General features: G+C 65.8%; 102 protein-coding genes and 2 tRNA genes (2 of these 104 only partly in view). 53 read left to right on the top strand and 51 right to left on the bottom strand.

The window, feature by feature from the left end:
* On the bottom strand, nt 1–214 hold the 5' portion of the coding sequence (locus EYF70_RS09890) for a GntR family transcriptional regulator (RefSeq protein WP_131145240.1). The gene continues 179 nt to the left of window position 1, outside the view; only the first 214 of its 393 coding nucleotides appear in the window; its start codon is at nt 212–214; its stop codon lies beyond the left edge, outside the window.
* 138 nt (nt 215–352) lie between these two features.
* Between EYF70_RS09890 and EYF70_RS09885 the strand changes: the two genes are divergently transcribed.
* Complete coding sequence (locus tag EYF70_RS09885) at nt 353–1651, top strand: glycosyltransferase (protein WP_131145239.1); 1299 nt, start codon at nt 353–355, stop codon at nt 1649–1651.
* A 154-nt stretch (nt 1652–1805) separates the two neighbouring features.
* Here EYF70_RS09885 and EYF70_RS09880 read toward each other — a convergent pair whose 3' ends face one another.
* Nucleotides 1806–3476 carry a peptide chain release factor 3 gene (locus tag EYF70_RS09880; RefSeq protein ID WP_174800396.1) on the bottom strand — a complete coding sequence of 557 codons (1671 nt, stop codon included), beginning with the start codon at nt 3474–3476 and terminating at the stop codon, nt 1806–1808.
* 443 nt (nt 3477–3919) lie between these two features.
* Between EYF70_RS09880 and EYF70_RS09875 the strand changes: the two genes are divergently transcribed.
* Nucleotides 3920–4723, top strand: a complete 804-nt coding sequence (locus tag EYF70_RS09875; protein WP_131145238.1) for a class I SAM-dependent methyltransferase — start codon at nt 3920–3922, stop codon at nt 4721–4723.
* A gap of 29 nt (nt 4724–4752) precedes the next feature.
* Here the strand turns inward: EYF70_RS09875 and EYF70_RS09870 are convergent, their stop codons facing one another.
* The 6 genes from EYF70_RS09870 to EYF70_RS09845 are packed head-to-tail and all read right to left on the bottom strand — an operon-like array spanning nt 4753 to nt 12839.
* On the bottom strand, nt 4753–9435 hold the full coding sequence (locus EYF70_RS09870) for a pilus assembly protein (protein ID WP_229420791.1): 4683 nt from the start codon (nt 9433–9435) through the stop codon (nt 4753–4755).
* Between the two features lie 3 nt (nt 9436–9438).
* Nucleotides 9439–10035 carry a pilus assembly PilX family protein gene (locus EYF70_RS09865; protein ID WP_229420790.1) on the bottom strand — a complete coding sequence of 199 codons (597 nt, stop codon included), beginning with the start codon at nt 10033–10035 and terminating at the stop codon, nt 9439–9441.
* 5 nt (nt 10036–10040) lie between these two features.
* The gene (locus EYF70_RS09860; protein ID WP_229420789.1) at nt 10041–11318 is read right to left on the bottom strand and encodes a PilW family protein; all 1278 of its coding nucleotides are present in this window, start codon (nt 11316–11318) and stop codon (nt 10041–10043) included.
* 11 nt (nt 11319–11329) lie between these two features.
* Nucleotides 11330–11764 carry a type IV pilus modification PilV family protein gene (locus tag EYF70_RS09855; protein WP_131145237.1) on the bottom strand — a complete coding sequence of 145 codons (435 nt, stop codon included), beginning with the start codon at nt 11762–11764 and terminating at the stop codon, nt 11330–11332.
* Complete coding sequence (locus EYF70_RS09850) at nt 11761–12429, bottom strand: pilus assembly FimT family protein (protein WP_229420788.1); 669 nt, start codon at nt 12427–12429, stop codon at nt 11761–11763. Before EYF70_RS09850 ends, EYF70_RS09855 begins: the two co-directional genes overlap by 4 nt.
* On the bottom strand, nt 12417–12839 hold the full coding sequence (locus EYF70_RS09845; protein ID WP_131145235.1) for a type IV pilin protein: 423 nt from the start codon (nt 12837–12839) through the stop codon (nt 12417–12419). Before EYF70_RS09845 ends, EYF70_RS09850 begins: the two co-directional genes overlap by 13 nt.
* 607 nt (nt 12840–13446) lie before the next feature.
* Between EYF70_RS09845 and EYF70_RS09840 the strand changes: the two genes are divergently transcribed.
* A complete protein-coding gene (locus tag EYF70_RS09840; RefSeq protein WP_131145234.1) occupies nt 13447–14238 on the top strand; it encodes a Crp/Fnr family transcriptional regulator in 792 nt (263 codons plus the stop codon).
* Here EYF70_RS09840 and EYF70_RS09835 read toward each other — a convergent pair.
* From EYF70_RS09835 to EYF70_RS09780, 12 genes are all read right to left on the bottom strand, one after another.
* Nucleotides 14135–15673, bottom strand: a complete 1539-nt coding sequence (locus tag EYF70_RS09835; RefSeq protein WP_131145233.1) for a CHASE3 domain-containing protein — start codon at nt 15671–15673, stop codon at nt 14135–14137. The genes EYF70_RS09840 and EYF70_RS09835 overlap by 104 nt on opposite strands.
* 221 nt (nt 15674–15894) lie before the next feature.
* Entirely contained in the window at nt 15895–16527 is a 633-nt protein-coding gene (locus EYF70_RS09830; protein ID WP_131145232.1) for a response regulator, read from the bottom strand.
* Nucleotides 16528–16721: 194 nt separating this feature from the next.
* Nucleotides 16722–17108 (bottom strand): MerR family transcriptional regulator, encoded by a 387-nt coding sequence (locus tag EYF70_RS09825; protein ID WP_131145231.1) that lies wholly within the window; start codon nt 17106–17108, stop codon nt 16722–16724.
* A gap of 12 nt (nt 17109–17120) precedes the next feature.
* Nucleotides 17121–17468, bottom strand: coding sequence for an integration host factor subunit alpha (locus tag EYF70_RS09820; RefSeq protein WP_131149008.1), 348 nt, complete (start codon nt 17466–17468; stop codon nt 17121–17123).
* A gap of 542 nt (nt 17469–18010) precedes the next feature.
* The gene (pheT, locus tag EYF70_RS09815; protein ID WP_131145230.1) at nt 18011–20452 is read right to left on the bottom strand and encodes a phenylalanine--tRNA ligase subunit beta; all 2442 of its coding nucleotides are present in this window, start codon (nt 20450–20452) and stop codon (nt 18011–18013) included.
* Between the two features lie 58 nt (nt 20453–20510).
* Nucleotides 20511–21527 carry a phenylalanine--tRNA ligase subunit alpha gene (gene pheS / locus EYF70_RS09810; protein ID WP_131145229.1) on the bottom strand — a complete coding sequence of 339 codons (1017 nt, stop codon included), beginning with the start codon at nt 21525–21527 and terminating at the stop codon, nt 20511–20513.
* Between the two features lie 112 nt (nt 21528–21639).
* Nucleotides 21640–22002, bottom strand: coding sequence for a 50S ribosomal protein L20 (gene rplT, locus EYF70_RS09805; RefSeq protein ID WP_130188793.1), 363 nt, complete (start codon nt 22000–22002; stop codon nt 21640–21642).
* A 24-nt stretch (nt 22003–22026) separates the two neighbouring features.
* The gene (gene rpmI / locus EYF70_RS09800) at nt 22027–22224 is read right to left on the bottom strand and encodes a 50S ribosomal protein L35 (protein ID WP_057262756.1); all 198 of its coding nucleotides are present in this window, start codon (nt 22222–22224) and stop codon (nt 22027–22029) included.
* Nucleotides 22225–22595: 371 nt separating this feature from the next.
* Nucleotides 22596–23075, bottom strand: coding sequence for a translation initiation factor IF-3 (gene infC / locus EYF70_RS09795; RefSeq protein ID WP_229420896.1), 480 nt, complete (start codon nt 23073–23075; stop codon nt 22596–22598).
* A 158-nt stretch (nt 23076–23233) separates the two neighbouring features.
* The gene (gene thrS / locus EYF70_RS09790; RefSeq protein WP_131149006.1) at nt 23234–25141 is read right to left on the bottom strand and encodes a threonine--tRNA ligase; all 1908 of its coding nucleotides are present in this window, start codon (nt 25139–25141) and stop codon (nt 23234–23236) included.
* Between the two features lie 233 nt (nt 25142–25374).
* Nucleotides 25375–25451: transfer RNA gene (locus tag EYF70_RS09785), tRNA-Val, on the bottom strand.
* Nucleotides 25452–25561: 110 nt separating this feature from the next.
* Nucleotides 25562–25638: transfer RNA gene (locus EYF70_RS09780), tRNA-Val, on the bottom strand.
* 260 nt (nt 25639–25898) lie between these two features.
* On the opposite strand from EYF70_RS09780, the gene EYF70_RS09775 reads away from it, so the two are divergent.
* The gene (locus EYF70_RS09775; protein WP_131145228.1) at nt 25899–26816 is read left to right on the top strand and encodes a cation diffusion facilitator family transporter; all 918 of its coding nucleotides are present in this window, start codon (nt 25899–25901) and stop codon (nt 26814–26816) included.
* A gap of 22 nt (nt 26817–26838) precedes the next feature.
* On the opposite strand, the gene EYF70_RS09770 is transcribed toward EYF70_RS09775, so the two are convergent.
* From EYF70_RS09770 to EYF70_RS09760, 3 genes are all read right to left on the bottom strand, one after another.
* Nucleotides 26839–29082, bottom strand: coding sequence for a RelA/SpoT family protein (locus tag EYF70_RS09770; protein WP_131145227.1), 2244 nt, complete (start codon nt 29080–29082; stop codon nt 26839–26841).
* 94 nt (nt 29083–29176) lie between these two features.
* A complete protein-coding gene (locus EYF70_RS09765; RefSeq protein WP_131145226.1) occupies nt 29177–29530 on the bottom strand; it encodes a RidA family protein in 354 nt (117 codons plus the stop codon).
* 96 nt (nt 29531–29626) lie between these two features.
* Nucleotides 29627–30520 (bottom strand): alpha/beta fold hydrolase, encoded by an 894-nt coding sequence (locus tag EYF70_RS09760; RefSeq protein ID WP_131145225.1) that lies wholly within the window; start codon nt 30518–30520, stop codon nt 29627–29629.
* Nucleotides 30521–30696: 176 nt separating this feature from the next.
* Here EYF70_RS09760 and EYF70_RS09755 point away from each other — a divergent pair, with 176 nt between their 5' ends.
* The 4 genes from EYF70_RS09755 (at nt 30697) to EYF70_RS09740 (ending at nt 37521) form a co-directional block, all read left to right on the top strand.
* A complete protein-coding gene (locus tag EYF70_RS09755; protein ID WP_131149005.1) occupies nt 30697–31479 on the top strand; it encodes a 3-hydroxybutyrate dehydrogenase in 783 nt (260 codons plus the stop codon).
* A 470-nt stretch (nt 31480–31949) separates the two neighbouring features.
* A complete protein-coding gene (locus EYF70_RS31280) occupies nt 31950–32762 on the top strand; it encodes an NF038120 family PEP-CTERM protein (protein ID WP_179966305.1) in 813 nt (270 codons plus the stop codon).
* On the top strand, nt 32759–35995 hold the full coding sequence (locus EYF70_RS31925; RefSeq protein WP_131145224.1) for a S8 family serine peptidase: 3237 nt from the start codon (nt 32759–32761) through the stop codon (nt 35993–35995). The genes EYF70_RS31280 and EYF70_RS31925 overlap by 4 nt, the downstream gene beginning before the upstream one ends.
* A gap of 206 nt (nt 35996–36201) precedes the next feature.
* Nucleotides 36202–37521, top strand: coding sequence for a dicarboxylate/amino acid:cation symporter (locus EYF70_RS09740; protein ID WP_131145223.1), 1320 nt, complete (start codon nt 36202–36204; stop codon nt 37519–37521).
* An 84-nt stretch (nt 37522–37605) separates the two neighbouring features.
* Here the strand turns inward: EYF70_RS09740 and EYF70_RS09735 are convergent, their stop codons facing one another.
* Both EYF70_RS09735 and EYF70_RS09730 read right to left on the bottom strand, forming a co-directional pair.
* Entirely contained in the window at nt 37606–38256 is a 651-nt protein-coding gene (locus EYF70_RS09735; protein WP_131145222.1) for a 3-oxoacid CoA-transferase subunit B, read from the bottom strand.
* Between the two features lie 10 nt (nt 38257–38266).
* Nucleotides 38267–38965 (bottom strand): CoA transferase subunit A, encoded by a 699-nt coding sequence (locus EYF70_RS09730; protein ID WP_131145221.1) that lies wholly within the window; start codon nt 38963–38965, stop codon nt 38267–38269.
* 175 nt (nt 38966–39140) lie between these two features.
* On the opposite strand from EYF70_RS09730, the gene EYF70_RS09725 reads away from it, so the two are divergent.
* Nucleotides 39141–39701 carry a PAS and helix-turn-helix domain-containing protein gene (locus EYF70_RS09725; RefSeq protein ID WP_131145220.1) on the top strand — a complete coding sequence of 187 codons (561 nt, stop codon included), beginning with the start codon at nt 39141–39143 and terminating at the stop codon, nt 39699–39701.
* 117 nt (nt 39702–39818) lie between these two features.
* On the opposite strand, the gene EYF70_RS09720 is transcribed toward EYF70_RS09725, so the two are convergent.
* On the bottom strand, nt 39819–40211 hold the full coding sequence (locus EYF70_RS09720) for a RidA family protein (RefSeq protein WP_131149003.1): 393 nt from the start codon (nt 40209–40211) through the stop codon (nt 39819–39821).
* Between the two features lie 134 nt (nt 40212–40345).
* Here EYF70_RS09720 and EYF70_RS09715 point away from each other — a divergent pair, with 134 nt between their 5' ends.
* The gene (locus tag EYF70_RS09715) at nt 40346–41239 is read left to right on the top strand and encodes a LysR family transcriptional regulator (RefSeq protein WP_131145219.1); all 894 of its coding nucleotides are present in this window, start codon (nt 40346–40348) and stop codon (nt 41237–41239) included.
* Between the two features lie 223 nt (nt 41240–41462).
* On the opposite strand, the gene EYF70_RS09710 is transcribed toward EYF70_RS09715, so the two are convergent.
* On the bottom strand, nt 41463–42239 hold the full coding sequence (locus EYF70_RS09710; protein WP_131145218.1) for an SDR family oxidoreductase: 777 nt from the start codon (nt 42237–42239) through the stop codon (nt 41463–41465).
* Between the two features lie 346 nt (nt 42240–42585).
* Here EYF70_RS09710 and EYF70_RS09705 point away from each other — a divergent pair, with 346 nt between their 5' ends.
* From EYF70_RS09705 to EYF70_RS09685, 5 genes are all read left to right on the top strand, one after another.
* A complete protein-coding gene (locus tag EYF70_RS09705; RefSeq protein ID WP_131149002.1) occupies nt 42586–44214 on the top strand; it encodes an electron transfer flavoprotein-ubiquinone oxidoreductase in 1629 nt (542 codons plus the stop codon).
* 255 nt (nt 44215–44469) lie between these two features.
* A complete protein-coding gene (locus EYF70_RS09700) occupies nt 44470–45351 on the top strand; it encodes a flagellin N-terminal helical domain-containing protein (protein ID WP_131145217.1) in 882 nt (293 codons plus the stop codon).
* Between the two features lie 265 nt (nt 45352–45616).
* On the top strand, nt 45617–46498 hold the full coding sequence (locus EYF70_RS09695; RefSeq protein ID WP_131145216.1) for a flagellin N-terminal helical domain-containing protein: 882 nt from the start codon (nt 45617–45619) through the stop codon (nt 46496–46498).
* A 253-nt stretch (nt 46499–46751) separates the two neighbouring features.
* Nucleotides 46752–47633, top strand: a complete 882-nt coding sequence (locus EYF70_RS09690) for a flagellin N-terminal helical domain-containing protein (protein ID WP_131145215.1) — start codon at nt 46752–46754, stop codon at nt 47631–47633.
* Between the two features lie 100 nt (nt 47634–47733).
* Nucleotides 47734–48774 carry a hypothetical protein gene (locus EYF70_RS09685; protein ID WP_131145214.1) on the top strand — a complete coding sequence of 347 codons (1041 nt, stop codon included), beginning with the start codon at nt 47734–47736 and terminating at the stop codon, nt 48772–48774.
* A 263-nt stretch (nt 48775–49037) separates the two neighbouring features.
* Here EYF70_RS09685 and EYF70_RS09680 read toward each other — a convergent pair whose 3' ends face one another.
* The 7 genes from EYF70_RS09680 to EYF70_RS09650 are packed head-to-tail and all read right to left on the bottom strand — an operon-like array spanning nt 49038 to nt 55447.
* Nucleotides 49038–51128 (bottom strand): flagellar biosynthesis protein FlhA, encoded by a 2091-nt coding sequence (locus EYF70_RS09680; RefSeq protein ID WP_131145213.1) that lies wholly within the window; start codon nt 51126–51128, stop codon nt 49038–49040.
* Nucleotides 51125–52261 carry an EscU/YscU/HrcU family type III secretion system export apparatus switch protein gene (locus EYF70_RS09675; protein ID WP_131145212.1) on the bottom strand — a complete coding sequence of 379 codons (1137 nt, stop codon included), beginning with the start codon at nt 52259–52261 and terminating at the stop codon, nt 51125–51127. Before EYF70_RS09675 ends, EYF70_RS09680 begins: the two co-directional genes overlap by 4 nt.
* Nucleotides 52251–53060 (bottom strand): flagellar biosynthetic protein FliR, encoded by an 810-nt coding sequence (locus EYF70_RS09670; RefSeq protein ID WP_131145211.1) that lies wholly within the window; start codon nt 53058–53060, stop codon nt 52251–52253. Before EYF70_RS09670 ends, EYF70_RS09675 begins: the two co-directional genes overlap by 11 nt.
* A gap of 9 nt (nt 53061–53069) precedes the next feature.
* On the bottom strand, nt 53070–53342 hold the full coding sequence (fliQ, locus tag EYF70_RS09665) for a flagellar biosynthesis protein FliQ (protein ID WP_131145210.1): 273 nt from the start codon (nt 53340–53342) through the stop codon (nt 53070–53072).
* A gap of 19 nt (nt 53343–53361) precedes the next feature.
* Entirely contained in the window at nt 53362–54201 is an 840-nt protein-coding gene (fliP, locus tag EYF70_RS09660) for a flagellar type III secretion system pore protein FliP (protein ID WP_229420787.1), read from the bottom strand.
* The gene (locus tag EYF70_RS09655; protein ID WP_131149000.1) at nt 54198–54572 is read right to left on the bottom strand and encodes a FliM/FliN family flagellar motor switch protein; all 375 of its coding nucleotides are present in this window, start codon (nt 54570–54572) and stop codon (nt 54198–54200) included. Before EYF70_RS09655 ends, fliP begins: the two co-directional genes overlap by 4 nt.
* Before the next feature lie 2 nt (nt 54573–54574).
* Nucleotides 54575–55447, bottom strand: coding sequence for a FliM/FliN family flagellar motor switch protein (locus EYF70_RS09650; protein ID WP_131145209.1), 873 nt, complete (start codon nt 55445–55447; stop codon nt 54575–54577).
* A gap of 547 nt (nt 55448–55994) precedes the next feature.
* On the opposite strand from EYF70_RS09650, the gene fliE reads away from it, so the two are divergent.
* From fliE to EYF70_RS09565, 17 genes are all read left to right on the top strand, one after another.
* On the top strand, nt 55995–56354 hold the full coding sequence (fliE, locus tag EYF70_RS09645; protein ID WP_131145208.1) for a flagellar hook-basal body complex protein FliE: 360 nt from the start codon (nt 55995–55997) through the stop codon (nt 56352–56354).
* Nucleotides 56355–56408: 54 nt separating this feature from the next.
* Nucleotides 56409–58169 carry a flagellar basal-body MS-ring/collar protein FliF gene (gene fliF, locus EYF70_RS09640; RefSeq protein WP_131145207.1) on the top strand — a complete coding sequence of 587 codons (1761 nt, stop codon included), beginning with the start codon at nt 56409–56411 and terminating at the stop codon, nt 58167–58169.
* On the top strand, nt 58153–59199 hold the full coding sequence (locus EYF70_RS09635) for a flagellar motor switch protein FliG (protein WP_131145206.1): 1047 nt from the start codon (nt 58153–58155) through the stop codon (nt 59197–59199). Before fliF ends, EYF70_RS09635 begins: the two co-directional genes overlap by 17 nt.
* A complete protein-coding gene (fliH, locus tag EYF70_RS09630) occupies nt 59196–59891 on the top strand; it encodes a flagellar assembly protein FliH (RefSeq protein WP_131145205.1) in 696 nt (231 codons plus the stop codon). The genes EYF70_RS09635 and fliH overlap by 4 nt, the downstream gene beginning before the upstream one ends.
* A complete protein-coding gene (gene fliI, locus EYF70_RS09625) occupies nt 59888–61198 on the top strand; it encodes a flagellar protein export ATPase FliI (RefSeq protein WP_131145204.1) in 1311 nt (436 codons plus the stop codon). The genes fliH and fliI overlap by 4 nt, the downstream gene beginning before the upstream one ends.
* Nucleotides 61195–61629 carry a flagellar FliJ family protein gene (locus EYF70_RS09620; RefSeq protein ID WP_131145203.1) on the top strand — a complete coding sequence of 145 codons (435 nt, stop codon included), beginning with the start codon at nt 61195–61197 and terminating at the stop codon, nt 61627–61629. Before fliI ends, EYF70_RS09620 begins: the two co-directional genes overlap by 4 nt.
* A gap of 96 nt (nt 61630–61725) precedes the next feature.
* Complete coding sequence (fliD, locus tag EYF70_RS09615; protein WP_131145202.1) at nt 61726–63111, top strand: flagellar filament capping protein FliD; 1386 nt, start codon at nt 61726–61728, stop codon at nt 63109–63111.
* Between the two features lie 28 nt (nt 63112–63139).
* Nucleotides 63140–63529, top strand: a complete 390-nt coding sequence (gene fliS, locus EYF70_RS09610; RefSeq protein ID WP_131145201.1) for a flagellar export chaperone FliS — start codon at nt 63140–63142, stop codon at nt 63527–63529.
* Nucleotides 63522–63833, top strand: a complete 312-nt coding sequence (locus tag EYF70_RS09605; RefSeq protein ID WP_131145200.1) for a hypothetical protein — start codon at nt 63522–63524, stop codon at nt 63831–63833. Before fliS ends, EYF70_RS09605 begins: the two co-directional genes overlap by 8 nt.
* Nucleotides 63830–65200 carry a flagellar hook-length control protein FliK gene (locus EYF70_RS09600; RefSeq protein WP_131145199.1) on the top strand — a complete coding sequence of 457 codons (1371 nt, stop codon included), beginning with the start codon at nt 63830–63832 and terminating at the stop codon, nt 65198–65200. The genes EYF70_RS09605 and EYF70_RS09600 overlap by 4 nt, the downstream gene beginning before the upstream one ends.
* Before the next feature lie 7 nt (nt 65201–65207).
* Nucleotides 65208–65696, top strand: coding sequence for a flagellar basal body-associated FliL family protein (locus EYF70_RS09595; RefSeq protein ID WP_131145198.1), 489 nt, complete (start codon nt 65208–65210; stop codon nt 65694–65696).
* Nucleotides 65697–65705: 9 nt separating this feature from the next.
* Nucleotides 65706–66488 (top strand): FliA/WhiG family RNA polymerase sigma factor, encoded by a 783-nt coding sequence (locus EYF70_RS09590; protein WP_131145197.1) that lies wholly within the window; start codon nt 65706–65708, stop codon nt 66486–66488.
* A 28-nt stretch (nt 66489–66516) separates the two neighbouring features.
* Complete coding sequence (motA, locus tag EYF70_RS09585; protein WP_131145196.1) at nt 66517–67410, top strand: flagellar motor stator protein MotA; 894 nt, start codon at nt 66517–66519, stop codon at nt 67408–67410.
* Nucleotides 67394–68368, top strand: coding sequence for a flagellar motor protein MotB (locus EYF70_RS09580; RefSeq protein ID WP_131145195.1), 975 nt, complete (start codon nt 67394–67396; stop codon nt 68366–68368). Before motA ends, EYF70_RS09580 begins: the two co-directional genes overlap by 17 nt.
* A gap of 38 nt (nt 68369–68406) precedes the next feature.
* Nucleotides 68407–68676 carry a flagellar biosynthesis anti-sigma factor FlgM gene (flgM, locus tag EYF70_RS09575; protein WP_229420785.1) on the top strand — a complete coding sequence of 90 codons (270 nt, stop codon included), beginning with the start codon at nt 68407–68409 and terminating at the stop codon, nt 68674–68676.
* A 1-nt stretch (nt 68677) separates the two neighbouring features.
* A complete protein-coding gene (gene flgN / locus EYF70_RS09570) occupies nt 68678–69136 on the top strand; it encodes a flagellar export chaperone FlgN (RefSeq protein WP_229420784.1) in 459 nt (152 codons plus the stop codon).
* Entirely contained in the window at nt 69136–69912 is a 777-nt protein-coding gene (locus EYF70_RS09565; RefSeq protein WP_229420783.1) for a glycoside hydrolase family 73 protein, read from the top strand. The genes flgN and EYF70_RS09565 overlap by 1 nt, the downstream gene beginning before the upstream one ends.
* Before the next feature lie 125 nt (nt 69913–70037).
* Here the strand turns inward: EYF70_RS09565 and EYF70_RS09560 are convergent, their stop codons facing one another.
* The 3 genes from EYF70_RS09560 to flgA all read right to left on the bottom strand — a co-directional run bounded on the left by EYF70_RS09560 (nt 70038) and on the right by flgA (nt 72484).
* A complete protein-coding gene (locus tag EYF70_RS09560; RefSeq protein ID WP_131145193.1) occupies nt 70038–70661 on the bottom strand; it encodes a PEP-CTERM sorting domain-containing protein in 624 nt (207 codons plus the stop codon).
* A gap of 306 nt (nt 70662–70967) precedes the next feature.
* On the bottom strand, nt 70968–71609 hold the full coding sequence (locus tag EYF70_RS09555; RefSeq protein ID WP_165497605.1) for a PEP-CTERM sorting domain-containing protein: 642 nt from the start codon (nt 71607–71609) through the stop codon (nt 70968–70970).
* Between the two features lie 164 nt (nt 71610–71773).
* Nucleotides 71774–72484 carry a flagellar basal body P-ring formation chaperone FlgA gene (gene flgA, locus EYF70_RS09550; protein ID WP_131145191.1) on the bottom strand — a complete coding sequence of 237 codons (711 nt, stop codon included), beginning with the start codon at nt 72482–72484 and terminating at the stop codon, nt 71774–71776.
* A 123-nt stretch (nt 72485–72607) separates the two neighbouring features.
* On the opposite strand from flgA, the gene flgB reads away from it, so the two are divergent.
* The 12 genes from flgB to EYF70_RS09490 all read left to right on the top strand — a co-directional run bounded on the left by flgB (nt 72608) and on the right by EYF70_RS09490 (nt 83300).
* The gene (flgB, locus tag EYF70_RS09545) at nt 72608–72970 is read left to right on the top strand and encodes a flagellar basal body rod protein FlgB (protein ID WP_131145190.1); all 363 of its coding nucleotides are present in this window, start codon (nt 72608–72610) and stop codon (nt 72968–72970) included.
* A gap of 98 nt (nt 72971–73068) precedes the next feature.
* Nucleotides 73069–73485 (top strand): flagellar basal body rod protein FlgC, encoded by a 417-nt coding sequence (gene flgC / locus EYF70_RS09540; protein ID WP_131145189.1) that lies wholly within the window; start codon nt 73069–73071, stop codon nt 73483–73485.
* 2 nt (nt 73486–73487) lie between these two features.
* On the top strand, nt 73488–74207 hold the full coding sequence (locus EYF70_RS09535; protein ID WP_131145188.1) for a flagellar hook capping FlgD N-terminal domain-containing protein: 720 nt from the start codon (nt 73488–73490) through the stop codon (nt 74205–74207).
* Between the two features lie 12 nt (nt 74208–74219).
* Entirely contained in the window at nt 74220–75422 is a 1203-nt protein-coding gene (locus EYF70_RS09530; RefSeq protein WP_131145187.1) for a flagellar hook protein FlgE, read from the top strand.
* 12 nt (nt 75423–75434) lie between these two features.
* A complete protein-coding gene (locus EYF70_RS09525; protein WP_131145186.1) occupies nt 75435–76166 on the top strand; it encodes a flagellar basal body rod protein FlgF in 732 nt (243 codons plus the stop codon).
* A 472-nt stretch (nt 76167–76638) separates the two neighbouring features.
* Nucleotides 76639–77430 (top strand): flagellar basal-body rod protein FlgG, encoded by a 792-nt coding sequence (gene flgG, locus EYF70_RS09520; protein WP_174800394.1) that lies wholly within the window; start codon nt 76639–76641, stop codon nt 77428–77430.
* A 30-nt stretch (nt 77431–77460) separates the two neighbouring features.
* Nucleotides 77461–78129 (top strand): flagellar basal body L-ring protein FlgH, encoded by a 669-nt coding sequence (gene flgH / locus EYF70_RS09515; protein ID WP_131145185.1) that lies wholly within the window; start codon nt 77461–77463, stop codon nt 78127–78129.
* Between the two features lie 8 nt (nt 78130–78137).
* On the top strand, nt 78138–79244 hold the full coding sequence (locus EYF70_RS09510) for a flagellar basal body P-ring protein FlgI (protein ID WP_131145184.1): 1107 nt from the start codon (nt 78138–78140) through the stop codon (nt 79242–79244).
* A complete protein-coding gene (locus tag EYF70_RS09505; RefSeq protein ID WP_131145183.1) occupies nt 79244–79693 on the top strand; it encodes a rod-binding protein in 450 nt (149 codons plus the stop codon). The genes EYF70_RS09510 and EYF70_RS09505 overlap by 1 nt, the downstream gene beginning before the upstream one ends.
* Nucleotides 79694–79784: 91 nt before the next feature.
* Nucleotides 79785–81155 (top strand): flagellar hook-associated protein FlgK, encoded by a 1371-nt coding sequence (flgK, locus tag EYF70_RS09500; protein ID WP_131145182.1) that lies wholly within the window; start codon nt 79785–79787, stop codon nt 81153–81155.
* 11 nt (nt 81156–81166) lie between these two features.
* The gene (gene flgL / locus EYF70_RS09495) at nt 81167–82063 is read left to right on the top strand and encodes a flagellar hook-associated protein FlgL (protein WP_131145181.1); all 897 of its coding nucleotides are present in this window, start codon (nt 81167–81169) and stop codon (nt 82061–82063) included.
* Between the two features lie 172 nt (nt 82064–82235).
* Entirely contained in the window at nt 82236–83300 is a 1065-nt protein-coding gene (locus EYF70_RS09490) for a hypothetical protein (RefSeq protein ID WP_131145180.1), read from the top strand.
* Here EYF70_RS09490 and EYF70_RS09485 read toward each other — a convergent pair.
* A complete protein-coding gene (locus EYF70_RS09485) occupies nt 83260–85554 on the bottom strand; it encodes a putative bifunctional diguanylate cyclase/phosphodiesterase (protein WP_131145179.1) in 2295 nt (764 codons plus the stop codon). The two genes, EYF70_RS09490 and EYF70_RS09485, sit on opposite strands and share 41 nt — an antisense overlap.
* A gap of 72 nt (nt 85555–85626) precedes the next feature.
* Between EYF70_RS09485 and EYF70_RS31830 the strand changes: the two genes are divergently transcribed.
* On the top strand, nt 85627–85758 hold the full coding sequence (locus EYF70_RS31830) for a hypothetical protein (RefSeq protein ID WP_259772420.1): 132 nt from the start codon (nt 85627–85629) through the stop codon (nt 85756–85758).
* Between the two features lie 112 nt (nt 85759–85870).
* Here EYF70_RS31830 and EYF70_RS09480 read toward each other — a convergent pair whose 3' ends face one another.
* Nucleotides 85871–86275, bottom strand: a complete 405-nt coding sequence (locus EYF70_RS09480) for a hypothetical protein (RefSeq protein ID WP_131145178.1) — start codon at nt 86273–86275, stop codon at nt 85871–85873.
* A gap of 93 nt (nt 86276–86368) precedes the next feature.
* Here EYF70_RS09480 and EYF70_RS09475 point away from each other — a divergent pair, with 93 nt between their 5' ends.
* Nucleotides 86369–86554 carry a DUF3460 family protein gene (locus EYF70_RS09475; protein ID WP_131145177.1) on the top strand — a complete coding sequence of 62 codons (186 nt, stop codon included), beginning with the start codon at nt 86369–86371 and terminating at the stop codon, nt 86552–86554.
* Between the two features lie 357 nt (nt 86555–86911).
* On the opposite strand, the gene EYF70_RS09470 is transcribed toward EYF70_RS09475, so the two are convergent.
* Both EYF70_RS09470 and EYF70_RS09465 read right to left on the bottom strand, forming a co-directional pair.
* Nucleotides 86912–87541, bottom strand: coding sequence for a YcbK family protein (locus tag EYF70_RS09470; RefSeq protein WP_131145176.1), 630 nt, complete (start codon nt 87539–87541; stop codon nt 86912–86914).
* A gap of 171 nt (nt 87542–87712) precedes the next feature.
* The gene (locus EYF70_RS09465; RefSeq protein WP_131145175.1) at nt 87713–88540 is read right to left on the bottom strand and encodes an EAL domain-containing protein; all 828 of its coding nucleotides are present in this window, start codon (nt 88538–88540) and stop codon (nt 87713–87715) included.
* A 330-nt stretch (nt 88541–88870) separates the two neighbouring features.
* Between EYF70_RS09465 and EYF70_RS09460 the strand changes: the two genes are divergently transcribed.
* Both EYF70_RS09460 and EYF70_RS09455 read left to right on the top strand, forming a co-directional pair.
* Nucleotides 88871–89560: a class II glutamine amidotransferase gene (locus tag EYF70_RS09460; RefSeq protein WP_131145174.1), complete on the top strand. Its 690-nt coding sequence runs from the start codon at nt 88871–88873 to the stop codon at nt 89558–89560.
* 53 nt (nt 89561–89613) lie between these two features.
* Nucleotides 89614–90489 carry a protein phosphatase 2C domain-containing protein gene (locus EYF70_RS09455; RefSeq protein ID WP_131145173.1) on the top strand — a complete coding sequence of 292 codons (876 nt, stop codon included), beginning with the start codon at nt 89614–89616 and terminating at the stop codon, nt 90487–90489.
* Between the two features lie 6 nt (nt 90490–90495).
* Here EYF70_RS09455 and EYF70_RS09450 read toward each other — a convergent pair whose 3' ends face one another.
* Nucleotides 90496–91017, bottom strand: coding sequence for a GNAT family N-acetyltransferase (locus tag EYF70_RS09450; protein WP_131145172.1), 522 nt, complete (start codon nt 91015–91017; stop codon nt 90496–90498).
* Between the two features lie 201 nt (nt 91018–91218).
* Here EYF70_RS09450 and EYF70_RS09445 point away from each other — a divergent pair, with 201 nt between their 5' ends.
* The 4 genes from EYF70_RS09445 to EYF70_RS09430 all read left to right on the top strand — a co-directional run bounded on the left by EYF70_RS09445 (nt 91219) and on the right by EYF70_RS09430 (nt 96918).
* The gene (locus EYF70_RS09445) at nt 91219–92253 is read left to right on the top strand and encodes a sulfate ABC transporter substrate-binding protein (protein WP_131145171.1); all 1035 of its coding nucleotides are present in this window, start codon (nt 91219–91221) and stop codon (nt 92251–92253) included.
* A 271-nt stretch (nt 92254–92524) separates the two neighbouring features.
* Nucleotides 92525–93511 (top strand): serine hydrolase, encoded by a 987-nt coding sequence (locus EYF70_RS09440; RefSeq protein WP_131145170.1) that lies wholly within the window; start codon nt 92525–92527, stop codon nt 93509–93511.
* Nucleotides 93512–93651: 140 nt separating this feature from the next.
* The gene (locus EYF70_RS09435; RefSeq protein ID WP_229420782.1) at nt 93652–94605 is read left to right on the top strand and encodes an IS1595 family transposase; all 954 of its coding nucleotides are present in this window, start codon (nt 93652–93654) and stop codon (nt 94603–94605) included.
* Between the two features lie 180 nt (nt 94606–94785).
* Nucleotides 94786–96918, top strand: a complete 2133-nt coding sequence (locus tag EYF70_RS09430; RefSeq protein ID WP_131145169.1) for a PhoX family protein — start codon at nt 94786–94788, stop codon at nt 96916–96918.
* Nucleotides 96919–97280: 362 nt separating this feature from the next.
* On the opposite strand, the gene EYF70_RS09425 is transcribed toward EYF70_RS09430, so the two are convergent.
* Both EYF70_RS09425 and EYF70_RS09420 read right to left on the bottom strand, forming a co-directional pair.
* A complete protein-coding gene (locus EYF70_RS09425) occupies nt 97281–100184 on the bottom strand; it encodes a glycosyl hydrolase (protein ID WP_131145168.1) in 2904 nt (967 codons plus the stop codon).
* A gap of 139 nt (nt 100185–100323) precedes the next feature.
* Nucleotides 100324–100881 carry a GNAT family N-acetyltransferase gene (locus EYF70_RS09420; RefSeq protein WP_131145167.1) on the bottom strand — a complete coding sequence of 186 codons (558 nt, stop codon included), beginning with the start codon at nt 100879–100881 and terminating at the stop codon, nt 100324–100326.
* Between the two features lie 206 nt (nt 100882–101087).
* Here EYF70_RS09420 and EYF70_RS09415 point away from each other — a divergent pair, with 206 nt between their 5' ends.
* Nucleotides 101088–101516, top strand: coding sequence for a VOC family protein (locus EYF70_RS09415; protein ID WP_131145166.1), 429 nt, complete (start codon nt 101088–101090; stop codon nt 101514–101516).
* Between the two features lie 41 nt (nt 101517–101557).
* On the opposite strand, the gene EYF70_RS09410 is transcribed toward EYF70_RS09415, so the two are convergent.
* The 7 genes from EYF70_RS09410 to recC all read right to left on the bottom strand — a co-directional run.
* Nucleotides 101558–103084 (bottom strand): hypothetical protein, encoded by a 1527-nt coding sequence (locus EYF70_RS09410; protein WP_131145165.1) that lies wholly within the window; start codon nt 103082–103084, stop codon nt 101558–101560.
* Nucleotides 103081–103506, bottom strand: a complete 426-nt coding sequence (locus EYF70_RS09405) for an ExbD/TolR family protein (protein ID WP_165497603.1) — start codon at nt 103504–103506, stop codon at nt 103081–103083. The genes EYF70_RS09410 and EYF70_RS09405 overlap by 4 nt, the downstream gene beginning before the upstream one ends.
* A complete protein-coding gene (locus EYF70_RS09400) occupies nt 103496–104272 on the bottom strand; it encodes a MotA/TolQ/ExbB proton channel family protein (RefSeq protein ID WP_165497602.1) in 777 nt (258 codons plus the stop codon). The genes EYF70_RS09405 and EYF70_RS09400 overlap by 11 nt, the downstream gene beginning before the upstream one ends.
* Nucleotides 104273–104390: 118 nt before the next feature.
* Entirely contained in the window at nt 104391–105854 is a 1464-nt protein-coding gene (gene zwf / locus EYF70_RS09395; RefSeq protein WP_131145162.1) for a glucose-6-phosphate dehydrogenase, read from the bottom strand.
* Between the two features lie 184 nt (nt 105855–106038).
* Nucleotides 106039–108033 (bottom strand): exodeoxyribonuclease V subunit alpha, encoded by a 1995-nt coding sequence (gene recD / locus EYF70_RS09390; RefSeq protein WP_131145161.1) that lies wholly within the window; start codon nt 108031–108033, stop codon nt 106039–106041.
* Nucleotides 108026–111655, bottom strand: coding sequence for an exodeoxyribonuclease V subunit beta (gene recB, locus EYF70_RS09385; protein ID WP_131145160.1), 3630 nt, complete (start codon nt 111653–111655; stop codon nt 108026–108028). The genes recD and recB overlap by 8 nt, the downstream gene beginning before the upstream one ends.
* A protein-coding gene (recC, locus tag EYF70_RS09380) for an exodeoxyribonuclease V subunit gamma (RefSeq protein ID WP_131145159.1) crosses the window boundary here: on the bottom strand, nt 111652–112012 show its final stretch. The gene runs 3083 nt beyond the window's last position; the window shows 361 of its 3444 coding nt (coding positions 3084–3444); the start codon falls outside the window, past its right edge — the gene reads right to left on this strand; the stop codon is at nt 111652–111654. The genes recB and recC overlap by 4 nt, the downstream gene beginning before the upstream one ends.

The raw sequence follows: 112012 nt of genomic DNA, 5'->3' as shown, positions 1-112012 counted from the left end.
GCGCGCCTTCCATCTCGAGCAGGTTGTAGGCCTTCGAGACCGTCATCGGATTGACGGCCAGGGTACCGGCCACCTCGCGCACGGAGGGCAGCGTGTCGCCCGGCGCCAGCACGCCGGCGGCGGCGAGCCGCCTGACCTGCTCGATCAACTGGCGATAGATGGGCTCGGCCGAGCCGGTGGTGATGGCAAACAGCTGGGCGGTATGTTCGGTCATGGATGGTTCGCTACCATTGTATTGGTGTATTAAGTGATTAATACAGTATACGTGGGATCGGGCCATGTCAAGCCCGGACTGCACACGCGTGTGAACTCGGCCATAATCCGTTTCAGTGCTTTTTCAACAAGGAAAAACATGAAGATCGGCTTGCAAACCTGGGGCAGCCACGGCGACGTGCGCCCATTCCTGGCATTGGCGGAGGGCCTGCAGCGTAGCGGGCATGAGGTCATCCTCGTCATCACCTGCGTGGACAGCGATGCCTATGCGCGCCATGTCTCGCCCTCGGGCGTGGATATCCGCATGGTGGCGTCGCCGGTGCTGGGGCCCGAAGATGCGGGAAAGATCGGCGCCACCGTGTTCAACACGCGCGACCCGATGCGGCAGATGGCCAAGATCCTGCGCCTGGCCTTCGCGCCCGTCGAGGACCGCATGTTCGCGGCGGCGGAGCGGCTGTGCGAGGAGTGCGACGTGGTGATCGGCCATTTCTTCATGCATCCGCTGCGGGCCGCGGCACAGCGTGCCGGGCGCCCTTATGCCAGCGTGATGCTGTCGCACGGCGGCATCCCCAGCGCCTGCGACCATCCGATGCGTTCGCGCGGCGGCGCGCAGTGGGCCAACCGGCTGCTCTGGTGGATCACGCGGCTGGCGGTCAACCGCGCGCTGCTGGCCGATACCAACCGCCTGCGCGCCCGGGCGGGCGTGCCGCCGGTGCGCGACATGATCGACGAGGTGTGGCTGTCGCCGCAGTTGACGCTGGTCGCGGTGAGCCCGGTCATCGCCGTCCAGCAGCCCGACTGGCCGCCCGGCGTGCAACTGAGCGGGTTCCTCGACATGCCCAATATCGCTGTCGAAGGCAGCGTGGCGCCGGAACTGGCCGGCTTCCTCGCCGCGGGCGAGCCGCCGGTCTACATGACGCTGGGCAGCTGGATGCCGGCCGATACCGGCTGGCAGCGCGAGACGCTGGAGCTGCTCGGCGAAGCGGCGCGGCTGGCCGGCTGCCGGGCGATCATCCAGAGCGCCGACGCGGCGGCCTGCGGCTTCACGTCGTCGGATCGCTTGCTCTACGTTCGCGCAGCACCGCACCACGCCGTCTTCCCGCGCTGCAGCGCCGTGCTGCACCATGGCGGCGCCGGCACCACGCAATCGGCCATCCTCGCCGGCAAGCCATCGGTGGTGGTGCCGCACATCAGCGAACAGGAACACTGGGGCCGCGAGCTGCGGCGGCTGGGCATCGCCGGCACGCCCGTGCACCGGCGCAAGGCCACCGCGGCCGGGCTGGCGAAGCTGATCCGCCAGGCGCTCGACACGCCGGCCATGACGCAGGCTGCCATCGAAGCCGGAAACGCCATGCGGCGGGAGGATGGCGTGGCCGCCGCGGTCGAGCTGGTCGACCGCGTGTTCGGCCACGCGGAAGCGCGCGCCGCGGCGCGCTAGAACAAGCCGTCTGAGCCTGATGCCGCTTGGATAAACCCACCCCAAGTGCAGATTCGGGGGTCAGACCCGGCGGGTCTGACCCCAGACGTTCGCCGTTGGGGTAGATGCAGGCGCTCGTGGCATGCCAGGATGCCTAAAGTGAGCGGCATTGCCGTCAGAGCTTCGTGGCGTGCTCGCGGGTGGCGTGGAACGTCAGCTTCGGCCAGCGTTCCTGCGTGAGGCGCAGGTTGACGCCCGACGTGGCGAGGTAGGCCAGGTTGCCGGCGGCGTCGTACGCCACGTTGTGGCCGAGGGCCGCCTCGAAGTCGGCCAGCGCCTTCTTGTCGTCCGACGAGACCCAGCGCGCGCTGCTGATGCTGGTGCCTTCGAACACGGCGTCGACGCCGTACTCGTTCATCAGCCGGCTGGCGACCACTTCGAACTGCAGCACGCCGACGGCGCCCAGCACCAGCTCACCGCCCTGCACCGGCTTGAAGACCTGCACCGCGCCCTCTTCGCCCAGCTGCTGCAGGCCCTTGTGCAGCTGCTTGATCTTCAGCGGGTTGCGGATGCGCACCTGGCGGAAGAAGTCCGGCGCAAAGTATGGAATACCGGTGAACTGCAGCATCTCGCCTTCCGAGAAACTGTCGCCGATCTGCATGTTGCCGTGGTTCGGCAAGCCGATGATGTCGCCGGCGTAGGCCTCTTCCACCTGTTCGCGCGACGATGCCATGAACGTCACCACCGACGACACCTTCACTTCGCGCCCCAGGCGCAGGTGCTTGACCTTCATGCCCCGCTCGAAGCGGCCGGAGCACACGCGCAGGAAGGCGATACGGTCGCGGTGCGCCGGGTCCATATTGGCCTGGATCTTGAACACGAAGCCGGAGAACGGCTGCTCGGTGGGCTCGACGGAACGCACGGTGGCGTCGCGCTCGCGCGGCGGCGGCGCCCAGTCGACCAGCGCCGACAGGATCTCGCGCACGCCGAAGTTGTTGATCGCCGAACCGAAGAACACGGGAGTCTGGATACCGGCCAGGAACTGCTCCAGGTCGAACGGGTGCGAGGCGCCGTGCACCAGCTCCACTTCCATGCGCAACTGGTCCATCTCCAGCGGGAACATCTCCTGCAGCTTCGGATTGTCGATGCCCTTGATGACTTCCACGGTCTGGTTGGCGCTTTCCGAACCGGCGCGGAACAGCAGCACTTCGTCGCGCAGCAGGTGGTACACGCCGCGGAAGTTCTTGCCCATGCCGATCGGCCACGTCACCGGCGCGCACTGGATCTTCAGCACCGACTCCAGTTCATCCAGGAGTTCGAGCGGGTCGCGCGTTTCACGGTCCATCTTGTTCATGAACGTGACGATCGGCGTGTTGCGCATGCGGCAGACGTCGAGCAGCTTGATGGTCTGCGCCTCGACACCCTTGGCCGCGTCGATCACCATCAGCGCCGAGTCGACTGCCGTCAGCACGCGGTAGGTGTCTTCCGAGAAGTCCTGGTGGCCCGGCGTGTCGAGCAGGTTGATGATGTGGTCGCGGAACTCGAACTGCATCACCGACGAGGCAACGGAAATGCCGCGCTGCTTCTCGATCTCCATCCAGTCGGAGGTGGCGTGGCGCGCGCTCTTGCGGGCCTTGACGGTACCGGCCATCTGGATCGCGCCCGAGAACAGCAGCAGCTTCTCGGTCAGCGTCGTCTTGCCGGCGTCGGGGTGGGAAATGATGCCGAACGTGCGGCGGCGCTGGACTTCGCGCGCGATCAGCGCGGCAGGCTTGGCGCTGGCGCCCGCTTCCTGCTCGCTGCTTGCCTCAATGGCTGGGGTGGTGACTTGGGATTCTTCGGACATGGTGGCAACCAACGGTTCGGCTCGACGGAAAACCGTGGATTTTACCGTTTTTTGGTGCGGGCCGGGCAATTTCGGCACAGTGGGAAACTGACTGCCCCGCTCACTGCCCCCTCTTACTGCTCCGCGGTGCAAGCGCGTGATGCGGCCTCCACGCCTGAAAGCGTCCAAGCGAGCTACCTGCGCCGTCCAGCAAACGCCAGGCAGGCTGTCTCCAATGCTAGAATCGCTTCCCTGCACCCACCGGAGCAAGCCGACATGAACAAGTAATGCGTTGATGCCCTGCATCGAACTGACTATCGCTGCCCACGCGCGATCGGCCAGCCGCATACTGTCGTTCATCCCCGATGCCGTACCGGCGCACCTCGCACGCAGGTGCCAGTGCTGCAGCGTCGCCGCGGCGGCCGTATCACGGGCAGTTTTCCCATCGTTTCAAAGGAAAGCCCATGCCAGATACCTCCGTAGAACCTATCGACGTCTTCAATCACAATCGCGCCGCCTGGGATCGCCAGGCAGCGCAGCAATGCGAATGGTCGCTACCGGTCAGCGCGGAAGAAGTGGCCGCCGCCCGCAACGGCGACTGGCAGGTCAGGCTGACGCCGGGCGCCTTGCCGGCAGACTGGCTCGACAGCGTACGCGGACTGCGTATTCTTTGCCTGGCATCCGGCGGCGGCCAGCAGGCTCCCATTCTGGCGGCAGCGGGCGCAAAGGTGACGGTCTTCGACGCCTCGGAACTGCAGCTGCGCCAAGACAGCATGGTGGCGCGGCGCGACGGCCTGGAACTGAACGTGATCCAGGGCGACATGCGCGACCTGTCGGCCCTTGCGGACGCCTCCTTCGACCTTGTCTTCCATCCGATTTCCAACCTGTATGTACCCGATATCCGGCCGGTCTGGCGGGAATGCTTCCGCGTACTGCGCAGCGGTGGCACGCTGCTGAGCAGCTTCTACAATCCGGTGGTCTTCGTGGGCGACCGCGATCCATCCTATGCGGAACAGGGACTGATCAGGCCATGCTTTTCCGTGCCCTACTCCGACCTTGAGCATCTGGACGCACAGGCGCTGGCCGGCAAGCGGCAGCGCGGCGAGGCGCTGGTGTTCGGACACGGCCTGGATGCGCAAATTGGCGGCCAACTGGAAGCAGGCTTCGTGTTGACAGGTTTTTACGAAGACAGGCAGCCGCGCCCGCGCTTCCTGATCGACCGCTATCTGCCGACCTTCCTTGCCACCCGTGCCAGGAAGCCCCAATGAGACTGCCGCTGCGCTGATCCGCCCCGCGCTCAGTCCCCCTTCACGCGCCGCCAGCCGACCGGATGGGCGCCTTCGGAATCGAGTTCGACGATCGGCCGCGTCAGCGTTTCGCCCTTGGCGGTGGTGGCGATCATCTTCATTTCGCCGCTGGGCAGCCGCACGATGATGAAGCCGACCGCCGCCGACGTGTTCGACAGCGTGCCGCCCACGATCCGCCCGTTGACGCCGACACCGCGGCACACGTCCAGTGCGTAGGCGTTGCTGGTACCGCCCACCGAGCAGGACGACGACGAGGTGGGCAGGTTGGTCACCACGTTGGCCACGCCGCTGACGATCTTCGGGTCGATGTTCATGCGCTCGCCCGGGTTCAGGCGCCAGTCGACGTACCAGCCGCTCTTCTGCCGCAGGTCGGCCGCGTCGTCGGTGATCTGGTACGAGCCGGTGTTGGTGCCGGTACCGGAGGTGCTCAGCGTCTGCTGCTCCATCGCGGCGCCGCGCAGGTTGACGTAGGCGCCCGAGTCCTTCACCACGTACAGGCTCTGCACGTCGGCATTGGCGGTATCCGGCACGTCGAGCAGGCGGCCGGTGCCGAACAGCACCACGCGCTCGGGTATCGTCGTGCCTTCCACCGCGCACAGCGTGACGTCCGGGCGCGTCGTGATTGGCTGGGCGGCACCCGCGTCGCCCAGCTTCAGCACGCCCACGCTGCCGTCGGTGGCCGTCAGGTCGAAGCGCCACATGCGGCCATCGTTGTCGCCGCCGTAGATGTGGGTGACCAGCGGGTCGCCGTTCGGATCGGCCGTGATCGCGGTGATCTTCGCCAGGCCCGATGGCGTGGCGGTATCCCCGCTGTTGGTGCTCACCGTCTTGAGCACCGCGCCGGTGGCGATGTCGACGATGAACAGGTAGCCCTTGCCGTCGCCCGTGTCGACACCGTCCACGCCGGGCACGTTGTTGTAGCCGGACGTGAGGAACACCACCCAGCGCTCGGCACCCGAGCCATCGCGCCACGTGCCGAATTGCGGATTGCCGAACGACAGGCCCATGTTCGGTACGGCGTTGGCGCACACGCTGGCGTCGGCGCACAGTTCCCACAGCTGCCTCGGCTGGCGCGGGTCGGTGATGTCCAGCGCGTAGTAGCCGCGGCCGCCCGCGTTCAGGCCGGCCACCAGCACGGTATGCCAGGCGCCGTTGAAGTACACGTCGGCCACTTCGGGCGAGCCGTCGGTGGTGAACTGGTGGTTGGTGGCGTACGTGGTGCTCGACAGCGCCGGCAGCTTCTTCATCGTGATGCGCGGGACGTAGGCCCATGCTTCCTGGCCATCCGCGGCGGAGAACGCGTGCAGCATGCCGTCGTTCGCCGCCGTGAACACGGTGGCCACTGGGCGCGCCGCCGTCTGGGCGTCGCGGAACTCGGGGTAGCCGTTGCCGGTGTAGGCCTTGCGCGGGTCGCGCACATAGGCCGGCTTCGACGAGGCGATATCGCCCAGCACGATCGGGATCGACGGCGTGTCGCTGCTCATCGAGTAGGCGCGGAAGATGCGGTCGTTGGCATGCTGCTGCTGGCCGCGCAGCCAGTTCACCATGTGGTCGCCGCTGTTGACGATGTTCCGGTCGGCCACCGACAGCAGCGTGCACTGCGGCAGGTTCGGGCACTGCCCGGTGAACCAGGCCTTTTCCTGAGGGGACATGGCATCGTAGCGGAACGCCTTCAGGGCGCCGCTGCCGGCCATGTAGATGCTGCGCGTGTCGCTGGACGCGGCCACCTTCTCGCCGAGCGTGTCGGTGGTGGTCCAGACGGTGGTGTTGCTGACGACGCCCGTGGTGGGATCGATCTTCCGGTCCGACAGTTCGCCGTACCACTTCACGGTGGTGAAAGTGTCCGAGAAGATGTCGTTGTCCTGCAGCGAGATGTTCGGCGTGGAGGTGGCGGCGGCCGACGCGGCGCCCAGCGTCACCTGCATGTTCGACAGCGCGGACGACAGGCCCTCGACCACCTCGCGCGGTTCGTTGGCGCTGAAGTACTTGCCGTGGCCATTGATGGCGGCATGCCACAGGTCGTCGACCCGTTCCTGCACGGTATTGCCGGTATTGGTCACGTCCGGATTCGGCCACACGTACGGGCCGTTGTTGTTCCACGGGCAGCCGGTCTGCACGCGCGTGATCAGGTTGTAGAAATCGCCGCCCGCCTTCGGTGCCGAATCGTAGTTCGGCTCATAGGTCATCACGCCATCCATGCCCAGGCCCAGCGTGTAGGTGTTCATGTGCAGGTGGGTGTTCTCGCCCTCGGCGGCCGGCACCTGGCCGGGCTTCGTCATGTCCGGTTCCAGGTCGGGACGCAGGGACACGGTCGCCGTCGACGAACCCCCGTTATACCAGTGCAGCGCCACGTCCGAGATCGAAGGCTGCGACTGGGCGCGCGTATCCACGCAGCCGCGGCCGTATGTGCAGAAGCGCCCGGCATTTTCCTGGTTGTCGTTGTTGACCACGTTGGCCGTCGAACTGCCGTTCCAGTAGCCATCGGTAGTGAGGATCAGGAAGTTCTGCTGGCACGGGAACTGCACCACTTCCTGCCCCGAGTCGTAGTCGTACGGCGCCAGGTTGGCGAACATGCGGCCGACATTGTCCATGGCGGTGCGGATCGGCGTGGAGCCGCTGCTGGTGGTGTTGTACAGCGTGGAATACCAGGTGCTGCGCGCCGTGCCCGTGAAATCGGCCGGCTTCATGTCGATCGACAGGGCGGCACCGGCCTGCGACAGGCGCACGAAGCCCACGCGGTAGTTCGCATTGATGGCGGCGAACGCGATGCCGACCGAGGTCTTCATCATCTGCAGCCGGTTCTTGTAGTACGCATACCAGTTGGCGAAGTTGGTCATTTCCTCGTCGTAGGTGCAGACCCCGGTCTGCGCCACGCAGTCGCTGCGCGAGGCGGCCTTCGGATAAGTGCGGCCGGGAACGATGTTCACCCGCGAGAACGCACTCGGCAGCGACGACAGCGCCGTGGTGGTGACGGGAATGCCTTCCACGATGCTGGTGGCGTTCACGGTGCTGAACGTGACGTTGTTCTCGCCCGACACCGTGCCGCTCAGCGCAGCGCCGTTCGCCGTGGCGTTGATGTTGACGACGCAGACCGTGGTGGCCGGTTCATTGGCGCAGACACCGGTGGTGGCGTCGCCGCCCAGGTAGGCGCGGTGCGTGGCTCGGGTGCTCGACGCATTGATCGCCTGCACGATCGCCAGCGCCACCTGGGCCGGCGACATATTGCGCAGCGACACGGTGCCGGTGATCGTGGTGCTGCCGAGCCTGATGCTGGCGATGCTGCCGGTGCTGCGCATGGTGCCGCGCCCGCCGATGCGCAACAGCGCCGTGGGTGGCTGGCCGGTGGTGGCCGGCGTGGTCTGCACCGAAGGCGCATCCACTTCCACGCCCCAGCCCTGCCGCGTGTTGGTGAAGGCGTCTTCGCGGATCGTGCTGCAGTTGGTCAGCGACTTGGCGCCGCCGGCGCAGACGATGGGCACCACCGCCACCACGTTGTCGGACGTGAGCGGGATGCCCAGCGACGAACAGGCGGGCACGGTGGACGAGCCGGTGGGTGTGCGCACGCAGGCCCAGTAGGAATTGATGCCGAGGCCGGTGCGCGCGATGATGCTCGCCGCGACCTGGGTGGCCAGCGCCTGCTGCCGCGCGGCGGTATTGGTGCCGCTCGGCGCGCTGACGGCGCCGTTGCTGATCGTGACCGGCGCATCCGGCGAGGCCGGATTGATGACCGTGACCGAAGCGATCTGCATCGGCGACGACGACAGCGTGGCGCCCAGCGTGATGGTGCCGTGGGCGATGGAACTGGTCGGCGGCGACGAGTACTTCGGGTAGATATAAGTGCCCACGCGCTTGGCCTGGCAGGTGGTCAGCGCGCGGTTGCTGCACCAGCGCACCGTGGCCGGTACCGGGTAGCCGTCCGGTGCGGCGGCGCCGGCGGCCACCGACGTGCAGCTGGTCAGCCGCTCGTCGCGGCAGTACTCGGACACGGCGATGTTGTAGTAGTACGGCCCGCCGCTGATGGCGGCCGGGTTGTAGTAGGCGTTGTCCGGGTAGGTGTAGGTGGCGGTGTTGATGCGGCAGTCGCTCTCGTCGCTGCTGTTGCACCACTTCAGGTCGGGGAACTCGCTGATCAGGTTGATCGCGCTGTCGGACGAACCGTACAGGTTGGTGTTGCTGCGGCCGAAGCCATCGCTGGGCACGTTGGTCCAGCTGGCCGTCTGCGCCGCCGTCATGTCCGGGTAATACGTGCCATCCCACTGGATCGGCGCGCCGTAGCGGATGCGCGGATTGTAGTACTGGCGGTTGAAGTCGGGGCTCATGAAGGGCGGATGGCCCACGGTGCACGCCGTGATGCCGGCCGACAGCGTGAGGCGCGAGCGGCACAGGTTGTCGTTGACGTAGTCCGGCGTGTAGGTCTGGTCCATCGAGCCGGAGTTATCGAACAGCAGCATCAGGTTCGGCTTGACGGTCCCTGTGCCGGCGATGTTCAGCAGCGGCACCTGGGCGATATTGGTGGTGGCGGCCAGCGCCGGGGCGGACACGCAGGCCAGCAGCCATGCCAGCACCGGCAGGAGCAGGGGTTTAAGCAGATGCGGAAGCAGCTGGGCAGGCCGCGACTGCGACGGCGGGCGGGCGGCCAGTCGGCCCTTGAAGTAGGTCATCGGGTTCATCATCGTCTACGGCCCCATCATCACGACGGCCTGGTTCATGACATTGCCGCCGCGCGGGCCGGCGATCCGCGCGGTGATCACGTAGTGCAGCTGCGGCTTGCCCTGGTAGGCCGGCGCATCGGACGCCAGGCTGTCGCCGACGCGCGTCCTGGCCTGTACGTTCTGCCGCGCCGCCGTCAGCGTGCAATTGTTGGCCGGATTGACGGCGTTGTAGGCGCCGGCGAACTGGCACATCCGGTGGATCACGTATTCGACCTGGTCGCGGCGGTTGGCATCCCACACCGTCGTCGAACCCTGCCAGAACGCCGGGTTCGATACGCCCTGCCCCGCGCCCGGATTGATGGTGGCCACGTAGCCGGCGGCGGGCACGTCGTTGTACAGCGTGCTTTTCGGCACGCTGCTCAGCCAGTCGTAGGCGGCGTGGATGCCCAGGTCGGCCGCTTTCGACAGCGCATCCTCATGGGCCAGGTTCGACGTGGTGAGCGCCGTCGAATTGGTGGAGCGCAGCAGGTAGATGCTGCTGACCATCATCACGACGAGCATGATCAGCATGACCGGCAGCGCCACGCCGCGCTGGTGCATGAAGTCCCTGGTGTGTGTCATGCGCGTCATGGCCGCCACCCCGCATTCCGGATCGGCACGATCGTTTCAAACACGCGGTAACGGTAGCAGGTCCAGCTGACGGTGTCGTTCGGTACGGCGAGCGCCACCTGGACGGACGAGGCGGTGACGCCGGCCGGCACGGCGGTACTGAACAGGGTCAGCGGCGCGGTGGTGGCGGTGCACGTGGCCTGCCCCGCGGCGGGCCGCTCGGGTATGGCACCGCGGGCGACGATGGCGATGCGCAGCGCGGCGATGCGCTGCCAGTCGCCCGCGGCGCCGGTGCTGCCGTCGCCATCGGCGTCGATCATCGCGCTGCTCCAGCGCCCCACCTGCATGCCGGCCTTCGGGATGAACGCGGTGCCGGTGCGCGTATCGAAACCGTATTGCGCCTTCAGCGCCACCACGTTGCCGACCACGGCCTGCGGCTGTGCGCCGGTACCGGCAAGGTCGGTGGCACGCAGCTGCAGCACGCCGTCCGTGACGGACCAGGTGTGGAACGACAGCTTGCCGGCCGGGCCGAGGTTGAACACGCGCGCCTGGCCGCCGTTGTACAGCACGCCGAGGTTGCCGGTATTGAAACGCGAGGCGGCGCCGGCCGCGATCTGCAGCACGCTTGCCGCGGGCGGCGCCGACAACTGCGCGAGTGCGCAATCGGCGCCGGCCGGTTCCGGTGCGACGACGATGACGTCGCCGGCGCTGAAGCCGAACGGTGCCACGTTGGCCACGCCGATCGTGGTGCCGCCCATGTAGTTCTGCCACACCTGGGTGGAACCGACGCCGGCCAGGCCGCTGCCGGAGTACAGGGTGAGCGTATCGGAACCGGTGCCACCGTTGCCGATGACGGCCGGCGCCAGCGGCCTGATCACTGCGCCGTCGCGGGTGGCGGTGGCGAGGGTGAAGCCCTGGGTATCGGTCATGCGCGTGTTGCAGCCATTGACCAGGTCGTCGTTGAGGCCCCAGCCGGCTTGCGACGCATCGGTATTGATCGAGAACAGCGCCAGCATGCCGTTCTGCATGGCATCCGAGCCGCCCACCGAGGCGGCCTTGCTCTGCTCGCCATTGACCATCAGCCGGGTGGCGAACATGACGGCCAGCAAGCCGACGACGACGGCGACCATCAGCTCGACGATCGAGAAGCCCCGTTGCGCCGGGCTGTACAGGCGCGGTGCGGCGGTCGGTGGCACGGCCGTCCCGGGCGCGCCGCCCGGCAGCGTGTCGTGGATTGGCGGCGTGTTCATTGGCCGCGTGTTCATCGGCAGCGTGTTCATCGGCAGCGTGTTCATCGGTGCCCTGCTCATCGGATGTACGCGGTCACGAGATGGCCGCTGTCGTCGGCGCCCTGCTTGCGGCGCCAGCGGATCTCGATCTCCACACGGGTGCGCTGCGCTTCCGGCACCACGGTGACGCGGCAGCGCGCGCCCGGGATGGCGGCCGCCGTTTCGGCGGACCACGGCGCCAGCGCAGCCGGGGCGGTGGCACCCAGCGCGACCTGGTAGGTGGCCAGGTTGGCCACGTCGTTGCTCATGATGCCCACCAGGCGGTCGGCCGCCAGCGTGGCTTCCGCCCGCATCGCCGAGTCGGCCAGCGCCGAGTACGAGCGCGCCTGCAGGCCGATCGTGCCCAGCAGGCCGAGCGCCAGGATCACCACGGCGATCAGCGCTTCGAGCAGGGCGATGCCGTGCTGGACGCGCCGGGCCGGAGGCATGCGCCGGACGGTGCGCGGCATCATGGCGGACAGGCCCGGGAGTCGGGCGCAACGGTGGCCGGGTCGCATTTCGCCGCCATGCCGGCCAGCGTGACAGCCACCGCGGCGGCGCGTACGTCACCCGCCAGGCCGGTGGACGGATCGAGGCGCAGCCGCGTCAGCCGGTCCTGGATGGTCGTGTCCACCCAGCCCAGTTCGGTGAAATACACGGCCGTCGCCCCTTCCGGCGCCACTGCCGGGATCAGGATGGACGACGGCGGCAGCGACGTGGCGGCGCGGAACACGGAGCGGAAACCCGTCGCGCCTTCCGGATCGCCCGCTGCCGCGGCGGCGGTCGTCGACCAGTTGCCGGTGTCGTCCGTGCACGGGACACCCGGCGCGGGGAAGCACAGGTCGACCTGCCAGTCGAACTGGCCATTGGTGCCTGGCGTGAGCACGAAGCGGCTGCGCGCGTTGTGCGCCACCGCCTGGCGACGCGCCATCGACAGGCCGTCCAGGTAGAACTCCGACGCGGCCCTGGCCTTGTTGGAGACGATCCATTGTGTCATGTTGGGCACACCCACGGCCAGCAGGATGCCGAGGATGGCGATCCCGACCAGTACCTCGATGAGCGTATAGCCGCGCGGCCGCGGCCGCACCTGCGGCGGCGGCCCTGGCAGCACCGGCGATGGTTGCCTCAGCTGGAGCACTGGCCGCCCTTCCTGTCGACCCAGCATGCCGTATTGGTGCCCCACGCCGGCGTTGCCGTGGTGGCCCGGGTGCCGTTCTGGTCGATCGTATAGGTGAATCCGGTCATCTTCGCGCGGCCGGTGGCCGTCACCGTGAAGGTCGACGCGGTGGCGTTGCTCAGCGCATACGTGAAATTCGGCGTCGCCGCGGGGAAAGCGCTGGAGCCGTCGAATCCCGCATAGCTGCGGCCGTTGTTCCAGAACTGCTCCGCATTCGCCTGCGCCGCACCCAGCGCCGTGAACGCCTCGGCCGTGCGCGCGCGGGTGACATAGCCGGTATAGGCCGGCACGGCCACGGCCGACAAGATGCCGACGATCACCACGGTGACCAGTACTTCCATCAGCGTGAAGCCTTGTTGGGCGTGTTTCATGGGAGCCTTTGTGACATTGTGCGATATTGATGTACGGCAATTTTACGACAGAAACTATCGTTTCTTTAGGAAAAAATCGTCTCGTGTGGCCCGCGCGCGTCGTGTCGGAGGCGTGAAAAGGTATCCATCGAAGGGTTAGCACATGAAAACCGGCGCTTACAGCAGAGTTGTGGATTCAAGAGTCTGTAGGAGCAGACCTGATCGAGGCCCTTGGCGGGCCATCCGGACTGGGCAAGGCTACCGGAGCGGCGTACTGCGGAGTATTTCCTTAAGCAATGTTCGCTGCCGTACGGATAGCACCGAAAAAGCGGGAAATGAGGCTGGGCCTTGCATTGCGGCCGGTCGAGCCTGCGGCGGGGTCAATCGTGCGCTGCCCGCAAATCGGCTATGTTATGAAAATGCGAAGTTTCCGTAGGACTAGACTGACAGCTGATGATCTAACCAACCTACACCCGGGCGGAAACCCGTCTTATGTTCGTTACCTACATAGGAACTTAAAGTACTACCAACGCGATCGGCGCCGTGCGGCATCTAACCAAGAGTCGCATTTCGCAATTCACACTGAAGCAGCCGACGCAATTCCTGTACTTAAGCTCGTGAGGACAATATGAACAACACTCAACTTGGCGTTTCCGAAAAAACCTCGATGCCGCTCGCCGGCGCGCGGGATGCCACCCGGCCGGTGATCAGCTACAGCGGCACTCAGCAGAATGAACTGCTGGCCGCATTGCCGCGCCATGTGCTGGAGTCGTTGTTCGAGCACCTGGAACTGGTGCAACTGCCGTTCGGCAAGGAACTGTTCGAGTATGGCAGCAAGCTGGAGAACGTTTATTTCCCGACGACGGCCATCGTTTCGCTGCTGTATGTGATGGAGGATGGCGCCACGACGGAAATCGCCGTGGTCGGCCATGAAGGCGTGGTGGGCGTGTCGATGTTCCCGGGGGAACGGGCCATGTGCACCGCGGTCGTGCAGAGCGCCGGCTACGGCTACCGCCTGAAGGCCCAGGCACTGCGCGATGCCTTCAACCAGGGCGGCGCCCTGCCCCAGCTGCTGATGCGCTACAACACGGCGCTGTTTGCCCAGATGGCGCAGAACGCCGTTGGCGGCCGCCACAGCTCGATCGAACAAAAGCTGTGCCGCTGGCTGCTGGACCGCCTGGACCGTTCGCCGACCAACGAGCTGAAGGTGACGCAGGAAATGATCTCGATCATGCTGGGCGTGCGCCGCGAAAGCATCACGGCCGCTGCCGGCAAACTGCAGGAAGACGGCTTGATCACTTACCGCCGCGGCAACATCACTGTACTGGATCGTGCGGGACTGGAACGCTATGCGGGCGAGTGCTATAAGGTGGCAAAGACGGAATATGATCGTCTGCTCGTTGACGTAGCGGGCTGCTGAACGCCGCCAGCTTCACCGTTTCATTGCCCTGCGCGGCAGGCTCGGCCTGGCCGCGCAGCGGTATGCGCACTTCGATGCAGGTCCCCTTGTCGCCGCGCCCGCGGCGGATCGTCAGGGTGCCACCCAGCAGCAAGGCGCGCTCCCGCATCCCCAGGATGCCGTGCGACATCGGCTTGGCCAGCGTCGGGGCCGCGATGCCGATGCCGTCATCGATAATCCTCAGCACGATTCCCTCTTCCGTTCGCTGCAGCGTGACCGACACGCGGCTGGCCTGCGCATACTTGCGGATATTGGTCAGCGATTCCTGCACGATGCGGAACAGCGCGATCGACAGGCTGGCGTCGCCGCGCCGCACGATGCCATCGATCTCCGGACCGATCTCGGTATCGCAGGGCAGCTTGGTCATGCGCGAGAAGTCGTCGGTATAGCTGTCGATGGCCGCGCACAGGCCCAGGTTGTCCAGCAGGCTGGGGCGCAGGTTCTCGATGATGCGGCGCTTCAGCTCCACCGTTTCCACCAGCGTGCCGCGAGCCCGCTTCAGCTGGGCCGCCAGGTCCGGATGCGTCTTCTGCAGCTGCAGCATGACGGCACCGATATCCATGCTGATCGACGTGAGGCTGGCGCCCATTTCGTCATGCAGCTCGCGCGACAGGCGCGACTTCTCGTCCTCGCTGACGCTGATCAGGTGCCGCGACAGCACGGATAGCTGCTCGGTACGCTGCGTGACCATCGCCTCGAGATTTTCGTTCGACTGCTGCAGCGCGTATTCCACGGCCGCCTGCCGGAAGTAGCTGCGGCTGACCAGGCGGTAGAACATGACCAGCACGATGATGGCCACCGCGTTGATCAGGACGCCCAGCACGAGCGCGTTGTGGTATTCCTCGTAGAACCGCGCGCTGCGCGCCTCCAGGGTTTCGTTCTGCTCCTGGATCATGATCACGGTTTGCAGCCTGATCTCGTCCAGGCCGCCTTTCTCGTCGCCATAGCGCGAGATGTTGACGATTTCATCCAGCCCGCCATGGTGATACACCTCGATGGCCTGGTTCAGCATCGTCAGCTTGCGCCGGACAAGCGTGTTCAGCTGGGACAGGTTCTTCAACTGCGCGGGATTGTCGGCCAGCAGCGCCTGCAACTGGCGCACTTCCGCCTCGGTCTTGTCGAGCACGCTGCGCGTGGGGCCGAGATAGACTTCGTTGCCGGAGATGAAATAGCCGCGCATGCTGCTTTCGGCATCCTGCACCAGGACGTCCAGGTACTGGAGGCGCTCGGCAACGCGCGAGCTTTGCAGCACCTGCGCGTTGGCGCTTTTCAGGGCCTGCAGGTTATGGAAAAGGAACAGGCCGTTGACGATAAGGATCAGCGCGCACGTAACGCACAAAACGGTCTTGTAGAGGGGCAGCCGGTGATGCGGCGCTGCCTTCGCGGTGAAATACATCCTGAAGCATCCTTCGCTGGCGCGGACGGCGGTCGGGCCATTATAGCCCGGCCGCGGTTTTAATGCCCACCGGAAATGCTGCAGAGCGGGAATATTACCCCGCGGAACAACACCGCCATCGCATACCGCCGCCAAAACCGCCGCGCCAAAAGAAAACCGCCAGAACCGATCCCGGAGGATCGGCGCTGGCGGTTCCAGTCCTGACGAGCACTCAGCCGCGGTCAATCCAGCAGATTGTTCTTCATTGCATAGTAGGTCAGGTCACTATTCGACTGCAAGCCCATCTTCTCCATGATCCGGGTGCGGTAGGTACTGACTGTCTTGATGCTGAGCGACAGCGCGGTACCGATATCGGACACGGTGGCGCCACGCGCCAGCCGCAGGAAGACCTGGAACTCGCGGTCCGACAGTTCGGTGTGCAGCGCGGTATTCGGGTCGCGGTCGAAGCTTTGCGCCAGCAATTCGCCGACTTGCGAACTGACATAACGGCGCCCTTGGAACACGGTGCGCACGGCGGTGATCAGTTCATCCGCCTCGCATTCCTTGTTCAGGTAACCGTTGGCACCCATCTTGAACAGGTTCAGCGCATATTGCTGTGCCGGGTAACCGGACAGGATCAGCACGGGAAGATCCGGCTGGCCCTGGCGAATGGTACGCAAGGTGTCGATACCGCTCTGGTCGGGCATGGCGATATCGAGCAGCAGGACGTCGCAAATCTCGCGGCGCGCAATGTCCAGTGCTTCGCGCCCGGTACTGCCTTCCGCAACCACGGAAAATTCTTCGGATTGCGAAAAGATCTGTTTGAAGCCTGCTCGTACTATCTGGTGATCGTCACAAATGGCAACGCGTATCATTGTTTCCCTCGTATATCCCTGGCTTGGGAAATTGGCCGTGGATCGCTCGCCGAGCGTCTGTATTTTTCACTAACAGAATTATAACGTTGATATTGTAACACCAATCATTTAACGTTCTGGCCCGTTGTCGCGCCTACAAATGGGGACGAAGGTGGCAAAAAAAAAGATGCAGGGCGCGCCGTGCGGCGCAGCCCTTATTTCAACAGGCCAAGAATCGCCAGCAACTCGTTGCGGATCATTTCCCGGTCGAGCGGCGGCGGCGGCGGTGGCATATCGTTATCATACGCTTCCTGGGCGGCGACGCCACGGCTGTCCAGCTTATTGCGCGCACCGCTGATCGTGAAGCCCTGTTCGTAGAGCAGCTCACGGATCCGGCGGATCAGCAGCACTTCATGGTGCTGGTAATAGCGGCGGTTGCCACGGCGCTTGACCGGCTTGAGCTGGGTAAATTCCTGTTCCCAGTAGCGCAGCACATGCGGCTTCACACCGCACAGCTCGCTGACCTCGCCGATCGTGAAGTAACGCTTGGCCGGAATCGGCGGCAAGCTGACCAGTTCGGTCTTGCTGAGGCGATCGTTCATGCCTACCCTTTATCAGGCTGCTCGTGCCAGCGCGGCACTTTCTTCCACCATGCCCTTGAGCTTCTGGCTGGCGTGGAAGGTCACGACGCGGCGCGCCGTGATCGGGATTTCTTCGCCCGTCTTCGGGTTGCGGCCCGGCCGCTGCGGCTTGTCGCGCAGCTGGAAATTGCCGAAACCGGACAATTTGACCGCTTCGCCGCGCTCGAGCGCATTGCGAATCTCGTCGAAGAAGGTTTCGACCATATCCTTTGCCTCACGCTTGTTCAAGCCGACTTGTTCGAACAGCAATTCGGCAAGTTCTGCTTTGGTGAGCGTAGGCAAGCTCTTTTCAGCTTCCTTGCGTACCTTTGCAACCTGCATGGCGCTGTGCAACTCGGCATCCAGCGCTGATTGCAAAACCGCGGTGTCGTTGTTGTTAATTTTGCTGCCCTGCCTTTACAAAGTACGTGGGTCCGGCAATGCCGGACCCGCTTATGTGAACCGAATGTTGACTATTCTGAATGAATGCTGCGGTGCGCGAAAGAGCCACACCGCACTTACTGCCCATTTACCGCGCATTTACTGCTGAGCTTAAGCCCACCCTAAGGTAGGGGCGCCCGACAGCAAAACAAGTTATCACAACAATCTTGTCATAACAAACTGCCGGCCAGCCCGGCGCCGACGGAACCCGGCCCGGATCGAACCGATGCATCTGATCCGGTCGAGTCAAGCCGAGCTGGACTGAGCCGAACTTGAACTTGAGCCGAGCTTCAACTGAGCCGAGCCAAACTTGAACCGGGCCGAACTTGAACCGGGCCGAACTTGAACCGGGCCGAGCTTGAATCGAGACTTGAACCGAGCCAGATTTGAACCGAACCGAACCGGCTTCGACCTCAGCTTGGATCGGCTCGCCTCAGTGACCGTTATTTACGGGCTTTCGCACCCAGTTTCTGCGCCGCCGCATCGACCAGTGAACCCATCAAGGCATCGACGATTTCGTCCTGCAGGGTTGTTTGAGTATCTTGCAAGCTAAAGCGGAAAGCAAGTGATTTCTCGTCCGACGCGAGGCCGGCGCCACGGTATTCATCAAACAAAACAATGGCTTGCACGATGCGCGCGTGTTCGCTGGCGGCCACCGCGGCGGCGAACACGTCCAGCAATTCCTGGGTTGCCACCGTTTGCGGAACGACCAGCGCCAGGTCGCGGCTGGTGCCCGGGAACTTGGAGATTTCCGTATAGGCCGGCACCGCACGTTGTTGCAACGCAACAGCATCGACTTCGAACACCACGGGAGCCTTCGCCAAGTCGTACTTTTGCAGCCAGCGCGGATGCAGTTCGCCGATGAAGCCAATCACCTTGCCCTCCACCGCCACGGATGCCGCACGGCCAGGGTGCAGCGCCGGGTGCTCCAGCTTGGCGAAGCGCAGCGGGACGGGGGCGAACAGCGCTTCCAGGTCGGCCTTGACGTCGAAGAAATCGGCGTCGCGGGTCGGCAGGCCCCATTGTTCATCGGCCTGCGGGCCATAGGCGATGGCGCCGACGCGTTGCGGCTGGTCGTACCCGGCCACCGTCAGCGGGCCATCCTGCACGCCGGCATCGCGCTTGTACACGGCGCCCACTTCGAATGCGCGCACGCGCGGCGCCTTGCGGTTGACGTTGTAGCGCACATTGGCGACCAGGCTGCCGATCAGCGACGAGCGCATCACCGACAGCTGGCTGGCGATCGGGTTCTGCAGCTTGATCGGGTCGTTATTGGCGTTGAAGTCCTGCTCCCACTGCGCTTCCACGAAGCTCATGTTGACCACTTCCTGGTAGCCCAGGTCGGCCAACTGGTGGCGCACGGCGAAGATCGAACGCTCGTTTTCCGGCGCGATCCGCATCGTGTTCTCGGCCACCGGCGGCCTGGCCGGGATGTTCTCGAAGCCGTACACGCGCGCCACTTCCTCGATCAGGTCTTCCTCGATCTCGATATCGAAGCGGTAGCTCGGCGCGGTCACGCTGAACACGCCACCGCCCTGGGCATCCTGCTGCAGCGTGAACGGCAGCGCCAGGCGCGTGAAGATGTCGGCGATGACGTCGTCCGTCAGCGGCACGCCGATCACCTTCTGGGCGCGCGCGGTACGCAGTTGCACCGGCTTGCGCTCGGGCAGGTTGACGACCTGGTCGTCGATCGGGCCCACTTTCGTCTCGGCCGTGCCGCAGATGTCCAGGATCAGCGCCGTGATGCGCTCGATGTGCTCGGGAATCGTCGCGTAATCGACGCCGCGCTCGAAGCGGTGCGCCGCGTCGGTGGAGAAGTTGTACTTGCGGGCGCGGCCCTGGATCGCGTTCGGCCACCAGAACGCCGCTTCCAGGTACACATTGGTGGTGTCGAGCGACACGGCCGTGGCATCGCCGCCCATGATGCCGGCCAGCGATTCGACCTGCTCGGCGTCGGCGACGACGCCGACCCATTCGTCGACGGAAACGGTATTACCGTTCAGCAGCTTCAGCGATTCGCCGGCCTTGCCCCAGCGCACTTCGAGGCCGCCATGGATCTTGTCCAGGTCGAACACGTGCGACGGACGGCCCAGCTCCAGCATCACGTAGTTCGAGATGTCGACCAGGGCCGACAGCGAACGCTGGCCGCTGCGCTCCAGGCGCTGCTTCATCCAGTCCGGCGTCGCTGCCCGGGCGTTCAGGTTGCGGATCACGCGGCCGGCAAAGCGGCCGCACAGGTCCGGCGCGCCGATCTTGACGGCCAGCTTTTCATCCAGCGTGACGGCGGCGGCGGCACTTGCCGGCGCGTTCAGCGGCGAGCCGGTCAGTGCCGCCACTTCGCGGGCGACACCCAGCACGGACAGGCAGTCGGCCTTGTTCGGCGTCAGCTTGATGGTGAACTTCAGGTCGTTCAGCGCGTAGTAGTCGCGGAAATTCGTGCCGACCGGCGCATCGTCCGGCAGCTCGAGCAGGCCGCCGTGGTCTTCGGAGAGCTTCAGTTCCCGCGCCGAGCACAGCATGCCCTGCGACTCGACGCCGCGCAGCTTGCCCACCTTGATTTCAAACGGCTTGCCGTCGGCGCCCGGCGGCAGCACGGCACCCGCCGTCGCGCATGCCACTTTCAGGCCTTCGCGCACGTTCGGCGCGCCGCACACGATGTTGAGCAGCGTGCCGGTGCCCACGTCGACCTGGCACACGTTGAGGCGGTCGGCGTTCGGGTGTTTCTGCACTTCGCGCACGTGGCCGACGACGACGTTGGTGAACGGCGGGGCGACGGGTTCCACTTCTTCCACTTCGAGGCCGGACATCGTCAGCAGGTGGGACAGCTCATCCGAAGTCATCTTCGGATCGACCATGGTGCGGAGCCAGTTTTCGGAGAATTGCATTTTCAGCCTTCAGTATTCTTTTTTAATTGAACTGCCCTGTGGGACTTGCCTGAGCCGCTCAGTTGAACTGCTTCAGGAAGCGCAGGTCGCCTTCGTAGAACAGGCGCAGGTCGTTGACGCCGTAGCGCAGCATCGTCAGGCGCTCGAGGCCGGAGCCGAACGCGAAGCCGATGTATTTTTCCGGGTCCAGCCCGAAATTGCGCACGACGGACGGGTGCACCTGGCCCGAGCCGGACACTTCCAGCCAGCGGCCCTTCAGCGGACCCGAGCCGAACGCGATGTCGATCTCGGCCGACGGTTCCGTGAACGGGAAGTAGGACGGGCGGAACCTGACTTCCAGGTCGTCGGTCTCGAAGAATGCCTTCACGAAGTTCAGGTACACGCCCTTCAGGTCGGCGAAGCTGATGTTCTCGGCGATCCACAGGCCCTCGACCTGGTGGAACATCGGCGAGTGGGTGGCGTCGCTGTCGACGCGGTAGGTGCGGCCCGGCGCGATCACCTTGATCGGCGGCTGGTGGCTGCGCGCATAGCGCACCTGCATGGGGCTGGTGTGCGTGCGCAGCAGCAGCGGCTTGCCCGTGCTGTCGTTGCCTTCGATGTAGAAGGTATCCTGCATCGAACGGGCCGGGTGGTTTTCCGGGCTGTTCAGCGCGGTGAAGTTGGTCCAGTCGGTTTCGATCTCGGGGCCGGCGGCCACTTCGAAGCCAATCGAGCGGAAGATCGCCTCGACCCGTTCCCACGTGCGCATCACCGGGTGGAGTCCACCGGGAGCGCGGCCGCGGCCGGGCAAGGTCACGTCGATCGCTTCGGCATTCAGGCGCTGCTGCAGCTGCGCATCGGCCAGCGCATCGCGGCGCGCGGTCAGGGCGGTTTCGATCTGCTGCTTGGCAGCGTTGATCAGGGCGCCCTGGGCTTTCTTTTCCTCGGGTGCGAGCTTGCCGAGGCCCTTCATCAGTTCGGTAATCTGGCCAGTCTTGCCAAGGTACTTGGCTTTGGCGTTTTCAAGTGCGGCGGCGTCCGCGGCGGCGAGGAAGTCAGCCTGCGCGACGGAAACGATTTGTTCGAGGGAGTTCATCCGACTGATTTTCCTATGCTGGAAATGTAAAACGGGGCACCGGTCGTTATCCCGTGCCCCGCTCTTCGCGCCACCCTTCGGGCGGCACGCAACATCGATTGCCAATGCTTAATTAGGCAGCAGCGATCTTTGCTTTCACGGCGTTGACAATCGCGGCAAACGCCGGCTTGTCCATCACAGCCATATCGGCCAGGACTTTACGGTCCAGTTCGATAGCAGCTTTCTTCAGGCCATTCATGAAGACGCTGTAGGTCAGGCCGTGTTCGCGCGAAGCCGCGTTGATACGGGTGATCCACAGGGCGCGGAAGACGCGCTTCTTGTTACGACGGTCGCGGTAGGCGTACTGGCCAGCGCGCATGACTGCTTGCTTGGCAATACGGTAAACCTTGCTGCGACGACCGCGGTAACCCTTGGCCTGGTTTAGTACTTTTTTATGACGGGCACGCGCGGTAACCCCACGTTTTACTCGAGGCATAGTAGCTCCTTAATGAGTGTGAGATTAAGCGGACGGCATCATGCGCAGGACGCTGGTGACGTCGGACGCATTGATGTTACGGGTGCCACGCAGCTGACGCTTGTTTTTGGTGGTCTTCTTGGTCAGGATGTGACGCTTGAACGCCATACCCGATTTGACGGTACCACCCGGACGCACGCGAAAACGCTTCTTCGCGGAGCTTTTGGTCTTCATTTTTGGCATAACACATCTGTCCTCGCGGACAGCTCCAAATAACAGGATCGCAGGTGGCAACAACACGTTGCGCTTGGGTGCCTGCTTTCACTTGTTGATGCAGCGGCGGCGGGGCCACTACATGTTGCGGATTTGATCCCGCAAATTCTTGTTCGCTCAAACCTAGCGAGCCGGCAATTATACCCGGTTTTTCCAGCTACGCACCAGCCCTGCCGCTGCGTAGCTGGAAAAAAGGCTTCCGCCCTTCGCCTTGATATCCGAGGCATGGTTTGAATCCGCCCCGGTAACCTGCACAGCGGGATGCAGTTCGGGCCTGTCGCGCGGAATCGTACTTGAGTACGATGAGCACGTCAGGCCCGAAATGCGCCCGCTTTGCAGGCTTACCGCGGCGGATTTTTTTTCTTGGGGGCAATGACCATGATCATCTGGCGCCCTTCCATCTTGGGGAACTGCTCGACCTGGCCGAACTCTTCCAGATCGGACTTCAACCGCTCCAGCATGCGCATGCCGATGTCCTGGTGGGCCATTTCGCGGCCGCGGAAACGAAGGGTGATCTTCGTCTTGTCACCCTCTTCCAGGAACTTGATCAGGTTGCGCAGCTTGATGTTGTAGTCGCCATCGTCAGTACCGGGACGGAATTTGACTTCCTTCACGGAGATGACTTTCTGCTTCAATTTGGCTTCGTGCGCTTTTTTCTGCTCGGAGTACTTGAACTTACCGTAATCCATCAGACGGCAAACCGGTGGCTGCGCGGTGGGCGCAATTTCCACGAGGTCCACGTTCGCTTCTTCCGCCAGGCGGAAGGCTTCGGCCAGGCTCACGATGCCCAGCGGCTCATTATTGACGCCGGAAAGACGCATTTCCGGTGCCGTGATTTCGCCATTGATGCGATGCTGCGACTTGTCAGTAGCTATTGCAGTTTCCTTTAAAAATTTTGTAAGTTGGCCGGTTACGAGGACTTTACGATCGAGGCTCGATGTTAATACTTTAACGATCAAGCCTCGGCGATCAATCCCCGTCAGGCTTTGCTGGCGACATCCTGCTGGAGTCGCTCAACCAGGGCATCGATGGACATTACACCCAGATCGACATTGCCCCGCGCACGCACGGCCACGGTATTGGCATCCCGCTCTTTATCCCCGATGACGAGGATGTAAGGCATTTTTTGGACGGAATGTTCGCGTATTTTATACGTGATCTTCTCGTTGCGCAAATCAGCCGTGACGCGGAAGCCCAGCTTGCGCAGCCTGGCGGCCAGTTCGGTGGCGTATGCCGCCTGCCCTTCCGAGATATTCAGGATCGATACCTGCACCGGCGCCAGCCACATCGGCAGCGCGCCCGCGTAGTTCTCGATCAGGATGCCGATGAAGCGTTCCATCGAGCCGACGATCGCACGGTGCAGCATGACCGGCGTCTTCTTCGTGTTGTCTTCCGCGACATATTGCGCGCCGAGACGCTCCGGCATGAAGAAGTCGACCTGCATCGTGCCGACCTGCCATGGGCGGCCCAACGAATCCTTCAGGTGGTATTCGATCTTCGGGCCATAGAACGCGCCCTCGCCCGGCAATTCCGTCCACGTCACGCCGCAGGCGCGCAAGCCGTGGCGCAGCGCCTCTTCCGCGTCGTTCCAGACTTCATCGGTGCCGATGCGGTTGTCCGGGCGCAGCGCCAGCTTCACCTCGATATTGGTGAAATCGAAGTCCGCATACACTTCCATCGCCTGCTGGTGGAAGGCCACCACTTCCGGCTCGATCTGCTCGTGCGTGCAGAAGATGTGACCATCGTCCTGCGTGAAACCGCGCACGCGCATGATGCCGTGCAGCGCGCCGGACGGTTCGTTGCGGTGGCATTGGCCGAATTCGCCGTAGCGCAGCGGCAGGTCGCGGTAGGAGCGCAGGTCGCTGTTGAAGATCTGCACGTGGCCCGGGCAGTTCATCGGCTTCAGCGCGTACTGGCGGTTTTCCGATTCCGTGACGAACATGTTTTCACGGTAGTTATCCCAGTGACCGGTCTTGCCCCACAGGCTCGCGTCGAGGATCTGCGGCGCCTTCACTTCCTGGTAGCCGTTGTCCTGGTACTTCTTGCGCATGTATTGCTCGACCTGCTGCCAGATCGTCCAGCCCTTCGGGTGCCAGAACACCAGGCCCGGCGCTTCGTCCTGGAAGTGGAAGAAGTCCAGTTGCTTTCCGAGTTTCCTGTGGTCGCGCTTTTCCGCTTCTTCCAGCATGTGCAGGTACTGCTCCTGCTCTTCCTTCCTGGCCCAGGCGGTGCCGTACACGCGCTGCAGCATCTCGTTCTTCGAATCGCCGCGCCAGTAGGCGCCGGCCAGCTTCATCAGCTTGAACACTTTCAGCTTGCCGGTGGAAGGCACGTGCGGGCCGCGGCACAGGTCGGTGAACTTGCCTTCGCTGTACAGCGACACATCTTCGTTGGCCGGGATCGAGGCGATGATCTCGGCCTTGTACTCTTCGCCGATCGACTTGAAGTACGCCACGGCCTCGTCGCGCGGCAGCACCTTGCGGGTGACCGGCTCATCCTTCTTGGCCAGCTCGGCCATCTTCTTCTCGATCGCTACCAGGTCGTCCGGCGTGAACGGGCGCTTGTACGAGAAGTCGTAGTAGAAGCCGTTCTCGATGGTCGGGCCGATGGTCACCTGCGCATCCGGGAATAGTTCCTTGACGGCATAGGCCAGCAAGTGGGCCGTCGAGTGGCGGATCACGTCCAGGCCCTCGGGATCCTTGTCGGTGACGATGGCCACGTCGGCATCTTGCTCGATCAGGAACGAGGTATCGACGACCTTGCCGTCGACCTTGCCTGCCAGCGCGGCCTTGGCCAGGCTGTTGCTGATGTTGGAGGCCACCTGGGCCACGGTCACCGGCGCGTCGAACTGGCGCACGGAGCCATCGGGAAGTCGGACTGATACCATCATTGCTCTCCAATCGGCACGGGGCCGCGTATTAAATTAGCTGAAACTCGACTGACAATAGAGGAAAAACCGGGACGAAAAAAAACGCGGACTAGCCGCGTTATCTTTCAATTTGAAAAAGCCAAAGAAAGCCGATCGACTAGCGTCACTCACCAAACCTTAGCGGTTGTAGTTCGCGGTGTCATAACCGGATTGCCTTTCTCGCTCTTACATTGACTGTTGCTGAAGTATTCTGGTGGGCGGTGAGGAATTCGAATCCCCGACCCCTTGGATGTCGACCAAGTATTCTAACCAGCTGAACTAACCGCCCTCTTGCACTGCTTATTTACTACTGATTTACTGCTTGCTTGCTTCTTGTTGCCACTACTTCGTTGAACTTGATGAAGTTGCATCACGCCGTGACGCAACCCCTTCGCATTCTGGTGGGCGGTGAGGAATTCGAATCCCCGACCCCTTGGATGTCGACCAAGTATTCTAACCAGCTGAACTAACCGCCCAATGCCGAGCATTATAGAGAGGCAGCGCCGATAAGACAAGGGCCAGAGTGAAATTGCCCTTGGAGGCAACCCAACGGCAAAGGCTAGGGTCAGACCCGCTGGGGTGCAGCAGGGGTTTCGAGGAGCATGCTCATCGCCTGCGGAACGGTACGGCCTTACAAGGCTGTACTCCTTCCTGACCCTAGGGTTCGTCGTTGGGGTGCAATCATGCGCGAACAGCATGCATGCTATATTTTTACCGACTCCACCAACCGCAAACAATGAACGCCACCAGCCACCTCCACGCCCACCTGAAGGGCGACGCCAAATACAAGCACCAGCGCGCCGACCGCAGCCTGGCGATCCTGGCCTGGGCCGTGGGCCTGACGCTGACCTTCGCCGGCGTCGAAGTGGTGGCCGGCTTCATGGCCAACTCGCTCGCGCTGATCTCCGATGCGGGCCACATGGTCACCGATGCCGCATCGCTTGGCCTGGCACTGTTCGCGCAGCTGATCGCCAAGCGTCCGCCTTCGTCGCGCTACTCCTTCGGCTTCGGCCGCGCCGAGGCGCTGGCCGCCTTCATCAACGGCCTGGTCATGCTGCTGGTGATCGGCTGGATCGTGTTCGAGGCGGCGCACCGCTTCGCGCAGCCGCAAGCCGTGCAGGGTGGCACGGTGGCGGGCGTGGCGGCGATCGGCCTGGTGGTGAACGTGCTGGTGGCACTGGTGCTGTCGAAGGACCGCGAAAGCATGAACACGCGGGCGGCGCTGGTGCACGTGCTGGGCGACATGCTGGGTTCCGTGGCCGCGCTGCTGGCCGGCATCGTGATCTATTACACGGGCTGGATGCGGATCGACCCGCTGCTGTCGCTGCTGGTGTCGCTGCTGCTGCTGAAATCCACGGTAGGCATCCTGCGCGAATCGGGCCACCACCTGATGGAGGGCGTGCCGGACGATATCGATTATGAAAAGGTGGGCGACGACCTGGAAGGCGTCGAAGGCGTCAGCTCGGTGCACGACCTGCACGTCTGGGACATGGCGCCAGGCCAGCCGGCATTGATCGGCCATGTCGAAGTACCCGACCTGCAGCACTGGCCGGCCACGCTGAAGGCGATCCGCGCCATGCTGCTGGAGAAGCACGGCATCGACCACGTCACGCTGCAGGCCGAACTGGCCGGCAAGCAGGGCCGGCCGCAGTAGCGGCTACCCGCCACCGCGCGGCCTAGGCGCGCCGCGCCTCGAGCACGCCGGTCACTTCCGAGATCGCCGCCAGGGCCTTGTGCACTTGCGCCGTCGAACCGATTTCGGCGGTGAAGGTCATGCGTGCCTGCCCTTTCGCGCTTTGCGTATTCACGCCGATCACGTTGATCTTTTCGCGCGAAAAAACTTCGGAGATATCGCGCAGCAGGCCCTGGCGGTCGCCCGCCAGCACAAACAGGTCAACCGGGTAGACCGTTTCGCGCTGGCCGTCACCCCATTCGGTGACGATCACGCGCTCGGGCGCCTTGATGCGCATCTCGGCGAAGTTCTTGCACGACAAACGGTGGATCGACACCCCTTTGCCACGCGTGACGAAGCCCACGATCGGATCGGGCGGTGCCGGCTTGCAGCACCTGGCCAGTTGCGTCATCAGGCCCTCGGTGCCCACCACCAGCACGCCCGACTTGGCGCCCTGCTCCGTCGACGAGGCACGGCTCTTGTTCAGTACCACCGCGTCTTCGGGCGGCGCCGGCTCGGCGTTGTCGTGCAGCGCATGCTCGACGTGGCGCAGGCTGAATTCCTCCTTGCCCACGGCAAGGAAGAGCTCATCGACCTTGGCGAAACCGAGCTTTTGCGCCAGCGTCTCCAGGTTGACCGCCGTCTTGCCCTCGCGCTGCAGGGATTTTTCCACCAGCGAGCGGCCGTGCGAAAGCGTTTCCTGCACGTCGATCGCATGGAACCAGGCGCGCACCTTGGCGCGCGTGCGGTTGCTGACGGCATAGCCGGGGCTGAGCCAGTCGCGCGACGGGCCGGCCGTGCCGGGAGCGCCCTTGGCGGTGATGATCTCGCAGGTCTGGCCGCTCTTCAGCGGCGTGTTGAGCGGCACCATCACGCCATCCACGCGCGCACCGCGGCAGCGGTGCCCCACGTCGCTGTGCAGGTGGTAGGCGAAATCGATCGGCGTGGCGCCCACCGGCAACTCCAGCACGCGCGCCTGCGGGGTCAGCACGAAGATGCGGTCGTCCAGCGCCGCTTCCTTCAGCTTTTCCACCCATTCGCGCTGCAATTCCTCCTGGCCCACCACGGCGTCCGCCACGTCGGTTTTCCACGCGAGCAGCTGGCGCAGCCAGGCGATCTTTTCATCGTACTTCTGGCCCTGGAAGCTGGAATTGCCCTCTTCCTTGTAGCGCCAGTGCGCGGCCACGCCATATTCCGCGAAGCTGTGCATTTCCTGGGTGCGGATCTGCACCTCGAGCGGCCGGCCATCGTCCGCCGTCACCACCGTGTGCAGCGACTGGTAACCGTTCGGCTTGGGCCGCGAGATGTAGTCGTCGAATTCCTTCGGGATCGGCGTCCAGATGTTATGGACCAGGCCGAGCACCGTGTAGCACGTCTTCACGTCGGGGACGATCACGCGGAACGCCCGCACGTCGTACAGCTCCGTGAAATCGAGCTCCTTGCCGCGCATCTTGTTCCAGATGCTGTAGATATGCTTCGGCCGGCCGAACACCTCGGCCTGGATGCCGGCGGCGGCCAGCTCCGATTGCAGCCGCGCGATCGACTGGGTCACGAAGCTTTCGCGCATCATGCGCTTTTCCTCGAGCATCTTGGCGATGCGCTTGTAGTTCTCCGGCTCGATGAAGCGGAACGACAGGTCTTCCAGTTCCCACTTGATCTGCCAGATGCCGAGGCGGTTCGCCAGCGGCGCATACAGGTCGAGCGTCTCGCGGCCGTAGGCGCGCGTCATCTCGTTGAAGATCTTCTGGTCGGCGAACCAGCGCAGCGTGCTGCAGCACGAGGCCAGCCGCACCAGCACCACGCGCATGTCGCTGGCCATCGCCAGCAGCATCTTGCGCAGCGTTTCCATCTGCGCCACCGCCTGCTGGGCGGCGTTCTTGCCGCGCGTGGCGGCGGGCGAACCCTGGGTCAGCTCGCGCAGCCGGATCAGCTGGTGCACGCCGATGACGAGGTCGGCCACTTCCTTGCCGAACTTCGGTTCGATCGCGATGCCCTGCGCCGGATCGAGCAGGCACAGTTCGAACAGCAGCGCGGCGATGCGCGTGGCCGCATCGGTATTGAGCAGCGCCAGCGTGGAGGCCGCGCCGACGGCGAAATCGAGTGCCGGCTGGCCGCTGGTGCACTGCTTGCCGGCATAGGCCGCGCTGGCGAAATCGAGGGCGGCGAGCACCCGCGCGCCATCGTCGCTGGACAAGCCAAGCACCAGCTGTTCGGACGTTGCGCTGTTCAGCGCCGCAATGGAGACCATGACAAAAACCTTTGCTGCTTGCTGCGGGAATTGCTGCCTGAAAAACGGGAACCCGGCACACCGGCTTCCCGCTTGCTACCTGTGCCGCGCGCGATCAGCGCTGGGCGGCGACGACGACGATCTCGATCAGCCAGGCCGGGTTGGCCAGGTTGGCCTGGACGGTGGCGCGCGGCGGCGTATGGCCTTGCGCGACCCACTCTTCCCACACTTCATTCATGGCCGCGAAATCGGCGAGGTCCTTGATGAAGATCTGGGTGGACAGGATGCAGCTCTTGTCGCTGCCGGCTTCGGCCAGCAGCTTGTCGATGGCGGCCAGCACTTCGCGGGTCTGGCCCTTGATGTCGGCGTCCGGCTCGGTGGCGGCAACCTGGCCTGCCAGGTACACGGTGTTGTTGTGGATCGCCACTTCGGACATGCGCTTGCCCACGTACAGTCGTTTGATTTCCATTTCTTCTCTTTTCTACAGGTTCAACAAAAAAAAGGGGACCGATTAAAGACCCGGTACAGGTTCCAGAACCAGGGTACGAGCCCCAAGGTATAAGCCCTATTGCTCCAGCAGGAACTCGCGCGCCACCGCGATCTGGTCGGCCTGCACGAAGGTGGGCGCATGGCCCACCCCGGCGAACTCCACCAGCCCGGCGCGCGGCCCGCGCTGCGTCATCATCTGCGCCGTCGCATGCGACAGCAGGTCCGATGCGGCGCCGCGCACCACCAGCGTGGGGCAACGGATCGCATCGTAGGCGGCCCACAGCACGTGCTCGTCGGCGGCCACCGATTCCGGCGTCGCCGCGCGGAACGGCTGCGCCAGCGCGAGGTCGTAATGCCGCACCCAGCTGCCGTCGGCATCCTGGCGCAGCACGTCGCGCGCCATCTTCTCCCACTGCGCTTCAGTGTGCGGGCCGAACGATGCCGACACGTCGCGCACGAAGCGCGCGCCTTCCTCGAACGTGGCGAAGCGCACGTCCTGGCCGATGTAGTCGCCGATGCGGCGCAGCGCCGCCGGATCCAGCACCGGGCCGATGTCGTTCAGGACCAGGCGCCCGATCGGGCTGTCCGGCAATGCCGCCAGGCCCATGCCGATCAGCCCGCCCATCGACGTGCCGAACCACGCGACCTTGGCTGGCTCCCGCTGCGAGTCGACATTGGCCAGCACGCGCGCCAGCAGCGTGACCATGTCGCTCACGTATTGCGGCACGCGGTACAGGTCCGGGTTGCGCAGCCGGCCGGAACGGCCGCGGCCCACCACATCCGGGCACACCACGCGGTACTCGCCGGCCAGCGCGCGCGCCAGGTCGTCGAAGTCGTCCGACACGCGCGTCACGCCGTGCACGCAGACCAGCACTCTCGGGTTGGATGGATCTCCCCATTCCTGGTAGGCCATCCGGTGCAAGCCCGCCGGGGAAAGGCACTGCACCGACTTCAACGCTGGTTCGATCATCCTGGCCTCCTGCCGGGTCTTGGTTTTTGGGCTACATTCTACCGTGCGTTGCCGCTAAAATCCCTGGCAAGTTTAGCGCAGCGTAGTGGACGACAGGTAACAGCAACCCGGAATCGGCGGCACGGCCGCCACCAACTATGGAGCAGACCATGAGCAGCACACCTTCGAACGGCACTATCCTTTCCGGTAAAACGGCCCTCGTGACGGGATCCACCTCCGGCATCGGCCTGGGTATCGCCCGCGCACTGGCCGCGCAAGGCGCCAACATCGTCTTCAACGGCTTCGGCAATGCCGACGACATCGCCACCCTGCTGGCATCGACCGCGCAGGAATTCGGCGTGCAGACCGTACACCACAATGCCGACATGAGTAAGCCGGCGGAAATCGAGGCGCTGTTCGCGTTCGCCACCGAAAAATTCGGCGGCGTCGACGTGCTCGTCAACAATGCCGGCATCCAGTTCGTCGCCAATGTCGAAGACTTCCCGGTCGAGAAATGGGATGCCATCATCGCCATCAACCTGACTTCCGCCTTCCACACCAGCCGCCTGGCCCTGCCGCGGATGAGGCAGCAGAACTGGGGCCGCATCATCAACCTCGCTTCGGCACACGGCCTGGTCGGCTCCGCGGGCAAGTCCGCCTACGTGGCCGCCAAGCACGGCCTGGTGGGCCTGACCAAGGTGACAGCGCTGGAAACGGCGCAGACCGGCGTGACGGTCAATGCGATCTGCCCCGGCTTCGTGCTCACCCCGCTGGTGCAGAAACAGGTCGACGACCGTGCCGCCCGCGATGGCCTGACGAACGACCAGGCCAAGCGCGCGCTGCTGGCCGACAAGCAGCCGTCCGGCGACTTCGTGACACCCGAGCAGCTGGGCGGCCTGGCCGTGTTCCTGTGCAGCGACGTGGCCAGCCAGGTACGTGGCGCGGCCTGGAACGTCGACGGTGGCTGGGTGGCCCAGTAAGGCCTCAATGAGCGCCCGGTCGGCACGCGACCGGCGCCTTTTTTGCTGCCAGACACTTAATCTACGCAAGGCAACTCCGGCTGATTCAAGCTGATTCAAGCTGATTCAAGCTGATTCAAGCTGATTCAAGCTGATTCAAGCTGATTCAAGCTGATTCAAGCTGATTCAAGCACCGCTCGCGGGCCACGCTCGACGGCCCGCAATCTCCCTTTCGCGCAAGCCATTTGCTAGCGCTATCGTAGATATTTTACAACACAAGCCTCGTATTCGCGGCTCGTGTTTCAGCAGCGAACGCGCTACTTTCACTCTGCATGGCTGGACCCGGCCGAATTTTTCGTTAAAAAAATTGCATGGCGCGATGACGAAGTTGCGATAGCATCGACTCACCGCTGATAGCGCTATCAGTCCGATCTTTGTTACGTTTTCCGGTGGCGCGGCGGTCGCTCCTCCTCCACTTACAGGGATAACCCATGACCAAGCTATCGAGTTCCCGCACTGCCGCGCCACCCGGCAGGCGCATCCGTTCCGGTATCGGCCTGCTGGCCTGCGCCGCCGTGCTGGCCAGCGCCGCCACGCCGCCCGCCCAGGCGGCCACGATCGGTTTCGACAATGTCAGCAATATCGTCACCCCGGCACTGCCGGCGGACAGCCCCCTGTACAACGGCGGCGACCGCTTCACGACCGACCGCTTCCTGGCGGTGGTGGCGGACAGCGCGTTCGCACAGTCGTTTCCCGACTACGAGCCCGGCCTGGCCGGCGCCGTCGTCGGTGCCCAGCAGTGGTCGGCATGCACCTTCCTGGCCTGCCCGTTCGGCGAAACTTCGTACTATGCGGGCGTGAACGACGGCTCGCTGACGCTCTCCCGCGAGGATGGCAGTGCCTTCCGGCTGTCGGCGCTGACCTATGCCGGCATCGGCCCGGAAAGCGAGGAAGGCGCGGCGCACAGCATGGGACAGCTGCGCCTGTGGGGCACCACGGCGGCGGGATCGGTGATCACCGCAACGGCCGACCTGCCCGAATTGCATGCCTGGGCCGACTGGACACTGGACAATGCCTTTGCCGGCACAAGCCTGACCAGCCTGCGGATCGACGCGTGCGCGTACACCGCGGCCGGTGCCTGCCTGAACGACGGCACCCTGCTGAACGCCTCGCAGTTCGCGGTGGGCACCCTGAGCGTGAGCGCCGTGCCGGAACCGTCGGCACTGGCCATGCTGGCCGGCGGCCTCGCGCTGCTGGGCGCGGCAAGCCGCACGCGCCGCCTTCGCAACGGAGGCCGCGCATGAAGCCCCCTTACCAGAAGCTCCTTTTCCTGATCCCTGCCCTGCTGCTGTGCGCGACCGGGTCCGCGCTGGCCGCCGACACGGCGCGCCGGACCTATATCGTGCAGCTCGCCGACAAGCCGGCCGCCAGCTACGAGGGCGGCATTGCCGGCCTGGGCGCCACCCGCCCCGCGCGCGGCATGCAACTGAACGCAAACTCCGCGGCCGTGGCCAGCTATACCGGCTTCCTGCGCCAGAAGCAGCAGGCGCTGCTGGCCCGTTACCGGGGTGCCCGCGTGCTGCACAGCTACCAGCTGGTCTATAACGGCTTGTCGGTCCTGCTGACGCCGGCCGAAGCACGCGCGCTGCAGCGGCAGCCGGGCGTGCGTGCCGTGATCGCCGAGAAGCCGCTCCAGCTCGACACCAACCACACCCCCACCTACCTCGGCCTCGACCAGCCGGGTGGCCTGTGGAGCCAGCTGGGCGGTAGCACGAAGGCGGGCGAGGATGTCGTCATCGGCGTGATCGACACCGGCATCTGGCCCGAACATACGGCCTTCGCCGACCGCATCGATGCCGAAGGCAAGCCGACCCATGCCGCCAGCGGCACCCTCGTCTATGGCGCGCCGCCGGCGACATGGCAAGGCACCTGCGAAACCGGCGAAGGATTCACGGTGGCGGCCTGCAACAACAAGCTGGTCGGCGCCCGCTCGTTCAGCGCGGCGCGGATGGCGGAAGGCGCGCGCCTGCACTGGAACGAGTTCCGCTCGCCCCGCGACGGCATCCATACGGCCGGTTCGGGCCGGGGGCATGGCACGCACACGGCATCCACCGCCGGGGGCAACCATGGCGTGGCGGTGGCGCTCGACGGCGTACCGGCAGGCGCCGCGTCGGGCATGGCGCCGCGCGCCCGGATAGCCGCGTACAAGGTGTGCTGGACCCACACGCTGCCGGCTGCTCCGGACGACGTGAAGACCAATTGCATGCAGAGCGATTCGGTGGCGGCGATCGAACAGGCCGTGGCCGATGGCGTCGACGTGCTGAACTTCTCGATCGGCGGCACCTGGTCGATCGACGACCCGGTCGACCAGGCGTTCCTGGGGGCCGCCGCCGCCGGCGTATTCGTGGCCACCTCGGCGGGCAACGACGGGCCGATGTACCCGGTCGCGCACGCCGTGCCATGGCTGGCCACCGTTGCGGCCACGAACCACGACAAGGTGACCGGCGCGGTGCTGGCCGTCCCCGGCGGCCCGACGCTGATCGGGGGTTCTCTCAATCGCGCCCCATTGCCGCCGACCCCGTTCATCTTCGCGCACAACGCGGGCCGCAAGCCGTTCGACCAGTTGTCCGACGCGGACCGCTATGCCCGCGCGCTGTGCTTCAGCGCGGCCGACGCGAACGCCGCCGGTGCCGGGCCCGACGGCCTGGTCGACCCGGAGCTGGTGGCCGGCAAGGTGCTGATCTGCGAAGCCGGCGGCATCGCGCCCAAGGCCAAGAGCGTGGTGGCGCAGGCGGCCGGCGCGGCCGGCATGGTCCTGCTGGAGTTCAACGAAGCGCCGCACCACGTCGACTACGCGGTGTCCACGGTCGACCTGCTGCCGGTCGATGGCGAAGCGCTGGTGCGCCACCTGGCCGGGCATCCCGATGCGAAGCTGGAAATGTCGGCCTTCGGCATCCATGACAACCTGCATCCATCGCCTTCGGTCACGTCGTTCTCGTCGCGCGGCCCGAACATCGTGGTGCCCGGCGTCATGAAGCCCGACCTGGCGGCGCCCGGCCTCGAGATCCTGGCCGGCATCACGCCGGCCGGGGACCAGGAGTATCGCAACAGCATCGTCCAGGCCGGCACGGCGCCCGGCTCGGCGCGGTTCGGCTTCCATACCGGTACGTCGATGGCCAGCCCGCACGTGGCGGGCCTGGCGGCGCTGCTGCGCCAGCAGCATCCCGGCTGGTCGCCCGCCGCGATCAAGTCGGCGCTGATGACGACCGCGGCGCAGACGCGCGAAGGCGACTTCACCGGTGAACTGTCCGGCACGCTGCCGTGGGGCCAGGGCGCCGGCTTCGTGCAGCCCAACGCCGCCGGCGATCCGGGCCTCGTGTACGACGCCGGCACGCTCGACTGGCAGCGCTTCCTGTGCGGTGCCGAGTCCATCGGCGTGGCGCCCGAAACCTGCCGGACCGTCGGCACGACGACGGATACCAACCTGAACCAGGCAGCGCTGACGGCGCCTTCGGTCGCGGTGAGCGAAGTCCTGTCGCGCACCGTGAAGAACGTGGGCGCCACCGCCGCGACCTACCGGGCCCAAGCGCAGCTGGATGGCTTCGACGTCGCCGTCAGTCCCGCCGAGCTGACCCTGGCGCCGGGTGAAACGGGCAGTTTCACGGTCACGCTGACGCGTACCACGGCGGAGAACCTGGCCTGGTCCTATGGTTACCTGGAGTGGAGCGACGGCGCGCACCGCGTGCGCAGCCCGCTGCAGGCGCGTGCCATGGTCATCGACGCGCCGGAGTACCTGATCGGCGACCAGCGCATCGGCCGCAAGCTGATCCCGATCATCGCCGGTTCGTCCGCCAGGCTGAAGGTCGGCGTCAGCGGGCTGGTGCCGCCGCACAAGGACGTGATGACGGTCCAGGGCGGGATCGGCGTGGACGCCGCGCTGGCGGCGTGCCTGGCGGGCGGCAGCGCGCAGGTGGCGACGAAAACGGTGTCGATCCCGGGTGGCACGCTGGCCGCGCGGTTCGCGGTGTTCGATTCGGACTCGCTGGCCGGCAGCCAGGGCTGGAGCGATTCCCTGAACCTGTTCGTCATCGACCCGCACGGCCAGCTGGTCGGCTTCGTGCCCTACGGCGGGAACGGCTCGGCGGCCACCACCAATCCGGAACCGGGCGACTACACCATCTGCGTCGCCAGCGAAGGACCGCACAACGGTGTGAGCGCCACCTTCGCGCTGTCCACCTGGGTCATCGCGCCGGGGCAGGATGCCGGCAACCTGCGCGTCTCGGCGCCGGCCATGCTCGGCAAGGGCAGCACCGGTACCGTGGGCCTGGCGTGGAGCGGACTCGACGAAGGCAAGTATTACTACGGCGTGCTCGCGTACCAGCTCAACGGCCAGACCGAGTTGCTGACGCAGCTGGCGATGGACCCGATCCTGCCGGAAGGCTTGCCACAGCGGGCGGTGCCGATGCGGAAATCCGCGCCGGCCGCGCCATTGATGGGCGGCGCGGCCTTGCGCGAGGCGATCTCGACGGTGCACTGAACAGGGTGCGCAACTGCCGGGGCTGAGCAGCAAGCAGCGGTTGGCAAGCAGCAAGCGGCAAGTAGTAAGTTGCAATCTGCAAGTACGTAGTAACCGCATTGTGGTTACCCCTGATAGGGGAAACCACAATGCGGATAATCACAATGGTGATATCTGAGATGGTTTGCCATGATGGGAGCACTGGGAAGCCAATGGAGACTCCAATCATGAAAAAACCGTTCTATAAAATCCTGTACGTCCAGGTGCTGTTCGCCATCTTCGTCGGCGTGCTGCTCGGCATCTACCTGCCGACCGACGCCGTGGCGATGAAACCGCTGGGCGATGGCTTCATCAAGCTGATCAAGATGATCATCGCGCCGGTGATCTTCTGCACCATCGTGTCCGGCATCGCCGGCATGCAGGACGTCAAGAAGATCGGCCGCGTCGGCGGCAAGGCCCTGCTCTACTTCGAGGTCGTCTCGACCTTTGCCCTCGTGATCGGCCTGTTCGTCGCCAACATCGTCCGCCCCGGCGACGGCTTCAATGCCGATCCGGCCACGCTGGACACCAAGGCCATCGCGCAGTACACCGAGAAGGCTTCGCACCAGACCACCACGGACTTCCTGCTGCACATCATCCCGAACACCGTGGTCGACGCGTTCGCCAAGGGTGACATCCTGCAGGTGCTGCTGATCTCGGTGCTGTTCGGCTTCGCCCTGTCGCTGCTGGGCGAACGCGGCAAGCCGCTGCTCAACATCATCGACGAGGCGGGCGCCGTGGTCTTCGGCATGGTCAACATCATCATGAAGGTCGCCCCGATCGGCGCGTTCGGCGCCATGGCGTTCACCATCGGCAAATACGGCATCGATTCGCTGCTGCCGCTGGCCAAGCTGATGGGCTCGTTCTACCTGACCTGCTTCCTGTTCGTGTTCATCGTGCTGGGCGCCATCGCCAAGTTCACCGGCTTCTCGATCGGCCGCTTCATCGCCTACATCAAGGAAGAACTGCTGATCGTGCTGGGCACCAGCTCGTCGGAAAGCGCGCTGCCGTCGCTGATGAAGAAGCTGGAAAAGCTGGGCGCCTCGAAGCCTGTCGTCGGCCTGGTGGTTCCGACCGGCTACTCGTTCAACCTGGACGGCACCAACATCTACATGACGATGGCGGCCCTGTTCGTGGCCCAGGCCACCAACACCGAGCTGACGCTGATGCAGGAACTGACCATCCTCGGTGTGGCGATGCTGACCTCGAAAGGCGCATCGGGCATCACCGGCGCCGGCTTCATCACGCTGGCCGCGACCCTGGCGGTGGTACCGACCATCCCGGTGGCCGGCATGGCGCTGATCCTGGGCATCGACCGCTTCATGAGCGAAGCCCGCGCCCTGACGAACTTCGTCGGCAACGGTGTCGCTGCCCTTGTGGTGGCCAAGTGGGAAGGCGAGCTGAACATGGATACCATGAAGCGCGAACTGGCCAACCCGTCCACCCCGCACGAGCCGCTGGAAGAGACCAAGCACGGTGAGGACATGCCGGTAGCAAAGTCGGCCTGATGAACGCGGTGTGAACCAGCAACATGAAGCAGTAAGATGAAAAAGGCACGCCGCGGCGTGCCTTTTTCGTTTGCGGCGCGGCGCTTACAAGGCCGAGAAGTCCAGCTCCACGCCGGTGGCGGCGGCGATCTGCTCCTTCGTCACCTCCGGCGCCAGTTCGATCACCTTCAGGCCGGTATCCGTGACTTCCATCACGCCGAGGTCGGTGATGACGACGTCGACCACGCCCACGCCGGTCAGCGGCAGGTCGCACTGCTTCAGCAGCTTGTGCGACGTGGTGCCATCCTTCGCGGTGGCCACGTGCTCCATCAGCACCACCACCTTCTTCACGCCGGCCACCAGGTCCATCGCGCCGCCCATGCCCTTCACCATCTTCCCGGGGATCATCCAGTTCGCCAGGTCGCCCTTCTCCGACACCTGCATGGCGCCCAGGATGGCGAGATTGATCTTGCCGCCGCGGATCATGCCGAACGAATCGGCCGAGCTGAAATAGGCCGAGCCGGGCAAGGCCGTCACGGTCTGCTTGCCGGCGTTGATCAGGTCCGCATCCACTTCATCGTCCGTGGGGAACGGGCCGATGCCGAGCAGGCCGTTCTCCGATTGCAGGAACACCTCGATATCGGAAGGTACGTAGTTCGCCACCAGGGTGGGCAGGCCGATGCCCAGGTTGACATAGAAGCCGTCCTGCAGCTCCTTCGCCGCGCGCGCGGCCATTTGATCACGAGTCCATGCCATGTTCTTCTCCTCAGGCGGCGCGCACGGTGCGCTGTTCGATGCGTTTTTCCGGATTCGGGTTGTGCACGATGCGGTGCACGAAGATGCCGGGCGTATGCACGGCGTCCGGATCGATCTCGCCCACTTCCACCAGCTCTTCCACTTCGACGATGGTGACCTTGCCGGAAGCCGCCACGTTCGGGTTGAAGTTGCGGGCCGTCTTGCGGAACACGAGGTTGCCCGCCTTGTCGGCCTTCCATGCCTTGACCAGCGCCACGTCCGCCACCAGGCTGCGTTCCATCACGTACTGTTCGCCGTCGAATTCGCGGATTTCCTTGCCTTCGGCGACGATCGTGCCGACACCGGTCTTGGTGAAGAAGGCCGGAATGCCGGCGCCGCCGGCGCGCAGCTTCTCGGCCAGCGTGCCCTGCGGCGTGAATTCCAGTTCCAGTTCGCCGGCCAGGTACTGGCGCGCGAACTCCTTGTTTTCACCCACATAGGAAGCGATCATCTTCTTGATCTGGCGCGTTTCGAGCAGCTGGCCAAGACCGAAGCCATCGACGCCGGCATTGTTCGAGATGGCCGTCAGCCCCTTGACGCCGGAATCGCGCAAGGCGAGGATCAGCGCTTCGGGAATGCCGCACAGGCCAAAGCCGCCGACGGCGATGGTCTGCCCATCCTGCACGACGCCGGCCAGGGCGGACGGCGCGTCCGGATATACTTTATTCATTGTGCCCCCTTCCATTTTTGTTAAGCTAGGCGGAATGGCTCCGCCTACGTGGCGTTACAGAATAGGTTACCCGTATGGAAAGTACAATACAGTAGAAATACGGCCGTATCGTTAGCGGCTTCACACAAGAAAATCATCCGGATAGCAAGCCGAGAAAGCCAGTCGAGACAGCGCGATGAATGCACCCTACGAGATCGATTATGAAACCATCTTCCGGTTCGCGCCGGTGGGCATGTGCATCTCCGTCAACCGCGTGATCCAGTCCAGCAACGACGCGCTGACCCAGATGTTCGGCTACCCGCACGGCACGCTGGACGGCCAGTCGTTCTGCGTGCTGTATCCCACGATGGATGAATTCCTGCGCACCGGGCACCGCATCATCCCGATCATGAATGCGCGCGGGCGCTATTCGGATGAACGCATCATGCGGCGCGCCAACGGCGAGCTGTTCTGGTGCCACGTGACGGGCCGCGCGCTGAACTGCGCCGACCCGCTCGGCGCCGGCGTGTGGACCTTCGAAGACGTTTCCGAGAAGCGCCCGGTATCGGCCGAGCTGACGCCGCGCGAACGGGAGATCGCCGCCTTCCTCGTCGAAGGCAAGACCAGCAAGATGATCGCGCGCGAAACCGACCTGTCGCCGCGCACCGTGGAAATGCACCGCGCGAAGCTGATGCGCAAGTTCGGCGCCGCCACCTCGTCGGAGCTGGTGCATAAGCTAGTGGGCATGACGCGGTAACGCGTCTCAACATTCCTGCGCTGACGCGTCTCCACATTCCTGCGCTGACGCGTCGCTCCCTTCCTGCGTTGACGCGTCGCGCCCCTTGCCGCGGAAACGCGTTTCCCTTCCTGCGCGTCAGTCCGGCAAGCGTGCAATCACCTTGATCTCGAAGTCGAATCCGTACAGCCACGTGACGCCGACCGCCGTCACCGTCGGGTACGGCGCCTGCCCCCAGAACTCGCGCGCCACGTCCCAGATCCGCTCGAAACGCGCTTGCGGTTCGACGATGAACAGGGTCACGTCGGCCACGTCGTCGAACGAGCAGCCGGCGGCGGCCAGCACCGCGTTCAGGTTGGCGAAGGCGCGCCGCACCTGCGCATCGAGTTCCGGTTCCGGCGAGCCGTCTTCCCGGCTGCCGACCTGGCCGGACACGAACAGGAAACCACCCGACCGCACGGCCGGCGAATAGCGGTTCTTTTCATACAGGGCCTGGCGGCCGGCCGGGAATACCACGTCGCGCTTGTTCATCGTACTCGTCATCGTCATCTCCTTTGAGCATCCCGGATCGGGACAAGCCGCCACTGTAGCGGCGCGCGCGGTGCCGATAAACAGCGCAGTGCGTCCATCACTGTTTGTATAATCCAAACAATACAGGGAGGACCATGGACCGTTTCGATGCAATGAAGGCCTTCGTACGCGTCGTCGAGGCGGGCAGCTTCACGCGCGCCGCGGAAACCCTGAACATGAGCCGCGCGACGGTCACGCAACTGGTGCAGCAACTGGAAGCGCGGCTGCGCGTGCGCCTGCTGAACCGCACCACCCGGCGCGTCAACACCACGCCGGACGGCGCGGCATTCTATGAGCGGGCAGTCGGCATCCTTGCCGATCTCGACGATCTGGAAACCGGCCTGCCCGGCGCCGCCACCGCACCTCGCGGCGAGCTGCGGGTCGACATGCCCAGCCCACTGGCGGCGCTGGTGGTGGTGCCCGCCCTGCCCGGCTTTCATGCACGCTACCCGGACATCGTGCTCGACCTGGGCGCCAGCGACCGCAAGGTGGACATCATCGGCGAGAACGTCGATTGCGTGATCCGTGGCGGCGAACTGGCCGATGGCTCGCTGGCGGCGCGGCGCGTGGCCGACCTGAGGCTGGGTGTGTATGCGGCGCCCGCGTATCTGGCGCGTGCCGGCACGCCGGCGCATCCCGCGGAGCTGGGCGAGGACCCGCACCGTATCGTGGCGTTCCGCTGGTCCGGCAACGGGCTGCCGTATGCGATGCGGCGCGGCGGCGAAAGCGCCAGCGTGCACGGCCGCTACGTGCTGCGCACCGATGACGGCAATGCCTATCTCGCCGCTGGGCTGGCCGGCCTGGGCATCCTGTGGCTACCGGATTACATGGCGCGGCCGCACGTGGCGGCCGGCACCCTGCAGCCGCTGTTCCCGGAGTGGCACATCGATCCGATGCCGCTGTGGATCGCCTGGCCGCCGAACCGGCACCTGAGCAGGAAGGTGCGCGTCTTCATCGACTGGGTCGTGGAATTGATGGCCGGGGTCTGATCCTAATGCCGCTAAGTTAAGCGTTACCCGATACGTTGGAAGCGCATGCATTCACCCCAACAGCGAAGGGCTGGGGTCAGGAAGGAATGCTGGCCTGCATGCCAGCACCGTTCCGCAGGCGCGAAGCATGCTTCGCGAAACCCCTGCTTCACCCCGTCGGGTCTGACCCCGGAATTTGCACCTGGGGTGGGTTTGTCCAGGCGGCATCAGGGTATGGCGCCCTTTACTGCGCGGTCATCCCGTCGTCGGCCGAAATCACCGCGCCGTTGATGAAGTGGGCGTCCTCGCCGGCCAGCAGCAACAGCAGGCCATCGAGGTCTTCCGGCTTGCCCGGCCGCTTGCGGGGCAGCATTTCGATCAGGCGCCGCCCCTGCTCGCTGGCGAAATAATCCTCGTTGATCTCGGTGGAGATGTAGCCCGGGCAGATGGCATTGGTGTTGATGCCGTGGCGGCCCCACTCCACTGCCATCGCCTTGGTCATGTGGATCACGCCGGCCTTGCTCATGCAATACACGCCGATCTGCGGCAGCACGCGCTGGCCGGCCACCGAGGCGATGTTGATGATGCGGTGCTGTTTCTTCGGGTCGCCCTTGGCGCGCGCGATCATCCGCTTGGCCGCTTCCTGCGCCACGAAGAAGGCGCCGCGCAGGTTGGTGTCCATCACGAAGTTGTAGTCTTCCGGCGTGACGTCGACCAGCCGCTGGGTGGTCGACACACCGGAATTGTTGACGAGGATATCGATCGGCCCCGCCTCCGTTTCCGCATGGGCGATGGCCGACTTGATGCTGGCGTAGTCCGTCACGTCCAGCGCCACCACGTGGGCCGCGCCGCCATCGGCCTCGATCTCGGCACGCAATTCCTTCAGGCGCTCGACCCGCCGCGAGGCCAGCACCACCTGCGCGCCGGCATTGGCCAGCACCTTCGCGAAGCGTGCCCCCAGGCCGCTGGACGCTCCCGTCACGAGCGCGATCTTGCCTTCAAAATTGACTTCGATACCCACGGCTTGCTCCTTGTTTTGATACGCCCGCGATGCGGCTTGGTCATCGCAGCCCTGTCCCACACCCGGTTGCCGCATGGGTCGCGGCTTCGTTCCGGCTGGTGCTCCGTTTGTGCTCCCGCTTGTGTTCCCGCTTGCGCTCCTGCCAGTGCTCCCGCTTGCGCTCCTGCCAGTGCTCCGCTTGTGTTTCGTATCTTACACAATTAGCCAAATTAGACGGGAACATCTACTACAATGCCGTTGCATTTACGGCGGAAAAAGAGCACACTCGTGCTAATTTTTCCCGTTTTTCACATACCTTATAAAACTTATGACGAATCTCGTTGAACAGTACGGCCCGCGCGAAGCAATGGAATACGACGTGGTGATCGTTGGCGGCGGCCCGGCCGGCCTGTCCGCGGCGATCCGCATCAAGCAGCTGGCCCAGGAAAAGGGCCAGGAAATCTCGGTGGTCGTGCTGGAAAAAGGCGGCGAACTGGGCGCGCATATCCTGTCCGGCGCCGTGATGGATCCGCGCGCGCTGACCGAGCTGATTCCCGACTGGAAGGACAAGGGCGCACCGCTGAACACCCCCGTGACCGAGGACCGGGTGCTGTTCCTGACCGAAACTAAGGCCTACAAGACGCCGAATTTCATGATCCCGAAATGCCTGGAAAACCATGGCAACTACGTGATCTCGCTCGGCAACGTGGTGCGCTGGCTGGGCCAGCAGGCCGAAAGCCTGGGCGTGGAAATCTTCCCCGGCTTCCCTGCCGCCGAAGTGCTGTACAACGAAGACGGTTCCGTCAAGGGTGTCGCCACCGGGAACATGGGCGTCAAGCGCGATGGCGAACCCGGCCCCGATTTCCAGCTCGGCATGGAACTGCATGGCAAGTACACGCTGTTCGCCGAAGGCTCGCGCGGCCACCTGGGCAAGACGCTGATGGCCAAGTACGACCTGAACAAGGGCAAGGATCCCCAGGCCTACGGCATCGGCATCAAGGAGCTGTGGGAAATCGATCCCGCGAAACACCAGCCGGGCCTCGTCATCCACACCTCCGGCTGGCCGCTGGCGCACGACGTGTATGGCGGCTCGTTCCTGTACCACGCGGAGAACAACCAGGTCGTGGTCGGCTACGTGGTCGGCCTGAACTATACCAATCCGTACATCTCGCCGTACGAGGAATTCCAGCGTTATAAAACGCACCCGGCGATCCGCGGCTACTTCGAAGGCGGCAAGCGCATATCGTATGGTGCGCGCGCCATCACGTCCGGCGGCCTGCAGTCGCTGCCGAAGCTGGTATTCCCGGGAGGCTGCCTGCTCGGTTGCGATGCCGGCTTCCTGAACATGAGCCGCATCAAGGGCAGCCATGCGGCGATCAAGTCCGGCATGCTGGCCGCCGAGGCGCTGGTCGATGCGCTGGCGGCGAACCGCCAGCACGACGAGCTGTCGGCCTACCCGGCAGCGTTCGAGCAGTCATGGCTGCACGAGGAATTGCATGTGGCGCGCAACGTCAAGCAATACCTGAACAAGGGGCTGGTGTTCGGTACCATCATGACCGGCATCGACCAGATCGTCTTCCGCGGCAAGGCGCCCTGGACGCTGCGCCACAGCGAACCGGACCACGCCTGCCTGAAGCCGGCGGCAAACTACCGGCCGATCGTGTATCCGAAGCCGGACGGCAAGCTGACGTTCGACAAGCTGTCGTCCGTGTTCATCTCGAACACGAACCACGCCGAAGACCAGCCGATCCACCTGACGCTGAAGAACCCGTCGGTGCCGGTCGACGTGAACCTGGCCAAGTATGCCGGCCCGGAACAGCGCTACTGCCCTGCCGGCGTGTACGAGTACGTGAAGACCGACGAGGGTACCGACCGCCTGCAGATCAACGCCCAGAACTGCGTGCACTGCAAGACGTGCGACATCAAGGATCCCACGCAGAACATCGTGTGGGTCACGCCGGAAGGCGGCGGCGGGCCGAACTACCCGAACATGTAATGCACGGGCGCCAGTGGCGCCCATCGCCTATTCATCCTCATCTTTATCCTCATCTTTATCCTCATCTTCATCCTGGTTTTCATCCTTATTGTCATCACGACGCCGGGCGATCCCCGGCGTTGGCGTTTTCACATCGCGAAAAAAATTTCAAAGAATTTCCATGCGGCACTTAATGCCGGGGCGGGAACGGTCGTCTTGTACTCATGAGAGCGCAGAGAAGTGCTCTGACAAACCAACCCAACCGGAGTTACTGAAATGCTGAGCCTTCACACCAACAACGCTGCCCTGTCCGCACAAAACTCGCTGTCCCGTACCCAGTCGACCCTGTCGACGTCGATGACCCGCCTGTCGACCGGCTACCGTATCAACTCGGCAATGGACGACGCTGCCGGCCTGCAGATCGCCACCCGCCTGAAGACGCAGACCAGCGGCATGCAAGTCGCCATGCGCAACACGCAGAACTCGATCTCCATGCTGCAGACCGCCGACGGCGCGCTGGACCAGACGACCAACATCCTGAACCGCATGAAGGACCTGGCAACCCAGGCCGCCGATGCTTCGTCGACCACCGCCGACAAGACCGCGATGCAGGGCGAATATGACTCGCTGGCCGATGAACTGACCAACATCTTCAGCAACACCAAGTTCGGCGGCACGGAACTGTTCAAGACCACCGGCGGCAAGCTCAATGCAGCGATCTCGTTCCAGATCGGTGCCGATTCCGCTGAAAAGCTGGACGCCGACTTCACCACCGAACTGGGTACCGCGACGGACGGCACCACGGGTATCACCAGCGTTTCCGCCCGTTTCAGCGCCGACAACGTCGCACCTGGTGCCGTTGGCGCGGAACTGACCGGCGCAGCCAACGCCACGATCGCCAAGCTGGCCACCGCGATCGACTCGGTTTCCGCCCTGCGCTCGAAGATCGGTGCCGTGTCGAACCGCCTGGACCACGTGAACAGCAACCTGTCGAACATCTCGACCAACACCAAGGCCGCCGCCGGCCGCATCATGGACGTCGACTTCGCCACCGAATCGGCTTCGATGACGTCGAACCAGATGCTGCTGCAAGCCGGCACCGCCATGCTGAAGCAGTCGAACAGCCAGTCCTCGCTGGTCATGTCCCTGCTGCAGTAATTCTGTACAGTAGTTTCGCACTTCCCCGGACCGCCATTCGCATGGCGGTCCAACACGAAAAGCCAACTGGAAACGGTTGGCTTTTTGCATTTCCGGCATCGCCGGCGCAGCCTCGGGAGCGATCGCGCACAGTCATGGCGAGCGGCCCGAAAAAAAATCTCAAAAATTTCCACGTGGAATTTAATGTGACTGGCAAAACGGTCGTCTTGTATTCATGAGTACGCAGGAAACTGCCCCAGACAACAAACCGCACGGAGTAATCATCATGCTGAGCCTTCACACCAACAACGCCGCCCTGTCCGCACAGAACTCGCTGTCCCGTACCCAGTCGACCCTGTCGACGTCGATGACGCGCCTGTCGACCGGCTACCGCATCAACTCTGCCATGGACGACGCTGCTGGCCTGCAGATCGCTACCCGCCTGAAGACGCAAACCAGCGGCATGCAAGTGGCCATGCGCAACACGCAGAACTCGATCTCCATGCTGCAGACCGCCGACGGCGCACTGGACCAGACGACCAACATCCTGAACCGCATGAAGGACCTGGCAACCCAGGCCGCCGACGGTTCCTCGACCGCCGCCGACAAGACCGCGATGCAGGGCGAATACGACTCGCTGGCCGATGAACTGACCAACATCTTCAGCAACACCAAGTTCGGCGGCACGGAACTGTTCAAGACCACCGGCGGCAAGCTCAATGCAGCGATCTCGTTCCAGATCGGTGCCGATTCCGCTGAAAAGCTGGATGCCGACTTCACCACCGAACTGGGTACCGCCACCGATGCCAACTCGGGTATCGGCAGCGTCTCCGCCCGCTTCAGCGCCGACAACGCCGTACCTGGCGGCGTGGGCACCGAACTGACCGGCGCAGCCAACGCTACCATCTCGAAGCTGGCCACCGCGATCGATTCCGTCTCGGCCCTGCGCTCCAAGATCGGTGCCGTGTCGAACCGCCTGGACCACGTGAACAGCAACCTGTCGAACATCTCGACCAACACCAAGGCCGCCGCCGGCCGCATCATGGACGTCGACTTCGCTACCGAATCGGCTTCGATGACGTCGAACCAGATGCTGCTGCAAGCCGGCACCGCCATGCTGAAGCAGTCGAACAGCCAGTCGTCGCTGGTCATGTCCCTGCTGCAGTAATCGCCCGAGACACGCTGGCCGGCCACCAAGGTCGGCCAGCGCATGCAAGAAAGCCAACCGGTCCGGTTGGCTTTTTGCATTTCCGGCATCGTCGGCGCAGCCTCAGGAGCGATCGCGCACAGTCATGGCGAGCGGAAAAAAAAAATCTAAAAAATTTCCACGTGGAATTTAATGTGACTGGCAAAACGGTCGTCTTGTATTCATGAGTACGCAGGAAACTGCCCCAGACAACAAACCGCACGGAGTAATCATCATGCTGAGCCTTCACACCAACAACGCCGCCCTGTCCGCACAGAACTCGCTGTCCCGTACCCAGTCGACCCTGTCGACGTCGATGACGCGCCTGTCGACCGGCTACCGCATCAACTCTGCCATGGACGACGCTGCTGGCCTGCAGATCGCTACCCGCCTGAAGACGCAAACCAGCGGCATGCAAGTGGCCATGCGCAACACGCAGAACTCGATCTCCATGCTGCAGACCGCCGACGGCGCGCTGGACCAGACGACCAACATCCTGAACCGCATGAAGGACCTGGCAACCCAGGCCGCCGACGGTTCCTCGACCGCCGCCGACAAGACCGCGATGCAGGGCGAGTACGACTCGCTGGCCGATGAACTGACCAACATCTTCGGCAACACCAAGTTCGGCGGCACGGAACTGTTCAAGACCACCGGCGGCAAGCTCAATGCAGCGATCTCGTTCCAGATCGGTGCCGATTCCGCTGAAAAGCTGGATGCCGACTTCACCACCGAACTGGGTACCGCCACCGATGCCAACTCGGGTATCGGCAGCGTCTCCGCCCGCTTCAGCGCCGACAACGCCGTACCTGGCGGCGTGGGCACCGAACTGACCGGCGCAGCCAACGCTACCATCTCGAAGCTGGCCACCGCGATCGATTCCGTCTCGGCCCTGCGCTCGAAGATCGGTGCCGTGTCGAACCGCCTGGACCACGTGAACAGCAACCTGTCGAACATCTCGACCAACACCAAGGCCGCCGCCGGCCGCATCATGGACGTCGACTTCGCCACCGAATCGGCTTCGATGACGTCGAACCAGATGCTGCTGCAAGCCGGCACCGCCATGCTGAAGCAGTCGAACAGCCAGTCGTCGCTGGTCATGTCCCTGCTGCAGTAATCGTCAGGACTGCGCCGGCCCCGGTAACGGGGGCGGCGCCGCACAGGGCCAACCGGACTCGGTTGGCTTTTTTTTTATCCACCCATGATAAGCTGCTGCAATGGCCATCGACCGAGTAATCCCCGCCGGCGCGGCGTTGACGATTCCAGACCGGAATGCCCGCGAACGGCCGGGCCAGGCGCGGCCGATGCCGCCGCCGCCCTCGTCTTCGCCCTCATCCGCGTCCCCTTCCACGCAGACGCCAACCGCCCCGCTGTTCGTCAATCCCCATGCGGTCCACGACGAGCCAGCCCATGCGCCAGGCGGGTCCGCGCCGGGCGGGTTCGACGTGGACTTGCCGGGTGCCGTCGGCGCGCTGCTCGAAGCGATGGAAGGCAAAGGGTCTACGGTTCCGGCGGCGCTGGCGCGCACGCTGGTGGCCCAGGCGGTGCTTGCCGAAGCCGCGTCGATGCAGCCCAACCAGCTGTTCATGTCGCGCCAGATGGTCTGGCATGCGCCGGACCCGTCGGCCCTGGCCGCCTCGTGGATGGCAATGATCCAGACCTACGGCCAGCAGCGCGCCGCACTGGCCGCACAATCGCGGGGCCGCAACGTACCGGCCAGCCTGTTCCAGTCGGACGGGGTGCCGCAGGTACTGCGCGATGGCAGCCTGCCGCAGCAGCTGGTCTCGGAACTCGATGCCTGGCGCTTCGCCGTGTATGCCTGGGGCGCCGAAAAACTTGTCCTGCGCGTCGTCACGCGCGATCCGGATGAAGAAGACGGCCCGGCGCAACGGCATCCCCGCATTGCGCTGCGGCTGGAAGTGCACCTGCCCGAGCTGGGCAAGGTCGTGTTGCAGATGGAGCCGGCGGAAGGCGGTGGCGTGGTGCTGGAGATCGGCGCGGCCCAGGCGGGCGCGATGCAGCACATGCGCGCCCAGCTGCCGGAGATCGGCAACATCGCCAGCCGGTGCGGCGTGCGCATCCTGCGCGTGCGGCTGATGCGGGCGCTGCCCCCGCCCGGCCTGGCGCAGCCGGAGCGCCACCAGCTCGCCGCGCTGACGGCGCCAGTGTTCCGGGCCATGGCCGAAGTGGCGGTGCTGCTGTCGCAACCGCAGCGTTCGGACGATCAGTTCATCGCCGCATCAGGCGCCGGGCGTTGATGCGCAGGCCTGTGCGGGCAAATGCGCCATCCGGCATATTGGAAACGCATGCATTCACCCCAACGGCGAAGGGCTGGGGTCAGACCCGGCGGGGTGTAGAAGGGGTTTCGCGAAGCATGCTTCGCGCCTGCGGAACGATGCCGGCATGCATGCCGGCATTCCTTCCTGACCCCGGAATCTGCCCTTGGGTGACCTAATTTGACGGCATCTGCGCTGTCACCGCTTTCCGAAGACATTCCGCTCCGCCACCGTTTTCAGGAACATCACCCGACCGTGCCGATGATCGACACTTCGCGGTTCTCCGGGATTTCGTTATACGACAGCACATGCAGGCCGGGGGCGAACAGCCGGGCGTAGCGGGCCAGCAGCGGCCGGATCTGCGGCAGCACCAGCAGCAGCGGCGGCGTGCCCTGCTGCTTCATCTGCTCGCGCGCGACCGGCATGTTCACCTGGAGCTGGCCCAGCAGGTGCGGATCGATCGGATAATTGTCGAGCACCACCTTGCCGGACTGGCGCGCCTGGTTCAGCGAACCCAGCAGCATGTTCTCCAGTTCCCCGCCCAGGTTAAAGGCCAGCAATTCCTTGCGCTGGCCGAACAGCGCGGCGACGATCTGGCGCCGCAGCGCGCAGCGCACCTCGGCCGCCAGCAGGATCGGATCCTTGGTGGTTTCCGCACTGTCCAGCAGGGTGGTGGCGATCGGCACGATATCCTTCAGCGACACGTTCTCGGCCAGCAGCACGCGGAACACGCGCAGCAGCTGCGTGTGGGTCATCGCCTTGTCCAGTGCGGAGCCCAGCTTCGGCGCCAGCGCGGTGAGGCGTTCGAGCACGGCGGCCACGTCGTCGTGCCGGAACAGCTCGGGCAGGTATTCGCGGACCAGTTTCGACAGGTGCGTGGCGATCGCGCTGGGTGCTTCCACCACCTGGTAGCCCAGCCCCAGCGCCTGCGCCTTGTCGCCCGGCTCGATCCAGACGACGGGCATGCCGTAGGCCGGTTCCACGCCGGGAATGCCATCGATCTGGCCATACAGGTTCGGCGACGGGATCGCCATCAGCCGGTCGGGGAACACTTCGGCCTGGGCGATCACGGCGCCGCCCAGCACCACCGAGTACTGCGACGGCTTCAGGCCCAGGTCGTCGCGCACGCCGATCGGCGGCAGCACCAGGCCCATCGCCTCCGACAGGCTTTGCCGCACGCCCCGCACGCGCTTGGTCAGTACCTCGCCATGCGCCTTGTCGACCAGGCCGACGAGTTTATAACCCAGCATGACCTGCAGCGGATGCACCACCGGCAGGCTTTGCCACTCCAGTTCCGGGGTCTTTTCCTCGCGCAGCACGGCCTCGATGGCTTCCAGCTGCCGGGTGTCGGGCGGCGCCACGGCGCGCTGCTGCATGCGCCAGCCCACATAGGCCAGCGCACCGGCGAACGACAGGAACGGCAGCCATGGCATGCCGGGCACGACGCCCATGATGACCATCAGGCCGGCGGCAGAGTACAGCACGCTCGGATTGGCCAGCAGCTGGATGCTGACTTCCTCCTCGAAGTCGCCCGCGTCCGACACGCGGGTAACGATGATCGCCGCCGCGGCCGACAGCAGCAGGGCCGGGATCTGCGCCACCAGGCCGTCGCCGATCGTCAGCAGCGCATACTGGCGGAACGCGTCGCCGAAGCCCATGCCCTGCATGATCGAACCGATCGCCACGCCGCCGACGAGGTTGATGATGAGGATCAGGATCGAGGCGATCGCATCGCCGCGCACGAATTTGGAGGCGCCGTCCATGGCGCCGTAGAAATCGGCTTCCATCGCCACTTCCTTGCGGCGCAGCTGGGCCTTTTCCTGGTTGATCAGGCCCGCGTTCAGGTCGGCGTCGATGGCCATCTGCTTACCGGGCAGCGCATCGAGGGTAAAGCGCGCCGACACTTCCGAGATCCGCTCGGCGCCTTTCGTGACGACGGCGAAGTTGATGATCATCAGGATCACGAACACCACCAGGCCGACCACGAAATTGCCGCCGATGACGACGTTGCCGAATGCTTCGACCACCGCGCCGGCGGCATGCGTGCCCTCGTGGCCATGCAGCAGCACCACGCGGGTGGACGCCACGTTCAGCGTCAGCCGCAGCATCGTGGTCAGCAGGATCACGGTGGGGAACACCGAGAAGTCCAGCGGCCGCTTGGCCTGCACCGAGACCAGGATCACGATCAGCGACAGCACGATGTTGAAGGTGAACAGCACGTCGAGCAGGATCGGCGGCAGCGGCAGGATGATCATCGCGAGGATGGACATCACGAACAGCGGCGTGGCGAACTTGTGGCGGCGCAGTTCGGCCACCAGGGAGTTCAGGAAATTCATGTCTGCGAAGCCTCACTCATCGATGTTGGTACCACGATCTGGTCGGGGAAGTCGGGGCGGGCCTGGCGGCCGCCGGTACGGAAAGCCTTCATCTGGAACACGTAGTGCAGCACCTGCGATACCGCCTGGTACAGCGGCACGGGAATCTGCTGGTTGACCTGGGCCGTATTGTAGATGGCGCGCGCCAGCGGGGCCAGGCGCAGCACCTCGATATCGTGCTCCTCGGCGATCAGGCGGATGTACTGCGCCAGTTCGTCGACGCCCTTGGCGACCACGAACGGCGCCTCGGCGCGCTTGTCGTCGTACTTCAGGGCGACCGCATAGTGTTCCGGGTTGACGATCACCACGTCGGCGGTCGGTACCGTCTTGCGCGCGGCGCGCTGCGACATGGCCCGCTGCAGCTGGCGGATGCGCCCCTTCACTTCGGGGCGCCCTTCGCTGCTCTTGTGCTCTTCCTTCAGGTCCTGCTTGCTCATGCGCTGGTTCTTGGCGAAGAAGAACGCCTGCGCCGGCACGTCGATCACGGCGAACAGGATGAAGATCACCACCATCGACATCACGCCATCGAGCATCAGCGCGGCGCCTTCGGTCATCGCCCGCTGCATCGGCAGCGCCTGCAGCTGCGTGTACTGGTTCAGCGTGGAGCGCGCCATGTGCACCAGCACGGCGATCAGGATGCCGACCTTGACGATCGACACGCCCAGCTCGAACATGGCCTTGCCGCCGAACAGCCGGCCCAGGTTCGACACGGGATTCATCTTGGAGAACTTCGGCATCAGGTTCTTCGTGCTGAACATCCAGCCGCCCGGCAGCATCGACGACAGCACGATGAACAGGGGCACCACGAACAGCGGCGCCACCATCTTGACCAGCAGGATGCTCGATTCGTAGAAGACGTCCGACATCGCGTTCATCAGCACGTCGCCGCCGTCGTCCATGCGGATGAAGCTGGCCGCGAAGATGGTGCGGAAGTGGTCCAGGTAATCGGGCAGCAGGTATACGAACAGGCGCAGGCTGACCAGGATACCGATCGCCGTCGCCAGGTCCTTCGAGCGGGTGACCTGCCCTTCCTCGCGCGCCTTCTTCAGCTTCTGCTGTGACGCCTTCTCGGTCTTGTCGCCGCTATCGGCCATCGCGCCTGGCCTCCTCCGCCGTCATCTGCTGCTGGATCATGGCCAGCACCTGGCTCGTCATGCGCGTGTAATGGTCGGGAATGAAGCGCACCAGCTGGCCCAGCATCAGCAGGCCGAACAGCGTGATTACGGAAAAACCCAGCGAGAACAGGTTCAGCGACGGCGCCACGCGGTTCAGGAAGCCGAAGCCGATCTGCACCACCACCGTCGAGAACACCACCGGGATGGCCAGCAGCATCGCCGCCGAGAACACCCAGGCCACGTTCCAGGCCACGGTCTGCAACAGCAGCGGGCCAGCATCTGGCCAATGAGCGCCGCCCGGCGGCCAGGCCTTGAAGCTGGCCCCGATCACGCCGATGATGACAAGGTGGCCATCGATGGCGAAGAACACGATGATCGACAGCATCGACAGCAGCGTCGAGATCACGTCCGACGACGAGCCGTTCAGCGGATCGTTCATCACCGCCATCGAGAAACCCACCTGCGACGACACCACGAAGCCCAGCACGCCGATCGCGGCCATGGCGAAATAGAACGCCAGTCCCAGCACGAAGCCGATGATGGCCTGTTCGATGGTGGCCACCACCATCGCCAGCGTAAACGGATCCTCGATGACCTGCGCCTTGCCCGTCACCGGCAGCATCATCACGGCAAGCGCCACCGAGACGAGCACCCGGATCATCACCGGCACCATCGCCTCGCCCAGCACCGGGGCGGCCGACAGCAGCGCCATCGAACGCACGAACGGCCACCACAGCGCGTTCAGCAGGGGCAGCAGGTTGGCGAGGACCTGTTCCATCCTGGCGGGTCAGCCGACCAGCGTGGCCGCGCGGGTGAAGATCGACACGCAGTAGTCCATCAGGTAGCCGGCCATCCAGCGCCCGGTGATGATGATGGCCAGCAGCGTGATCAGCAGCTTCGGCAGGAACGACAGCGTCTGTTCGTTGATCTGCGTGGCGGCCTGGAACAGCGCCACGACGAGACCCGCGGCCAGGCCCGGCACCACCAGCACCAGCACCAGCACCATCGTGATATGCAGGGCCTCGGCCACCAGGTCGACGGCCACGTCGGGAGTCAGCATAGTTTTACTTTTCGGTTAGCTAATACGCCTGGATGCTGGTGACGAGCGTGTTCACCGTCAGCGTCCAGCCATCCACCAGCACGAACAGCAGCAGCTTGAACGGCAGCGAGATCACCAGCGGCGACAGCATCATCATGCCCATCGCCATCAGCACCGACGACACCACCAGGTCGATGATCAGGAACGGAATGAACAGCATGCAGCCGATCTGGAACGCCGTCTTCAGCTCGGACAGCACGAAGGCGGCCAGCTTCACGGGGAAACCGTGCTGCATGGGGTTCGCCACGTTCTGTTCGCCGGCCAGCGTGGCGATCTGCCGCAGCGCGGCCTTGCTGGTCTGGGCCAGCATGAAGCGGGACACCGGCTGCTCGGCGATGCGCAGCGCATCCTGCAGGCCGATGCGGTCCTGGTCGTAGGGCACGAACGCATCGCGCCACACCTGGTCGCCGATCGGCTTCATCACCAGCAGGGTCAGGATCAGCGCGATGCCGGTGATGATCCGGTTCGGCAAGCCCTGCTGCAAGCCCAGCGCCGAACGCAGCAGCGACAGCACGATGACGAAGCGGGTGAAGCTCGTCATCATCATGACCAGCACGGGCAGCAAGCCCAGCAGGGTCATGACGACCAGGATCTGCATCTTCACCGACAGGTCGGTGCGCGCGCCGGGCACCACGCCGGCCAGCAGGTCGGGCGTGTTCGCCTCCTGGGCGAAGGCCAGCGCGGGCAGCAGGAACGCCAGGATGAGCGCAAGCACCAGCGCAAGCCCGGCCACCAGCGCGGCCCGCGGCGCGAACGCCCGGCGCGGCGTTACCGGTGTGGCGCCGGCAGCGCGGGTTTCCAGCGCGCCGGCGCGCATCATGAGGTCATCATGTCGAGATTGAGCCCATCCAGGTCGATCACCTTCAGCCCGTAGTTCTCGCCCGCCACCACCACTTCGGCGCGCCCGATCGCGGTGCCGTTCACCTTGATGACCAGCGGCTCGCCGGCCAGCGCGTCCAGTTCCACCACGCTGTCCGGCCCGATGTTCATCAGGTCCTGCAGGGAAATGCGCGCCGATCCCACTTCCAGGGTCAGCGTCACGGGGATCTTGCGCATCATTTGTGGCAGGTCGCGGCGCGGTGCGAGCGGCGCCTGGGTGAAGTCACCAGCCATCGGGCTGGGCACCGGTTCGATGATCATCTCTTCGGTGTCGTCAAGCAGCGCGTCGTTGTTTCCGTTTTCGTTCATCATGGTCATTCGATGTCTTCAAAAGAGGTCAGGCACAGTTTTCCCTTGTGCTCGGTCACCGCGGCCGTGTACAGCCGCGAATCCTCGAGCATCACGTCTGCCCTGTCCAGGCTGACCGGAATCACGTCGCCGATCCGCAGGTCGAACAGCGCGCCCAGCGTGACTTCCTTGCTGACCAGCTGCCCGGCCAGCGTCACCTGCAGCCGCTGCGCCAGCGGCGCCGCCGGCTTCGGCGCTTGCCCGCCGGCGCCCCGGCCTGTTTCACGCTGCGGCGCCAGGCCATGCAGCACGTCCGATATCAAATGCTTATCCAGTGCAAACCATACCCTGCCTGCCAGTTCCCCGGCGCGCACATTCATCGTGATGAGCCACGTGCCCTTGCCCGGCTGGCCGCCGGCGGCGGGCGCGGCGGGCGGCAGCGGCGCGGCCAGCGGCTGGCCGCCGGGCAGGCTGGCGGCGATGCGCGAACCCACCACATGCGCCAGCTGTTGCCCCAACGCAACGCTCAGCCGTTCTTCCGTGGCGGTCACGCGCACCTGTGCGGGGTCGGCGGATGGTGCGGGCGCGCCGGCCTTGGCCGCACCGTAGCGCTGGTCCAGCGCAGCCAGCAGGAGCGGCCGTTCGATCGCGAAGGCGATCACGCCACTGCCCGCGGCGAAGTACTGCCAGCGCGTGCGCGGCTCGCTGCCGGTCAACTGCGAGAAGCCAACCTGCTCGACCTCGGTGCCGCCCCAGTAGCGGCGGCTCGCGGGGTGGCGCAGCGCGGCGGCAAGGTCGTCGCGCAACTGGGCAGCGAAGTGCGGCAGGCGGTGAACCGGGCGGCCCAGCAGGCTCGGATCCAGTACCTGGTGCGGTGCGGTGGTGGTCAGCGTGGTCATGGTCTTGTTTTCCCTCTGCACGCCACATCGTAGCGCAAATGCGCGCGAACACCACGAAGGGTCCGTGCAGGGCACGTAGCATAACCGAATTCGTTGCGTATTGCCACGCATCAATACCGCGCACGATTGAAATGGGCCTTTACAGTGTTGTTGCCACGCGGTAAGCTTCTTTCTGTCGGGCGTCAATTAATGCTGCTACTCAGCAATTAGCGGCAGTTAATCAGGTTGATGCTTAGTGCATGATTTTTAACGAGTTTTGCCACGATTTCAAGTTTCTTACATGAGAAACAACGCAGCGCAACTAAACGTTCCTGGCCAATAACGACCGAGTGACCCATTTAAAACGGCCATGCTTTTTAATTCCGCCAACGCGGAGCGAGAAAATCGGAAGTTTTTCTTTGTGAGTATCAAGTTGCAGCGCTGGCGACCGATACCCACAAGCAAGTCGGCAGCAAGAATTGATGATGTGTAGCAATTCCTGCTGTCCCCCCCCGGCCCCGCCGGCGGTAGGACGAAGTTCAACGTTGTATTCAAGTGGAGATGGCAGATGGCAAATGATATCGGCGGCATGATCAAGGCGGACCTGGCGGCACTCACCAATGCCGCATCCGACCTCGCCAGCCAGGCGGGCGCGATTGCGCCGGCCATGCAGTTCGACGCACAGTCCGGCGCCCATGCCGGGCAATCCGGCGGCTTCGCCGACGCAATGATGAGCGCTGTCTCCAGCGTGAACGCGGCCGACAAGGCTGCGGGTGAAAAAATGGCCGATGTCGACGCCGGCCGCAGCGACGACCTGGTAGGCGCCATGATGGCCAGCCAGGAAGCCAGCCTCTCGTTCTCGATGCTGATGCAAGTTCGCAACAAAGTGATGGGCGCCGTCGACGAGCTCATCAAGCTGCCGCTGTAAGCGACCGCCAGCCATTCCTTTCTCCGCAGCACCCTTCACCGCGAAAGACCCGACGTGATCAACACCCTTAAGTCCGCTTATGGGCGCTGGCGCGGCAATGGCGCCACCGCCATGCCCCCTGCCCTCGTCAAGAACCTGTACCCGATGCTGATGCTGGCTGTCGGCGTGACCGCCATCGTGCTGATGTTCCTCTGGAAGGACCAGTCCGGCTACAAGGCCGTCTTCGGCGCCCGCGAAAAAGTCGTCGCGGCCGACATGATGACCGTGCTCGATGCCGAGCAGATCGCCTACCGCATCCACCCGGACAGCGGCCAGGTGCTGGTGCCGGAATCGGAACTGGGCAAGGTGCGCATGCTGCTGGCGTCGAAAGGCGTCACCGCGCAGCTGCCGGCCGGCCTGGAGCTGATGGACAAGAACGATCCGCTGGGCGTGTCGCAGTTCGTGCAGGACGTGCGCTTCCGCCGCGGCCTGGAAGGCGAACTGTCGCAGAGCATCATGACGCTCGATGCGATCGCCTCGGCCCGGGTCCACCTGTCGATCGCCAAGTCGACCTCGTTCGTGTCGTCGGACGGTGAAAAGTCGTCCGCCGCCGTCGTGATCGGCCTGAAGCCGGGCCGCACGCTGTCGCCGGAACACATCGCCGCCGTGGTCAACATGGTGGCCGGTTCGGTCGCCAGCCTGGACCCGACCCGCGTCAGCCTGGTCGACCAGGCCGGTAACCTGCTGAGCTCGCATGTCGACCTGTCCGACGGTTTCGACGCGAACGCCGCCGGCAACGAAGGCCAGAAGAACATCCAGGACGGCATCAAGAACAACATCCGCGGCCTGCTGGGCCCGATCGTCGGCGACGACAACTTCAAGGTCAGCGTCACCGCCACGGTGGACAACGACAAGGTCGAGGAAACGGTCGAGAAGTTCGGCGAAGCGCCGAAGGTCACCAGCGAAGCGATGCGCGAAGAGCAGGACCGCAACCGCATGGTGATGGGTGTACCGGGCACGCTGTCGAACCGCCCGCCGGCCGAAGCCGCCCCGGCAGCGCCAGGCGCCGATCCCGCCGCCGCCGGCGCCCCGGCCCAGCAGCCGGATGGCTCGGCCCGCAAGAATGCAACCACGCGCCAGTACGCCTACGATCGCAGTATCGTGCAGACGAAACGTGCCCGTGGCCGCCTGGAACGCCAGAACGTGGCGATCGTGCTGGCCCAGTCCGCCGCCGCCGACCCGAAAACGGGCTGGAGCGCCGCCGAGCTGAGCAATATCGACAAGGTGCTGCGCAACGGCCTGGGCATCAATGAAGAACGTGGCGATACGCTGGTGGTGTCGGCGATGCGCTTCCCGGCCAAGGCGGCTCCGGTGCAGTGGTGGGAAGAACGCGACAACATCGTCGACATCGGTGGCTGGATCAGCTACGCGCTGGCCGCGCTGCTGGGTTACTTCCTGATCCTGCGTCCGCTGCTGAAGCTGCTGACGAACAGCCTGGCACCGGCCACCCCGGTACCGACCGCGATCGGCACCCGCACCGGCGGCGAACGCCGGGCCGGCGAAGCGAATGCCCTGCCGGGCACGGTGGAAGCACTTCCGGCAAGCAGCGCCACCCCGGCCGCGCTGGCCGCGGACCTGGCTGGCGGCGCCGTGATCCCGGCAGGCGAAGCCGGCGCGATCGCCGTCCAGCCGCTGCTGGAGAACTACGACCTGCCGCCCGCCGGTTCGCCGGTCGACGTGATGGTCGATCACCTGAAGGTTCTGGCCGAGAAAGAGCCGGAGCGTGTTGCGGAAGTCGTCAAACAGTGGATGCAGAAAAATGGCCGAGCTCAATAACATGAACGCGAATCTGAACGATCTGGCACCTGCCGAAGGTGCGACCCTTTCCCCCGTCGAGCAGGCTGCCATCGTGCTGCTGTCGATCGGCGAGGAACAGGCGGCGGCCGTGCTGCGCTGCCTGTCCCGCGAGGAACTGCTGGAAGTCACGCAAGTCATGTCGCGCATGAGCGGCATCAAGGTCGAATCCGTCAAGGGCGCGATCCAGACCTTCTTCGACGACTACCGCCAGCAGTCCGGCGTGCACGGCGCCTCGCGCCAGTACCTGAAGCGCTCGCTGGACCTGGCGCTGGGCGGCGACATCGCCAACACCGTGCTGAACAATATCTACGGCGACGAACTGCGCCCGAAGATGGCGCGCCTGCAGTGGGCATCGCCGAAGTGGCTGGCCGACTACATCGCCAACGAGCACGTGCGCATCCAGGCCGTGTTCCTGGCCTTCCTGCCGCCCGCGCTGGCCGGCCAGATCATCGACGGCCTGCCTGTCGAAGGCCGCGACCTGGTGCTGCTGAGCCTGGCACGCCTGGACGAGATCGACCGCGACCTGCTGGCCGAGCTGGATGAACTGGTGGACCGCTGCCTGGCCTCGTTCGACATGCAGAGCACCAGCATCGAAGGCGTCAAGCAGGTGGCCGAGATCCTGAACCGCCTGCCGGGCAACCGCGCGCAGGTCGTGGAACTGCTGCGTGCGCACGATCCGTCGATCGTCGAGCAGATCGAACTGTCGATGTACGACTTCCTGATCCTGGCGACGCAGACCGAAGCGGTGCTGACCCGCCTCATCGAGGAAGTGCCGCTGGAGCAATGGTCGATCGCCCTGAAGGGCGCCGAGCCGTCGATCCGCGACGCCGTGCTGAAGACCATGCCGAAGCGCCAGGCGCAGGCATTCGAGGACATGATGCGCCGCGCCGGCCCGGTGCCGATGTCGCGCATCGAGGCGGCCCGCTCGGAAATCATGGCCACCGTCAAGGCCCTGGCCGATGCCGGCGAAGTCGAGGTACAGCTGTTCGCCGAGACGGTGGTCGAATGAAGCAGTTCCGCCCTTATCGCTTCCCGCCGCTGTCGCACCACACGCCGCCCGCGGCGCGTGGTGACGGCACGGCAACGCCCGATCCGGCCGCATGGCAGGCATCGATCAGCGAGGGATTCGAACAGGGCCAGCGCGACGGCTACGAGATCGGGCTGCAGCGCGGCCAGGAAGAAGGTTTCGAAGCCGGCCGCGTGCAGGGCATCGCCCAGGGCCGCGAGGAAGGCCGCGCCGAGACCGCGGTGGCGATGGACGACCTGGCCCGCCCCATCGATGCGATGCTGAAAAGCCTGAAGAAACTGCGCAGCGACTATCGCGCCGCGCAGCGCAAGGAAGTGGTGGACCTGGTGGCCAAGGTGGCCCGTTCGGTGATCCGCGCCGAGCTGGCGCTGCAGCCGGTGCAGATCATGGCGCTGGTCGACGAGACGCTGGCATCGATGCCGCCGACCCGCGAAGACATCGACGTCTACCTGAACCCGGAAGAACTGAAGCGGGTATCGGAACTGGACCCGAAGCGCGCCAAGAAGTGGAACCTGATCGCCGATGCCAGCCTGGACCCGGGCGAATGCCGCATCCGCGCCGGCGACAACGAAGTCGATGCCGGCTGCACCCAGCGCCTGGCCGCCGTGATGGACCAGGTGGACAAACAGTTGCAGGCCGCCGATGGCGGCGATGAAGAAGAGAACGACGAATGATTGCAGACGCGCTGCGCAAGCTGGAACTGGATGCCGTACCGATGGCCACGCCCACCGGGCGGCTGGTCGGTGCCTCCGGCCTGTTGCTGGAGGCGGTCGGCTGCCCCCTGCACACGGGGCAGCGCGCCCGCATCGAAACGGTGGACGGCCAGTGGCTGGATGCCCAGGTGGTGGGCTTCCGCGACAAGGTGTCGTACCTGATGCCGTTCAAGAAGGCCACCGGCCTGCAGACGGGCGCCCGCGTGCTGCCCCAGCAGGAGAAGGCCACGCTGAAGATCGGCCAGGCCTGGCTGGGCCGCATGGTCAACGGCCTGGGCGAGCCGATCGACGGCATGGGCAAGCTGACCGGCGAGCACGAGCTGGACATGCATCCGCCGCGCGTCAACCCGCTGCGCAAGAAGCCCGTGCACGAACCGCTCGACGTGGGCGTGCGGGCCATCAATTCCATGCTCACGCTGGGCAAGGGCCAGCGCGTGGGCCTGATGGCCGGCTCCGGCGTGGGCAAGTCGGTGCTGCTGGGGATCATGACGCGCCAGACCGTGGCCGACGTGGTGGTGGTGGGCCTGATCGGCGAGCGCTCGCGCGAAGTGCGCGAGTTCATCGACTTGTCGCTGGGCGCGGAAGGCCTCAAGAAAGCCGTGCTGGTGATCGCGCCGGCCGATGAATCGCCGATGATGCGCGTGATGGCGACCGAGCTGTGCCATACGATCGCGGCGCACTACCGCGACCAGGGCAAGAACGTGCTGCTGCTGGTCGATTCGCTGACCCGCTACGCGATGGCGCTGCGCGAAGTCGCGCTGGCGCTGGGCGAACCGCCGGCCACCAAGGGTTATCCGCCCTCGGTGTTCTCGAACCTGCCGCAGCTGGTGGAATCGGCCGGCAACGGCGAACACGAGCACGGCTCGATGAGCGCCATCTACACGGTGCTGGCGGAAGGCGACGACCAGCAGGACCCGATCGTCGACACGGCGCGGGCCATCCTGGACGGCCACATCGTGCTGACGCGCTCGCTGGCCGAGCGCGGCCACTACCCGGCGATCGACGTGGGCCAGTCGATCAGCCGCTGCATGAACGGCATCATCAGCAAGGAACACATGCTGGCCGCGCGGTCGCTGAAGGCGGCCATGGCCAAGCACGACCGCGTGCGCGACCTGATCCCGCTGGGCGCCTATGTACCCGGCGCCGATCCGGTGACGGACCGCGCAGTGCAGCTGAATCCCCACATCGAAAACTTCCTGTGCCAGGGCACCAAGGAAGACGCGCCGTACACCGGCTGCGTCGAAGGACTTGAAAGACTGATGAAATGAGCGACCGCCTGCTGATCCAGAACCTGACCTCGCTGGTTGCCCTGCGCAATACCCAGCTGGAAAAGCTGCAGGCGGCGCAAGCCGAGAAGGTCGCCACCGCCGAGCGCTACAAGAAAAACCTGGAGCGCCTGCACAGCCTGGCCACCAACAGCGGCGCCTCCGGCAGCCTGCCGCTGGCGCTGGCCGCCAACTGCGGCAACTACAAGCAGGCCGTGCTGGCGATGGCCGACAGCCACCGGCTCGACCTCACGATGCACGAGGCCGACATGGCGGTGTCGCAGCGCGCGCTGAACCAGGCCTATGTGAAATGCGAAGTGCTGGGCCAGGTGCTGGAAAAGAATGAAAAGGCGCTGGCCAGCAAGGGCGCCGTGCAGGAACGTAAAGTGCATGACGACCTGGCAACGCAAGTGTGGCTTCGTTCCCAAAAATAAGGCAAATAGATCCGTACGGAAATAAATTTCATGAGGGAAGGCTTTCTGTCGCCTTTCCCCAAGGTACACTCTCAATAATTTCCTCGGAGCACTAAAATGGCAACGACCGCACCTACCTACGATCCGAAGAGCACCGCCACCCAGCTGGCGACGCTGTCCATCCAGGCCCGCCAGTCCATCCTGACGACCCAGAACGACGTGGCCACGGCCACCGACAAGGCGCTGACGTCGCTGAAGTCGGCGATGTCGACGTTCGAAGGCGCGATGTCGACCCTGTCGATGAAGAAGACGGTGCTGGCCACGTCCGCCACGTTCAGCTCGCCCGTCGGTACGGCCACGGCCGGCATCTCGGCCACCGCCGGCACCTACTCGTTCTATGTCGAGCAGCTGGCCACGGCCAACCAGGCGCAGTACAGCAACCTCTCCGATACCACGCCGATGAGCGAGACCGGCACCATCAACATCAGCGTGGGCGGCACGACCTTCCCGGTCGACCTGACCCAGGCGGACACGAGCGGTGACGGCGTCCTGTCGATCAAGGAATTGGCGACGGCCATCAATGGCGCCGCCGGCAATACCTCGAAGGTGACCGCCTCGACGATGACGATCGGCGGCGTGCAGCAGCTGGTGCTGGCCTCGACCGAGACGGGCGCCGCCAACACGGTATCGATCGACGGCAGCGGCCTGCCCGCCGGCGCGCTGCAGGACGCGCTGGCCGATCCCGCCAACCGCACCGACCTGACGGTGGCCCGCGATGCCGTGATCTACCTGGGTGAACAGGGTACCGGCACGCGCATCGAGCAGCCCTCGAATACCTTCACCGTGGTCGACGGCGTGTCGATGACGTTCACCAAGGCGCAGGCGCCGGGTGAAAGTCCGGTCAGCCTCACGGTGGCCACCGACACGGCCGCCACGACGGCCAACCTGCAAGGCTTCGTGGATGGCTGGAACAAGCTCGTCACCACGCTGAAATCGCTGACCGACGCCGGCAGCGTGAAGGATGGCACGTCGGCTGGCGTGTTCCACGCCGATGCCGGCTTGCAGGCATTGCAGACACGCATGCAGTCGGTGCTGCGCCAGCAGTCGGGCGGCCTGTCGATGGTCAATTTCGGCATCACCGGCAACCGCGATGGCACGCTGTCGCTGGACTCCGGTCGCCTGACCAAGGCGCTGGCCGCCAATCCGGGCGCGCTCGACCAGATCATGGGCAACAACGGCATCGGTACGCAGAGCGGCGTGATGGGCGAACTGGACAAGCTGCTGGGCGGCTGGACCGATATCACCTCAGGCCAGATCTCGAAACGCAGCGACGTCAATTCGCAGCTGCAGGAATCGCTGCTCGAACGCCAGTCCCGGCTCGACACGCAATACGAATCCGCTTACATCCGCTACCTGAACCAGTTCACGACGCTGCAGACACTGCAGGCGCAGATGGATAGCAATACCTCTATGTTCGACGCGATGTTCTCGAACGACGATTGACGCCGCGTCAAATCTCAATGGTGACTACATGATGAATCTCGATGCCTACGGCGAATACCACGCGACCAACCTCGACGCGCAGACCGCGCGCGCTTCACCGGTCGAACTGGTGCTCGTGCTGACCGACGGCCTGCTGGAAGAGCTGGCGCGCGCGCGCGGCCATATCGCCGGCCGGCGCTACGAACAGAAGGCAGTCAGTCTCGACAAGTGCACGCAAATCATCAACGGCCTGTCCAGCTCGCTGGACTTCGACAATGGCGGCGAAGTCGTCGCCAACCTGGGCCGTCTTTATGACTATTGCGCGGCGCGGCTGTACCGTGCCGGCATCGATCTCGATCCCGCCATCATCGATGAAGTGGTCGGCCTGCTGTCGACCATCAAGCAGGGCTGGCTCGGCGTGCAGGCCAAGCATGGCTAGGCTACAGCAACTGCAGCGCCTGGCGCAGGATGTCGCCGCGGCGGCCGCCGCCGCCGAATGGAAGGCGCTGGCTGCACTGAACACCCAGCTGTCGGCGGCCCTGCCGGCGATGGCGGCCCAGGGCCCGTGGTCGCCCGCCGAGCGTGCCGCGCTGGCCGCGCTGCGCGAGCAGCATCGGCAGGCGGTACAAAAGGTCGGCGCGGCCAGCGCGGACCTGGGCAAGCAACTGCAACAGATGAATACCCATAAAGAGGGCTGGCTGGCCTATGCCCTCGACAATGACTTTGCCGGAAACCAAGCATGATGATGACTATCCCTTCCGCGCCGGGTGGCGCGGCCGCGGCGCATGGCGCGCAGTCTGCCATTATTTCGGGCGACGCCGCTTCTGCTGCAACGCCTGCCACGCTGGAAGGCGTGCCGACCGGCACGCCCGAAGAGGCCGGCCTGCCGATGATGTTCGCCCAGCTGTTCGACGTGGCCGCACTGGCGATTCCCGCCGGCACGGCCGCGACCGCTGACGGCGCCGGCGAGCCTGCCTCGGAGGCCAGCGCCACCGACGTGCCGGCCGAGCAGGCCTCCGCGGAAGCGCCGCTGGCGGCGATGATGCCGGCACTGCCATTCGCCCTGCCCGCACAGGCTGCGGCCATGGCGGTCAACCTGGCCCTGGTGGCCAATGGCACCGATGCGCTGGCCGGCCAGGAGCGCGCCATCGCGCCGGCCGGGTCGGCCACCGCGCCGGTCGCGGGCGCGACCTTGCCCGACAGCGCACTGGTGCAGGCCCGCGGTATCGCCCTGAGCGGCGCGATCCCTGGCCAGGCCGCCGGCGTCACGCTGCCGGCAGCCGGCGCGGACAGTGCGCGCCAGGCTACCGCTGACGCGATCACCGCCGCCGCTGCCGCCGTCGCGGCGCCCCAGGCTGCGCAGGCGCGGCTGGCGACCGGCGACGCGATGTCGTTGCGCATCAATGCCATGCCGTTCCGCTTCGCCGCCGCAGCCGATCGCGACAGTGCTGCCGCGCGCAATGCCGTGGCGATGCCCGCCGTGGCGACTGCACATGGCAACGCCACGCCGGCCGCCGGCGTTGCGCCGGCCACCGTGCTGGCCGCGCAGGACAGTTCGGCCCAGCCCGGCGCTGAAGGTCACTCCGGCCAGCCCCAGGGTGACAGCCAGGCAACGTTCCGCGGCGTAATGGCCGCGACGGCCCCTGCGACCGGCACCGCCGCGCCCGCCGATACGGTCCGGCTGGCGGGCACGCCGGAGCAGTGGCAGCAACCGCTGCGCGCCGCGCTCGGCGATCGTTTGCAAGTTACCCTTCAGAAAGGGAACGATCAAGCCGTTATACGCCTTGAGCCGCCCAATCTGGGCAGCATCGAGATCTCGATCCGCCAGACCGCCGGTGCGCTGCATGTCAGCATGTCGGCCACCAACAGCGAAGTCGTGCGCCAGCTGAACGCGGTGGGCGATTCGATGCGCCAGGATTTGTCGCAACGCCAGCAAGGCGATGTGGCCGTGACGGTCTCGCAAGCTTCATCGCGCTCGCTGGCAGACAGCGAAGGCCGCGGCCGCCAGCCCGAGCGGGAAGCAGAACAGCAGCGTGAACAGCGCGGTCCAGGCCGCGCGCTGAACGAGGGCAACGATACCAACACCACCTTCGCGATGCTGCGGGAGTAAGCGTTAAATGAACAAGAAACTCATCATGATCATCCTTGGCGTCGCACTGGTCTGCGGCGGCGGTGCCGGCGCGGCCGTGTGGTTCCTGGCGCCCAAGGCCGATGCCGCCGAGGCTGCCCACGCCGAGGACAAGACCGCCAAGAAGAAGAAAAAGAAGGAAGACGAGGAAGAAGTCGGTCCGCTCAAGTACCTGACCGTCGACAAGGTCATCGTCATGCTGCGCCGCTCGCCGAACGAAGCCGTGCCGCATTACCTGTCGGCCGACCTCGTGGTGGCCACCCCGGTCAAGCTGGAAAAGGAAGCCAAGGAACACCTGCCGCTGCTGCGCAGCGTGGCGGTGCGCACGCTGTCGGGACTGCCGATGGACAAGGCGCAGGCGATGACAATCGACGAGTTCGCCGAAGCGCTGAACAAGGCGTTCGAGGCCGAATACGAGAAAGACGAGCGCGAGCAGCCGTTCAAGGAAGTCATGATCGGCAAGCTGATCCTGGAGTAAGGGGCCGATATGGTATATGCAGCAACCGAATCCTCCGCCGGGAATTACGGCGGCGGCTATGCCGATGGCTATGGCGAAAGCTATGGCGAAACCTACGAAGTCCGCGCGGCCGCGCAGGCGCTGTCGCCGGCGGCCGAGCAGAAACACCTGATGTCGTATGCGCCGCTGGTGAAGAAGATCGTGCGCCAGCTGAACTCGCAGGTGGGCGGCGCGATCGACCGCGAAGACATGGAGCAGATCGGCCTGATGGGCCTGCTCGAGGCACTGCGCCGCTACGGCGAACCGGATGCCGCGTTCGGCAGCTTCGCCAGCCTGCGCATCCGCGGCGCGATCCTGGACGAGCTGCGCCGGCAGGACTGGCGTCCCCGCGCGGTGCGCCAGCAAAGCCACAAATTGCGCGACGGCGTGCGCGCTCTCACCCGCAAGCTGGGCCGCGAGCCCAGCGAGCAGGAAGCCATTGCCGGCCTGGGCATCACGGCCGACGAGTACATGGCGTACCAGCTCGATGAAAATGCCGAGGTGATGGCCAGCTTCGACGACCTGCTGCAGGAAGGCGCCGCCGAAGGCAGTGCCGGCAGCGCGCCCAGCCCGGAAGAGCAGCTGATGGTCCGGCGCAGCCTGGAACAGGCCCTGAACGGCTTGAATGAACGCGAGCAGCGCGTGGTGCAGATGTACTACGAGTTCGAGCTCAGCTACAAGGAAATCGCCGCCGTGCTGGAATTGACGGATGCGCGCGTGTGCCAGCTGAACAAGGCGGCCCTGAACAAGATGAAAGCCGTGCTGCAGGGTTGACCCGCCGGCACAGATAAAGGAATTCACCATGCAGCAAATTGTCGGCCTTATCATTATTTTCGGCAGCGTCTTCGGCGGCTACATCCTGATGGGCGGCACCTTCGCCGCCATCTGGCACCCGATCGAGATCCTGGTGATCGCCGGTGCCGGCGCTGGCGCGCTGGTGCTGGGCAATCCCGGCCACATCCTGCACGAGCTGGCGCACCAGCTGAAGAAGATCATCGTGCGCAAGAAATACGACTCCGAATTCCAGCGCCAGTTGCTGCTGCTGATGTACGAACTGCTGCAACTGGCCGCTGGCGGCCTGAAGGCGCTGGATGCGCACGTCGAGGCACCGAAGGACAGCGCGATCTTCCAGCGCTACCCTTCCGTGCTGGAAGAGCAGAAGCTGCTGGCGTTCATCGTCGACAACTTCCGCCTGATGGCCATGGGCAAGATCAACGCGCACGAGCTGGAAGGCGTGCTGGAGCAGGAACTGGAACTGATCCACGAAGAGCTGACGCAGCCGGCCAAGTCGCTGGGCAAGATCGGCGAAGCCATGCCGGGCTTCGGCATTCTGGCCGCCGTGCTGGGCATCGTGATCACCATGGGTACCGTGGGCGGCGGCGCCTCGTCCGGCGAGATCGCCGAAAAGGTCGGCGCGGCGATGGTCGGTACCTTTATCGGCATTTTCCTGTGCTATGGCTTGATCGACCCGATCTGCAACATGCTCAAGCAGCTGGTCAGCGAGGAAGCCGGCGCGCTGGAATCGGTGAAGGTGGTGCTGGTCACGCACGTATCCGGCAAACCACCGCTCCTGGCGATCGACGCCGGCCGGCGCCTGGTGCAGCTGAATACCAAGCCGAGCTTTGCCCAGCTGGAAAGCTGGATCAACGCGATGGAAAGTGGCGAAAGTGGAGGCGGCCGTGCAAAAGCCGCATGAGAAACACCATGAAACCACGATCGTCAAGCGCAGCGGCGGCAAGCATGCGCACGACGATCACGGCGGCGCATGGAAGGTGGCGTTCGCGGACTTCTGCCTGGCCCTGATGTGCCTGTTCCTGGTGCTGTGGCTGATGGCGGCGCGCAATACCGAGAGCCTGGAGCAGATCCTTACGCAGTCCGATGGCAACCGGACCGACCAGGGCAAGGGCGTGATGCCGGAAGCCGTGGGCGGCCCGCGCGGCAGCCTGATCGAGCGTTTCCCGATGCCGCGTACCGGCAACTCCGACGTGGAAGGCCGCGAAGAACAGAGTACCCAGCAGAATCCGCAACAGGCGCCGGAAAAGGTGGCTTACGAGACGCGCGACGACCTGGCCCTGCTGGCCAAGGCGCTGCAGCAGATGAGCCAGGATGCTGGCCTGAAAAGCAACCTGGAATCGGTGATTACGCCGTATGGTCTTCGTGTCATGTTGCACGATACCGACAAGCAAGGCATGTTTGTGCGCGGTAGTGCAGTGCCCACCGGCAAGTTCCAGTCGCTTTTGCGTAAAATGGGACCCTTGTTTGCACGCATGAAGAACCAGATGCTGATCGTCGGCCACACGGATTCGTTACAATACGAAGATACCAGCCACGCCGCGTTCTCCAACTGGAACCTGTCGTCGAACCGCGCCATGTCCGCGCGCGCTCAACTGCTTGCCGGCAGCATGCCGGCCGACAGCGTGCTGCAGGTGGTCGGCATGGCCGACCGTGCTCCCCTCAATACGAAACATGCCAGGGCCGGGGTCAACCGCCGCATCGAGCTGCTGATCCTGACGAGCAGCCAGGCCAATGCGATTGCCGGCATGTTCGGCATGCCGGGCAACACCGAAGCGGTCGCTCCGGGCGTCGAGACGGAACTGCCCGATGCCGCCGAGTTGAAGCAGCTGCGCAGCAAGATGCAGCCGGCGGGAGGTTAACGGACATGGCGATCGAAACCAAGTCAAGAGGTCAACGTATGCGAATTTCCAGTGGAACCCCGGGCGTGATGCCGGTACAGACCGTTACCGACACGGCCCCGGCGGAGGCGCCCAAGGCAGCCGCCCCGGCGGCCAGCGCGCCGCTGCAGTCTTCCGTGCTCCAGCCCGCCATGCAGGCGATGAAGGAGATGCCCGACTTCGACCATGCCAAGGTGGCGATGTTGCGCGACGCGCTCGCCAAGGGCGAGCTGCCATTCAACGCCGGCAAGCTGGCCGGCATGATCCAGCGTTTCCACGGGGGCCAGTGACGTGACGGCAGCAGTGAATGCCACGGTGGGCACGACCGGCACGACCCGCCAGGCGGCGATGACGCAATTGCTGCAGGGCGTGGCCGACGACATGGCGGCGTACCGCACCCTGCTCGACCTGCTGGAGCAGCAGTTCGATGCGGCCATCCGCCACCAGCAGGAACGGCTGGGCCAGCTCGCGGCCGAGATCGGCACGCTGGTCGACACGCTGGAAAGCCGGCGCGCGGAACGCGTTGAGTTCGCCACGCGGCTGACAGGGGCAAGCGCGTCGATGGCGCAGGTGTTCACCCTGCTGCGCCCGGAACCGCGCGCCCGGCTGGAAGCCGACTGGAGCGCGCTGGAACAGATGGTGCTGGCGGCCAAGGCGGCCAGCAAGCGCAATGGCGACCTGCTCGCCGAACAGTTCACGATCATGCAGCGCGTGCTGCATGGCGATAACCAGACGTACGAACCCGCCTGATGACGTTCCCGACCATGCCCACCCAGGCCACCGCGGCCACCGTGTCGAACATGACCTCGGCACGCCCTGCCCTGCCGTCCGCGTTTGCCGGCGGCGGCGGCAGTACCGGCTTTTCGCCGGCGTTCCAGGCCGTGCAGGCCGACGTGGCGACCTTCATCGCGCAGGGCGGCGGGATGTCCTTCGACAGCCCGGACACCCCGCTGTCGGCCGACGGCGCCGCGCTGCGCGCCAGGCTGGCGGCCCAGGCGCTCGGCGGCACCGAATTGGGTAACGGCGCGGTCAGCGGCGCGGTCGATGGCAACGGCATCGATGGCGACGCCCAGCAGCAATTCCTGGCAACCATCCGGCCGCATGCGGAAGTCGCCGCGGCCAGGCTCGGTGTGTCGCCGGATATCGTGGCGGCCCACGCCGCGCTCGAGTCCGGCTGGGGCCAGCGCCCGCTGCGCAACGGTACCGCCGACAGCAACAACCTGTTCGGCATCAAGGCCGGCAGCGGATGGCAGGGCGACGTGGCGGCCAACGTCACCACCGAGTACGAGCACGGCACGCCCGTGAAGAAAGTGGAGAAATTCCGCAGCTACCCGGACCAGGCCAGCGCGTTCCGCGACTATGCCGACCTGCTGGCGTCCAACCCGCGCTACCAGAAAGCCCTCAACGCCGGCGATGACGCGCATGCGTTCGCCAGCGGACTGGCGCGCGGCGGTTATGCCACCGACCCGGCCTATGTGCAGAAACTGTCGAAACTGGCCTCGCGCATCGCGCGCACGGACTATTGATGGCCTGATTGTTGGCCTGGTTGTTGACGATATTGTTGGCGTGACGCGCCATTGCAGCGCGCGGCGATGAAAAAAGGGGGCGGTCCCATGATGGGCCCGCCCCCTTTTTCACGCCCGTCGACCAATCAGCTCTTGCGGCGGCGGCGCACCACGGCCGTGACAGCCAGGCCGGCCAGCAGCATCGCATAGGTGCCCGGCTCCGGTACCGGCGTCGTGACCACGTCGCGCGAGAACAGGGTCAGGTTGGAGAAGTCGGGCGAGTTGCCCTGGCCCTGGCCAACGGTCCAGAGGATTTCCCAGTCGCCCTGCAAGGTCTGGCCGGCCAGCACGGTCTGGTTATCGAACAGCCAGGCGCCGCCCTGGTTGCCGGCGTGGATGGCGAACACGAGGTCGAGCGTGATGTTCGACGTGGCGCTCGTGTTGGTGACCGTCCACAGGCCATTGTTGCCGGTGGTTTCGGAGAACGTGAACGTCAGCGGACCGAGATTGGCAAAGCCTTCGTCATGGTCGTATTTGTCCAGCAGCGAAAAGCTTTCCGTGCCGGTGCCGTCGAACGCCGTGCCGAAGCCGCTGGTATCGCCGTTCGGCCCTGCATGCGGATTCCAGCCGGCCTCGTAGGCGAACGCGTCGGCGGCCTGGCCGTCGAGCGTGACATCCGCCGCGCTGGCGCTGCCGATCGCGGCGTGCGCATTGAATGCAAAGGCCAGGATGGCCGATGCGGCAGCCAGTTTTTGAACTAGAAGTTTCATTTTTTCCCCACTTGTTATTGCCGGAAGCGCCGACGACGGAATGCCAGGCGAGGCAGACAGTTGAAGTCTAACAGGGAAACATTGAAATAAAGTACATTATTTGACGTTTGTTGTCGTCCAAGTCCTTGTTTTATTGGATAAAAAGTTCTACCTGCTCAATATCCATTGGTAGCCCGGGCACAGAGAGTGCCATATCGAAACCCTTTCAGACGTTGACTTCTGGTTTTCCCGGCCACCCCGCCGTTGCAGCTCAGGGCAGCCGCCCGTCTCCGCCTGGCGGACCGCCCGGGCCGCCGTCCGCGCCGCTCAGTGCGCCCTGTTCCTCCGGCGCATCGCCACGCCCGTCACCACCAGGCCAGCCAGCAGCATCGTGTACGTGCCCGGTTCCGGCACCGGCGTCGTCACCCTGTCGCGTTCGAACAGCGTCAGGTTCGAGAATGCGGGATTCGAGCCGTTATTTCCCACGGTCCACAGGATCTGCCACGTGCCGGGCAGCGTTTCGGTGGCGCCGGGATTGATGACCTGGTCGTCGAACAGCCAGGCACCGCCCTGGTTGCCGGCGTGGATCGCGAATACCAGGTCGAGCGTGATGATGTCGCTGCCGGTATTGGTGACGGACCAGGTGCCGCTGGTCCCGCCAGGTGCCTGGGCGAAAGTGAACGTCAGCGGACTCGTATCCGGAAAACCGGAGTCCTCGTACTTGGCCAGCAGCGTGAAATCGCCCGTGCCGAAGGCGTCGAAGGCGGTGCCGAAGCCGCTGGTGTCGCCCATCGGACCGGCATGGGGGTTCCAGCCATCCTGGTAGGCGAACGCATCGGCAGGTGCGCCGTCGAGCGTCACGTCGGCGGCACTCGCGCTGCCGATGGCGGCGTGGGCATTCAGTGCAAAGGCAGCGATGGCTGCGGCGGCGAAGCATCGCTGTCGCAGCGTTTTCATCAGGTCGTTCATGGCATGGTCCCCGTTGGTGTGCATGCCGGAACCGCGGCTGCGATCGCTACGGCATACGCATTCAACTTAGCAGGCCATGCGGCAGGGTCGACCGCAACCGGCGCGGCCCTTGATGCCGGCCCAAGTGACCGGATTTCAAGGGGAACTTAAGCTGTACTCCGCAGTCACTCAGCGGGCTCGACCTGGCCGATGTCCGTCACCCGGGCCCGGATCGTGACACCGCTGGCGTTCTTCACCCGAATCGAGGTGCCGCGCCCGCCGCCGTCCAGCGCCTCGCCGGCCATGCTGACCTCGATGCCTTCGCGTTTCGCCACGATGCGGACCGCGTCGCCGCGCTTGACCAGCGTGGGGGCGACCAGCATGTTTTGCCGCAGCACGTCGCCGGCGCGGATGGTGCGGCGCGTGGCCAGGTCCTGCACCATCGTCAGATCGGAGAAACTGTCGGGCATGCCGCTGATATCGTGGCGCTCGAGCAACACATCTTCTGGCGACAGGGTTTTCCCTGTTGGCAAGTCCGTTGCCGCAACGGCCACCTTCGCTGAAATCTTCGCGCGGGTGACGAATTCATAACGCCAGCCACCCTGGTCTGGACAGATTGCCACGAAGCGCATGCGCGCCGGGGTCCGCACATCGGCCGGCTCCACTCTGGGCGGCTGGGCGCAGGCACCGATCGGCCGGTTATTGCGCACTACCTCGACAGTGAACTGGGCGTCCACCCAATTTGCCAGGCTGGCATGTCTTTTCAGCTGTTCCTGCGCGGCCTGTTGCACCTGGGCGACAAGTTGTTCGCTCGTGACCGGTGCTGCCACCGAAAACTTGATGGTGCCGATGAGCAACAGAGGGAAAAACCGGAGTACAATTCGTTTGTTGAACATGGGCAACACCTTCTGCAGGGCCTGATCTGGATCAAAACGGCCGGCAATGTTTCATGCCAGCCGGCGGCCATTTTACATGGGCTGTCACGCCATGTAGGGCGGCTCGTCTCACAGGGAGAAATAATGGGAATCAACTTCAAGGAAGCCACCGGGGTCCACGCCGATGCGCTTCACCTGCGGGCGGAACGGACCCGCGTCCTGGCCTCGAACATCGCCAACGAAAACACGCCGGGCTTCCAGGCCCAGGATATCGACTTCGCCGCATCGATGGCGCAGCTGCGCTCGCAGGACGCGGGCGGTCTGGCGCTGATGGGTGACAGCGATCCGCTGTACCGCGTGCCGTTCCACCCGAGCACCGACGGCAACACCGTCGAGATCGGCGTCGAACAGGCAGCGTTCTCGCAGAATGCCACCGACTTCCAGACCAGCCTCACCTTCGTCAACATGAAGCTGCGCGGCCTGGCCAAGGCGATCAACGGACAGTAAGCCGGGCGGGAAAATATTTCCGCACATCATGGCGAGTTTGTCATTCAGAAAGCTCGGGGCGCGTCGATAACCGCCCTGTCAGCCCAGCAGGAGAACTAATGAGTTTCAAGGATATTTCCCAGATCGCCGGTTCCGCCATGGCGGCGCAGACGGTGCGCCTGAATACGGTGGCATCGAACCTGGCCAATGCCGATTCGGTGTCCGGCAATGAAAACGACACGTACCGGGCCCGCAAGCCCGTGTTTGCCGCTGTCATGAACGAAGGCCCGAACGCCGACAGCGGCGGGCGCGTGCAGGTGCTCGACGTGGTCGAGAGCGCCGAGCCGCTGCGCAAGGTGTACGAACCCGACAATCCGATGGCCAATGCCGACGGCATCGTGTTCTACCCGAACGTCAACCAGGTCGCCGAAATGACGGACATGATGTCCGCCTCGCGTGCCTTTGAAACGAATGTCGAAGTGCTGGGCCGCCTGCGCGGCATGCAGCAATCCCTCCTGAAACTGGGCGAAAGCTGATCATGGAAACCAATCTCTTTACCAATTCCGCCGGCGCAGCCGCGGCGAACGCGAGCACTACCCCGCTCGCCAATGGCACCAGCGCCGCTGGCAAGACCAGCGAAACCCAGGAAATGTTCACCAAGCTGCTGGTGGCGCAGATCCAGAACCAGGATCCGCTGGCCCCGTCGGACCCGGCGCAGTTCGTCCAACAGCTGACCCAGCTGTCGCAGACCGAAGCGCTGCAAAGCCTGGCTTCGCTGACCAGCAACAACGCCAGCGTGCTGCAAAGCATGCAGGTGCTGGGCCTGGGCGCCCAGGTGGGCTCCGAAGTGATGGCCAGCGCCACCAGCGTGCAGCTGGACGGCGCAAAGGTCGGCGGCGCGGTCACGCTGGGCTCGAACAGCAGCAAGACGACCCTGGTGCTGACCGGCGCCGACGGCGTCCCCCACGAACTGGCACTGGGCCCGCTGACCGCGGGCACGTCGCCGGTGTCGATCGACCCGACGGCGATGGGCTTGCCGCCGGGGAATTACAAGATGCAGGTCGTCACTTCCTCGGGCGAAACGCCGGCGCTCGATATCGCCGGCCGCCTGAACAGTGTGCGCCTGGGCTCGAACGGCAGCATTGTGCTGAACGTCGCCAATGTGGGCGAAGTCGCACCGAGCGCAATTACCGCCTTCAACGGTAAATCCAACTCCACCGCTGTCGCCGCTGCCGGCGCCGCCACCACCTCTCTGTAACAAGGACCCGTCATGAGCTTCAATATCGCACTGTCCGGCATCCAGGCCGTCAACGAGCAGCTGAACAGCATTTCGAACAACATCGCCAACGCCAGCACCTACGGCTACAAGGCGCAGCGCGCCAACTTCTCCTCGATGTACGCGGGCAGCCAGCCGACCGGCGTGCAGGTGGGTTCGACCACGCAGAACATCGGCCTGTCCGGCGGCGTGCTGTCCACCGGCCGCTCGCTGGATGCCTCGATCAATGGCCGCGGCTTCTTCGTCAGCAAGACCGGCTCCGGCGAGACCGTGTACAGCCGCGTCGGCATCTTCACCAAGGACGGCTCCGACTTCCTGGTCGACAGCGCCGGCCGCCGCGTGCAGGGCAACCAGCTGACGCCGGGCGTGGAATCGGACGGCGTGCCGGGCGATATCAAGGTGCCGACGCAGACGCTGAAGGCCAAGCCGACCACCGAGATCGACTTCGCCGCCAACCTGTCGGCCGACTGGAAGAAGCCGGCCATCGCCTTCGACCCGGCCGCCCCGGACCCCGCCAGCTACAACATGACCAAGGTCACGCTGGCGTATGACAGCCAGGGCAAGAGCCACACGGTGAGCCAGTACTTCGCCCGTACCGACGACGCCACCAACAGCGTTGCCGTGTACACGCTGATCGACGGCCAGGCGCCTTCGGCCGGCACCGGCATCACCCTCACCTTCGACCAGGACGGCAAGCTGACCAACGACCCGACCACGCTGGCGATGACCTACGACCCGGCGCCGGCCGCCGAGATGAACATCACGCTGGACTACGTGGGCACCACGTTCCAGGCGGGCGAAGCGACCACCTCGGTCAACATCGCCGATGGCTACACGACCGGCCAGTATGTCGGCGTGGAACTGGCGTCGGACGGCAAGGTAGTCGCCAAGTACTCGAACGGCGAACAGCAGGCCGTCGGCCAGATCAAGCTGGCCACCTTCTCGAACGAAGATGCGCTGATCCCGGTGAGCGACACCAGCTGGACCGCGAACGGCGCCGACGTCGGCACGGTCAGCCTGGACAACCCGGGCAAGAGCGTGGCCGGCAGCCTGTCGACCGCCACGCTGGAAGGCTCGAACGTGGACATCACGTCCGAACTGGTGGGCCTGATGGGTTCGCAGCGTAATTACCAGGCCAACTCGAAGGTAATCACCACCGAGAACCAGATGCTGCAATCCCTGATGCAGGCAATGTAAGGCTGAGCTGACATGGATGCGCTGATCTATACCGCGATGAGCGGTGCCGAGCGGGCCCTGCGGGGCCAGCAGGTACACGCCAACAATCTCGCGAACATGGACACGGGTGGCTTCCGGGCCAACCTGGAACTGGCCACCGCGCAAAAGGCGGCCGGCTATGGCTACGACGACCGCCACATGGCCACCATGCAGGCCAATGCGATCTCGACCAAGCAGGGCACGCTGCGCCCGACCGGCCGCGACATGGACGTGGCCATTTCCGGCCCCGGCTACTTCGCCGTCGAAGGTCCGACCGGCGAAGCCTACACCCGCGCCGGCGCGATCACGCTGGACCAGGATGGCACCATGACCGTGAACGGCATGCCGATCCTGGGCGAAGGCGGCCCGATCACGCTGCCGATCCACAGCAAGGTCGAGATCGGCCAGGACGGTACCGTGTCGATCCAGAGCCCGGGCGGCCGCGGCGAGATGCAGGTCATCGACAAGCTGAAACTGGTGCGCGCCGAAGGCAGCGAGCTGACCAAGAACGAGGCGGGCCTGATCGTGTCCCGCGACGGCCAGCCGCTGATGACGGACAACACCGTCACCGTGCGCCCGGGCCACCTGGAAGGCTCGAACGTCTCCGCTGTCGAAGAGATGGTGGCGACGATGAGCCTGAACCGGACGTTCGAAGTGCAGATGAAACTGTTCAAGGCCGCGGACGACATGACCCAGGCCGGCAACCGCCTGGTCAGCGGCAACTGATTTTTTGCCCGCTGCCGGCGTTGCATCTCGGCCGTAGATACTGCAAGAAAAACGTTGACAGTGATGCGACTTGGATGAACCCACCCCTAGTGCAAATGCCGGGGTCAGGATGGAGTCCTGGCATGCATGCCAGGACCGTTACGCAGGCGCGAAGCATGCTTCGCGAAACCCCTGCTTCACCCCGCCGGGGCGTAGTCGGGGTTTCAAGGAGCATCGCTCCTTGCCGACGTAGCGATACTGGCCTGCAAGCCAGTATTCCTCCCTGACCCCAGCCCTTCGCCGTTGGGGTGAATGCATGCACTTCGATGTGTGCTAACCAAACGGCATTGTTGGCTGTCACCGCTTTGACGTCCCCATACAACACCGTCGCCTGCCGTGCGACAGGTTTTTCCACGCGGCACTAAAGTTGCCGTACGGATTGTCGTAACCGGGTAAAGTTTCCCGGCACACAGAACACACTCAGGAGCATCGTATGAATCCAGCAATGTGGATCAGCAAGACCGGCGTGCAAGCGCAGGACGCCAAGCTGCAAGCCATCGCCAACAACCTGGCCAACGCCAACACCGTCGGCTTCAAGAAGGACCGCGTGGTCTTCGAAGACCTGTTCTACTCGGTCGAAGGCCAGCCGGGCGCGCAGCGTGCCGACAACAACACGCTGGCGCCGACCGGCGTGCAGCTGGGTAACGGTACCAACATCGTCGGCACCCAGAAGGTGTTCACCACCGGCAGCACCCAGATCACCAGCAACCAGTACGACGTGGCCGTGATGGGCAACGGTTTCCTGCAGGTGCGCCGCCCGAACGGCGAAGCGGCGTTCACCCGCGCCGGCCAGCTGGGCCTGGACGCCAACGGCGTGCTGATCAACGCACAGGGCCTGCCCCTGGTGCCGCAGATCACCGTGCCGAACAACGCCACGTCGATCACGATCGGCGAGAACGGCACCGTCACCGCAACGATCCCCGGAAATACCCAGCCGACCGAACTGGGCCAGCTGACGCTGACCACCTTCATCAATCCGGCCGGCCTGCAGGCGCTGGGCGAAAACCTGTTCTCGGAAACCGCCTCGTCCGGCGCGGCGACGGAAGGCCGCCCGGGCGATGCCCAGTTCGGCAAGATCAAGCAGGGCGCGCTGGAAGCGTCGAACGTGCAGGTGGTCGAGGAAATGGTCGACATGATCGCCGCGCAACGTACCTATGAAATGAACACGAAGGTGCTGTCGGCCGCCGACAACATGCTGCAGTACCTGGCGCAAGCCGCCCGCTGATTTCTTTCACCGACACGAAAGTACCGTTTGATGATCAAAGCGCCACTGTGCGCAATGGCCGCGATGCTGCTGGCCGGTTGCGCTTCCACTCTCGCCCCTCCCGCCGTGCGTCCCGGCCCGTTCGACGAACCGCCGCAGGTGGTACGTTCTGCCGCGCCGCGCGGTACGTCGGGCGGCGTGTTCTCCGCCGATGCCGGCCTGTCGCTGACCTCGGACAGCCGCGCCTTCCGCGTCGGCGACGTGGTCACCGTGATCCTGCAGGAAACCACGCAAGCCTCGAAGAGCGCCGGCACCAAGCTGGGCAAGGATTCCGGCATTTCCGTCACGCCGCCCGCACTGCTCGGCAAGACGTTCCCGAAGGCGGGCATCGACCTGTCGGCGGGCCACTCGTTCCAGGGCGACGCCACCGCCACCCAGCAAAATGCGCTGACCGGCGCGATCACCGTGATCGTGCAGGAAGTGATGCCGAACGGCTTGCTGAAAGTGGCCGGTGAAAAGGGTGTCACGCTGAACCAGGGCGAGGAATTCCTGCGCCTGCGCGGCTACCTGCGCGCCGCCGACATCGATGCCAACAACCAGGTGTCGTCGCAGCGCATCGCCAACGCGCGCATCGCCTACTCGGCGCAGGGCACGCTGGCCGACACCAACCAGCCGGGCTGGCTGCAGCGCTTCTTCCTCGGCCCCCTGATGCCGTTCTGAGGACACCGATGAAAAAATTCCTTGCTTCACTGATGGCCGTGGGCGCGCTCGCGCTGGCCGCCGTACCCGCGCAGGCGGCCCAGGCGCTGCGCAACCTGGTCTCGATCGAGGGCGTGCGTGAAAACCCGCTGGTCGGCTACGGCCTCGTGGTGGGCCTGAACGGCAGCGGCGACTCCACCCAGGTGAAGTTCGCCAGCCAGTCGGTGGTCAACATGCTCAAGCAGTTCGGCGTGAAAATGCCCGACGGCGCCGATGCCAAGAGCAAGAACGTGGCCGCCGTGATGGTGTCGGCGGTGTTCCCGCCCGGCTACCGCCGCGGCCAGGCGATCGACATCACCGTCTCGTCGCTGGGCGATGCGAAATCGCTGCGCGGCGGCGCCCTGCTGCTGACGCCGCTCCGCGCGGCCGACAACGAAGTCTATGCGCTGGCGCAGGGCAACGTGGTGGTCGGCGGCCTGTCGGCGGCCGGCAAGAGCGGCTCGTCCGTGACGGTCAACACCCCGACCGCGGGCCGCGTTCCCAACGGCGCGATGATCGAACGGGAAATCCCCACCGATTTCTCGACCGCCGGCGCGGTGCGCCTGTCGCTCAAGCGCCCCAGCTTCGAGACGGCCACCAACATAGTCGAGTCGATCAACCGGAAATTCGGCGGCATCGCCACCACCGAGGATGCCACCAGCGTGTCCGTGGTGGCACCGGAAAACCCGACCCAGCGCGTCGCCTTCATGGCCAAGCTGGAAGCGCTGGCGATCGAGGCGGGCCAGGAAAATCCGCGCGTGGTGTTCAACTCGCGCACCGGCACCGTCGTCATCGCCGAGGGCTTGCGCGTGAAGGCGGCCGCCGTCACGCACGGCTCGCTGAAGGTGGTGATCTCGGAAAGCTCGAAGGTCAGCCAGCCGGGCCCGCTGTCCGGCGGACAGACCGCCGTCACGCCGCAATCGAACGTGTCGGTGGACCAGGGCGGCCGCCCGATGTTCCAGTGGCCGCCGGGCGCCAAGCTGCAGACCATCGTCGACACGGTGAACAGCCTGGGCGCCACGCCGGACGACATCATGGCGATCCTGCAGGCACTCGACCAGGCCGGCGCCATCGAAGGCGAACTGGTGGTGATCTGATGGATTCGCGTTTGGTATCCACGAACGCCGCCGCCGGCCCGGCCGGCGGCGCGCTCGGCCTGAACGAAGCCAGTTCGGTGCTGCCGCAGGCCGTGGCGCCCGCCGAGACCGATCCGGCGGCGGCCGCGTACAAGAAGAAGGCCAGCGAAGCGGCGGTGAAGTTCGAAAGCTTCTTCATTGGCCACATGCTGAAACAGATGCGCAGCTCCACCAAGGAGCTGGCCGGCGACGACAGCATCTACAAGGATTCGATCAACAGCGACATGCTGGACATGGCCGACAACATGGTGGCCGACCAGATGGCGAACCAGCGGGCCTTCGGCATCGCCGACGCGATCCTGCGCCAGCTGCTCCCCAAGGCGCCGGCCGCGCCCGCGGCACCGATGCCGGCCACGGCGAGCGAACCGGCGGCGCAGCCGGCCGCACAAAAAATTTCCACAAAGACTTAATCTCCCGGGGCGCGCAGTCGCCTTGACTAGTTAAGAGAAAGTCGCAGTCCGCCAGGCCCTGACCTGGCGGGCCCACTTCAACGGATCAGTCATGACCATCATCAATAACGCATTGTCGGGCGCCATCGCCGCGCAAGCCGCGCTGAACGCGGCCAGCCAGAACGTGGCCAACCTGCAGACCCCGGGCTACACGCGCCAGGGCGTGCTGCTGGCCGCCATCGCCCCGGGCAGCGGCACCAAGCAGGCCGGCAATGGCGTGGAAGTCAGCTCGCTGCTGCGCATCTCGGATGCCTACAAGACGCAGCAGATGTGGCGCGCCAACGCCGAGCAGGGCCGCTATGCGACCACGCAGCCTTACCTGACCCAGCTGGAACAGGTGATGGGCGACGACAAGTCGAGCCTGTCGTATGGCGTCGACAACTTCTTCAAGGCGCTCAACGCGGTCGGCGAGGAACCCACGTCGGCACCGCTGCGCGGCCAGGTGGTGGCGCAGGCCGGCGCGCTGGCGGAAAGCTTCAACAGCATCTACCAGGTCACCCGCAACCAGCAATTGTCGGTGCAGCAGCAGCGCGACGCGATCGTGCCGAAGTTCAATACGCTGACGCAGAACATCGCCGCGCTCAATACGCGCATCGTCGCCGCGAGCGCCACCGGCACCAATGTTTCCTCGCTGATCGACGAGCGCGACATGGCCATCGACAGCCTGTCGCAACTGGCCGCCCTCGAAGTGCTGGAACAGCCGGACGGCAGCCGCGCGGTCTCGCTGAAATCGGGCCAGCCGCTGGTAGTGGGCAACCAGGCCGCTTCGCTGGGTATCGACACCAGCGGCGGCACGCCGCAGATGCAGGTGACCTTCGCACGCTCCGTGTACGGAGTGGACGACACCGCGGTGGGCGGCCAGATCGGCGGCCTGGGCACCTTCGAGAAGAATGTGCTGCAGCCGCTGCAGGATTCGATCGTGTCGATGGCCTCGCAACTGGCCACCAGGATCAACGACCAGCTGGGCGCCGGCACGGACAGCGCCGGCAATCCGGGCAAGCCGATGTTCGCCATCAATGGCGGCGGCGGGGGCGGCATCCTGTCCGTCTCGGCCGGCTACAGCGCCGACGACCTGGCCCTGTCCGCGGACGGCACGCCGGGCGATTCGGCCAACCTGCAGATGCTGGTGGACATCAAGAACCAGACCATCACGCTGGGCTCCGTCGGCACCGTGATCCTGGGCGACGCCGATACCCAGCTGGTGGGCAAGCTGGCCATCGACAGCCAGCAGAACAAGTCGCTGCTCAACACCGCGACGACGATCCGCCAGCAGTCGGAGGATGACTGGGCGGCGACGTCCGGCGTCAACCGCGACGAGGAAGCCATGAACCTCGTCGAGTTCCAGAACATGTACCAGGCCAACATGAAGGTCATCGCCGTGGCGAACTCGCTGTTCGACGCCACGCTGGCGATGTTCGGCTAAAGGATTCCACCATGCGTATCGCAACCACCCAGTACCAGGCCACCCTCGCCCGCTCGCTCGAGCTGAACCAGACGATGGCGTCGCGCCTGACCCAGCAGATGGCGTCCGGCAAAGCCGTCATGCTGCCGTCGGACGACCCGATCAGCCATGTGCGGATCTCGCGCCTGACGCGCGAAGAGGCCATCATCGACCAGTACCGCGAGAATATCGGCGCGGTCAAGATCCGCCTGTCGAAGAACGAAAGCTACCTGTCCGGCATGGTCGGCGACCTGACCAAGGCGAACGACCTGCTGGTGTGGGCGGCCGATGGCGGCAACACGCCGGACGATTTGAAGTCGATGGTGGACAGCCTCGTGGCGATACGCGACAGTGTGCTGTACACGGCCAATACCCGCGACCAGGAAGGCAAGTACCTGTTTTCCGGTACCATGACCGACACCCCGCCCATCGCGTTCGACGGCGCCAGCTACAGCTATGCCGGCAATGCCGGCGAACAGAAAGTCGTGGTCGGCAATGGCATCACGCAGACCGTCAACGTCAATGCCGGCGGCGTGGATGCGCTGCTGAACAAGCTGACCGAAGCGATCGACGCGTTGCGCAACACCACCACCGACTCGTCGGCCGAACCGCTGAAGGGCTTGATCTCCGAGACGATGACGATGGTGCAGTCGACCCAGGACGACCTGGCCGGCAAGGTCGCCAAACTGGGCGGCGCGCAGAACGTGCTGGCCACGCTCGACAGCAACCACGCCAACGTGAGCCTGTCGAACAAGTCGGCGATGACGGAACTGGGACAGCTCGATTACGGTGTCGCCGCCAGCGAACTGTCAGGCTACAATATGGCTCTGCAAGCCACTTACCAGTCCTATTCGAAGATCAGCAATCTGTCGCTGTTCAATGTTCTTTGAGTAAGTGACGTCTGGTAAATGATGTTTGGCAGATGATGCTCAGCAAATAGTTTTTAAGCAGTCATGTTCTTCAAGCTTCACGTTTTTCAGTCAGTACCGGTTGATCGAACCCGATCGATGCAGTCCGGTCGATCCATCCGATTGATGTAACCACTTTGATTTAACACTCGCCATGCAAATCGTACAGCGCTCCAGCACTGCCGGCGTCAGCAAGGACTCGTCGGCGTCGACGACGACCGGGCTCGACCAGGCCGGCCTGGCAGGCGCTGCCCAGGGAAAAACGTCGGCCCACGGGCCGGCGCCGGGGGCCTCGGCCGCGCCCCCCACCCAGGCCGCGCCGCTCCGGCGCGGGCTGAGCAACTGGGACCAGCCCCTGCAGAACGATATTTCCAGCGCCCAGCAAGCGGTGGATTTCCTCGAACAAAGCGCCGCGCAACTGCGCGCGCTGAAGACCGACCTCGCCACCAAGCTGGCGGCGCGCCAGATGCGCGACGGGCAGCTCGAACAGCAGGTGCGGCAATTCGCCGATACCTGGCGCAACCGCCGCGAGGCAACCGGCGGCTCGCTCGATGCGCGCCTCAAGTTCAGCGGCGCGGAACCGTCCAGCCAGCGCTTTACGGTGCGCGGCATGTCGCTGGCGAACCTGCGCAATGGCGCCCGCGAGACGCTGGCCGTCGCCGTCGGCGGTGGCGCGCAGGGGCTGCGTTCGGTGCACCTGTCGCCCGGCCTGTCGGACGAGGAAATCGTCGCGCGCTTCGACCAGGCCCTGGGCCCGGTGGGCGTGCGGGTTTCGTCGAACGACGATGGCGAACTGGTGTTTTCCACCAGCGAGAACAGCTGGCCCGGCGTGCGCGATTCGATCGCCGTGCAGGGCAGCGGCATCCGCTTCCCCACTGGCCAGCTGAGCCGCCTGAAGGCGGAGCCGGAAGCGCCCGTGGTGGCACCCGAAGGCTGGGGCACCGACGACATCGAATCGATGCGCGACACGCTGCAGCAGGTGATGCAGGCGCTGTCGCACGTGGAAGCGGCGCTGGCCAAGGTCCATGGCGAATTGAACATGGCGACCCAGCGTGCCCAGAGCGCCATGCCCGACATCGAAGTGGCCGGCGTGGATGACCTGGCAACGCGCTTTTCCACCATCGCCAACGAACCGGGCTACCAGTCGCTGCTGGCCCTGACCTCGGCCCTGGTGGGCATCAACCGGGACCGGGTGGTTTCGCTGCTGAGCTTGCGATAGCTGTACCAGCACCAGCACCGGAATCAGCAACGCCGCCGGACCAGTCCAGCCGCACCTGCCGCGCCAGCGCCAGCAACTCGTCCGCTGGCGCCGGCCGCGCAAACACATATCCCTGCGCCAGGTCGCAGCCGGCGGCGGTCAGCAGCGCCAGCTGCGCTTCCGTTTCCACTCCTTCCGCCACGACTTCCAGGCCCAGCTTGTGGGCCAGCAGGATGATGGCTTCGCACAGCGCCAGGTCGCCGGAATCGCCGGTCAGCCCGGCCACGAAGCTGCGGTCGATCTTCAGGTAGTCGATGTCGAACTTCGTCAACTGGGCCAGCGCGGAATGGCCGGTGCCGAAGTCGTCCAGCGCCACCTGCATGCCCAGCGCGTGCAGGCGCCCGAGCCGCTCGAACACATGTCCGGCCGGTTCGTTCAGGATATCTTCCGACACATCGGCGACCAGGCTGCGCGGCGGCAGCCGCAGGCTTTCCACATACCCCAGCCAGCCGTGCGCCTCGTCGCGCAACTGGGCCGACGTCACGTTGATGGTGACCTGGAACGGCCGTCCCAGCTCGCGCTGCCACGCCAGCACCTGGTCGGCCGCCTGGCGGAAGGCCCGGTCGCCGATATCGAGCAGCACGCCGGACGATTCCGCGCCGGCGATGAAATCGGCAGGGTTCAGCAGGCCGCGCTCCGGGTGGCGCCAGCGCAGCAGCGCTTCGGCGCGTTCCACCACGCCTGTCTTCAGGTTGACGATGGGCTGGTAGTGCAATTCGAATTCCTGCTGCACGGCGGCGCGGCGCAGGTCCACTGCCAGCCGGGCGCGCTGCTGGGCGGCCGACTGCATGTCGTCGGTGAAATAGGTATAGCGGTTGCGGCCACTGTTCTTGGCCGCGTACATGGCCTGGTCGGCGTGCCGCAGCAACTCTTCGGCGTCGGCCGCGTCGGAAGGGTACAGCGCGATGCCAACGCTGCCCGAAATCGTGCCCTGCGCGCCGCCGGCCAGTTCGAATGGCCTTTGCAATACCGACACGATATCCTCCGCCACCCGCTCGGCATCCTGCACGTGGCCGAGACCTGGCAGGATGGCGACGAACTCGTCGCCGCCGATCCGGGCCAGCGTATCCGTCGCGCGCATGCACGCCCCCAGCCGGGCCGCCGCCTGCACCAGCAGCGCATCGCCCTGCTGGTGGCCGAAGCGGTCGTTGATCTGCTTGAACTGGTCGAGGTCGATGAACAGCAGCGCCAGGAAACTGCGCTCGCGGCGCGCCTTCTTCATCTCGTGGCGCAGCCGTTCCTGGAACATGTTGCGGTTCGGCAGGCCGGTCAGCGCATCGAAATTGGCTTGCTGGTAAGCCAGCTCGGCCGACTCGCGGTGTTCGGTGATGTCGGCAGCCAGCGCCAGCGCGCCGAGGAAGCCGCCGTCGGCATCGAACAGCGGATTGGCGGTCAGGTGCACCCACAGCGGCGTGCCGTCGCTGCGCATGAACTTCAGCTCGTGCCGCCCGGGCATGCCTTCCTGCTGCCGCGCGACATTGCGCTCCAGCAGCGAGCGCCCTTCCGCGTCGAGGAAGGAGACCAGCGGCCGGCCGACCATCGCTTCGACCGGGTAGCCCAGCATCTCGGCCATGCGCGGGTTGGCGAAACTGGTGCGCGCGGCAGCGTCGAATTCCCAGATGCCTTCGCGCGCGGTCTGCACGATGCGGCGGAAGCGCTCCTCGCTTTTCTCCAGGGCGGCAAGGCGCCCTTCCGCCGGTTCCACGGTGAGGCGCAGCGCGCCGGCCGTGCCGCAACCGAGCAGCGTGACGGGCACGCCCCGGTCGCCCCGGTCGCGCTCCAGCTGGACGCCGCAGCGAACCGGCTCGTGGCTGGCCAGCGCACGCGCGGCGAAAGCATCGAAATCCGGCAGGAAGCGTTGTGCCACGTAGGCGCGAAAACTTTTCCGCCCCGCGCCGGCGCGGTCGATGCCCAGCAGGGCGGCGCCGGCCAGGTTGGCCTGCAGGATCGTCGCATCCTGCGCCAGCAGGAATACGCCGACCGGTGCCAGCAGGTACAGGTCGTCGAACCGCTCGTGCTCCGGCCCGGCGCCGCGCGGCGCCAGGTCGCTGCCGCCAAGGGCCGCCAGCAATCCTTCCTGCGACAACCCGGCGGGCAAGCCCGGCAGCAGTGCTGGCACCGGCTCGGTGACAGCGCTGTCGAGCGGGCTCTCGAGCGGCCTGTCGGGCGGGCTGTACGGCGGGCTGTTGGACGGATTGTCGCTGGGATGGTCCATGAGGTTATCCATATCGTGATGAAACCCTCGTAAACTGACTGACGGCTGTCGAGAATGCCGGATCAGCCTAGCATGCACGCTTCGCCAAGTCGAGCGCACGCCGCACGCGGGCGCACCTGCGCCGGCTGGAGCGCGCTGATGGTGCGGCGATGGTTCAGTGACGGTGCGGCGATGCGCGGCGACCGTGCGACGATGGTGCTGTGACAGTGCAGCGACGGTGCATCGACCGCGCGGCGCGGGTGCCACGCGACGGCATTGCGGTGCCGGATTGCGGTGCGGGATGGCGCTGCCGGACGAGGCGGCGGTACCCGTCCCTTCAGTAGTGGCGGCGGCGCCCGAAGTTGTGGCCGACCACCAGCGTGGTGCTGGCCACCAGCGTAGACAGGCCGAGGATCAGCTGCACCAGCTTGTCCGCGGGCAGGATCCACATCGACCCTTTCGGCGGCTCCGCCTGGGCGACCGCGGCGATCAGTGGCGCCACCCACTCGGCGTCCGGCGTAATATCGAGAACGACGGCGTCATCCGAGGTCTGCATGAAGATGTCGCCTCCGGCGGCCAGCGTGAAGCACACCCCATAGCCGGTCTCGTTCTTGCCGACATGCTCCTGCAACGCCAGGTCATGCTCGGCGATCCACAGTTCGGCATCGGCGGGGGTTTCCAGTGCCGTCCACGGCACGGGGCGGAACCGTGGTTGCGCCCCATCGTCTTTTTCGTGCTGCATGGGTCTTTCGTGTTCGTGTTCGCGCTGCGTGTTCAACGTACCGCGACCGGTCCTCGATGCGGCCCGGCAGTGTAACCGAAGAAAGGAGAAATCATGAAATATACGCGCTATGTATCGGAATTCGAGCAGTTCCTGAATCGGTACAAGGAAGAGCACCCCAATGTGGAAGCGGACCAGCGCCGCGGCTGGAAGATCTGGTGGGACCACCGGCAGGACCTCGATGCGCTGGACCGGCAGCGGCGGGATTCGGTGGAGACCAAGCCGTATTATTACGGGTGATGCAGGGTTGTTGTGGCCGGCCTCGCCCCGGGGTTGGGCTGCTCGACGTTTGATGTTCAGGGGGGCGCCTGCGTCCAGGGTCTGCCGGAGCGGCGTATCGACACATTGAAAGCGCATGCTCTCCCCCCAACGGCGAAGGGCTGGGGTCAGACCCGCCGGGTCTGACCCCGGAATTTGCACTTGGGTTGGGCTTGTCCAAGCGGCATCAGGGAATGACTACGCTGGCCCAGGCCGAGCCTTGCAAGGCAAGGCCGTTCGACTGACTTCGGTTCGTTCAACGGTACGCTGCCCCAGGCCTGGCCCTGCAAGGCCAGGCCGTGACCCAGGCGCGGAGCAGGGCTCCGCGAATTCCCTGGGTCACCCCTTCCATGTGCGTTTCAGGCCGGTGTCGGCATGGATCCACCCGCCGCGCGGCCCACCACGGAAGTAGAACCCGACGCCGCCCTGCCGGAAGCTCTTGATGAGTCCACCGACGACTTCCTCGTTCAGGTTGGCGATGCGGATGTCGGCGGCCTTCCCCTCCAGGTGCAGCGACTGGCGCGCGGCCGGGATGCCCTGCTCGCGCAGCCGCTGGTTCGACGCGGGCGTGCGGTAGCCGGACAGGATCTCGATCGGGCTGTTGATGCCGTAGCGCGCCACGAAGGCCTGTGCGCCCCACAGCGTTTCCAGCAGCTTCGGATCCATCGGCGCGGTCGACTTGCCGTTGACGTCGCGCAGCAGGTGGCATAGCTGCTGGTAGCCGGAGTCGATCAGTTCGCCGTCCTTCCAGTACAGGACCGAGGCCTTTTCGCCGCTCTGCGGCCGGGTCACGGTCAGCGTACGGGGCTTGAGCCAGAATTCCAGGTCCAGCGCCTGGGCGTCGAAAATATCGGGCGGCGGCTCCAGCGCCTGCGCGCGCGCCGGCGCCAGGCCGACCAGCGGTGCCCCGATGAAGCTGGCGGCGGCTGCCCCCAGTGTCTTGTGTAGAAAATCTCTGCGCGTTGCCATAGCTATCCCATTGGTGCGGTGAAACGGATGCGAGCGTCACTATAGCCGATGGCGCGGGAACTTGAGAAAGCTCTTTAACTGTGTGGCGTAAAATGTATCATTCATGGCTCAACATTTAAGGCCGGCCTAAGCAATGCCGGCTTGTCGATGCCCTGTGTGGTCCGCCCGCTTTCAGGCGGCCACCTGCTCCAGCCGGGCCGGCAGCGCGGCGCGCGGCAGGTCCAGCGCATGGCCCTGCGCCAGCGGCTGCACGCCGGCCAGTTCCGCGATGGCGTGCAGGGCCCCCAGCGCCGCGGCACCCTCGGCATGGTGGAACACGATCCTGGTACCCCGCCCGGCCGCGGCCGACAGCAGGCGCGCCAGGCCTTCCCAGTCGCGCGCGGTACGCGCATCGCAGCGGATCACGTCCGGCCGCACGCGCTCGAGCAGCGCCAGCCCTTCCTGCACGCTGCCGGCATGCACGGCGAACCGGAAACCGTTGCGCCGGTAATTGTCGGCCACGTAACCCAGCAGCCAGTTCTGCTGCGGCGTGGTCGGCGGCAGTTGCAGCACGATGCGCGCCACCGGCAGTTCGAGCGCGTCGAGGATGCGCCGGAACGCATGGCCATGGTTGCTGCTGACGGCGGACAGCAGCCGGCCATGGACGTTCAGGTGCAGGTCCAGCCGTTCGCAATCGGGCTGGCGGAAGAAATTGATCGCGTGGAGCATGCGGCACAGGCGGTCGAGTTCCACCGACTCGTCGTCGCTGGCCGCGTTTTCCAGCAGGCGCCACAGCGACAATCCCTCATCCTCGGCCGACAGCCCGCGCGCCAGCCCCTCGCAGGCAACGGCGCTGCCGCTGTCGAGTTCGCGGATCGGGTGGAACACGCTCGTCATCGTGCAATTGAAGAAGCGGCCATGGGCGCGGCCGGCGGCGTCGAGCCACAGCGATGACGGCGACCTGGCTTCGGCGGGATCGGCCAGCCGGGCCAGGTACTGTTGCAGGATGGGGAAACTCATTGCAGCCTTTCTGAAGCAGATGCGGTGCGACAAGGCTAAGGCGCGGCGGGCAATTTCAGAACGAATCGTTTTGCCGATGGATATTCGTCCCATGCATATCGCCGCCGCATCGGCACGACAGAAGAGATCAATACATATGGATCAATACATATGGAACCGGCGGGTTCGATGCTCCGGCACCGGGGCGATTCACGGCCCTGCAGGGCAGCGGACGGCATCGTTTTGCTCGAAAGCATCGCGCCGGCACATAAGCATATTGAAAAAGATTCGTTCCTGGCCAGGGCGTGCACGGGTATCTTGGACTCAACTTCAACGATTTTCGACGCCACCATGTGCCAGCTCCTCGGATTGAACAGCAGCGTACCCGCCGGACTCGGGCCATTCTTCGACGTGTTCGCCGAACGGGGTGGCCGCACCGACGAGCACAAGGATGGCTGGGGCATCGCCTTCCATAGCGGCAAGCGTTGCCGGCTGTACACGGACCACCGTGCCGCGATCGATTCGCCGCTGGCGGTGCGTGTCCGCCGCGGCGCGCTGCGCGCCCGCAACATCCTCGCGCATATCCGCAAGGCCACGCAGGGCCGCATCGCCATCGAAAACGTGCACCCGTTCGCCCGCCAGCTGTGGGGCCGCACCTGGTGCTTCGCGCACAATGGCGACCTGAAGGAATTCGCGCCGGCGCCGGGGCGCTTCGTGCCGCAGGGCGACACCGACAGCGAGGCGGCATTCTGCCTGCTGCTGTCGCGCCTGGCTGCCCGCTTCCCGCACGGCGAACCAGCCACCTCCGTGCTGCGCGACGCGCTGGCCGAGGTGGCCGCCGAGATCGCCGCGCACGGCACCTTCAATTTCATCCTGTCGAATGGCGAAACGCTGTTCGCGCACTGCTCCACGCACCTGCACTACCGCCTGGACGATGGCCGCGCGATGATCGCCACCCAGCCGGTCGACACGCGCGACGGCTGGGTCGCGTTCGCCGCGGGAGAACTGAAAGCGTTCGGGAGCGGCGCGCTGCATCCCTGATTTACGGCGGCACACTTAACTGCCGAGTCCGGCGCCCGCTATAATCGGGCGCCATGAACGCCAACTACCACACCGCCCAGGCCCGCATCGACTGGATCTCCAGCGGCGCCACCGCCGGGCACAACGAAGACCACGTCGCCGTCTTCCAGGCCCCCGGGCTCACCGACCTTGTCGTGCTGGACGGCGCGACCTCCGTTGCAGAGCGAAATTATCTCGATGACGGCGGCGACGTCGCGTGGTTCGTGCACCGTTTCACCGCCGCCCTCGAACCGGCGATCCGCGACGGCCTCGACCAGCACGCCGCCGTGCACCGGGCCATCGACACGGTACATGCCGAATTCCTGGCCCGGGCCGGTGGCGCGGCCATTCCGGTCCATGCCTGGCCGATCGCCGCGCTGACGTGGATCCGCGCGACGTCCGATGGCATGCTCCACCTCTACTGCCTGGGCGACTGCATAACGCTGATGCGCCTGCCGGACGGCGGCGTCGCCGATCTCGACCCGTACACCAATCCCCAGGAAGCCGTGCTGCAGGCGGAAATCGCCCGGCTGCGCGCGGCCGGCATCGACGACCCGGCGGTCCGCCACGCCCGCCTGCTGCCGATGCTGCGCGCGCGGCGCGAATACCAGAACAGTTGCGCGAATCCAGCCATCCTGTGTCTGCGGCCGGATGGCGCGTTCGCCGCGCGGCGCCGCGTGCTGCCGATGCCGGCAGGCGCCACGCTGCTCGGCATGACGGATGGTTACTACCGGCTGGTCGACCCGTACGGGGTCCATACCCCGGCGTCGCTGCTGGATCTGTGCATGGAACAAGGCGTGGAGGCGGGGCTGCGGGTGCTGCGCAGCCACGAGGAAGAAATGAAGGCTGTCATGGCGGTCAAGCGCGCCGACGATGCGTCGGCGGTGCTGTGGCGGCCGGCCCGGCCCTAGAATCCGTCAGGCCGAGTTGCAGTTGCAAAAACGCTTGCGCGCATCGGGCTGGGCGCCCTGCACCAGCGGTTTCCAGAACAGGATCGTTTCCACGCCGTAGGGCGAACGCACGTTTCCATCGCGCCGGTAGCCAGCCGCCGCAAAAAAGCCTTCGGCGGTGGCGGTGCTATGCAGGTACAGGGCCTTCATGCCCAGGGCCAGCGCGCGCTCTTCCATCCGCCGCAGCAGCGCGCTGCCGGCGCCCTGGCGCTGCGCTTCCGGCAGCAGGTAGCACAGCGCCAGCTTGCCGGCACCGGTCAGCAGCGAGACGCCGACGATGCCGCCATCCTGTACCGCCACCAGCGAATAATTGGTCGGCGACTCGAACCAGGAAGCGACCGTGCCCGGATGCTTGTTGCCCAGCCACGCCGCGAGGATGTCCGGGTCGTCGCGATGGTCGAGCACGCAGCACTCGGCGATCGAGCGGCGCAGGACCTGGCAGGCGGCAACGGCATCGGGAGGTGTGGCGGGACGGATCTCGAAACTCATGGAAACTTGTGCAGACAGCGCAATGCGGGTCACTTGTTGGTCAGCTGATTAGGCGGACTATACACCAGTCAGCCGGAAGCCGCCGGCACCGTGCGCAGCCATCCCACGCAGCCATCCCATCTAAGCAAATTACAAAAATATAGTATCTTTCCGAACGGGATTTGACGACCATTGCTTATCTGTTTTCTACACGAGCACACCATGCCAAATAAAAAAATCGCATTTAGCGCAGTATGCAGCCCGGCCCGCAGGCTCCTGCTGGCCGGCGTCGCGGCCTCCGCCATGGCCATCGCCCCAGCCCATGCGGCCGACGTCACGCTGCTGAACGTGTCGTACGACGTGGCGCGCGAGCTGTACAAGGAAATCAACCCCGTCTTCGAAGCCCAGTACCAGAAACAGTCGGGCAAGAGCATCGAAGTCAAGCAGTCGCATGGCGGCTCCTCGAAGCAGGCGCGCTCGGTGGCCGACGGCCTGGAAGCGTCGGTCGTCACGATGAACCAGGCCAACGACATCGACATGCTGTCCGACCGCGGCCTGGTGGCGAAGGACTGGGCAAAACGGTTCCCGAACAATGCCGCGCCGATGTATTCGACGATGGTGTACCTGGTGCGCAAGGGCAATCCAAAAGGCATCAAGGACTGGGCCGACCTGGCCAAGCCGGGCGTGCAGGTGGTGATCCCGAACCCGAAGACCGCCGGCAACGGCCGCTATACGTACCTGGCCGCCTGGGGCTCGGTGCTGCAGAACGGCGGCAACGACGCGCAGGCCCGCGAACTGGTGACGAAGATCTTCCGCAACGTGCCGGTGCTGGACGGCGGCGGCCGCGCGGCCACCACAACGTTCACGCAGCGCCAGATCGGCGACGTGCTGGTGACGTTCGAGAACGAAGTCAGCCTGGTGCGCGCCGAAATGGGCAGCAACTTCGACATCGTCTATCCCTCCGTGTCGATCCTGGCCGAATCGCCTGTCGCCGTGGTGGACAAGGTGGTCGACAAGCGCGGCATCCGCAAGGAAGCCACCGCCTACCTGAACTTCCTGTACTCGGAAGCGGGCCAGGAAATCATCGCCAAGCATTACCTGCGCCCCCGTTCGGCGGCGGTCGCCAAGAAGTACGCGGCGCAGTTCAAGCCCATCAAGCTGTTCACGGTCGATGACGTGTTCGGTGGCTGGCGCGCGGCCCAGAAGCGCCACTTCGACGATGGCGGCGAGTTCGACAAGATCTACGGCGGCAAGTAAGCAAGGGCCGGCCAAACGCGAAGGAAGACCGCCAGCGGAGCGAGGCGGCATCTCACGGCATTTGCATCTCCAGGCGCGCCCGTCCCTTACCGGGGACGGGCGCGCCGTCATTTTGATAGCACATAAACATTACTTGATCACATATTTGTAATGTTTCGTCCCGCACGGCTGGGATAGTCTGGACTGGGCCGCCGCGCGCATGCTATCTTTCGGCCTCCTGGACATTGCTCTACAGCATTGCTCCATCCGCTCGCCCATCCCACGAACAATAATGATCAAGAAACTCGCAGCCGCCCTGCTGCTATCCGCCTCCGCAGCCGCGCTCGCCGTGCCGCTCGGTTCGCAATCCGTGCTGGTCGTTGACGACGCCGGCAAAGTCATCGTTGAAAAGAATGCCGGCGCCATCGTGCCGATCGCCTCGCTGACCAAGCTGATGACGGCGATGGTCGTGCTCGATTCCAGGCTGGACATGCAGGAACAGATCAGCATCGACCGCGAAGACGTCGACACGCTGAAGCACAGCACGTCGCGCGTGCCGGTCGGCGCCACGCTATCCCGCGCCGATGTCCTGCACCTGGCCCTGATGTCGTCGGATAACCGCGCCGCCGCGTCGCTGGCCCGCACCTTCCCTGGCGGTCCCGCTGCGTTCAAGGCCGCCGTCAACGCCAAGATCCGCGCGCTGGGCATGACGCGCACGCGCATCGACGAACCCACCGGCCTGTCGCCGCACAACACATCGACCGCCGAGGACCTGGTCAAAATGGCCGCCGCCGCGGCGCGCTATCCCACCATCGCCAGCATGACGACCGACAAGAGCGACATCATGCAGATCAAGGGCCGCCAGGTCGAATACCACAACACCAACCGCCTGGTCGGCGCCAAGGGCTGGGACATCGGCCTGTCGAAGACCGGCTACACCGAAGAAGCGGGCCGCTGCCTGATCATGCGCATCAAGGCCGCCGGCAAGAACGCCACGATGGTGCTGCTGAACGCCAGCGGCTCCTCCGCGCGCATCGCCGACGCGCTCAACATCCGCCGCCTGATCACCGGCAATGACGAACCCCGCGCGATCACGGCTTCGACGAAGGTGCGCGGCAATCCGGTCTCCGCGAAGATGCGCGTGCTCCCTGCCTCGACGAAGGTGCGCAAGGCCACCGCGAAGAGCAGCGTCCGCAAGACCGCCGCCAAGAGCAGCGCGCGCAAGAAGGCGATCCCCCGGAACGACAAGAAAAAGCCGGTGCGCCGCCGCGCCTCGTAGGCACGCACGACGTTCCGCCCGACAAAGCCGGCCTCGCGCCGGCTTTTTTCATGGCGCTGTTCGCGCCAATTGTGGGAACTTCCCGTCGGCATCACGGTCTGACTTCCTATTGAGATACTTCATGTATATCAGGAGGCGACATGGACACGGCGGATGTTCGAGTACTGATTAACGCGTTGATGCAGGAACAGCTTTCAGAAGATCAGGTCGCATTGCTGCAGGGCTTCTTGGCCAACCTCGAGCAGCCAGGCCAGTGCCTTCGCCAGATCGGGGAAGCAGCCGGAAGACCGCCATGTCCGCATTGCGGGTGCCCGCGGCCCCACCGTTGTGGGCAGGCCAGCGGCTTGCAGCGCTATCGCTGCGTAATATGCCGGCGCAGCTTCAACGCCTTGACCGGCACTCCGCTGGCGCGTCTGCGCCTGCGCGACAAGTGGCTGCATTATCTTCAGTGCGTGATCGAGTCGCTCTCTGTGCGCTCGGCGGCCAAGCGTGTGGCGGTGGCCAAGTCGACCAGCTTTCGATGGCGCCACCGTTTTATCGCCGCTATTCTCCGGACGCCCCGTCCGCAGCTTTCCGGCATCGTCGAGGCTGACGAAACCTATCATTTGGAATCACAAAAAGGCTCGCGGCAGTTGAACCGCCCGCCCCGAAAGCGTGGCGGCAAGGCCACCCGGCACGGCATCAGCAGCGAGCTGGACTGCATCCTCGTTGCCCGGGACAGAAACCGACAGACCTGTGACTTCGTCACGGGCCGCGGCCCGGTCAGCGCCGGCCAACTGATGAAGCACCTGAAGCCTGTGCTGGCGCCCGATGTGCTGCTCGTCACCGATGCCGCCAAGGCGTACCAGGCATTTGCGAAGCAGGCCGGCATCACGCACGAAGCGATCAATGTGCGCGCCGGCATCCGCGCGCGCGGCGCACTCCATATCCAGGGTGTCAACGGATGGCACAGCCGCTTCAAGACGTGGCTGCGGAGATTCAATGGTGTCGCGAGCCGCTACCTGGCCAATTACACCGGCTGGCAACGTGTACTCGATGCCGCCGAGCTGACGGCACCGCGGCAATGGTTGCGTAATGCCGTAGCGCCAGCATAGGGCGTCGGCTCTCTGTCGGGCTCGGCATCCAAAAAAGTTCCGTGATCAACGGCAAGGCCAATCAACGCGAACAGCGCCTTTTTCATGGCCGGTCACATGCGCCAGCGTCATCAAGCGGTCACGGGAGCCCCCTAGAATTCCCCGCTCTCATCAACCCTTGCATTACTTACATCAGAGCGCATGAGCAAAATCTCCCGTCCTCCCGAACCCGAAGACTTCGGCACCAACCAGTCCGGCAACCCGTATTTCGGCGACATCGTCCACGCCAGGCTGTCGCGCCGCGCCATCCTGACCGGCGGCCTCAGCACGGTAGCGCTGGCATTGTTCGGCTGCGGCGGCAGCGACGATGCCGCCCCCGCCACAACCGCGCCGGCCACGCCCGCACCGGCCGAGCCGGCACTGCCCGCCAACACGCTGAACTTCGAGAGCGTGAAGCGCACGCCGATGCTGGCCGGCGACGACCTGGTCGTGCCGCCCGGCTACCGCTGGACCGCCGTGACGAAACAGGGCGACCCGATCGGCAGCAAGCTGGGCGCCCCCGCCTTCCGCACCAGCGCCGCGCGCCGTTTCGACACCACGGGCGCCGAAGCGGAACTCCAGTTCGGCGACAACCACGACGGCATGGCGTACTTCCCGCTGCCCTACGGCTCGAAGAGCAGCGACCGCGGCCTGCTGGCCATCAACCACGAGGCGGCGCGAGCCGGCGTGATCAGCGGTTTCCGCTTCACCGGCGTGACCGCCACGACCGATCCGGCCACGCTGGACCCGGCCGGCGAAACGGCGATGAACCCGGACGTGGTGCGCAAGCAGAAGGCTTACCACGGCGTGTCGGTGGCCGAGGTGTACCGCGATGCCGCCGGCCAGTGGCAGGTGCAGCGCGATTCGGCCTACGCCCGCAAGGTGCATGCCGATACGTGGATCGCCATCGGCGGCCCGGCGCGGGGCCACGCGGCGATGCGCACCGGCGGCGATCCGGCCGGCGAACAGGTGCGCGGCACGCTGGGCAATTGCGGCAGCGGCGCCACGCCATGGGGAACCTACCTCACCTGCGAAGAAGACTGCCACAAGAACTACTTCGCCACGCGCGAACTGCCGGCCAGCGATGCGCGCTTCCAGGACCCGAAATGGGCGCGCTACAACATCGTCGGCGGCTACGTGCGCGACTACACCTGGCACTTCGTCGACAAGCGCTTCGACCTGGCGGTAGAACCCAATGAAACCAACCGCTTCGGCTGGGTCGTCGAGATCGATCCGTACGACCCTTCCTGGCAGCCGGTGAAGCGCACGGCGCTGGGCCGCTTCGCGCACGAGAACGTGGCGCACCTGGTGAATGCCGACAAGCGCGTGGCCTTCTACATGGGCGACGACCAGGGCTTCGACTACATCTACAAGTTCGTGACCGCGAAGGCAATGGACCCGGACAACCGCACCGCCAACCGCGGCCTGCTCGACGAGGGCACGCTGTACGTGGCGAAGTTCGCCGAGGATGGCAGCGGCGAATGGCTGCCGCTGGTGCACGGCCAGAATGGCCTGACGGCGGAAAACGGCTTCCCCGACCAGGCGTCGGTGCTGATCTGGGCACGCCTGGCGGCCGACAAGGTGGGCGCCACGCAAATGGACCGGCCGGAATGGCTGGCCTCGGACGCGGCCAGCGGCTGGGTCTACGCCACGCTGTCGAACAACACCAGCCGCGGCAACGCCACCGCGCCCGGCAACAGCACGGCCACGCCGCGCGCCGCGCAGGCGAAGAACGCCATGAACCCGCGCGACAAGAACCTGCATGGCCACATCATCCGCATGCGCGATGCCGGCGGCAACGTGGCCGGCACGCGCTTCAACTGGGAGATGGTGGTGCTGGCCGGTACCGGCACGGCCGACACGCCCGATCCCGCCAACCGCGGCACCATCAAGGGCGACGCCTTCAGCTCGCCGGACAGCGTGATGTTCGATGGCTGGCAGCGCCTGTGGATCGGCACCGATGCCGGCGACGCGCTGAAAGCATCCGACTGGAGCGGTGCCGGCACCGACTGGTCGGGCCTGGGCAACGACATGCTGCTGGCGATGGACACCCGCAGCGGCCAGGTGAAACGCTTCCTGATCGCGCCGGACGGCGCCGAGGTGTGCGGCACGCAGATGACGGCCGATGGCCGCACGCTGTTTGTCAACATCCAGCACCCGGGCACCGAGCAGCCGCGCGACATCCCGATCGACGCGATGACGTGGCCCGACAAGGTGCCGGTGAGCCAGGGCGGCATCGTGCGCTCCGCCACGGTCGCCATCACGCGCATCGATGGCGGCGTGATCGGCATCTGAGGTTCCGTACACTGGTGTCGGACACCCGGGCAGGCGCTAATGCCGCTTTGACAAGCCCACCCCAAGTGCAAATGCCGGGGTCAGGAGGGAGTACTGGCTGGTAGGCCAGTACCGCTACGCCGGCAAGGAGCGATGCTCCTTGAAACCCCGGCTACGCCCCGCCGGGGTGGAGCAGGGGTTTCGCGAAGCATGCTTCGCGCCTGCGGAACGATGCTGGCATGCATGCCAGCATTCCTTCCTGACCCCAGCCCTTCGCCGTTGGGGTGAATGCATGCGCTTTCAATGTATCGGGTAACTCTAAACTTGCCGGCATTAGAACAAGGCCCCAGATGTCGGACACCGGTTGTCGTCCGCCCACCTCATTACCTCATCGCCTCCCCCACCAGCGTCACCGGCCCCAGCAACCCGGCCGGCTGCGGCGCGATCTTCGCCGTGTCCTGCAATTCGAAGCGGTTGCCGTAGCGCAGGCGCAGCAGCCTGAAGTCCGGCAGCTCGCGCCCGGCCAGCGTGTTCACGCCCAGGTTGGCCACCTTCACCTCGACCTGGTTGGCGCCCGCCTTCAGGAACGGCGTCACGTCGAGCCGGTACGGCGGATGCCACAGCGTGCCGGCGCGCTGGCCGTTGACGGTCACGATCGCGGCGTCGCGCAGCGCCGGTTCGTACATCGCCCGCATGCCCGAATGGTGCGCATGCACGCCGCTGTCCGGCAACGGCGTGCCGGTACCGAAATCGAGCGACAGGCGCATGCCGGCCAGCTGCTCCGGCGTCACCGTGAGCGTCTTGCCATATACCGCCTGGCCGGAGAAATACCGGGTCGCCTCGCTGTCGGTCCAGGACACCAGCTTGTCCATCGCCACGGGCGCCCGCCCGGGGAAGCGCACCTGCCAGCCGGTCGACAGGTCGGCGACCACGGCGGCCTCCCTGGCCTTCGTTTCCGGCGCGGCGCCCGGCAGCGGCGCATCGCTCATCACGTACACCACCGACTCGTATGGCGCCAGCGTCAGCGCCGGCGCCAGCGCCGATTGCGCCAGCTTGCCGCTGTCCGGGTCGAGCCGGGTGGCGTGGCGGCGCGGCTCGCGGAAGACCAGGCTGGCCGCTACCGGTTCGTTGCTGGTGTTGGCGATGAAGTAGATGTCGGCATCGGCCAGCTTGCGGCGCACGAAGCTGATGCGTTTTTGCACGTCGCCCACGCGCACGTCGCCTGCACGAATGTCCGCTACGCGGACGTCGCCGGGCAGCACGGACTGAAGCGCGCGGCCCAGTTCGAGGTCGGTGGCGATCTTCGTCACGTTCTTCGTGACGTCCTGGCCGCGCCCGAACAGCGCGGCCGAGGCGCGTTTCACCTCGGCGGTGATGCGCTGCGCATCCAGGAAGCCCGGCGCCAGCGATGGCGTGGCGCCGATCGCGATGATCTTGCCGCCCTTCTTCACATACGCATCCAGCCTGGCCAGGACCTCGGGCGCAAGGCGCGTCACGTTCGGCATCACCAGCACCGGGTAGCGGTCCAGGCCCACGCGCAGCACGGCTTCCGGATCGACGTAGTCGAGATTGTGGCCGCTGTCCATGATCTGCTGGACCAGCTCGGGCTTGATGAACTTCGGCAGCTCGCCCGACAGCGACGTCTTGCCGGGCCGGTTGATCGCGTACACATCGTCGTTCGGCAGCAGCACGGCCACCTGGTTGGCCGGCGCGCCCTGGCGCAGCAGGTAGCTGACGCGGGCGAGGTAGCCGGACACCTCCGGCATCACCATGTACCACGGCTGGTGATGGTTGAACACGGCGGCGGCGTACAGCTGGTAGCCCGGTTCCGGCGCGTCTGGCGGCGTGTACGGCCAGCCGTGGCCGATGATCTGCGTGACCCCCTGCACGAACATGCGGTCCGCCTCGGCCTTCATGTCCAGCGGGCCGGCGGTGTGCGCGGGCGAACGCAGCCACGTCCACGTTTCGGCCGATACCACCGGCTTGCCGTACAGGTGCGCCGCCGACGAGGCCAGGCGCGTGAACGAGAATTGCCGGTACTGCGCGCCCTCGCCCTCGAACAGGTCCTGGTGGCGGAAGCTCGACAGCGACGCCGGCGGCTCGCCATAGGTCTGCGAGCGGAACCGGGTGCCGTGGCGGTGCGCCCAGTCGGTGACCGGTTTCAGGTAATTGTCTTCCACCAGCTCCGTCTGCGTGAGGGCCCAGTCGTGCCGCAGTGCGGGCGCGTCGGCGCCCTGCCCGGAAAACACCAGCGGCAGGTAGGGCCGCAGGTCATAGCCGCGCCGGCGCTGGAACTGCTCCAGGAAATCGCCGGTCCAGTCGGTGCCGTAGCTTTCCAGGCTGTCCGAGAAGATCGCGTACGGCGGCTGGTCGCCGAAGGCCTTCAGCAGCGGCTCGCCCACGTTCTTCAGGTGGTTGTCGATGGCGCGGCGGCTCATGTGGTCGAGCACGAAGCCTTCGCCGCCCACCGCCGGGCGCTTCACCTGCATGCCGGAGCGGCTGGCGATGTAGTACACGGCCACGCGCGGCCCGGCCGCCGGCGCCACGGTGCCGCGGCCATCGGGCGCCGCCACGGCCGGCAACGCCTTCAGGCGCGTGGCATCGTATTCCTTCGCCGTGCCGGCGCCGATGAACGCGGCTTCGATCTTCTCGCCTTCCGTCACCACCGGCAGCGGGTAGCTGGCCGCGCCGGCCGGCACTTCCACCGCCGCCACGCGCATCTTGCCGATCGCGTCTCCGATGCCGATGTGCGGGCCGCCGAACGGCCAGCCGCTGCCCAGCGTGAGATCGACGCGCAGGCCGGCCGCGCGGCCCTTCTCGTTGGCGAAGCGCACCGCGTCCAGGTGTTCCGGCGACAGGAAGGGCAGGTTCTTCACGCCGCGCGACGGATCGTCCAGCGCCATCGGATACACGGCCTGGATTTCCACCCCGCCGATCCCGCCTTCCTTCATCCGGTCGATCTCGAGGGCCAGCTGGCTTTTCTCGACGGCGGGGCCGAACCACCACCAGCGCATCATCGGCCGCGCATCGGCAGGCGGCGTGGCCAGGTGCCGGGCGACGTCGCCGATGCGCTGGTAGACGGTCGGGTCGTGCGCGGAGCGCTTGTGCGGCGATGGATCTTGCGGCGCAGGATCGCGTGGCGCTGGATCGTGCGGCGAAGCGTGCGCCAGGCAGGCTACAGCGGCCGCCGCCAGCACGCCCCGCCGCAACAGGACGGCCGCGGCGGCCGGAGTGGTCGGGGCGCTTGCCGGTGCGGCGCGGAACGGGCGTGGGGGGCGCTGGGACATGCGCGGTCTCCTCTTCAATGCTTGGGTGGACACGGCAGCGGCGCGGCGCCCGTTGCCGGGCCGGCCTGCGCTGCCGCCCGTAGTATTGATGAGGCGACGCGGTTTTTCCTATGGCCGCGCGGGCCCGCGGCGGAAATAGTCAGGACATTGATCGTTCGGCAGGCGTCTCCGGCACCAGCGACAGCACGTGCGCGGGGTGGGGCCGGCCGTGCAACTGCACGCGGTTGCGCGCCAGGCATTCGTGCAGGGCGCCCGCCTTGCGCGCCAGGCCCAGGCTCGCCGCGTTGCCCTCGGCGACGATGATCTCCACGCGATGCTGGCCCAGCTGTTCGAAGGCATGGCGCGCCAGCAGGTGCACGGCGGCCAGGCCGGCGCCCTGCCGCTGGGCCGACTGCCGGAGCCAGTAACCCAGGTTGCAGAAGGCATTGATCCTGTTGAATTGGTTCAGGCCGGCCGCGCCGAGGAGGACTTCGCCTTCGGCGCGGAAGATGCCGAACTCGTGCGACACGCCATCGCGCCGCGCGGCCGCGCAGTGGGCAATCCACTCCTCCGCATCGCTCAAGCCATACGCCGGGTGCGCCCAGCCCATCCATTTGCCGACGGTGTCCGCGGACTCGCGCACGGCGGCGGCGAGCGCCGGCGCGTCGGCCGGCACCAGGGGGCGCAACAGGAAATCGGCGGTGCGAAGCTGGGTCATCGGGCATCCCTGGTCATGGTGCCGCATCGCCGGGCTGGCGCTGCGGGCTGGCGTTGGCAAAAAGTCATGATGTTCCCCCATCTTAGCGAAGCCCGGGCATCCCGGCAATGCCCGGCCGGCGTGGCCCCGGCCGCCAGTCTTGTGCGACTTCCGGTGGCAAAACCTGCGATACTGTACGGCCCACCAACTCTGTCGGGGAGCACAGCATGGAAGCACAAGAGGTTCACCGTGGCCGCCTGATCGACCACATCCAGCTGGTCGTGAAAGACCTGCCCGCGTCGCAGAAGTTCTATACCGCCGTCTTCGGCGCGCTGGACATTCCGATCGGCGGCACGGCCGAGGATTATTTCTGGGTCGACGAGCTGTTCGTCTCCGCGCAGGACAGCGAGACCGCGCAGGGCCACCTGACGGGCCGCCATCACCTGGCGTTCCAGGCCCGCGACCGCGCCATGGTCGATGCCTTCCACCGGGCCGCGCTCGATGGCGGCGGCCGGGACAACGGCGCGCCGGGCGAGCGGCCCTACCACCCCGGCTACTATGCGGCGTTCGTCATCGACCCGGACGGCAACAATATCGAAGCCGTGTTCCACGGCGAATCGAAGCGCAGCGCGCCATCCGTGCATATCACGTGGTAAGCGGCCCCGCGCCGGTCCGGTAATCCCGGGGCGCCGCCCATTCAGGGCGGCGTCAGCACCATCGAGAAATACATGCGGCTGGGGCCATTCGCCACCTTGAAGAAAGCCTTGTTGCGGCCCTTGCGGAAGCGCACCCGCACCTTGCCTTCGGTGAGGTTGTACTGCTCGGCGTAGCTGTTGCGGGTGCCGTATATCTCGTTCCAGAACCATGCCTTGTTCCGGTTGCCGCCCTTCCAGACCAGCCGGTCGTTGATCCACAGCCGGGCATCGTCGTCGCCGCCGATCCACACCACCATCTCGCGATCCTCGTCGAACATCAGCTCCGTGTAGCCGTAGTAGACGCCGTTCTCCACCGGATCGGGCGGCACCAGCGGGTAGCCCGGACTGTTCACGTAGCGCCATTTCAGGACGCGGCCTTCCTTGCCCCGATAGGCCGCGTCGAGCACCACCGCCTGTTCCGGCGGGTGGCTGAAGTTGTCGAACAGTTGCAGGCCATGCCGGCCTTCGAAAGGCCCGATCAGGTACCAGCTGTTGACGTAGAGCCGGTTCGTGTAGATACCGCCCGTGCCGATGCCGCGGCCACTGGCCCTGGCCAGCGGGCCGCCGTCCAGGGCGGGAATGCGGCCGGACCCGGTGCCGAACAGCTCGATGCCGGTGCCGCCGTAGCGCCCCGATTTGTCGGCGACCTGCGCCACGTCGCGGTTGAGGAAGCGGGAGATCTGCCTGCTCGCCTCCACCGCGACGCCATGCTGGTCCCTTTGCACCTCTTGCTGTAGCTGGCGCTGGCGCTGCGCCAGCCGGTCCCGCGCCTGGGCTGCCAGCCGGGCAACGCGCGCCGTGGCCGCCGCCTCGTCCATCGGCCCGGCTGCCTGGCCGCCGGCCGCGCCCTGCGCCGCGTCCGCCGGCGGCTTCATGCCCGGCTGGAGCGCGGCGAGTCCGGGGGCCGGCTGCATGCCCTGCGGAGCTGCCCCGGCCGGGGGCGCCGGCCCATCCGGTGGCGTAGTCTGCGGCTGCGCGGCCCCGTCCGCGTCGTGCTCCTGGGGCAGGCGCGCCAGCAGCTTTTCCGCCGCAGCCTCGCGGGCCTGTGCCGCCAGCGCATCGATGTCGTCCGCCAGCGCCTCGGCCCGGGCCAGCAATTCCTCCGGCCGCTCCGGTGCGGTCGTCGCATCGAAGCGCGGCGCGCGCTCGTCCTCGCTGTTGGCCTCGCTGTTGGCCTCGTTGCTCGGCTCATTGCCGGCCTGCCTGTCCGCCACGTCGCTGGCCAGGTTGCCGGGGTCCTTTCCCGTGCCATCCCCGCGCGCAGCCTCGTCCCGGCCCATGCTTTGTTCCATCAGCTCCTTGATGCGCTCCATGTCGGCCACGCGCTGCCGCATCTGCGCATGGCTGGACATGGCGGCACCCGCCGCGATCTCGCGGGCCTGCGCCCGGGCCGCCGGCTGCCAGGCGCCGAGGTGGACCGCGAAGGCCAGCAGCACCGCGTGCGCGGCGGCCGACACATACCAGTACCGGTACCGGCGCAGGTGCGGGCCCAGGTGTGCGCTCCATTGTGCGCTCGGGTGCGCCCTCATTTCCTGGTATGGAGGGCGATCTGCGTGAAGCCCTCGAACTGGCACAGGTCCAGCACGTGGACGATGTGCTGGTAGGGTGTCTGCTCGTCGCCGTCGATGCGGATGGGGCGCCGGGGCTGGCGTGCCGCCTCCTTCTTCAGCGCGTCATGAAAGGCCTGCACCGTCACCCTGGCGCCATCGATATACAGCTTGCCGTCGCGGTCCACGCCCACCACCAGCGGCGACGGGGCGGCAGCGGCGCGTTCCAGGCTGGCCTGCGCGGCCGGCAGGATCACGGGCAGTTCCTTGTCGGGCTTCGCCTGTTGTTCGGGCTGCTTGAACGAGGTGGCCACCATGAAGAACATCAGCAGGAAGAAGATGCAGTCGATCAGCGCGATCAGGCCGATCTCGGGCGGCTCGTCGTGGCCGAGGTCAATGCGCATGGCCCACCACCTGCAGGGCCGGCGTGCCATCCTCGCGCGGCAGGAACCAGGCATGCAGCAGCCGGTTCACATCCTTCTCCAGCGCCAGGCCGAGCAAGGCGGTGCGGTGCTTCAGGTAATGGTGCATGGCCAGCGCGGGCAGCGCCACGCACAGGCCGGCCGCCGTGTTCACCAGCGCCATCGAAATGCCGCCGGCCAGCAGCGCCGGGTTGCCCATGCCTTCCGAGAACGCGATCACGTGGAACGCCTCGATCATGCCGATCACGGTGCCGAGCAGGCCGACGATCGGCGCCACCGTGGCGACGATCGACAGCGCATAGGACTTCTGCTGGTGCTGGCGCAGCTCCATCGACGCGATGTCGCCGGCGGCGGAGCCAAGCCGCGCAGGGTCGTGCCGCCGGTGCGCGACGAGGAAGCCGATCACGCGGCCCAGCGTGCTGTCGCTGCGCGCCGCCACCGCTTCGATGGCGGCGAAATCGTGCCTGGCCCACAGCGGCAGCACTTCGTCCGCCAGGCCGGCGGGCACCACGCGGCTGGCGCGGAAATGCACCAGCCGTTCGATCGCCACGGCAAGGAACAGGATCGACAGCCCGGCGATGGCCAGCAGCGGAATGCCGCCCTCCTCCAGCTGGGCCATCAGGTCGAGTCCGGTGGCCGCACGGGCCGGGGTGGCTGTCAGGGAGAGGAAAAGAACAGGCAGGAAAAACGGGGCAGGCAGGGAAAACGGAGCGGCGGCGGGAGCCGGCGGCGAAGTGTCTCTTGGCATGGTTTCAGGGCTGCGTGGCAGCGTTGTTATGCTGCCAAGTCTGCCACCGCGCGGCGGCGCGGCCCAATCACTTTTTAGGCAGCCGGGATACCGAAACCGGTATCCCGGCGCCTGCCGCTTACTCGAACCAGCTGAAGCCGTCGCGCGCCAGCAGGGCGAACGATTCGGACGGGCCCCAGGTGCCGGCCGCGTAGCCGCGCGGCTTTTCATTCAGCGTACCCCAGCCCTCGATGATCGGGTCGGCCCATTCCCACGCCGCTTCCAGTTCGTCGCGCCGCATGAAGTGCGTGAGGCGGCCGCGCACCACGTCGATCAGCAGGCGCTCGTACGCTTCGGCGCGGCGCTGCGTGAACGCCGAATGCAGGTCGAGGTTCAGTTCCACCTGCTGCATGTGCATGCCGCTGCCGGGCTGCTTGGCCATCACCTGCAGCTTGATCGCTTCTTCAGGCTGCAGCTCGATCACCAGCCGGTTGGCGACACCCGCGGAACTTTCCGGGAACAGCGGGAACGGCGGGTTGGCGAATTCCACCACGATCTTCGACGAACGGCGCTCCATGCGCTTGCCAGTGCGCAGGTAGAACGGCACCTTGGACCAGCGCCACGTGTCGACATACGTGCGCAGCGCCACGAAGGTTTCCGTGCCGCTGTCCGGCGGCACGTTCTTCTCTTCCAGGTAACCCGGCACGGCCTGGTTGCCGCTGGCGCCCCGCACATACTGGCCGCGCACCGTGTCGCGCGCGATGGTGGCCAGGTTGAAGCGGCGCAGCGAGCGCAGCACCTTGAGCTTTTCATCGCGCACCGCGTCGGGCGCCAGCGATGCCGGCGGTTCCATGGCGACGATGCACAGCAGCTGCAGCAGGTGGTTCTGCACCATGTCGCGCATGGCGCCGGTGCCGTCGTAGAAGCCCGCGCGGCTGCCCACGCCGACTTCCTCGGCCACCGTGATCTGCACGCTGGAGATGTTCGGCGCGCGCCACAGCGGTTCCAGGATCGAGTTCCCGAAGCGCAGCACCATCAGGTTCTGCACCGTTTCCTTGCCCAGGTAATGGTCGATCCGGTAGATCTGCGATTCGGCGAAATGCTTGCCGACCGCCTCGTTGATTTCCACCGCCGAGGCCAGGTCGCTGCCCAGCGGTTTTTCCAGCACCACCCGCGCATTGGCGTCGACCAGGCCAGCCGCGGACAGCTTCTCGCAGATGGTGGTGAACAGCGATGGCGCGGTGGACAGGTAGAACACCCGCACCGCGCCTTCGCGCGACATCTTCGCCAGCGCGGCCAGGTCGTCCTGCTGCACGTCCACGCGCACGAACTCCAGGCGCTGCAGGAAGCTGCGCCACGCCTCGTCGGTAAAGTTGCCGCCCGAGATAAACGAGCGCGAATGCTCCTCGACGAATGCCAGGTACGCCTCGCGGTTGAAATCCTGGCGTCCCGTGGAAATGATGCGGGTGCCGGACGGCAGGTTGCCGTGCAGGTGGGCCATGTACAGCGCCGGCAGCAGTTTGCGCATGGCGAGGTCGCCCATGCCCCCGAAGATGATCATGTCGAGTGGCAGGCTGTTATCTGGTTGTGCGGACGAGGTCATATCGATCGATGTGGTTGGAGAGGGAGATGATATCGAGACAGCATTGAAAACCTTGCAATGGTATCCGATGCGGCCGGACTTTGCCGATCGGGATTCGCCGGCCGCCTCCCGCGCCCGGCCCGAAGCGCCTATCCAGCCGTGCCGCCGCCCTGCAGCATCGCGGCGAACCGCTCGCGTCCGGGCTTCAAGTCCCGAGTGCCTGCCGCAATCCGCTGGCCCGCTGCGTGCGCCCGGCGATGGCCTGGTCGAACACGGCGGCGTTCGGCGAGACCAGCGTGAAGAATTCACGGGCGCGCGTGATCCCCGTATAGACCAGTTCGCGCGCCAGCACGGCGTTCGCCTGCGGCGGCAGCACCATCGCCGTGTGGAGGAATTCCGAGCCCTGCGACTTGTGGACCGTCATCGCGAAGGCCGTTTCCACGTTGCGCAGGCGCGTGGCCAGCACGCTGCGCACCGCTTCGCCGTCCGAGAACCAGACCCGCAGCGAATCGGGGCGCAGCGGATCGGGCAGGGTCAGGCCGATGTCGCCGTTATAGACACCCGTGGCGTAGTCGTTGCGCGTCACCATCACGGGGCGGCCCACGTACCATTCGCCGCGCCGGCGGATCAGCTTTGCCGTTTCCAGCTTGGCCTCGATCGCCTCGTTCAGCCCCGCGACGCCCCATTCGCCCTCGCGCACGGCGCACAGCAGGCGGAATTGCTCGAAGCGCTTGAGCACGTCGTTCACCCAGCCTTCGTAGTCGCCGCCCGGCCCTTCCCTCACACGCTCCAGGTAATCGCGGTAGCCGGCACCGGCGCCGGGCCGCCCGGCCACCGCGAGCGCCAGCACGTCGCCGGGCCGCGCCCCCTCGATCCAGCGCAGCCGCCCATCGCTTTCCGCCCTGAGCACCTCGCGGGCGGCATCGGCGTCGCCCTGGTTGACGGCGTTCGCCAGCTTGCCGATCGGGCCGCCGAAGCGCCGGCTCTGGCGCAGCATCACGATGCGCTGGGCCAGCGGCCCGCCATCGCGCTCGCGGAACGCCGGCGGGATCGTCTCGCCAGTGGCGGCCAGCACATAGTCGCAGGTGGCGGCATCGTAGTTGCCGCTTTCGGCCTGCGCGCACAGGTCGCCCAGCACGGCGCCCGCTTCGACCGACGCCAGCTGGTCCTTGTCGCCCAGCAGGACCAGGCGCGCATGCGACGGCAGTGCCGCCAGCAGGGCCGCCATCATCTCCAGGTGCACCATCGACGCTTCGTCGACGATCAGCACGTCCACCTCCAGCGGATTGCCGGCGTGGTGCGCGAAGCTGCGGGTGTCCGGCCGAGCCCCCAGCAGGCTGTGCAGGGTGCGCGCGCCGCCCATGCGCGCCGCCAGGTCGCGCAGGGCCAGGTCGCTGCCCAGCTTGCCGGCCAGTTCATCGAGCGCCATGTCGATCGACTGTTTCAGGCGGGCCGCCGCCTTGCCGGTCGGCGCGGCCAGGGCGATCCGCAATGCCGGCGCGGCCTCGCCGGCGGTGGCGAACAGCAGCGCCAGCAGCCGCGCCACCGTGTACGTCTTGCCGGTGCCGGGGCCGCCGGTGATGACGGCCAGTTGACCGCGCAGCGCGGCGGCGCAGGCGATCTTCTGCCAGTCCGGGCCACCCTCGCGTGCCGCGTGGGGGAACAGCCTGTCGAGCCATGCGCGTATGCCCCCGGTATCCACCTCGCCATCGGGGCCGGCGAGGGCCAGCGCCCGAGAACGCACCGAGGCCGCCACCGTCGACTCGTCGCGCCAGTAGCGGCGCAGGTACAGCCGTTCGCCGTCGAGCACCAGCGGCTGGTTGAAGTCCAGGTCGCCCACCGGCCAGACCTGTTCGCAGCCCTGCAGCGCGTTGCGCCAGCCGTTGACGTTCCTGGGCAGCGAGCCGCCGCCCTGGGCGGCCGCCGCGCGCAATGCCGCCCACTCGCCGTCCAGCCAGCCCACCTGCGGCGACGGGTCGCCGGCCAGGTCGGCCAGCACCAGGCAGCTGTGGCCGCGGCCCTCCAGCTCGGACAGCAGCAGGCAGGCCAGCAGCAGCGGCGGCGGGGTGTGGCCCAGCGTGGCCACGAAGCGGGCAAACGCCCCGGCCAGCCGGCGCAGCTTGCCGTTTTCGGTCAGCGTGTCGATGGTCTCGAACAGCGTCGCATGGGCATTCAGGTGAGCAGTCATCGGGTCAGTCATCGGTGTTTCCTTCGCGCCGCAGCAGCTCGTCCAGTTCGGCCAGCAGTGCCGGATCGGGTTCCAGCACATGGCAGCCGCGCGTGGCGGCGTTGCCGATGCCGCGCAGGAAGAAGAACACGGCGCCACCCAGCTGTTCGGCCGGATCGTAGGCATCGCCCAGCCGGCTCGCCAGCAGGCGGTGCAGCGCCAGCAGGTAGATCGCGCCCTGCACGTCGTAGCGGTGTTCGGCCATGCCCTGCGCCAGCGCCCTGGCGTGGTACGCCGCGTCGTTGCCGCCCAGCGCATTCGACTTGTAGTCCAGCACCCAGTAGCGCCCCGCATGCTCGAACACCAGGTCCGAGAAGCCTTTCAGCATGCCGTGCAGCGCGCGCTGCGGCAGTGCCGGGCGGGCGATGCCGTCGAGGAGATGGCGCCGGCACAGCGCATCGAGCGCGCCGGTGGCCAGGTGCTCGCTGGGGAACCAGAATTCCATCTCCGGCATCAGCGTGCCGATGTCGCGCAGCGCGGCACCCAGCGGCGGCAATTCGGTCGTCACGGCCGCGCGCAGCCAGGCCAGCGCATCGTCCAGCCGGTGGCCCCAGCCGGCCCGCTCGATACGGCGCGCCATGCGCACTTCGCAGGCGGCATCGGTCACGCAATCGAAGCCTTCCTGCGCCAGCCATTCCAGCTGTTCGTGCAGGAAGTTGCCGGGCACGGAGCCGCGCGGGAAACGGTGCCACGGGGCGTCGTCGATCCGGCCGGCCGCGACATCGGCGCCCTCGCCTTCCAGCAGCGTTTCCTCCAGCGCGCGGCGCGGCGCGGCCTGGGTGCCCCGCGCCAGCGAGGTGAAGCTGCCGACCGACCAGTCGCGCTCGAAGCGGGCATCGTAGGGCCGCGGCTCGAGCAGCGGCTCGCGCCGTTCTTCCCGGTCGAGCAGCGTGGGCCGCTCGGGGTGGCACAGCGAGGCGATGCCGATCGCGCCGCAGTCGCCGGCCAGCTCACGCCAGCGTTCCTGCAGGCTTTCCGCCGGCAGCGGTGCGCCACCGGTCAGCAGGTAGCCCAGCGCCGACTCGTGCAGCACGTTGCTGCCTTCCTTGCGGGCCGGCAGCGCGGCCACGCCCAGCCACAGGAAATGCCGGGCGCGGGTCAGCGCCACGTACAGCAGCCGCAAGTCTTCCTCGATGCGGGCCGCCTCCACGGCTGCCTGCGCCTCCTCGGACAAGGACATGTCGATGCGGCGCGTGCCCTGCGCATCGGTGTACTCGAAGAAGCTGCGGTTGCGCTTGTCCACCTTGCGCGCCGTGACGGCGAACGGCAGGTACACCATCGGGTATTCCAGGCCCTTGGACTTGTGCACCGTGACGACCTTCACCAGCTCGGCATCCGATTCCAGCCGCAGCACCTGTTCGTCGCCCGTGGCGCCCTCGCCTTCGACCTGTTCGGCCATCCAGCGGATCAGCGCCTGCTCGCCATCGAGCTGGCGGCTGGCCCCCTGCAGCAGTTCGGCCAGGTGCAGCAGATTGGTCAGGCTGCGTTCGCCGCCCACGTTGCCGGGCGCCAGCAGCGCGGCCGGCAAGCCCAGCTCGTGGATGAAGCGCCGCAGCATCGCCAGCACACCCTGGCGCTGCCACACCGTGTGCAGGTTCTTCAGCTGCTCGACGCGGGCTTCCCACGCCAGTTCGTCCGACGACATGCGCGCCAGCTCGGCCAGCGGGATATTGGCGGTGCGGGTGGCGAAGGCGGCCCTGGCCAGCGCGCCATCGAGCGGGTTGGCCAGCGCGGCGAGCCAGCGCAGCACGTCCTTCGCCTCGTCGCTCTCCAGCACGGAATCCTTGTCGGACAGGTAGACGCTGGGCACGCGCCGCTGCTGCAGCGCGCGCCGGATGGCGCTGGCTTCCTTCCGGTCGCGCACGAGGATCGCGATATCGGCCGGCTGCAGCCGCTCGAAGCCGCGCGGCCCCTCGAAGCCAGTGCGCGGATCGTTCAGCAGGCGCACGATATGCTCGGCGCAATGGTGCGCGAAGAATTCACGGTAGCCGTCCGCCTTCAGGTCCGATACGTCGCTGCACGACACGGTGAGGGCCTGCAACTGCCCGTCCACGCCCACCAGGCGCTCGCCGCGCCCCTTGGCATCGACCGCATCGAACGGCAGCGGATTGACGGTGCCGCGCCGGAAGCGGAAGGCGCCCTGCGCGAAGCCGCCGCCGCCGGCCGCGCCTTCGGCGTGCAGGAAGATGCGGTTCACCGCTTCCACCACTTCGCGCGTGGACCGGTAGTTCGTGCCGAGCTGGTAGTGCCGCCCTTCGGTGGCGCGCCGCGCCGCCAGGTAGCTGTGGATGTCGGCGCCGCGGAAGCCGTAGATCGACTGCTTCGGATCGCCGATCAGGAACAGGCCCGATGCCGGATCGTTGTCGGCCACCCGGTACAGCAGGTCGAAGATACGGTATTGCAAGGGGGCGGTATCCTGGAATTCATCGACCAGCGCCACCGGGTATTGCTCGGTGATGCGCTGGCGCAGCGCCGCGCCGTTGTCGCCCTCCAGCGCCTTTTGCAGCCGCACCAGCATGTCGGCGAAGCCGAACTGCCGGTCGCGCGCTTTCAGCTCGGCCATTCGCGCGGCGATGATGCCGGCGGCATGGCGGTACAGGCGGTGCGCCAGCGGTTCGAGGGCGGACAGCGCTTCCCGCAGCGCCTCCAGTGCAGCGAAGTCGTCCGGGATATCGCTGCCGCTGTAGGCCTCGGCGATCCCGGCCGGCACCAGCCGGTTCCAGCCGCCCTTCAGGTCCAGGCCGACCATGGCCGGATCGGCGGCCCACGCGCGCAGCGTCGCGAACCAGCCGTCCAGCCAGCGCGCCTGGATCAGCTTGCCATTCAGCTGCTTGGCCGCCTTGGCCCGCTCCAGCCACAGCGCCATGCGCTCGACCCGTTCCAGCCAGCCTTCCTTCAGCACGGCGAGGTGCTGCGCGCGCTCGCGCAGCGTGCGGCCGATCAGCGCGCCCAGCGGCTCGTCCATGCGCCAGCCGTCATCGGCGCGCTTGACCAGTTCGCGCAGGCCGCGCTTGAGCCGTTCCACGTCCGGCCAGCATTCCAGCAGCGCGCCCAGGGCCGGCTCGCGCAGCGGATACACCTGCTGGCGCCAGTAATCGTGGGCGGCATCCTCGAACAGCGCCGCTTCGTCGCTGATCAGTTCCTCGTCGAACAGGCTGCCGCTGTCGAACGCGTGCTCGCGCAGCATGCGCTGGCACCACGCGTCGATCGTGAAGATCGCCGCCTCGTCCATCGTTTCGGCGGCCAGCATCAGCCGGTGCGCGGCCTGCTGGCGCCCGGTCTCGTCGGGGTAGGCTTCCAGCAGGCCGGCCAGGAACGGATCGCAATCCTCGACCTGGCCACGGAAACAGCCGGCCGCCTCGACCAGCCGTTCGCGGATGCGGTTCGACAGTTCGCGCGTGGCCGCGCGGGTAAACGTCATCACGAGGATGTCGGCCGGCAGCAGCGGGCGCCCGAACGCGTCGCCGCCGCCGTGGCCCAGCACCAGGCGCAGGTACAGCGCGGCGATGGTCCATGTCTTGCCGGTACCGGCACTGGCCTCGATCAGCCGGGTGCCGTGCAGCGGGAAGGTCATCGGATCGAGCAGGCGGCTCATGGCTGGCCTCCCTCGATCGGCTGCACCTCGACGGTGGCCAGCCAGTCGACCAGCGGTCCATACAGGGCGCGCGCGGTCGCGGCGAATCCCGGTTCGGCCTGCAGGTCGCCGTACTCCGGCCACAGCCGGTACAGGCACATGTCGTCCTTCTCGCCGCGGCGGTCGAAGCCATGCTCGTAGGTCTCGCGCGGGTCGCCGCCGGACAGCAGCGCCAGCGCTGTCTTGCTGGCCACCGGCAGCGGCCCGTCCATGCCGCGCCGCCACAGGGCGACCAGGCCGGCCAGCGCGGCGCGCGCCGCTTCGCCGTCGAGCGGCGGCATCGACAGCACCGCATCGCGCGCCACCAGCAGGCCCGTC

Origin of the sequence: Pseudoduganella albidiflava, from assembly GCF_004322755.1 — a bacterium.
GTDB lineage: Bacteria > Pseudomonadota > Gammaproteobacteria > Burkholderiales > Burkholderiaceae_D > Rugamonas > Rugamonas albidiflava.
Note: the sequence above shows the minus strand (reverse complement) of the source record. Positions and strands in the feature narration are given on the sequence as shown.

Excerpts from the sequence above, each read along its gene's own strand:
- EYF70_RS09885 (WP_131145239.1), top strand. The coding sequence starts at position 353 with ATGAAGATCGGCTTGCAAACCTGGGGCAGCCACGGCGACGTGCGCCCA.
- EYF70_RS09880 (WP_174800396.1), bottom strand. The coding sequence starts at position 3,476 with ATGTCCGAAGAATCCCAAGTCACCACCCCAGCCATTGAGGCAAGCAGC.
- EYF70_RS09875 (WP_131145238.1), top strand. The coding sequence starts at position 3,920 with ATGCCAGATACCTCCGTAGAACCTATCGACGTCTTCAATCACAATCGC.
- EYF70_RS09870 (WP_229420791.1), bottom strand. The coding sequence starts at position 9,435 with ATGATGAACCCGATGACCTACTTCAAGGGCCGACTGGCCGCCCGCCCG.
- EYF70_RS09865 (WP_229420790.1), bottom strand. The coding sequence starts at position 10,035 with ATGACACACACCAGGGACTTCATGCACCAGCGCGGCGTGGCGCTGCCG.
- EYF70_RS09860 (WP_229420789.1), bottom strand. The coding sequence starts at position 11,318 with ATGAACACGCTGCCGATGAACACGCTGCCGATGAACACGCGGCCAATG.
- EYF70_RS09855 (WP_131145237.1), bottom strand. The coding sequence starts at position 11,764 with ATGATGCCGCGCACCGTCCGGCGCATGCCTCCGGCCCGGCGCGTCCAG.
- EYF70_RS09845 (WP_131145235.1), bottom strand. The coding sequence starts at position 12,839 with ATGAAACACGCCCAACAAGGCTTCACGCTGATGGAAGTACTGGTCACC.
- EYF70_RS09840 (WP_131145234.1), top strand. The coding sequence starts at position 13,447 with ATGAACAACACTCAACTTGGCGTTTCCGAAAAAACCTCGATGCCGCTC.
- EYF70_RS09835 (WP_131145233.1), bottom strand. The coding sequence starts at position 15,673 with ATGTATTTCACCGCGAAGGCAGCGCCGCATCACCGGCTGCCCCTCTAC.
- EYF70_RS09830 (WP_131145232.1), bottom strand. The coding sequence starts at position 16,527 with ATGATACGCGTTGCCATTTGTGACGATCACCAGATAGTACGAGCAGGC.
- EYF70_RS09825 (WP_131145231.1), bottom strand. The coding sequence starts at position 17,108 with ATGAACGATCGCCTCAGCAAGACCGAACTGGTCAGCTTGCCGCCGATT.
- EYF70_RS09820 (WP_131149008.1), bottom strand. The coding sequence starts at position 17,468 with ATGCAGGTTGCAAAGGTACGCAAGGAAGCTGAAAAGAGCTTGCCTACG.
- pheT (WP_131145230.1), bottom strand. The coding sequence starts at position 20,452 with ATGCAATTCTCCGAAAACTGGCTCCGCACCATGGTCGATCCGAAGATG.
- pheS (WP_131145229.1), bottom strand. The coding sequence starts at position 21,527 with ATGAACTCCCTCGAACAAATCGTTTCCGTCGCGCAGGCTGACTTCCTC.
- rplT (WP_130188793.1), bottom strand. The coding sequence starts at position 22,002 with ATGCCTCGAGTAAAACGTGGGGTTACCGCGCGTGCCCGTCATAAAAAA.
- rpmI (WP_057262756.1), bottom strand. The coding sequence starts at position 22,224 with ATGCCAAAAATGAAGACCAAAAGCTCCGCGAAGAAGCGTTTTCGCGTG.
- infC (WP_229420896.1), bottom strand. The coding sequence starts at position 23,075 with ATGCGTCTTTCCGGCGTCAATAATGAGCCGCTGGGCATCGTGAGCCTG.
- thrS (WP_131149006.1), bottom strand. The coding sequence starts at position 25,141 with ATGGTATCAGTCCGACTTCCCGATGGCTCCGTGCGCCAGTTCGACGCG.
- EYF70_RS09775 (WP_131145228.1), top strand. The coding sequence starts at position 25,899 with ATGAACGCCACCAGCCACCTCCACGCCCACCTGAAGGGCGACGCCAAA.
- EYF70_RS09770 (WP_131145227.1), bottom strand. The coding sequence starts at position 29,082 with ATGGTCTCCATTGCGGCGCTGAACAGCGCAACGTCCGAACAGCTGGTG.
- EYF70_RS09765 (WP_131145226.1), bottom strand. The coding sequence starts at position 29,530 with ATGGAAATCAAACGACTGTACGTGGGCAAGCGCATGTCCGAAGTGGCG.
- EYF70_RS09760 (WP_131145225.1), bottom strand. The coding sequence starts at position 30,520 with ATGATCGAACCAGCGTTGAAGTCGGTGCAGTGCCTTTCCCCGGCGGGC.
- EYF70_RS31280 (WP_179966305.1), top strand. The coding sequence starts at position 31,950 with ATGACCAAGCTATCGAGTTCCCGCACTGCCGCGCCACCCGGCAGGCGC.
- EYF70_RS31925 (WP_131145224.1), top strand. The coding sequence starts at position 32,759 with ATGAAGCCCCCTTACCAGAAGCTCCTTTTCCTGATCCCTGCCCTGCTG.
- EYF70_RS09740 (WP_131145223.1), top strand. The coding sequence starts at position 36,202 with ATGAAAAAACCGTTCTATAAAATCCTGTACGTCCAGGTGCTGTTCGCC.
- EYF70_RS09735 (WP_131145222.1), bottom strand. The coding sequence starts at position 38,256 with ATGGCATGGACTCGTGATCAAATGGCCGCGCGCGCGGCGAAGGAGCTG.
- EYF70_RS09730 (WP_131145221.1), bottom strand. The coding sequence starts at position 38,965 with ATGAATAAAGTATATCCGGACGCGCCGTCCGCCCTGGCCGGCGTCGTG.
- EYF70_RS09725 (WP_131145220.1), top strand. The coding sequence starts at position 39,141 with ATGAATGCACCCTACGAGATCGATTATGAAACCATCTTCCGGTTCGCG.
- EYF70_RS09720 (WP_131149003.1), bottom strand. The coding sequence starts at position 40,211 with ATGAACAAGCGCGACGTGGTATTCCCGGCCGGCCGCCAGGCCCTGTAT.
- EYF70_RS09715 (WP_131145219.1), top strand. The coding sequence starts at position 40,346 with ATGGACCGTTTCGATGCAATGAAGGCCTTCGTACGCGTCGTCGAGGCG.
- EYF70_RS09705 (WP_131149002.1), top strand. The coding sequence starts at position 42,586 with ATGGAATACGACGTGGTGATCGTTGGCGGCGGCCCGGCCGGCCTGTCC.
- EYF70_RS09700 (WP_131145217.1), top strand. The coding sequence starts at position 44,470 with ATGCTGAGCCTTCACACCAACAACGCTGCCCTGTCCGCACAAAACTCG.
- EYF70_RS09695 (WP_131145216.1), top strand. The coding sequence starts at position 45,617 with ATGCTGAGCCTTCACACCAACAACGCCGCCCTGTCCGCACAGAACTCG.
- EYF70_RS09690 (WP_131145215.1), top strand. The coding sequence starts at position 46,752 with ATGCTGAGCCTTCACACCAACAACGCCGCCCTGTCCGCACAGAACTCG.
- EYF70_RS09685 (WP_131145214.1), top strand. The coding sequence starts at position 47,734 with ATGGCCATCGACCGAGTAATCCCCGCCGGCGCGGCGTTGACGATTCCA.
- EYF70_RS09680 (WP_131145213.1), bottom strand. The coding sequence starts at position 51,128 with ATGAATTTCCTGAACTCCCTGGTGGCCGAACTGCGCCGCCACAAGTTC.
- EYF70_RS09675 (WP_131145212.1), bottom strand. The coding sequence starts at position 52,261 with ATGGCCGATAGCGGCGACAAGACCGAGAAGGCGTCACAGCAGAAGCTG.
- EYF70_RS09670 (WP_131145211.1), bottom strand. The coding sequence starts at position 53,060 with ATGGAACAGGTCCTCGCCAACCTGCTGCCCCTGCTGAACGCGCTGTGG.
- fliQ (WP_131145210.1), bottom strand. The coding sequence starts at position 53,342 with ATGCTGACTCCCGACGTGGCCGTCGACCTGGTGGCCGAGGCCCTGCAT.
- fliP (WP_229420787.1), bottom strand. The coding sequence starts at position 54,201 with ATGATGCGCGCCGGCGCGCTGGAAACCCGCGCTGCCGGCGCCACACCG.
- EYF70_RS09655 (WP_131149000.1), bottom strand. The coding sequence starts at position 54,572 with ATGATGAACGAAAACGGAAACAACGACGCGCTGCTTGACGACACCGAA.
- EYF70_RS09650 (WP_131145209.1), bottom strand. The coding sequence starts at position 55,447 with ATGACCACGCTGACCACCACCGCACCGCACCAGGTACTGGATCCGAGC.
- fliE (WP_131145208.1), top strand. The coding sequence starts at position 55,995 with ATGGCAAATGATATCGGCGGCATGATCAAGGCGGACCTGGCGGCACTC.
- EYF70_RS09635 (WP_131145206.1), top strand. The coding sequence starts at position 58,153 with ATGGCCGAGCTCAATAACATGAACGCGAATCTGAACGATCTGGCACCT.
- fliH (WP_131145205.1), top strand. The coding sequence starts at position 59,196 with ATGAAGCAGTTCCGCCCTTATCGCTTCCCGCCGCTGTCGCACCACACG.
- fliI (WP_131145204.1), top strand. The coding sequence starts at position 59,888 with ATGATTGCAGACGCGCTGCGCAAGCTGGAACTGGATGCCGTACCGATG.
- EYF70_RS09620 (WP_131145203.1), top strand. The coding sequence starts at position 61,195 with ATGAGCGACCGCCTGCTGATCCAGAACCTGACCTCGCTGGTTGCCCTG.
- fliD (WP_131145202.1), top strand. The coding sequence starts at position 61,726 with ATGGCAACGACCGCACCTACCTACGATCCGAAGAGCACCGCCACCCAG.
- fliS (WP_131145201.1), top strand. The coding sequence starts at position 63,140 with ATGATGAATCTCGATGCCTACGGCGAATACCACGCGACCAACCTCGAC.
- EYF70_RS09605 (WP_131145200.1), top strand. The coding sequence starts at position 63,522 with ATGGCTAGGCTACAGCAACTGCAGCGCCTGGCGCAGGATGTCGCCGCG.
- EYF70_RS09600 (WP_131145199.1), top strand. The coding sequence starts at position 63,830 with ATGATGATGACTATCCCTTCCGCGCCGGGTGGCGCGGCCGCGGCGCAT.
- EYF70_RS09595 (WP_131145198.1), top strand. The coding sequence starts at position 65,208 with ATGAACAAGAAACTCATCATGATCATCCTTGGCGTCGCACTGGTCTGC.
- EYF70_RS09590 (WP_131145197.1), top strand. The coding sequence starts at position 65,706 with ATGGTATATGCAGCAACCGAATCCTCCGCCGGGAATTACGGCGGCGGC.
- motA (WP_131145196.1), top strand. The coding sequence starts at position 66,517 with ATGCAGCAAATTGTCGGCCTTATCATTATTTTCGGCAGCGTCTTCGGC.
- flgM (WP_229420785.1), top strand. The coding sequence starts at position 68,407 with ATGCGAATTTCCAGTGGAACCCCGGGCGTGATGCCGGTACAGACCGTT.
- EYF70_RS09565 (WP_229420783.1), top strand. The coding sequence starts at position 69,136 with ATGACGTTCCCGACCATGCCCACCCAGGCCACCGCGGCCACCGTGTCG.
- EYF70_RS09560 (WP_131145193.1), bottom strand. The coding sequence starts at position 70,661 with ATGAAACTTCTAGTTCAAAAACTGGCTGCCGCATCGGCCATCCTGGCC.
- EYF70_RS09555 (WP_165497605.1), bottom strand. The coding sequence starts at position 71,609 with ATGAACGACCTGATGAAAACGCTGCGACAGCGATGCTTCGCCGCCGCA.
- flgA (WP_131145191.1), bottom strand. The coding sequence starts at position 72,484 with ATGTTCAACAAACGAATTGTACTCCGGTTTTTCCCTCTGTTGCTCATC.
- flgB (WP_131145190.1), top strand. The coding sequence starts at position 72,608 with ATGGGAATCAACTTCAAGGAAGCCACCGGGGTCCACGCCGATGCGCTT.
- flgC (WP_131145189.1), top strand. The coding sequence starts at position 73,069 with ATGAGTTTCAAGGATATTTCCCAGATCGCCGGTTCCGCCATGGCGGCG.
- EYF70_RS09535 (WP_131145188.1), top strand. The coding sequence starts at position 73,488 with ATGGAAACCAATCTCTTTACCAATTCCGCCGGCGCAGCCGCGGCGAAC.
- EYF70_RS09530 (WP_131145187.1), top strand. The coding sequence starts at position 74,220 with ATGAGCTTCAATATCGCACTGTCCGGCATCCAGGCCGTCAACGAGCAG.
- EYF70_RS09525 (WP_131145186.1), top strand. The coding sequence starts at position 75,435 with ATGGATGCGCTGATCTATACCGCGATGAGCGGTGCCGAGCGGGCCCTG.
- flgG (WP_174800394.1), top strand. The coding sequence starts at position 76,639 with ATGAATCCAGCAATGTGGATCAGCAAGACCGGCGTGCAAGCGCAGGAC.
- flgH (WP_131145185.1), top strand. The coding sequence starts at position 77,461 with ATGATCAAAGCGCCACTGTGCGCAATGGCCGCGATGCTGCTGGCCGGT.
- EYF70_RS09510 (WP_131145184.1), top strand. The coding sequence starts at position 78,138 with ATGAAAAAATTCCTTGCTTCACTGATGGCCGTGGGCGCGCTCGCGCTG.
- EYF70_RS09505 (WP_131145183.1), top strand. The coding sequence starts at position 79,244 with ATGGATTCGCGTTTGGTATCCACGAACGCCGCCGCCGGCCCGGCCGGC.
- flgK (WP_131145182.1), top strand. The coding sequence starts at position 79,785 with ATGACCATCATCAATAACGCATTGTCGGGCGCCATCGCCGCGCAAGCC.
- flgL (WP_131145181.1), top strand. The coding sequence starts at position 81,167 with ATGCGTATCGCAACCACCCAGTACCAGGCCACCCTCGCCCGCTCGCTC.
- EYF70_RS09490 (WP_131145180.1), top strand. The coding sequence starts at position 82,236 with ATGCAAATCGTACAGCGCTCCAGCACTGCCGGCGTCAGCAAGGACTCG.
- EYF70_RS09485 (WP_131145179.1), bottom strand. The coding sequence starts at position 85,554 with ATGGACCATCCCAGCGACAATCCGTCCAACAGCCCGCCGTACAGCCCG.
- EYF70_RS31830 (WP_259772420.1), top strand. The coding sequence starts at position 85,627 with ATGCACGCTTCGCCAAGTCGAGCGCACGCCGCACGCGGGCGCACCTGC.
- EYF70_RS09480 (WP_131145178.1), bottom strand. The coding sequence starts at position 86,275 with ATGCAGCACGAAAAAGACGATGGGGCGCAACCACGGTTCCGCCCCGTG.
- EYF70_RS09475 (WP_131145177.1), top strand. The coding sequence starts at position 86,369 with ATGAAATATACGCGCTATGTATCGGAATTCGAGCAGTTCCTGAATCGG.
- EYF70_RS09470 (WP_131145176.1), bottom strand. The coding sequence starts at position 87,541 with ATGGCAACGCGCAGAGATTTTCTACACAAGACACTGGGGGCAGCCGCC.
- EYF70_RS09465 (WP_131145175.1), bottom strand. The coding sequence starts at position 88,540 with ATGAGTTTCCCCATCCTGCAACAGTACCTGGCCCGGCTGGCCGATCCC.
- EYF70_RS09460 (WP_131145174.1), top strand. The coding sequence starts at position 88,871 with ATGTGCCAGCTCCTCGGATTGAACAGCAGCGTACCCGCCGGACTCGGG.
- EYF70_RS09455 (WP_131145173.1), top strand. The coding sequence starts at position 89,614 with ATGAACGCCAACTACCACACCGCCCAGGCCCGCATCGACTGGATCTCC.
- EYF70_RS09450 (WP_131145172.1), bottom strand. The coding sequence starts at position 91,017 with ATGAGTTTCGAGATCCGTCCCGCCACACCTCCCGATGCCGTTGCCGCC.
- EYF70_RS09445 (WP_131145171.1), top strand. The coding sequence starts at position 91,219 with ATGCCAAATAAAAAAATCGCATTTAGCGCAGTATGCAGCCCGGCCCGC.
- EYF70_RS09440 (WP_131145170.1), top strand. The coding sequence starts at position 92,525 with ATGATCAAGAAACTCGCAGCCGCCCTGCTGCTATCCGCCTCCGCAGCC.
- EYF70_RS09435 (WP_229420782.1), top strand. The coding sequence starts at position 93,652 with ATGGACACGGCGGATGTTCGAGTACTGATTAACGCGTTGATGCAGGAA.
- EYF70_RS09430 (WP_131145169.1), top strand. The coding sequence starts at position 94,786 with ATGAGCAAAATCTCCCGTCCTCCCGAACCCGAAGACTTCGGCACCAAC.
- EYF70_RS09425 (WP_131145168.1), bottom strand. The coding sequence starts at position 100,184 with ATGTCCCAGCGCCCCCCACGCCCGTTCCGCGCCGCACCGGCAAGCGCC.
- EYF70_RS09420 (WP_131145167.1), bottom strand. The coding sequence starts at position 100,881 with ATGACCCAGCTTCGCACCGCCGATTTCCTGTTGCGCCCCCTGGTGCCG.
- EYF70_RS09415 (WP_131145166.1), top strand. The coding sequence starts at position 101,088 with ATGGAAGCACAAGAGGTTCACCGTGGCCGCCTGATCGACCACATCCAG.
- EYF70_RS09410 (WP_131145165.1), bottom strand. The coding sequence starts at position 103,084 with ATGAGGGCGCACCCGAGCGCACAATGGAGCGCACACCTGGGCCCGCAC.
- EYF70_RS09405 (WP_165497603.1), bottom strand. The coding sequence starts at position 103,506 with ATGCGCATTGACCTCGGCCACGACGAGCCGCCCGAGATCGGCCTGATC.
- EYF70_RS09400 (WP_165497602.1), bottom strand. The coding sequence starts at position 104,272 with ATGCCAAGAGACACTTCGCCGCCGGCTCCCGCCGCCGCTCCGTTTTCC.
- zwf (WP_131145162.1), bottom strand. The coding sequence starts at position 105,854 with ATGACCTCGTCCGCACAACCAGATAACAGCCTGCCACTCGACATGATC.
- recD (WP_131145161.1), bottom strand. The coding sequence starts at position 108,033 with ATGACTGACCCGATGACTGCTCACCTGAATGCCCATGCGACGCTGTTC.
- recB (WP_131145160.1), bottom strand. The coding sequence starts at position 111,655 with ATGAGCCGCCTGCTCGATCCGATGACCTTCCCGCTGCACGGCACCCGG.